We start from the raw sequence: 115,343 nt of genomic DNA, 5'->3' as shown, positions 1-115,343 counted from the left end.
AGATATAAGAGAATGGGCGCCTTGCTTTTAAGTTCGCGTCGAACCCCTCTGCGTGCGCTCGGCATCCTGGCCTACGGATGTACAACGCTTCGACGCCTACGAGTCCTGGGTATCAAGCGATGTCGTCCCGCCCGAGGGAGGAGAGCATTTCGGGCCGGCGCTGCCTCCGCCCTACCTATTGCGCAGTGTCCTGATCATCACCGGCGCGCACGGCGGCGAGGAGCTCGATGGACCAGCGTGGCAGTCGGTGTTCGAGCAACTCCCACACGACGCCTCTGTCGATGTCTTCGTAGTGATGTGCGTACTTGTCCCGGGCTCGGGATAGTGCCTGCCAGGGACCCGGGTGAGCCGACTTGAACTCGTCGGACACCTTGCCGGCCGCAACGTCCAGCTCGATGACGATCATCCGACCGGCGAGGAATTCGACGACGTTCGCCTGTTCGAAGAACACCTCGCGGCCGCGGGCCACGACCTGCTCGGCCTGCCGAGCGACATCTACCATCTGTGCCACGCAGGTGACGTCCTCACCCGAACTCACAGTGGCACCGCGTCTGCCTTGGCCTCCGCCAGCGCGTAAGGGGTTCGGTGGTCTTCGGAGACCACATCGACGTGGATGCCCAGACGGGCCTCGATGTCGGCCTCCACCGCCATCAGGTCGAACAGGTCGAACCCTGGGGGGAAGGTGGCCATGATGTCCAGGTCACTGCCGGGTCGGTCGTCACCGCGGGCAGTTGAACCGAAAACGCGAATATCACGGGCGCCGTATTTAAGCAGGGTCTCGCGCAGATCGCGGCGGTTCTGTTCGCCAGCGATAGCAGCACTCGGGCGAACGAGGCGGCGGATGGCGGCCTCCACACGACGATTGACGGAGTCACTTCCGCGGCGATTGTGTTCGATGGCTGACAGATCGGGCTGCCGCATGCCGGCCTCACGGGCGACTTCGGCCTGACTCAGCCCATAACGCTGGCGGTAATCGCGCAATGTGTGTCCGTCCACAGTATGAGTATAGAACGTATCTATGCCTCTCGTGCCGAGGCCCTACGGCGACCTATCCGATGGTGACGGAGTGGCCGACAGCACGATGCGCCGGTCACCGGCCGGCCAGGAAGCGATCTGTCGCCATCCCCGCCCAGGGCTGGTCATCGAGACGGGTTCGTTAGATGGTTGAGCTATGCCGAATCGACTGAACGAGGCAACCAGCCCATACCTCCTGCAGCACGCGGACAACCCGGTTGACTGGTGGGAATGGGAACCCGAGGCCTTCGACGAGGCGCGCCGACGCGATCTGCCGGTGTTGCTCTCCGTCGGGTATGCGGCCTGTCATTGGTGCCACGTGATGGCGCATGAATCTTTCGAGAACCCGGACACGGCTGCGGTAATGAATGCCCATTTCGTGAACATCAAGGTAGACCGCGAGGAACGACCGGACATCGACTCGGTCTACATGAACGCACTGCAGGCGATGACCGGCCAGGGTGGCTGGCCGATGACCGTATTCCTGACACCTGACGCCGAACCGTTCTATGCCGGAACCTACTATCCGCCGCGGCCCCGGTATCAGCAGCCATCTTTTCTGCAGGTGCTGGCCGCCATCGACGACGCGTGGCGCAACCGCCGAACGGAACTCACCGCGAGCGCCGCAGACCTTGTCGACCGGCTTCGGGAGCAGGGCGCGCTTCCGGCAGGGAGTTTGCCCGATGCTGCCGTGCTCGATGCCGCGGTCGTGAAGCTGGCGGACGATTTCGATCCGCGGGACGGCGGATTTGGCGGGGCGCCGAAGTTCCCGCCATCGATGTCGCTCATCCAGCTGCTGCGCCATCATGCCCGCACCGACGACCGGTCGGCGCTCGATATGGCGACTGTGACCTGCCGGACGATGGCGCACGGCGGCATCTACGATCAGCTTGCCGGCGGGTTCTCCCGCTACTCGGTCGACGCCAACTGGCGAGTGCCGCACTTCGAGAAGATGCTCTATGACAACGCGCTTCTGCTCCGCGCCTATACCCAGTTCTGGCTAGCGACGGGGGAGCCGCTGGCCCGCCGTGTCGCCGGGGAAACGGCCGACTGGCTGATCTCGGACCTGCGTACGGATGACGGCGCCTTCGCCTCCTCACTCGATGCAGACACCGAGGGCGAGGAGGGGAAATTCTATGCCTTCACGCCTGAGGAACTGAATGAGATCCTTGGCGCGGAAGACGGCGAGTGGGCTGCCTCGGTGTTCAAGGTGACCGAGGAAGGCACCTTCGAGAAGGGCAGCTCGGTGCTTCAGTTAAACCCAGAACTGGCAGCCGACGACGCTCCGCGCTTCAAATCGGTGCGTGACCGGCTGCTCGCGGCCCGGGAACAGCGGACCCACCCGGCCCGCGACGACAAGGTGGTGGCGGCCTGGAATGGTCTGGCGATTACCGGACTGGTGCATGCCGGCATGGCTCTTGACCGGCCGGAACTGGTGGAGGTCGCGACATCGGCGGCAAACTTCCTGTTGTCAACGCATGCAGTCGAAGGCGATGGCCAACTTCGATTGCTGCGAACCTCCCGGGCTGGCGAGCCGGGCTCCAACGCGGGCGTGCTCGAGGACTACGGGTGTGTTGCCGCGGCGTTCATCGCCGTGTTTTCCGCGACCGGACATCGTCGCTGGTATGACGCCGCCGGGAGCCTGTGTGACTCCATCCTCGATCACTTCTCGTCGACGTCGGAGGACGGAACCAGGCAGTTTCACGACACTGCCGATGACGCTGAGCAGCTGCTGCTCCGTCCCGCTGATCCGTCCGACAACGCGAGCCCGAGCGGCCGATCTGCCGCGGCAGACGCCCTGCTCGAGTTCGCAGCCATTTCTGGTCAGGCACGTTACCGAGAGGCTGCCGAACAGGCGCTGGGAATATACGCGCCCTTGGCCGGCGCATATCCGCGGGCGGCAGGATGGGGACTTGCCGTCGCGGAGGCGATGGCGGACGGACCGAAGGAGATCGCCATCGTGCTGCCACGGGAGGATGGCGCGGTGGGTTCCGGCGGCACGAGTCGCCCGGATGAGAAGGCTTTTAGCAGGGCCGGCAGGGCCAGCGATGCAGGGCAGCCGGGCGGCAGTGCTTCGGATCGAGTCAACGACCTGATCCGGGCAGCTTGGCGATCAGGTGCTGGCGGCGTGATTGCCATCGGTCATGAGGGAGATCCGGACCCGGTGCCGCTGCTGCAGGACCGCCCGGTGGCATCCGGTAAACCGACGGTGTATGTCTGCCAGGGGTTCGTCTGTCGGCAGCCCACCACCGACCCGGCCGAGCTCAGCCGACTGCTGGGCGCGGGAGCCGAGCCGACCTAGTTCCCGGTTGCCCGGTTAGGCCGACACCCCGCCGGCCTGTGTGGCCCGTGGCCGAGAAGCCGAGCGGTCGAGCAGCCGGCCCCCTCCCAACCTCCTACACAACGGTGCCGAAGAATTCGGCACACGCCTGGGCAAGGTACAGCGGATCGGAGACGGCACACAGTTCGCGAGCGGAGTGCATCGACAGCAGTGGGATACCGACGTCTACCGTGCGGATGCCGAGTCGGGTAGAGGTGAGCGGCCCGATGGTGGAGCCACACGGCATCTCGTTGTTGGAAACGAACTCCTGGTAAGGCACGTCGGCCGCCTTGCAGAGCCGCGCCCATACAGCTGCGCCGGTGGCGTCGGTGGAATATCGCTGGTTGGCGTTAATCTTCAGCAGCGGACCGCGGCCGGCCACCGGACGGTTCGCGGGATCGTGCCGCTCGGGGTAGTTCGGATGCACCGAGTGACCGGCATCGGCTGAAACGCAGAACGACGCGGCGTAGGCCTGCAGTCGTTGAGCGGAATCCGCACCGAGCCCGAACGAGATCCTGGTCAGCACGTCGTCCAGGATCGGTCCGCTGGCGCCGGAGCGTGATCCGCTGCCGACCTCTTCATGGTCGAATGCCGCGAGCACCGAGATCGGCCCGGTGTACCCAGCCTCATCCGAGCGCGATGCGACATCCAGCAGCGCGGTCAGTCCGGCGTGCACCGAGGAGAGGTTGTCCAACCTGCCGGAGGCAAAGAGTTCGCCGTAACCGCCGAACACCTGTGGCAGTTGGGTATCCGCCACGACGATGTCATAGCCGGCAACGGATGCCGCTTCGACATCTGCCTGATCCGCCAGCACGCCGAGCAGGTCGGCGGGCTGACCCGTCTCAAGTCCCCATACCGGGTTCATATGCACCTGTTTGTTCAGCGAGAGCCCGTCATTGACCGCTCGATCCAGGTGAATCGCGAGCTGCGGAAACCGCAGCATCGGTCCGGTACGGGTAAGGTGCTCGGCGCCATCGAGGGTCACGAGTCGGCCAGCGAGTTCAACCTCTCGGTCCAACCAGGAGTTGAGCAGCGGACCGCCATACACCTCGACTCCGGCCTGCAGCCAACCATGCGCGGCGGTCGAGGACTTCGGTTTGAGCTTGAACGACGGCGAATCGGTGTGCGCGCCCACGATGTTGAACGGCGTGGTCGGGCCGGCCGTCGCCGGTGCAACCCATGCGATGACGGCGCCGTCGCGGATAACGAATTGCTTGGTAGCCGCCGGGGTGGACCCATCAGTATCCGGCTTCGGATCGGTTTGTTCGGACGCCTCGCGCAGTTCGGTGAACCCGGCCTCCCGCAGCCGGGCGGCCACTTCGTGCGCCGCGTGGAACGACGAAGGCGACTGGGTGACGAATCCGCCAAGGTCGCCGATGTGCTCATGGGGAGTAAGTGAGGCAAGCGAAGTCATAGCCTCATTCTGCCCTGCTATCGGAAACGAGGATCGTGCAGCCAACCCCGGCCGTTGTGACGAACCCCACCGGGCCTGCGTTGAGGCGACCTGGCAAACCTCTTCAAACGACTGCCATGACGTGAAAGGCTTGCAGGGCAATCCACGTCCGCTTCGAAAGGATGCTTGTGTCTGACCAGCAGTCGATCCAGTCCGACCCGAACTGGTGGCGACAGGCCGCCGTCTATCAGATCTATCCGCGAAGTTTTGCCGACGCGAACGGTGACGGGATCGGTGACCTTCGCGGCGTCACGTCGCGGCTGCCCTACCTTTCCGAGCTGGGCATCGACGCCGTGTGGCTGAGCCCGTTCTACCCCTCCGAGCTGGCCGACGGTGGCTACGACGTCGCCGATTACCGCGATGTCGACCCGCGGATCGGCAGCCTGGACGACTTCGACACCATGATGGCCAAAGCCAATGAGCTTGGGATCAGGATCATCGTCGACATCGTGCCCAACCATTCCTCGGACCAGCACGCCTGGTTCCAGGAAGCCCTTGCGGCTGAACCCGGGTCACCCGAGCGGGACCGGTACATCTTCCGTGATGGCAAGGGCCCGGACGGCGCCGAACCGCCGAGCAACTGGGTATCGCACTTCGGCGGCAGCGCCTGGACCCGGGTTCCCGATGGCCAGTGGTACCTGCATCTGTTCGCCCGGGAACAGCCGGACTTCAACTGGACCAACACGCAAGTGCGCGAGGATTTCAAGAAGACTCTGCGCTTCTGGTCCGATCGAGGTGTCGCGGGCTTCCGGATTGACGTGGCACACGCGCTCGCCAAGGATCTGCCGGCCGAGCTGCCGGACCTGCCACCAACGCACAACGACACGATGACCGACTTCCCGACAGATGGAAGCCATCCGCTCTACGACCGGCACGAGGTGCACGAAATCTATCGCGAGTGGCGCGAGGTTTTCGATGAGTACGATCCACCGCGCACAGCCGTCGCCGAAGCCTGGGTGGCCAACGAACGGCGGGTGATCTACGCGCAGCAGGATCTGCTCGGCCAGGCGTTCAACTTCGAGTTCCTTGAGGCCGACTGGGATGCCGCGGTTTTCCGCGCAATCATCGACTCATCGCTTGCCTCGGCAGCGGAAGTTCAGGCGTCGGCGACCTGGGTGCTGTCCAACCACGATGTGGTCCGGCATCCGTCCCGCTACGCCCTGCCAGCGGATGCCAACCTCAACGAGTGGCTGCTTTCCGAAGGGCACACACCCGAGCCGAACCCGGAGCAGGGCCTGCGCCGGGCGCGGGCCGCGACAATGCTGATGCTGGCTCTGCCGGGCTCGTCCTACCTCTATCAGGGCGAGGAGCTGGGCCTGTTCGAGGTCGCCGATCTGCCGACCGGATCCCTGCAGGATCCGCAGTGGGAGCGTACCGGGATGACGAGCAAGGGACGCGACGGATGCCGGGTTCCGCTGCCCTGGAACCGGGGCGGACCCTCGTTCGGATTCGGCGGCGACGCCTGGCTGCCGCAGCCTGATTGGTACGGAGAATCGTCGGTCGAGGCCGAGGATGGCGTGCCCGACTCGATGCTGAGCCTGTACCGCGAGGCGCTTCGGCTGCGTCGGGACTTTCAGGGCGATGAAAATCTGACCTGGTCCGGGGACGCCGGATCGGCCCAATCTGTGCTGCACTTTCGGCGTTCCACTGGCTGGGAATCGGTGACGAACTTCTCGTCCGGGCCCGTCCCGCTGCCGGAAGGCAAAGTGCTGCTGAGTAGCCAGCCGCTGTCCGATGGCCAGCTACCGGGCGAAACGACGGTCTGGCTGGAACGCTAAAGTCCGGCCAGGTCACCTTCCGCTAAGCGAAACGGTCCACTTTCTCCTTAAGCTGGGCACCTAATACAGGGGTCCTGGGGGAGATAGCGGACCGTTTCGCCTTGTGCCTTACTTCAGCCCGACCATGGCGGCCGAGTGGTCCCACAGTTCGGCCGCCAGGGCCGGGTCGTCGGCCTGTCGGTTAGCCCGGGCTCGCTTGCGGCCGGCGTAGTACTCGCCCGGCTTCCAGTCGGTACCCGGCCGCGCAACGGTGAGCCAGACCATCGTGTCGGCGCCCTGCACCGGGGTGCCGAGGATTCTTCCCGCGATCGGATTCCGGTACAGCGGACGAAGCAGGCTTGCGGATCCGGCGGCGAAGTTTGTGGCGATAACACCTGGATGAAAAGCGGCAGCGTTCAGCCCGTCCTGATGGAAGCGGCGGTGCAGCTCCCGGGTGAACAACAGGTTCATCAGTTTCGCATCGCCGTATGCCTTATGCGGCGTATACCGGTTGGCATTGCCGAGGTCATTGATGTTGATCTTGCCCCACACCCGGTTGGCCACGCTCGAGGTGTTCACCACCGTTGCGTCACTGGCGAGCAGCTTGCCGAGCAGCAGGTTGGTCAGCAGGAATGGCGCCAGATGGTTGACCTGCAGCGTCAGCTCATACCCATCATCCGTGTGCCTGCGCTTGCCCATGACCCCGCCGGCGTTATTGAGCAGGGCATCGATGCGCGGATACCGCTCGTTGATGGCGTCCGCGAGCGCGCGGACATCGTCAAGGTTTGAGAAGTCAGCGGTCAGGTGATCGGCGCCAAGACGCTCGGCCACAGCGGCGGATTTCTCGGCCGAGCGGCCGACAACGACGACGCGGAAACCCAGCGCATGAAGCTGGCCGGCCGCAGCCGCGCCGATCCCGTCGCTGGCACCGGTAATGACCACGGTTCGCTCGCTCATGTGCTCCAAGCTACGGCACACGCGCACGGCCGCCTGGGGGCGGTACTCCCCACCCGGGAGGGGAGAGCCGCAATCGGGAGGGGTACACCCGGGCGGGAGGCTTGGAACCACCGTTTCGACTGCTACCCCTCCCAGGAACCCGAGAAGCGAGACTCGGCGCACCGGCAGGTATCCGTGCCGCCCGCGTGCCCGGAACGTATCCCAGCCGCAGGCACCCCCACCCGTCGCTGCAGATTGTTGACAATCATCGGAACCTGGCTGAGGATGGACGAATGACGACTCTGAGCCCAATTCTCAAGCAAGCAACGCCGGTTGTTGTGGATCACGCGAAGGGCAGCTGGATCTTCGGTGACGACGGCAGGAAATACCTGGACTTCACCACCGGAATCGGCGTGACCAGCACCGGACACTGTCACCCGGACGTTGTCGCCGCCGCTCAGGAGCAGGTCGGCAAGATCATTCATGCGCAATACACCACGGTGATGCACAAGCCGCTGATGGCCCTGACCGAGAAACTCGGTGAGGTGCTTCCGGCCGGCCTGGACAGCGTGTACTACGCGAACTCGGGCTCCGAAGCCGTCGAGGCATCGATCCGGCTGGCCCGGATGGCCACCGGTCGGCCGAACATTGTGGCGTTCCATGGCGGATTCCATGGCCGAACTGTCGCCGCCGCCTCACTCACCACGGCTGGCACGAAGTTCCGCTCCGGTTTTTCGCCGATCATGGGCGGCGTGCAGATTGCCCCGTTCCCCTATGCCTTCCGGTATGGCTGGGACGAGGACACCGCAATCGACTTCGCGCTGAAGGAACTCGACTACCTGCTGACCACCGTCAGCAGCCCGAAAGACACCGCCGGATTCATCATCGAACCGGTCCTTGGCGATGGCGGTTACCTGCCCACCCCGCCGCGCTTCCTGGAAGGGATTCGCGAGCGCGCCGACCGGCACGGCATCGTACTCATCCTCGACGAAGTTCAGGCCGGCGTCGGCCGCACAGGAAAATTCTGGGGTCATGATTGGGCCGACATCACGCCCGATGTCGTCATCACGGCCAAGGGGCTTGCCAGTGGATTCCCGATCTCGGCCATCGCCGCGTCGGGCGAGTTGATGGCCAAGGCCTGGCCGGGATCGCAGGGCGGGACCTACGGGGGCAACGCGGTGGCGGCAGCGGCAGCTGTCGCTACACTCGACGTCATCGCCAGGGAGAACCTGGTCGCCAATGCGGCCGAGCGCGGCCGTGAGCTGCGCGCCGGCCTCGAAGGACTGCAGAACGACGACCCGCGAATGGGCGATGTCCGCGGGCTCGGTCTGATGCAGGCCATCGAGTACGTCGATGCCGACGGCAACCCCGATGCGGCCACGGCGAGCGCGATTCAGCAGGCCGCAATCGCGGAAGATCTCCTGCTGCTGACCTGCGGCTCGGCCGGCAACGTGATCCGGGTGATACCGCCACTTGTGGTCTCTGCGGAAGAAATCGGGATCGGCCTCGACGCCTTTGCCCGTGCGTCGAAGGCGATCCAGGCTTAAGAGCGGCCGGCCGCGCAGGCGTAGGGCCAGCAGGCAACGCAAGAAGGAGACGTAGTGACACTGTTCGCGCAACCCCCGCACGCTTCCCTCGCGCCCGTCGACGCCGCTCCGGCCGCACCGGAGTTGCTTCGGGCGCTTCGGGCGACGGGGGTCGATGTCGACACCGCGCCGCGCCGGCTTGCCGAATACTCCTACGACGCCTCGAACTATCGGGTGCCACCGCTGGCCGTGATCTTTCCGCGTGACGCGGACTCGGTGGCGACCATCGTCCGGCTTTGCCACCGGCACGGCGTGCCGGTGATCGGCCGCGGCGGCGGGACGTCGATGGCTGGGAACGCGGTCGGCCCCGGTATCGTGCTGGACTTCTCCCGGTATATGACCGGCATCAGCGACTTCGATCCGGAAGGTCGCGAGGTCATAGCCCAGCCCGGCATCGTGCTCACCACGCTGCAGCGCCGGATCGAACAACTCAGCGACGGCGAACTCACGTTTGCCCCAGATCCTTCTTCCAAGACCCGCGCCACTGTGGGTGGCGCAGTGTCGAATGATGCCTGCGGCAACCACTCCGTGCGTCATGGCCGGACCTCAGACCATGTCATCGCCCTCGATGTTGTGACGGTGGACGGTTTCCGGCTCACAGCCACCAGTAGCGGGCTCAGCGCGAGCGACCCGGCCGACCGCCCCGCGGTCGAGCGCGCCGCAGAACTCGAGGCGGAGCTGCGCGAGTTGACGACGCAGCACATGTCCGACTTCCGGACCGAACTCGGCCGGATCCCGCGCCAGGTCTCCGGTTTCCACCTTGGCCACCTGCTGCCGGAAAACGGATTCAATGTGGCTCGCGCGCTGGTCGGCAGCGAGGGCACCTGCGTCATCGTGGTCGGTGCCCGATTGCGCCTCGTCGCCAAGGAGAAGGCCGCCTTGCTGGTCAGCCTTGGCTACCCCGACGTGGTTGAGGCAGCACGGGACATCATGACAATCCTGGAGTTCAAGCCCGCGGCCATTGAGGGAATAGACGAAGCGATCGTGGACACGATGCGCTTCCGCCGTGGACACGATTCGGTGCGTGGCCTGCCCGACGGCAGAGCCTGGCTCTACGTCGATCTCGACGGTGACAACGCCGATGCCGTCGCCGCCGAAGCGGATCGGCTACTGGCCCGGCTGAAGGAAAACGGCAGGCTGATCGAGGGAATGACCGTGCCCGATCCGGACGATCGTGCCTCGCTCTGGCGGGTCCGCGAGGAGGGCGCCGGGCTGGCTTCACGGCTGGTCGGTGGAGGTGAATCCTGGCCCGGCTGGGAGGATTCCGCCGTCGCCCCGGAAAACCTCGCCGACTACCTGGACGAGTTCCGCACCCTGCTCAGCGACTTCGAGCTGCACGGCGTGATGTACGGCCATCTCGGCGCTGGTTGCATGCACATCCGGATAACCTTCGATCTGCGCAGCGATCAGGGCCGTCGCGTGATGCAGGACTTCATGCGCGCGGCGGCGAAGCTCGTCGTGAAGCACGGCGGATCGCTTTCCGGCGAACACGGTGATGGCCGGGCTCGGTCCGAACTGCTGCCGATCATGTACTCCCCAGCGATGCTTAGCGCTTTCGCCCGTTTCAAACGGATCTGGGATCCGCAGGGCGTGCTCAACCCGGGGTCGCTCGTCGACCCGGACGGTCTCGGTGAGAACCTCGCCCTGGAGGGCATTCCGGACCGGGAATGGCGGACCAGTTTTGACCTGAAGCCGGTGAATGCCCCGGTGGAGGGCAAAACCCCGTCCGGAGCCGTCGACTCGTTCGTGCACGCAGTTCAGGGCTGCGTCGGCATCGGCAAATGCCGTACCGACACCGGCGGCGTCATGTGCCCGAGCTTCCGGGCGACCCGGGACGAGAAAGACTCGACCAGAGGCCGGGCACGCGTACTGCAGGAGATGGTGCGCAGTTCGCCGTCCGTTGCCGAGGGCTGGAAGTCCGAGGAAGTCCGCGAGGCGCTCGACCTCTGCCTCTCGTGCAAGGCATGTTCCACGGACTGTCCGGTCGGTGTCGACATGGCCACCTACAAGTCGGAGTTCTTCGACCACTACTACGAAGGTCGCCGGCGACCGATGTCGCACTATTCGCTGGGTTGGCTACCACGCTGGTTGCGGGTCACCGAACGGGTGGCTCCCCTGGTGAACGCCGTGATGGCGACCCCGCTCGGCGCGATCGGCGCGAAACTCGGAGGGCTGACCACGAAGCGCCCCCTGCCCAAGTTCGCCTCACGCCGCGCCGTTGACCAGGAACTGCTCCGCGCGCGGGATGCCGTGCCGGGAAAGTCCGGGGTGGCAGACGTCGTCTTGTTGGTAGACACCTTTACCCGTGGTTTCCGGCCGAGAGTGGCCGGTGCCGCGCAGCGGGTGCTCGGCGACGCCGGCCAGAGCGTCGAATGCCGCAAGGACGCCTGCTGCGGCCTTACCTGGATCTCAACCGGACAGCTGGGTACTGCCAAGAAGCTGATGAGCAAGGCCATCGGCGCACTCGATGACGGAACCGACCGGCCGATCGTGGTGATCGAACCGAGCTGTGCCGCGGCATTCAGGAAGGATGCCCCCGAACTGCTCGGCACCGATGCGTCGCGCCGGGTGGCGGCCCGGATCACCAGCTTCGCCGGCATGGTCACCAAACTCAGCGGCTCAGGCTGGACTCCGAGCTGGCCGGACGGCACGGCGCCTGAAGCCGTCACCGTGCAAACCCACTGTCACGAGTACTCGACATTTGGCGCCGCCACTCAGAAAGCAGCACTGAAGGGCATCGGCGTGCCTGAGGTCCGGGAGGCCACCGGCTGCTGCGGTGTCGCCGGCAACTTCGGGTTCGAGTCCGAGCACTTCGACATCAGCATGCAGGTCGCCGAGCAAAGTCTGGCGCCCGCGCTTCGGGCCAGTCATCCCGAAACGCCCGTGCTCACCGATGGTTTCAGTTGTCAGATGCAGGTCAAGCAGCTCGACCCCGATCGGCCATCCCTGCACCTGGCGGAACTATTGGATCCCGACCCGACCGCCGAACCAACCTGAAACCCCTAATTTCCGAGAAGGAGACCGCTTAAATGACGACGGTTACCGACGCAGAACCGACGACGCTACAGAACAAGCTGCTGATTAACGGCGAGTGGACGGCGTCAGCCAACGGCAAGACCTTCGTGGTCGAAAACCCGGCCACCGGCGAGGTGATCGCCGAGGTAGCCGACGGTTCTCCCGCCGACGCGCAGCGTGCCATCGAGGCCGCGGGTGCGGCACAGGCTGACTGGGCGAGGACATCGCCGCGCGAACGAAGCGAGATCCTGCGCCGGGCATACGACATCATCATCAGCCGAGCCGACGAACTCGCCCGCCTGATCACAGCCGAGATGGGCAAGCCCCTTGCCGAGGCTCGGGGTGAGGTAGCCTACGGCGCGGAGTTCTTCCGCTGGTTCTCCGAGGAAGCCGTCCGGATAGGCGGCGACCACACTACGTCCGGCGACGGCAAGACCCGGATCGTGGTGACCCGGGATCCGGTCGGCCCCTGCGTTCTGGTCACACCGTGGAATTTCCCGCTCGCAATGGGCACCCGGAAGATCGGCCCGGCCGTCGCGGCCGGTTGCACGATGGTGTTCAAGCCCGCGGAACTCACCCCGCTGACCTCGCTCGCGCTGGCCGACATCCTGATCGAAGCGGGACTGCCAGCCGGCGTGCTCAATGTCGTGACGACATCCGACGCCGGCAGTGTGGTCGGTCCGTGGATGTCGAGTGGGATCGCCCGCAAGATTAGCTTCACCGGCTCAACCGAGGTCGGCAAGATTCTGCTGCGCCAGGCCGCCGACAACGTGATGCGGACGTCGATGGAACTCGGCGGCAATGCGCCGTTCATCGTGTGCCGCGATGCCGACATCGACCGAGCTGTGGAAGGCGCAATGATGGCGAAAATGCGCAATATGGGCGAGGCATGCACGGCGGCGAACCGGATGTTCGTGCACCGTGACGTTGCCGAGGAGTTCGGCCACAAGCTCGCTGACCGGATGTCGGCGCTCGCGGTGGGCAACGGCGCCGATGCGGAAACCGAGGTCGGCCCACTCATCGATTCGGATGGGCTGAGCAAGGTGCAGAGCCTGGTCGATGACGCGGTGAGTAAAGGGGCTGCGGTGGTGGCCGGTGGTTCCAGGCCGGATGGTCCGGGATACTTCTACCCGCCGACGGTGCTGGCGGACGTGCCGGCCAGCGCCGAACTGATGAGCACCGAGATTTTCGGACCGGTTGCCGCCGTCATCCCGTTCGATGACGAGGACGAGGCGATTCGGCTGGCCAATGACACAGAATGGGGACTTGTCGCCTACCTGTTCACCCAGGACATCGACCGGGCCCTGCGGCTGGGGGAACGGCTCGAGGTCGGCATGGTCGGGCTGAACACCGGCCTGGTGTCGAATCCGGCTGCGCCGTTCGGCGGCGTCAAACAGTCCGGAGTAGGCCGCGAGGGTGGCCGCGTGGGCATTGAGGAGTTTTTGGAGTATAAATACATGGCGATTCCCCGCACCTGAGCACCGTCTTATCTGCAGGGAACGGAAGGCCGCGTACCGCCAGCGACCTTCAACCACAACGGGAGAGTGAGTCATGCCTGGAATCGATGGGCTATCGGCGCTTGAGGGGCGGCCGACGTCTGTGTTGATCGCTGATCAGCTGCGTGAACGGATTGTCGATGGGTCATTCAGTCCGGGGGAGCAGGTGACGGAGGCCCAGCTGGCGGCCAAGCTGCGGGTTTCGCGGGGTCCCGTCCGTGAGGCCCTGCAACGGCTGAGCCAGGAAGGCCTGCTGGTCAGCCATCGCAATCGGGGCGTCTTCGTGCTGGAACTCACCCCGCACGATGTTCGGGAGATCTATGCAGCCCGGCAAGCGATCGAGCTCTCGGCGCTCGACGCGATCCGATACGGGGGCGAAGACCAGCTGGCATCGACGGTGTCCAAGCTGCGCGCCATCGTGGCAAAGATGCCGGACGTCGTCGCCGAAGGCAACTGGCGAAGGCTGGCAGAACTCGATCTCTCATTTCACACCACCTTCGTCGATGGCTCTGGCAACTCCAGGCTCAGCCGGATCTACTCGACCCTGGCGGCAGAGTCGCGGATCTGCATCATGAGTCTTGAGGTGCGTTATCCGCGGGTGCACGCCCTGGTCGAGGAGCACGAAGTGATTGTCGACCTGCTGGATGAGCACAAGTTCGATGAGCTGCACGGTGCGATCGTCAAACACATGGCCACAGCTATTGCGGACCTGACGGCGTCGATGAACGTTTAGCTAAGGCGCGCGCAATGCTATTCAGGCGCGCGCCACGGTGGGGGAGTCAGATGACGTAGTCCCTGCTTCCCTCCTGCTTAGGTTGACCCTTCGGATGCCGCGGGCCGATCCTGCGCAGCGCGGCCGCCAGCACCGCTCCGTACACCAGGTGGGCCACAACCATGGCCAGCGCCCGGTCTTTGCGGTCCCGGTGCGCCGGCGGCATGATGCGCAGGGCCGGAATCCAGCCCTCATAGCTGGCGGCCCAGAGTGCGGTGCCGTACGCAGTGCCCTTGGCCAGCGTCGGCTTCCGGCTCACTCCTCCGAAGACAGCGCCGGCCAGGATCCCATAGCCGAAGTGGCTGATCAGGGTCGCGACATCGATGACGGGTTTGGGCGTGGGCGGCCGCGGCATGAAGAACTTGGTAATTCTGCGCGGCGGAGGCTGCTCCATAAAGCCAGCCTTATCGGCCGCGACCAGGACAGCGCTCATCGCGGAGGTGGCGACCACGCCGCCGATTCCGCCACGCACCAGCCGGGACAGCATATGGTTTCGTTTCTGTGTCATTAATCAGACCGCCGTCCTCGTGGGTGTTACCCGGGCGATACCCATTCGTGCGGCTCTCAACCATTCCGGCTGCGGTCCCGGCACGCCAAATTGGTTCGTGCGCCCGACAATTGCGGGGGCTTACTGCTCGGTAACCCGCACAATCTCATTACGCGGACGTTTTCGAGTGCCTGTGGAGTGCTAGTGGCCGCAATTGTTGGCGGACGGAAGCCCGCCGCAAACATTTTCCGCTTCACCCTTGCGGTGTCATGGCGGCGAGCAATAGGCTCGAATGACGCATTGTCAACAATTTACCAAGGGTGGGAAATTGATCTTCTCGGCCGCCGAGTACAGCGATCGCCTGCGACGGGTTCGTGACCGGATGCAGACGCAGGGCCTGTCGGCGTTACTCGTCGCAGACCCGGCAAACATCTACTACCTCACCGGCTACAACGCCTGGTCCTTTTATACCCCGCAGGTGCTGTTCGTCCCGCGCGAGGGCGAGATGATCTTCTTTGCCCGGCAGATGGACGCCGATGGCGCCTTTCGCACCACCTGGTTGCCGGCCGAGAACATCTACGGCTACCCGGAGCGCTACATCCATCGGCCCTACATCCACCCTTTCGACTGGGTGATGTTCAAGCTTCGGGAGCTTGGACTCACGGTGCCCGCCAGCGAGGGCCACGTCGGTCTGGAGATGGACGCGCACTTCTTCTCCCCGAAGGCCTACCGTGCCATCGTCAACGCGGTGCCCGAATGGAGCCTGGTCGACTGTTTCGAGCTGGTGAACTGGGTCCGCGTCGTGAAGTCCTCGGCCGAAATCCAGCATATGCGGCAGGCAGGCATGGTCTGTTCCGAGGCGATGAACGCCGCCATCGACAACGTGCGGGTCGGCATGCGGCAGTGTGACCTCGCCGCGAAGATCAGCGCCGCGCAGATCTCCGGCACTCCGGAGTTCGGCGGCGACTACCCGGCCATCGTGCCGATGATTCCGACCGGTGTCGAAGCGGATACCCCGCACCTGACCTGGAACAGTAAGCCATTCGAGTCCGGCCAGGCCGTCGTCCTTGAACTCTCCGGCGCGTTTGAGCGTTACCATACGCCGCTCGCCCGCACCGTCAGCCTCGGCAAGCCGAGCGCGGAACTCGACCGGGTGTCCAAGGCCACCGACGAGGCGCTGAACGCCGTCATCGACGTCACGCAGGCCGGCGTCCCGGTCAACGAGCTGGCACGAACCTGGAACTGGACACTGGCCAAGCATGGCTTGGAGAAGCCGTCCCGAATCGGCTACTCGATCGGTATCGGCTATCCGCCGGACTGGGGCGAGCGAACCGTCAGCCTGCGCAGCGAGGATGAAACTGTCCTCGAAGAGAACATGACCTTCCATCTGATCGGCGGGATGTGGATGGATGGATTCGGTTACGAATTGTCCGAACCCATCCGGGTGACAGAATCCGGTATAGAAGCGTTCACCAGTTTTCCGCGACATCTAATCTGCAAGGAGGGGTAACTCATGACCTCAATCTCCATCACCACCCCCACGCCAAAGACGCCAGCTGTGGATGCCGCCGGCCGGCTTGGCATTCCGCTTGCCGCCCGAGCCGATCAGCTCGTCGGCTCGGTGATCGATTCCTCGACCTCGCTGCTCGCCGCCCAGACGCATGACATCGTGCGCTTCGCGATGGGATCACCCGCAGACGAGGCGATACCGGTGGACGAGTTCAACGACATCGCCGGACGGATGAACGCCGGGACGCTGGGCTACGGCGCCACCGAAGGCGAACCGGTGCTGATCGACCAACTGGTGCAGTACCTCGGCACCACGGCGGCCCCCACCGCTGCCGAGCGGGTGACGATAACTGCCGGCGGAATGCAGGGGCTCGATCTGGCCTGCAAGCTCTTCATCAATCCCGGTGACCTGGTCATCGTCGAAAGCCCGACCTACACCAACGGTTCGGCAACCGCATTGAGCTACGGCGCCGAGCTGATCGAGGCGCCGATGGACGACGATGGCCTGATCGTCGAGGCGCTTCCCGAACTGGTCGAGAAGGCCGGCCGGACGCCCAAGGCTATCTACGTCATCCCGAATTTCCAGAATCCGTCGGGCACGACTCTTTCACTGGCTCGCCGCGAACTGCTGCTGGAGTTGTCGACCAAGTGGAACGCCGTGATCATCGACGACGATCCATACGGTCTCCTGCGCTTCGAGGGTGAGGATCTGCCGGGCTTCCAGCAGCTCTCGCCGAACAATCCGCTGCTGTTCTCGGTACGGACGTTCTCAAAGATCCTGGCGCCCGGACTCCGGGTCGGCTGGGTCGAGGCCGATCCCTCGATGCGCCAGTTGGTCATCCACGCCAAGCAGGCGATGGACACCTGCACCAACGTTCCGGCGCAACAGCTCATCGCCGAGTACATCCGGCGAGGCAAGCTCGACGACCACCTGGGCTCGTTGAAGGGCGTGTACCGGGAGCGTAAGGCAGCGATGCTCACGAGTATCGAGCGACACCTTGGCAACCGGGTAACAACAACCGACCCCGATGGCGGATTCTTCCTCTGGGTCACCTTGCAGGGCGAGGATGCGAAGGTTTCCACCAGCGAGCTGTTCAAGACGGCGCTGGCCGCAGGCGTTGCCTTCATTCCTGGCCCGGCGCTTTCGGCCGGGGGTAAGTTCGACGACGCGCTCCGGGTTTGCTTTGCCTCCTCGACTCCGGAACGGATCGACGTCGGGGTGCAGCGCCTGACGCACGCCCTGGATGCTGCGCGTGATGGTGCGACGGCTGGTCCGCGCGCAGTTCGATGACAATGCCAGATGCAGCCGGCGCTGGGCGCGCCACCCCGCCACGCGCTAAGCCGCCGCAACCAGAGACGGAGCCGCAGCCGGCGTCCCCGCCGCGACCAGAGACGCAGTCACGCGACGAAACCATGCCGCTCACCGAGCAGGAACGAGCGGTGCTCGACCGGATCGACGTCGCCCGCATCCTCGCGCTGGCAGCCGACTTGATCGGCGCGGGCGGCGAGAACCCTGGCGGCACCGAGGCGGAAACCGTGCAGGTGCTCGCTGCTGCCTGTCGTGACCAGGGACTCACCGTCGAGATCAATGAGATCGCTCCTGGGCGGCCCAACCTGACCGCGACCCTCCCTGGTCAGGTCGCGGGGGAGCCCGGGGTGATGTTTCTCGGCCACTCGGACGTTGTGCCGGCCGGCGACGGCTGGACCAGGGGACCGTTCGAGCCCTACGTCGACGGGGCTCGGCTGTTCGGTCGCGGCTCGACCGACATGAAGGGCGGCCTGGCGGCGATCGTCGTGGCGATGTCGGCCCTGCAGGAGGCGGAAATCGGGCTGCCCGGACCCGTCCAGTTGGCATGCACCGTGGATGAGGAAGACCTTGGCCTCGGCATCCGCGCATTCGCTCCGGCAGTTGCGCATGGCGAGTTCAAGGCGTGTATCGTTGCTGAACCTACTGACCTTTCAACGGTTATCGGTTGCCGCGGCGACTGCTACCTGGAGGTCACCGTCACCGGCCGGCCGGCGCATTCCGGCAGGCCGGATGACGGCCGCAACGCGATAAACGCCGCGGCACGGATTATCGACATCACCCGTCGGGACCATGAGTCACGCCGGGCCGGTGCCGATGCCTTGCTCGGCGCCGGCACGTGGAATGTCGGCCAGATATCCGGCGGCATCGGAACCTCCGTTGTCGCAGCCGAATGCCGGATATCGATCGACCGCCGGTTGATGCCTGATGAGGATGCCCAGACGGTTGCTGCGGATTTGATAAGCCAGATCCATGCTGAAGGCATCGACACCGATGGCATCGAGGTACGCGTCGACGTCACGATGGAGATGCCGGGCTTTCGCACGGATGCCGACCATCCGCTGGTTCGTTCGGCGGTGACGGCGCTGGCCGATGTCGGTGCCGGTGCCAGCGAGGTCGGCGGTTGGACAGCAGCCTGTGACGGCGGATTCATCGCCAGGGATGTGGGCGTTCCGACGATAGTGATGGGCCCCGGCGGGCTCAACGATCAGGCGCATCGCGCGGATGAGTCGGTGAGCCTGGCCGAACTCGAGCATGCCGCCAAGGCGTACGCCCTGATGTGTATCAGACTTATGATCGACCCGAACAGGAGACAAGGATCCAACTAGGACAAAGCAGTTAGTCCACGCACGTTCCGCGCGCGCACCCAACGCTTATCAGGAGTCTTCATGACCACCGACGATAGTTCAGCAAGTTCCCTGAACACCTCCCAGACAACCCGCGATCCCCGCACCGACGAACTGCCGATCCTCACCGACATCAACGAGATGAGCGTCGAAGAGAAGAAGGTGGTCAGAAAGTCTGTGGCCGGTTCGGCCATGGGCAACGCGATCGAATGGTTCGATTACGGCATCTACGGGTACCTGACGATCTACATCTCCCAGCTCTTCTTCGGAGACGGGCCTTACGCCATCGCCGCGACGTTCGCAACGCTCGCTGTCTCGTTCCTGTTCCGGCCGCTCGGTGGTTTCATCCTCGGGCCGCTCGGTGACAAGATCGGCCGGCAGAAGGTCCTGGTCTTCACCATCCTGATGATTACCGCCGCCACGGCCTGTATCGGCATCCTGCCGACAATGGATACAGTCGGGGTGCTGGCGCCGATCCTGCTGCTCTTGCTTCGTATCGTGCAGGGATTCTCGGCCGGCGGCGAATACGGCGGCGCGGCGGTGTTCATGGCCGAGCACGCCCCGGACAACCGGCGCGGGTTCTTCGGTTCCTTCCTGGAATTCGGCACGCTGGCCGGCACCTGCGCCGCGGCAATCCTGTGCACCGCGCTGACAGCTATCGTCGGCGAGGAAGGCATGCTGGCCGGCTGGTGGCGGCTGCCGTTCCTGCTGACCATCCCGCTCGGCCTCATCGCGCTGTACCTACGGAGCAGCCTGCATGAGTCCGATGTCTTCACCGAGGCCGCGGCATCCGAGAAGACCGAGAAGAAGGCCACCGGAGCACTGATCGACCTGATCAAGGGTTACTGGCGTCAGCTGCTCATCCTGATGGGTTTCGTCACGCTGCTGAACATCGCGTTCTACCTCGTGCTGACCTACCTGCCGACCTACCTGGCCGAGACGCTGGGGCACGATGTCGTGCAGTCGAATCTCACCTTGGTCGGCATCATGCTGGTGATGATGATCGTGATTTCGCCGATCGGCCGGCTTTCGGACCGGGTCGGACGCAAACCGCTGCTGCTCACGGCATCAATCGGCTACGTTGTCTTGTCCGTTCCGGCCTTCCTGCTGATTCAGCAGGACAACGTGTTCCTGCAGACGGTGGGCATGGCCATCCTCGGGTTGCTGCTGGTCATTCTGGTCGCGTCCGTGTCCTCCACGCTTCCGGCGCTGTTCCCGACCCAGGTCAGGTACTCCGGATTTGCCATCGGCTACAACGTCGCGACCGCACTGTTCGCCGGAACCTCGGCATCGATCGTCGCCGGACTGATCGAGATCACCGGATCGAAACTGATCCCGGGCTGGTACCTCGTTGCTGCCGGCGTGATCGGCACCATCGCCATCCTGTGCATGCGGGAAACGGCCGGTCGCTCGCTTCGCGGCGACAAGTGCCCGGGCGAGGACGACGAGATCCGTGCCCTTACCGGCGTGGAACCCATCGGATACAAGGGATAGGACTATTTCCGTGCCCGAGACATCGCGTCCAGTGGTTGTCGTGCTCTACAAGGACAAGCTGCCGGTAGGAATGGAGCCGGTCGAAGTCGCTGCCGAGGTGCGCTACGCCCGAACGGAGGAACTGGCCGAGGCGCTGCAGGGTGCCGATGTGCTGTTCCTCTGGGATTTCTTCTCATCCGCGCTTGCCGACGTCTGGGAGCACGCCGATTCACTGAAGTGGGTGCAGGTCGCGGCCGCAGGCGTCGACAAGCTGCTGTTCGACGGGCTGCGCGAGAGCAACGTCATCGTCACCAATGCGCGCGGCATTTTCGACCGGCCGATCGCGGAGTTCGTGCTGGGCAGCATCCTGGCCTTCGCCAAGGACATCCATGGTTCGGTGCGCAGGCAGGAGCGATTCGAGTGGGAGCATCGTGAGACCGAGCGGATCGACGACCAGTCGGTGCTCATCGTCGGAACCGGCGCGATCGGCAGAGAAATTGCCCGCCTGCTGAAGGCGGTCGGCATGCGGGTTTCCGGCGCCGGTCGCGCGGCGCGGGATGGCGATCCAGATTTCGGCGTCGTGCATTCCTCGTCCGGATTGGTGGACGCCGTCGGCTCGGCCGACTATCTCGTGAACGTGGCGCCGTTGACAGACGCCACCCGCAACCTGATCGATGCCGACGTCCTTGCGGCGCTCAAGCCAGAGGCACGGTTGATCAACGTCGGGCGCGGCGAGAGCGTGGATACCGATGCCCTGGTGTCCGCGCTGCAGCGCGGAAAGCTGGCCGGCGCCGCGCTGGACGTTTTCGAGACCGAGCCGCTCCCGGCCAATCATCCGCTGTGGCGGATGCACAATGTGCTGGTCTCTTCGCATATGAGCGGGGATGCCAAGGGATGGCTGGAACGACTGTCGGTGCAGTTCACGGACAACTTCGCGCATTACATCGGCGACGGCAAACTTTCGAACGTCGTCGACAAGAAGCTGGGGTTCGTTCCGCAGTAGGAGTGGGCGAAATTCGCGCCCATTTTTGTTAGAGCGTAGGTAGATTGATGGGTATGACAATTCCAGAGATCAGCCCACCGCCTGCAGGTTCTGGGAAGCACCTAACCTTCAATTCACCACTCAGTGCCGAGCGGGCCGATCGGATGCTGGAGATACTTATCGCTCGGAAACCGATGACAATTCTAGATCTGGGTTGCGGCTGGGCAGAGCTTCTATTGCGCATCGCCGCGAAAGTTCCAGAAGCGGTCGGCAAAGGCATCGATCTCCATGAGCCAGACATCGTAAGGGCTCAACGAACCGCCACGGCGCGCGGCATCGATAAGCGTGTTTCACTTATCCACGGTGATGCCTCTGAGTTCACTACCTCAGCGGATGTCGTCATCAACATCGGCGCGTTTCAAGCCTTCGGAACGATTGCCGAAGCTCTTGTGCGATTGCGGGAGCTCGTGTTGCCAGGTGGTTGCTTGATGTTCGGGGCAGAGTACTGGGAACAAACGCCCACACCAGAGCAACTAAGCAAATTGTGGGACGGGACAGCCGTTACTGATTGCCAGTCCTTGGCCGAACTCGTTGACGAGGCGATTTCTGCTGGGTTCAGGCCAATGAAAATCGAGACAATTACTCGAAATGAGTGGGAAGACTACGAGACAGGTCATATGGCGGACCGAGAAATCTGGTTAGCTGCTAACCCGGATCATCCCGAAGCGATAGCGGTAAAACAGCAACTCGATAGCCAAAGGTCCATTTGGCTCCGCGGGCACCGAGATGTGCTGGGGTTTGCGTATCTAATTTTGATCCCAACGCTAGCCTAGCGAGGGAGGCGGGCCGAAGATCATTCAAACGAAAGTAGCCCTGATTTTTGTCTGGAAAACAGCCTTTATTGTCAGCAGCATTCTCGTGTTAGACCCTGCAAGTGTGGTCAAGGGGCAAGGCACATCCGCGCCGCGCGTGACGGTGCCGGCCGGGCTACCGCCCGAAAACCAGATTCGCGCGCGAGGTCCACAGGCGACCAGTCTCACAGCAGTAATCGCCCCGAATTATCCGCGCAGCCGGTAGACTTGGGCACAGTCATCCAGGGTCGGCGCTTCGGGGGTGGGACGGGCGCTTAGTTTTGTTGGACCTTTCTGATGAATATTTCTACCGCTGTTAAGCCCCAAGGCACCTACCGCTCACTGATCAACCTCACGGGTGGTTCCTACTTCCCAATCGCCTTTCTTGGCCGCCTGCCTTTCGCGATGTCCGTGGTTGGCGTACTCACCTTGGTCGCGACGGTTCGCGACTCGTACTCCGAGGCTGGCATCACCTCGGGTGTGGTCGGCGTCGGCTCAGCCATCTTCGGTCCGTTCGTCGGAGCGCTGGCCGATCGCCTCGGCCAGCGGATGGTCGTGCTGTGGTGTGCAATTGCCAACACCCTGAGCCTGGTGTTGATCGTCGTGCTTGTGTACGTCGACGCCCATCTGCTCTGGATTCTGACCGCGGCATTTGCTGTCGGTATCACCGCTCCGCAGGTCGGCTCGATGGTTCGCGCGCGCTGGCTATCGATGATTCCGCAAAAATTCAGTGGTGCCGGAGTCAACAAGCCGATCAGTGCCGCGATGAGCTATGAATCGATGGCCGACGAACTCGTCTTCGTCTTCGGCCCCGTTCTGGTCGGATTCCTTGCCTTTCTGATCAGCCCGGGAGCGCCGATCGTGATTGCGGCAGGGCTGACCCTGGTCTTCACCAGTGCCTTCGCCCTGCACCGCACAGCACGCTTCGCAAGCGGCGGCATTGAATCCCGCGCGGCGTCCGCCCCGGGTCGTGACCTGCTGCGGCCCCAGGTGCTGCTGCCGGTGCTCGGGATGGCAGCAGTCGGCTTGTTCTTCGGCTCGACACTGACCTCGCTCACCGCCTTCATGGGTGTCTACGCCGAGGAATCGCAGACCGGCATGATCTACGGCGCAATGGGGATCGGTTCCGCCGTGATGGCGATGGCCGTCGTGCTGCTGCCGGAAAGCTTCAGTTTCCGCCGGCGCTGGATCATTTTCGCCGCGGTCGCCGTTGCAGGAGCGGCCGTCATGCCCTGGGTGTCCTCGCTGCCGGCAATGGTCGCCGTGCTGCTGCTGACTGGATGCGGAATCGGCCCATCGCTTGTCACCCTGTTCAGCATCGGTTCAAAGGAGTCGCCCCGCGGCCGCACGACCACCGTGATGACGATGCTCACCAGCGGCGTCATCGTCGGGCAGGCCGTATCGTCGGCCATCGTCGGTAGCATCGCGGAGTCCGGTGGCCATCATCTGGCGTACTTCGCGGTGCTGACCGCGACCGCACTGCTGCTGGTCCTCGGCGTGATCAATGCACTGCTGCCGGAATCCCCGCGCAGAACGCGAACCGTAGGTCAGAACCCGGTCTGAATGCGCGCGCGTGCTGACACAGACTTCGCGGCCTGCCACTGGTCTGACTTCGCGGCCTGCCACTGGTCTGACTTCGCGGCCTGCCACTGGTCTGACTTCGCGGCCTGCCACTGGTCTGACTTCGCGGCCTGCTGCCGCCGCCGCGCGAGCCTCGCATCCGCCGCGACCGAGCTTAAGGCTCGGTTGGACCGGCGGCATTGTGGAAGCGCCTGGCAAGTGTCGTCAGAGCCTCGCGCAATTCGGGGGAGTCGATCACTTCGAAGTCCGCATCGAACCAGCCCAGCCAGTTCGCCATGGTCTGGTAACTGCTGCCACCGATCTGGAGCGTGCAGCTGGCGTCATCGACCGGGGTGACGATCCCCGATCCCTGTGGAACCCAGCGCTCGACCTCCTCGGCCGGAGTGTTCATCCGAACGGTTGCCTTGCAAGTCCAGGCGTTGACCGCCGTGCCGCGGGCGACGTAACCGGCAATGTCCTCGTCCGGCAGCTCGCGTGGGGTGAAACGGCGGCCGTGCGGAGGTGAGAGGGTGATCCGGTCAACCCTGAAGTTCCGCCAGTCCTCTCGTCGCACGTCCCAGGCGACGAGGTACCAGCGAGTGGACCGTGTCACCAGCCGGTATGGCTCGGCGATCCTCGACGTCTCTTCGCCGTGATAGTCGAGGTACTTGAACCGCAGCTGGAATTCATCGCGGCAGGCGGTTGCGATTTCGGTCAGGACCTCCGCCTGGACGCTGGGGCCGTGGCCGGGCATGTGCACCGTGAAGGATTGCAGGGCCCGGACCCGCCGACGCAATCGTTCGGGCATGATCTGTTCCAACTTGGCCAGCGCCCGCACCGACGTTTCCTCGATGCCGGTCACGCCGCCGTGGGTGGTGGATCGCAGCCCGACCGCGATCGCAACCGCATCGTCGTCATCCAGCAGGAGTGGCGGCATCACCGCGTCAGCGCCCAGTTGGTAGCCGCCCTGAGCGCCACGGCTGGTATGCACCGAGTAGCCGAGCTGCCGCAGACATTCGACGTCGCGCCGAATCGTCCGCGTGGTTACCTCGAGCCTGCCGGCGAGCTCCGAGCCGGACCATTCCCGGTGGGTCTGCAATAGTCCCAACAGCTGCAGCAGGCGTGCCGTAGTTTCCAACATGCGTATAAGTCTGGCAGCTATTCAGGACGAACTACGTCCTATTCCGTGGGCGAACCGAGCCGGCTCACGCGGAATGCTCGCCCACCACGCTGTAGAGCCCGGGGCCGGCCTTCGCGATCGCGGCGGTGCGCTTGGCGTACTCCGCGGCGGCGGGTTCCTTCTGGGTGGCCCTTACATCGTCGGCGCTCTCCCAGCGGGCGATGTTGATGACGCGGCTCTTGTCGGCGCTGGCGAGGAGCGTGGCTGAGATGAATCCGGGGCGGTGAGACATGACCTTCTCGGTGCCCTCGTTCAGTACGTCGATTACTTCCTGCTGCTTGGACGGTTCCACGTCGATGACGTTGATGAATGTGACGGGGTTCGACATTCCCGGCCTCCTTCTCGTTGGTTCGGCTTCCGTGCGCCGCTGTATGCGGTCACGGGTCCGAAGCGTCGTGGTTCAAGGCGCTCCGGCGGGACGGCAGTGTGGCCGTCCTAACGAGTAGACGAGGCAGCGGATCGGAGTGTGAGGCGGGCCGGTCACCCGTGCTGAACTATCCGATGCCTCCGACCGGACGAGACCAATAGTGAGGTTGCGGCCGCATGGACTGCCCGCGAGGATGACCGTGAGGAAACTTCGGCCAACGGGGGGCTGGCTCACACTTGGCGACGCAATCTCGTCTATCTCACAAGGACAGTCGGTGGACGCTCGGCGACTCAGGGGTGGCCCCGCCATCCTCACCTCGCGACTTCGGACCGGAGAGAAGGCATGATGGCGAAGGACACAGGTAACCGGACGGTGGATCCACCTCAGCTCGTCGATGCTGTCCAGGAACGTAGCGTGCTTCTCGGCCTGAGCTACCGGCTATTGGGCTCGCTCGCTGATGCCGAGGATGCCGTGCAGGAGACCTATGTTCGTTGGTATAAGCTCCCCGAAGACGAACGAGCCGAGATTTCTTCGCCGCGAGCTTGGCTCATCAGAACCGCCAGCCGGATCGGCCTCGACATGCTGGGCTCTGCTCGTGTCCGCCGGGAGCAGTACGTCGGCGAATGGCTACCCGAACCCGTACCCGTGCCAGGCATATGGAACAGCCATTCCGCACACAGCGGCCCGGAGGATCCTGCGGATCGGGTGAGCTTGGACGCATCAGTCTCGATGGCACTGCTGGTCGTGCTCGAATCGATGACGCCTGCCGAGCGGGTCGCATTCGTCCTCCACGACGTGTTCCGCTACACCTTTCCCGAAGTCGCAGAGATCGTCGGGCGCTCACCGGTCGCTTGCCGTCAACTCGCATCCTCAGCGCGACGCCGAGTGCGGAAAGAGCAACGCACCCCAGTCGCCCCCAGCGCCCACGCGGAAGTTGTGCGGTCCTTCAAAGCGGCTTGGCAGACCGGCGACCTAGCAACTCTGATCGGCGTGCTCGACCCCGACGCAACGGCGATCACCGACGGCGGCGGCCTCGTATCCGCATCGATCGAACCACTCCACGGCCCCGAGACGATCGCCCGCTTCTTCCTCGGCGTATTCGACCGACAACCCGACCTCATCGTCCGCGAAGAACTCGTCAACGGGGAGGCCGGACTGATCGCGACCGATGGTGAGGGACGCGCCTTGGCCGTCATCACCCTCGCCTCAACCTTCGAGGGCAGAGTCGAGCATGTCTGGGCCGTCCGCAACCCCGAGAAACTCGGAGTGTGGGAGTAGGCCAGGGTCCTACTTTGTGACCCGCATCGAGATGCCACGGAAGGACCGGGCAGTGCCTTGCCTTGAGTAACGCTGTGGGGGTCGTCAGTACGGTCGGCGCGTACCACTTGGGCCGACCTCTGCCGCAGGGTCAGGGTAGGACGGCGACGGCTTCGACCTCGATCAGGAGATCAGGTTCACCGAGGGCCGCGACGCCCAGCAGGGTGATGGGCCGCACGAGGTCAATGCCCAGCCGCTGAGCTGCCCGTACTGCGCCCTCGCCGAGCTGGGCCATCTTGCCCGGCTCCCAGTCCACGACGTAGATCGTCAGTTTGACGATGTCGTCGAACGACCCACCTGCTGCCGTGACCGCCGCGTGGACATTGGCGTAAGCCTGTTCGGCTTGCGCCGCCAGGTCGCCGGGGCCCACGGGAGTGCCGTCGGCGTCGCGTGCCACCTGGCCTGAGATGAACACCAGTCTGGAGCCCTCGGCCACCGATACCTGGGCGTAGACCTCAGGCTGGGGCAGAGTGGACGGATTGAGCAGTTGAACCGGCATGATGGCCTCTCTTATGCGACAGTACTGCCATTCCATAACGCTGATATAGAATAGTCAAGTGGTCCGACCGTCCCGTCCTGAAGTCCGTAGCCTGCTGATCGAACGAGCTGCAGGCATGCTCGCCCGCCGCGAGGCCATCAGTCTGCGTGGTCTCGTCGCCGGGACGGGAGTGTCGACCATGGCCGTCTACACCTACTTCGACGGGATGTCCGGTCTGCTCGGCGCGGTTCGGCAGGAGGGATTCAGTCGGCTCGCCTCTCGTCTGGCGGCCCTGACTGCGACCGACGACCCCGTCAGCGACCTGGCTGCCGCCGGGGCAGCGTACGCGGCATCGGCAAGGCACAGCCCTGACCTATATGCACTGATGTTTGACGGGTCGCTGCCGCTGCCAGATGGCCAAGCGGCGGATGCCACCCTTCAACACATCATCGACACGGTGCAGCGGGCGCTGGACTCCGAACGCTTTGACGCCGGCATCGATGCTGTCGCGTTCGCCAACGAACTGTGGATGCTCGGCCACGGCGCGTGCATGCTCTTCGTGACCGGAGTCCTGCCCTTCGAGCGGGTCGAGCCCATCGTGACCAGCGGGCTGGCACGCCTATACCAAGCCGCTGGTGACGGTCCCGAAGTAGCCAGACGGTCCTTGGGGCGCGGCTGGGCACGTGGGCTCGGTGCGCGCGGCTGACAGCGCCAACCGGTTCGTGGCTGCGAGAGTTGTTATGGTTCGCTCGTCGGCAAGGCCGGCGCAACTCCGATTCAATCTAGCCTCTGTATCGTCGAGAATTACGTCGCATAAAAGGAAAGGTGTGATGGATGTCCGCAGTCGCTGTTGCCTTGCCCTTTGACGGCCAATGGCTGGTGCAGAACACCCCGGCACGGCGTGTGCCCAGTCATGGCCTCGACGTGCTCGGCCAGCGGTACGCGATCGACTTCGTTGCGGTCGATGAGCTCGGCAGGACGGCGCCGACGCGTGATTGGCGAACGGCTCTGTCAACCGAGCCGCCGGAGAGGTTTTTCGGTTTCGGTCTGCCCATCCTGGCCCCGGTGGGTGGCATCGTGGTGCAAACCCATGACGGAGAGCTCGACCACAGGGCGCGACGCTCACAGTTGGCGTTGATTCCGTACGCCCTGGGGCAGGTTGCAAGGCTGCGGCAGGGGCCGAACGCGCTCGCCGGCAATCGGCTGGTGATTCGTGACCGGGTGAGCGGAATGTTCGTCGCGTTGGTGCATCTACGAGCTGGGTCGCTGCAAGTCGGGATCGGCGATGAAGTGGCGAAGGGCCAGCCGCTCGCCGAGTGCGGCAACTCAGGCAACTCGACCCAACCACATGTGCATCTGCAGGTGATGGACAGCGCCGACATTCATCTCGCCCAGGGTGTGCCGGTCGTATTTACTCGCTATCGGCAGTGGGGATCAACGCCAGGAACGGTCGACGACATCGACCTAGGCGTACCTGCGGAGCGGGCAATCGTCAGCTCACTCGCACCGCCCATCCCGCCGCCGTAGTCTCGCCATCCGGCATGGTCTCCCACGGCGTGCTGATCGGGACGTCATTCGGTTGTGATAGTCCTAGCTCATGAGCACAGCGCGAGGCACCCTGTCGGCCGACCTTATCGTTCGGGAGTGCCTGAAGATGCTCGACGACGAGGGTCCGGCCGCTCTGACATTCCGTAGGATCGGCAAGCACCTCGGCGTCGACCCCACGGCTCTTTACCGGCATTTCCGGAACAAGGACGAGCTGATCCTCGCGATTGCCGACAGTCTGATGGAGGAGGCGCTTGACGGATTCGTGCCCGGCGAGGACTGGATGCAGACGATTCGGGAGCTGCTGCGCCGGAGTCGCTCGGTGTACATGGCGCATCCGCACGCCGCCATCATCGGAACCATTCGGGTCACGCGTCGGGAAGGGGAGATGCGGATCGTTGAGACCATCCTGGACGCGCTGGCCAAGGCCGGATTCGAGCCTGCCGAAGCCTCCAGGCTCTATCGGGTGCTCGACGATCTGAACCTGGCTTTCGCCGGGCTGGACGCCGGATTCCGGGTGATGTCCGCCGAGCAGCAGGCCAAGGATGTCGGAGCATGGAGCAAGGAGTATGCGCTTGCCGATCAGCGTGAATTCCCACGGATTGCGGCCGCGGCGCCCTATCTCCCGGACATCGAGGAGGACCCCACCTTCGAACTCGCGCTCGAGCTGATGCTGTCGGCCATTGCTCACCGGGCAGAACAGCTGAACCGACGCTAATCGCACCGACTCAACAATCGTAGTCAACACCGTTGACTACGCACGTTCTGCATGGTTGGCTTGATTCCAATCGAGATGCGTAATACAGCCACTGGCCTACGACATCGCCGAAGCCGCATCAACAGATCAGGAATCCCATGCACAAGAATCCCGCTCCCGACGTTCACGCAGCGCTCAGCGCGGCATCGACCGTGCCGTTCTGGCTGGACAGCCCGCAGCGCCCGAAGCCACTTCCGCCCCTTGAAGGGCGGGTAACGGCGGATCTGGCTGTCGTCGGCGGAGGCTACACCGGGTTGTGGACGGCACTCATCGCCAAGGAACGTGACCCGTCCCGTCGGGTGGTGCTGCTCGAGGGAGCCACAGTTGGCTGGGCCGCCTCCGGGCGTAATGGCGGCTTCTGCGCGGCGAGCCTGACTCATGGCGACTCGAACGGTGAAAGCCATTTTCCGAAGGAAGCCGAAGAACTGAAGCAACTCGGCGTTGCGAACCTCGATGAGATCGAGGCCGCCGTTGCCAGATACGACATGGATTGCGAGTTCGAACGCACCGGTTCGCTCGATGTCGCGACCGAGGATTATCAGGTTTCCGACCTGAGAGCGGAAGCCGATCCGGACGAAGGACTGATCTACCTCGAGGGCGAGGCACTGGCAGCCGAGGTGAAGTCGCCGACCTACAAGGCCGCCATCTGGGACAAGCGGGGCACAGCAATGGTCAACCCGGCGCGGCTGGTCTGGGAGCTTTTGCGAGTCTGCCGGCAGCTCGGCGTCGAAGTGTACGAGAACTCCGCGGTCCGCGATCTCGGTGCGGACCGGAACTCCATTACCCTGACCACGGATGCCGGCTCTGTGCAGGCCGACCGGGTTGCGCTGGCGACCAACGTCTTTCCGTCGCTGCTCAAACGAACGCGACTGCACACCGTGCCGGTCTACGATTACGCCCTGATGACGGAGCCGTTGACCGACAAGCAGCGAGCCTCGATCGGCTGGTCGAACCGGCAGGGTATCGGAGATGTCTCCAACCAGTTCCACTACTACCGGCTGACGGCCGACAACCGGATCCTGTGGGGTGGCTACGACGCCGTCTATCACTTCGGCCGCCAGCTCAAGGCGGAATACGACCAGCGCCCGGAGACTTTCGAGACGCTCGCCGAACACTTCTTCGAGACCTTCCCGACCCTGACCGGGCTGAAGTTCACGCACAAGTGGGGCGGGGCGATTGACACCTGCAGCCGGTTCTTCTCCTTTTTCACCACGGCGCACGGGGGCCGGGTGGCATATGCCGCCGGGTACACCGGTCTCGGCGTAGGGGCGACCAGGTTCGGAGCCAAGGTCATGCTCGACCTGCTGTCAGGCGAGAAGACCGAGCTCACCGAGCTTGAGATGGTGCGCAAGATGCCGCTGCCATTCCCTCCAGAGCCGCTGGCCTGGATCGGGATCAAGCTGACCACCAAGGCCATGATCAAGGCGGATCGAAACGAAGGCAAGCGCGGCCCGCTGCTCAAGGCCCTGGATGCGGTCGGCATGGGGTTCGACTCATGAGCGCGGCGGGCGGATCGGACAATGCCGCGGTGCGTGCAGCCGGATCGGGTAGCGCCGTGCTGGGCACGGGCGGATCGGGCAACGCCGTGCTTGGCAATGCCTTCGAGCTCCGGATGCAATACGGAGACGTGCCCCCGGGGCAACTGCCAGACGCCACAAAAGATTCAGGCGACGGTGCCTCGGATGCCGGTGCTGCCGCGGTCGTGGGCGGCAGGATGCGTCCGCAGACCGCCGCCCAGGACCTCGCCGAGTTCGAGGGCCTGGAAGTCGGCGTCTGGGAGATGACCGTCGGCACGATGAGTGACGTCGAGGCGGACGAAATTTTCGTTGTGCTGAGTGGCCGCGCCGTGGTCGAGATCGTCGACGGGGAGGGTGCCGGTTCTGCCAACGGTTCTACTGGCAAAGGCGATGCCGTCAGCGAAGGCGATACCACCCGGCTAGCTGCCGGTGCCGGGCCCGCCTACGCTGAAGGTAAGCAGACGCTGTCGCTGAAACCGGGCGACATCGTCCGGTTGGCGGCGGGCACACAGACCTGGTGGACCGTAACCGAGCCGCTGCGCAAGGTGTATCTCACGCCCGTCGGGTAGGCGAGCACCGGCGCGGGAACGGTGCGGTGGAACGGTTTTGTCGCTTCTGAGGTCGGCCCGGCACCGGTTAACCGCGAATCTACTGCCGTATCCAACATTCGTTCTACTCAGATCTGGCCAGAATTTGTCTGCTCTACCAGTTCCTTTTATTAGCCGCCGTGGTGTGGTCGGATGAAACCGCGGCAAGCGATCACGACGACATAAGAGGTCGTCTGAAAGTGATGCTGTTTAATGAGGCTTGCCGGTAAACACCCTGGTCAATTAGTGTCCGCCCCGCCCGCGCGGGGGTGATCCGTTCCGGCAAGTTTTTTCGGTGCAGGATGCCGTGTCCGCCCCGCCCGCGCGGGGATGATCCGAAGACCGCGAAACTATGGGCGCAGCAAGAGATGTCCGCCCCGCCCGCGCGGGGATGATCCCGGCTCGGACCAGCTATTCAGGCCGTAGTAATAGTCCGCACCGCCCGCGCGGGGATGATCCCGAGCAGGCGACGATCTCTGACGACCGGTTGTGGTCCGCCCCGCCCGCGCGGGGATGATCCCGGCAAGATCCCGCTGAGCGAAATGGCTGAGATGTCTGCCCCGCCCGCGCGGGGATGATCCCTTCTTCCCCCCCGGTCATCAAGGGGATGGCATCGTCTGCCCCGCCCGTGCGGGGATGATCCCAGCTGGTAGCAGTTGTAGAGTGTGACCTTGCCGTCTGCCCCGCCCGAGCGGGGATGATCCGTCGTTTCGGGTGTTCAGGCGCTCCTGCGTCTGGTCTGCCCCGCCCGCGGGGATGACCCCCATAAGGCACCTGATAGCCGACACGCTAAGCGTCCGCCCCGCCCGCGCGGGGATGATCCGATGTCTGGGATAGTGGAGGCGATCTCGGTGGCGTCCGCCCCGCCCGCACGGGGATGATCCGTCGCAGCTAAGTCAATGAAGGAACGTGAGCTGGTCTGCCCCGCCTGCGCGGGGATGATCCGTTCTTCCCGGCTCCGGGAAGAACCCACCTGGTGTCTGCCCCGCCTGCGCGGGGATGATCCTCTCGACCTCGAGCCCGTACAGGCCGATATCCGGTCTGCCCCGCCTGCGCGGGGATGATCCGGTATCCATGACGCGGCTGCGCTGGTTCGAGAAGTCTGCCCCGCCTGCGCGGGGATGATCCGGTGATCACGACCCCGGAGGTCCAGCGGTACCGGTCTGCCCCGCCCGCACGGGGATGATCCGCAAATGAGGTTCTACCAATCGCGCAACCCTGGCGTCTGCCCCGCCCGCACGGGGATGATCCGTACTCGGCGCCGGTTTCGGAGACTATGAGCGGGTCTGCCCCGCTCGCGCGGGGATGATCCGGCGACGTAGAACATGCGCCGGGAATCCTGCGAGTCTGCCCCGCTCGCGCGGGGATGATCCCGTCGAAGCGAGGGAACGTGCGTGATTTTTCGCGTCTGCCCCGCTCGCGCGGGGGATGATCCGTGACCTTGGCTCGTGGGCGGCCTGCGCGGGGATGATCCCGAACTGGAAGGCGTGATACTGGACCTTGTCGGCGTTGTCTGCCCGGCCCGCGCGGGGATGATCCCCGATGCCAAAGAGGCGGGACGGCACGCCCTGAGTCTGCCCCCCGCGCGGGGATGATCCGTGGAGTGGGATCGGCAGCAGAAACGCGATTCGGTCTGCCCCGCCCGCGCGGGGATGATCCCACCTTGAAACAATGCGCGTAGCGAAATCATTCGTCTGCCCCGCCCGCGCGGGGATGATCCGCCGGAAAGGAAAACCGATAAAGGGTTTACTGGTCTGCCCCGCTCGCGCGGGGATGATCCCCGATGCCAAAGAGGCGGGACGGCACGCCCTGAGTCTGCCCCCCGCGCGGGGATGATCCGCCGGAAAGGAAAACCGATAAAGGGTTTACTGGTCTGCCCCGCTCGCGCGGGGATGATCCGCGGGTCAGGGCGTGATCGGCGGCTTTCTCGTCGTCTGCAATGAACGCATCCACACAGTCTGCCCCGCCCGCGCGGGGATGATCCCAAGCGGCTGCCGCCCGGGATGCGGGTCATCGGGTCCGCCCCGCTAGCGCGGAGATGATCCCGGCGAACACGAACGACAGTCAAGCAAGTAGTCGTCTGCCCCGCCCGCGCAGGGATGATCCCGCCTACGCTGTACACGAGGACAAAGCCGCACGGTCTGCCCCGCCCGCGCGGGGATGATCCGCAGGTGGATGGTGAGTGGCAGAACGACGGTGCGTCCGCCCCGCCCGGGGATGATCCGACCTGCATGATGCCACCGGCCGCAGTGGCAGGGTTTGCCCTGCTGGCGCGGGGATGATCCCCAATGGAGGCCACCAGCATAGGTAGCTTCGATGTCCGCCCCGCCTGCGCGGGGATGATCCCGTCGACTTCCCGTGGCACGTGTACACGCCAGGGTCTGCCCCGCCCGCGCGGGGATGACCCCACCACGGGAAACACCCAGCCGCCCTTTGAGCTGTCTGCCCCGCCTGGGGATGATCCGACCTGCATGATGCCACCGGCCGCGGTGGAAAGGTTTGTCCTGCCGGCGCGGGATGATCCCCCGCAGCATGTTTCCAGGCCACGCGAGGCTGCATCCTGGCCGGAACGGACTAAAGCGTCGGCCTGGAATCCGGGGGTGGACAACGGGAAGTAGGAGGACCAAGATGATTCCAACTCCCCGCCCATTGCTTCGATGGAGAAGAGCTTCGTGTCCCCGACTGGTCCGTCCCAAACCGAGTTGTCGCCCGCGGCAAGAATCGCCTGGGCAAAGAGTAAGACCGATGACGAGACTCACCGCGAGATCATCGGCTGGCTGCCGCTTGTCACTCATCTAGACGATGCTGCCGCCGTGGCCGCGCGGTTGTGGGACCACTGGGTGCCGGCCGCGATCAGACGACAGCTGGCAACGGCGAGCGGAGGCGACGATGCCCACGCCCGCCGCGTCTTCATCTGGCTGGCCGGAATACACGACGTGGCCAAGGCAAGCCCGGCCTTCGCCGTTCAGGTTGAGCAGCTCGCCGCCCCGATGGAGAAAGCCGGGCTTCGTTTCGAGCGGGGGTTGGCAAAGGACCCCAATCGCCCGAAGGCGCGCCACGAGCGAGTCGGCTTCCTCGCCGTCCGCGACTGGCTGGCGGATCGGCATGGTTTCACGGCATGCGAGGCACGTCCGCTGGCCAGCATTGTTGCTGCCCACCACGGGCTGCCGCCCGACACTCGCGCGATCACATGGTTAACGGAACGTCCTGAGCTGGTCGGCACGGGACTCTGGGCGCAAGTGCGAATGGAACTGCTGGATCGAGCGGAGCGCATGCACCTCCACGCCGGCGACCTCGAGCGCTGCCGAACAGCTGCGCTGCCGCCCACCGTACAGGTCCTGCTCAGCGCGCTCGTGATCATGGCGGACTGGATCGCCAGCTCCGAAGATTTGTTCCCGTATGCCAGCCCGGGCGAAGTCCCGAGTTATGACACCGGGCAGCGCGTCGAGGCGGCATGGCGGCAGCTTAAGCTCCCGGTGCCATGGACGGCCACGGACGGTTTTAGGTCGGTGGACGAGCTATTCACCGCCCGGTTCGACTTCCCGACCGGTGCCCGTCCTCGCCCCGCGCAGCGCGAGCTGGTGGAAGCCGCGGAGGCGCTTGACGAGCCGGCGCTATTGATCCTCGAGGCCGAGATGGGCATGGGGAAAACCGAGGCCGCCTTGGCCGCCGCGGAGGTTCTCGCCGCAAAGTTCGGGCTCGGCGGGGTGTTCATCGCGCTTCCGAGCCAGGCCACGAGCGATGCCCTGTTTGCGCGCACCACGAAGTGGATCGAACGGCTGGGTATCGGCGAGCCCAACTCCGTGTTTCTCGCGCACAGCAAGGCCCGGCTGAACAACGACTACTCCGCGATGCTGTCCCGCAGCTACTTCCGCTCGATCGGCCAGGACGAGCCGGAGCAGAAGCCACGCCGACCAGGGCTGTCCGAGGCGGCCGCAGTCCACCTCTGGATGACGAGCGCCAAGCGTGGCCCGCTCGCCAACTTCGTCGTCGGCACAATCGACCAGGTCCTTTTCGGCAGTCTGCGCAGCCGGCACCTGATGCTGCGGCATCTTGCCTTGGCAAGCAAGGTAGTCGTCATCGACGAGTGCCACGCCTACGACACCTACATGAACAGCTACTTGGATCGCGCGCTGCATTGGCTCGGCGCATACGGGGTGCCGGTGGTAATGCTCTCGGCAACCTTGCCGTCATCGCGTCGAAAGAATCTGGTCGAGGCGTACGATTCGGGCGTCGAGACCAGAAGGGCTAAGGCTTCGGAGTCACCTCCGCAGCGGGTTAGCCTGGCGGAGCGACGCCAGCGCTCCGCCGAGAGGAAGAAGGAGCAGCCGACAACGTACGACGCACTCGATGGTGACATCGGCTACCCCTCGATCGTCGTCTCCGGCGGCCCCACCGCCACCACTCAGGTGTTGACTCCGGCGCCTACCGGGAGCAGCAGGAGGATCGCCATCGAGCGAATCGAGAATTCGGATGACGCCCTGATAGCCGCACTTTCAGGCTACTTGACCGATGGCGGATGCGTTGCGGTCATCCGTAATACTGTCGACCGCGCTCAGCGCACCGCGGAAGCGCTCAGGGCATCCTTTCCGGACACCGACGTTACGCTCAGCCACTCGCGATTCCTCGCCGCGGACCGAGCAGCTACGGACCGTCGACTACTCAACCTCTTCGGGCCACCTTCGCGCGCAAGCCGCCGACCGGCCCGCCACATCGTCGTAGCTACCCAGGTGATCGAGCAGTCTCTTGACCTCGACTTCGACCTGATGATCAGCGACCTGGCTCCTATCGACCTCCTACTGCAGCGAGCCGGCCGGCTGCACCGGCACCAACGGACAGATGCGGAACGGCCGGAGCCACTCCGCACGCCGAAACTGCTGATCAGCGGCGTTGACTGGACAGCGGTCCCGCCGAAACCGGACTCGTCCTTCTGCCCGGCGTCGCGGAAGCGAGATCGGCCGGTCTACCAGCCCCACGTCCTCTACCGCACACTCGCCGTGCTTCAGGGCCGTGAGTCACTGGACCTCCCCGACGACATTACGAAGCTGGTCCAGCTGGTGTACGGCAGGGATCAACTCGGACCGGAGGAGTGGCACTCGGCAATGGCCGCCGCGCTGGTCCTCTACGAAGATCGGCAGCGAGAGAGCTCGGCCGCAGCGGCTACCCACAGACTCGGCAGCGTTGGTGCTACGACCAGCCTGATCGATTGGGTGTACGGGACCACCGACGATCCCACGGATGAGGTGAAGGGCCGCGCCGCCGTCCGAGACACGGAGGAGACGCTCGAGGTGCTTGTGTTGACCAAGGACCGGGACGGCACGATTGGCACCCCATCCTGGCTCGACCACGGCGGGGGAGAGTCAATCCAAATGAACGAGACGCCCCCTCCGAAGTTAGCCAAGGTGATTCTGGGTTGCTCGATCAACCTTCCCGTGAGGATGTGCCGGTATGGCCGGATCGACCGCCACATTGCCGAGCTTAAGGATCGCTTCGACCTGCAATACTGGCATTCCTCACGCGACCTTAATGGCGAGCTGCCGCTGATCCTGGATGCCGAGGGTCGTGCCGAACTCAACGGTTACCAACTGCATTACGACCCCCACAACGGGTTGGTGGTCACTCGCGATGAGTGAGTGGCTTCAGCCCCGCCGCGGTCGCGCGGCGTGGCGACACAGGATTGGTAGAATCGAGCGCCGGTTCACTCACGTGGATCGAGTCTCCGCACGGACGGAGATGATCCCGTTTGAGGCGATTGAAACTGATTGCTACAGGCATATTCCCCGCCGTCGCGGGGGTTGGTTGATCTCGATAGGGGATTAAACCCTTGCTACGAAAGGTTTGAGGTGAATGAAATATAAAGAGCTCAAAAAGTCCTTGACATCCTGTCACGACTGCCAAATGCATAGGTGAATCGCCATCGCGAATCCTCTGCGACGACGGAAACGCTCTCCACTGACAGCCCTATCCTCTCGACCCGCGGACCCCTCACCCGATTGGAGGTCACTCCCTATGAGTGACGCATCCCCGCAAAATCAGCAGGATGAGACAGCCGCGGTGCCTCTGCGCTCGACGTTCAACTTGATCACCGAACCGTGGATCCAGGTACGGACGCACAATGGCGAGGTCGCTGAGGTCTCCATCCTCGATGCCTTCAGCCGCGCGCGTGAGATCAAGGACATCTGTGGTGAACTTCCGACGCAGACGTTTGCCATCACCCGCTTGTTGCTCGCGATTCTCTATCGGGTCTACGGCGAGGAGCTAAGCGTCCTGGACTGGCAGGACCTCTGGAAAAACGGTCCTCCGAGCGAGGACATTGCCGAGTATCTCGCGGACTATGACGACCGATTCGATCTACTGCACGCGGAGACGCCGTTCTTCCAGGTCGCGGACCTGAAGACCGCGAAGGACGAGGTCAAGGATGTTGTCCAGCTGCTATTCGACGTGCCCAGCAACCAGAGACTCTTCACGACCCGGGCGGGCGAGGGGGTAAAGCGGTTGAACTTCGCCGAGGCAGCTCGCTGGCTGGTCAGCGTGCAGGCGTTCGATCCGTCGGGAAATAAGTCTGGGGCCGTCGGGGATCAACGAGTGCGGGCGGGGAAGGGATACCCGATCGGGGTCGCCTGGTCGGGGCAACTGGGCGGGGTGTTGCTCGAGGGCACGGATCTCGCCGAGACCCTGGCCCTGAACTTCGTCCTGTCGAACGAAAATTATGCCATCGAATGGGAGGACGATCTGCCGCCCTGGGAACGCAAGCATCTCGGCCCGGCGGAAGCCCCGGCTCGGCACGTCGCCGGGCCGGTTGACCTCTACACCTGGCAGAGCCGCCGTGTCCGCCTGGTACATGACGGCCGAGGAATTTATGGCAGCTTGATTGCCAACGGCGACCGAATCACTCCCCAGAACAGGCACCGTCACGAGATGATGAGCGCCTGGCGGTACAGTCAACCACAAACCAAGAAGCTTGGACACACGACCTACATGCCCAAGGAGTACGTCCAGGATCGAGCGTTCTGGCGCGGCCTGTCGGCCCTCCTGCCGAAAGCTCAGTTGATTACCGAGGGCAAGGAAGCGAGCCGATACCTACCGCCCGGGTCCATCATGTGGCTCAGTCAACTTCAAATGAACGAGACAATTCCCGGATCGACCCAGATCGGCGTGCGGGCAATTGGAGTGATCTACGGCAGCAACAACTCTGTGGTCGACGACGTCATTGACGATCGGCTGCTCGTCTCGCTTGCCCTACTGCGAGCGGACAACTCTGAGCTAGCCGCGCGAGCGGAAGACGCAGTCATGATCGCCGAATCCGGAGTACAGGCACTGTGGCGACTGGCAGGGAACCTGGCGATAGCCGCGGGAGGGGAAGGGGCGTCGCAACAGTCTCGAGCGCAGGTCAGCGCCTATGCGGCGCTTGATCAGCCGTATCGGACGTGGCTCGCCGGTCTCGGCCCGGAAACCGAGCCAGTGCGAGCCATAGAGGAATGGAAAACGACCGCCCGGGAGATTATCCGAGCCATCGGTCTCGAACTGATCGATACAGGCGGCCCGACGGCCTGGATCGGACGAGAGCACCGCGGGGAGCTCATGACCAGCTCTCGCGCAGCACACTATTTCACCCGGTCGTTGTGGAAAATCTTCGGCGACCCCAAGATGTCGGACACGTCCGAGACAGCCAAGGAGGGAGCCGCATGACGGTCTTCGAAGAACAGTCGGCAGGAGAGAAAGCGCCAGAGGCGGGGGCGGAGCCGAAGCGCCGCAGCTTGCGGTCCTTCGTCGCCGCCAGGGCAACCCGGCTGCAGGAGGCATACCGGGAAGACAACGCCACGGCGGTCGCGCAGCTCGCCAAGCTGCGGCGCGGCGTCAATCAGTCACTCGGTGCCGACCTCGAACTCGTCGGGCTGACCACGGTTGGTCTGTACCCGGACGATGTCCATTTGCGTGACGAACCGACGAACGAGGAACAGGCCGCCTACGCTGCCATCACGCTCTTTGCGCTGCATCAGCAGGGCAAGCGGGGGCTACGCATGCATCAGAACGGATACTCATTCGGTCGGTCTGCGCGTCTCCTCGGGCGGAAAGCGGGCAGCCGCGATGCCGTGCGACGACGCTTCAACGCCATGGGTACGGCGATCACCTGGGCGGAAACGCTGCACCACGCGCGCGGTCTCATCCAGCAATTCCGCGCCCACGACATTCCCCTTGACTACGGGCGATTCGCGGCCGATCTGTACCGGCTGCACCGTCCGGATCTAGCCAATGCTGTCCGCAATGCCTGGGGCCGTGACTTCTATCGGACAGACCAAGAAGACACCGCGGGCGAATTCCCGGCCAGTGACAAACAAGGCACCGACTAATACTCCTGTTCGCAATCCTCACCGAAGGAGACAACAATGTCCCGCACCATAGTCGACATCCACATCCTGCAGACTGTTCCGCCGAGCAACATCAATCGGGACGACACGGGCAGCCCAAAGACCGCCGTGTTCGGCGGGACCAGGCGTGCCCGCGTGTCCAGCCAGGCCTGGAAGCGCGCGACGAGGCTCGCGTTCAATAGCCGGCTCGACCCGAAGGAACTCGGCGTGCGAACCAAGCGGATCGTGGAGCTGCTCGCCGACCGGATCACGGCGCAGAATCCTTCCATCGATTCCCGTCAGGCACAGGACCTGGCCAAGCAAGCCTTCGCCGCACTCGGCAAGAAGGGCATCAAGCTTAAGAAGACGCGGAAGAGTGAGACCGAACCGTTGCCGGACGAGGCGGGTTACCTGGTGTTCCTCAGCGGACGTCAACTCGACAGGCTGGCCGACGCGGCGGTTGCCGCCAACGCCACCGACGATCCACGAAAAGCGCTGAAGGACGCCGGATTGACGAAGGCCATCGACCGTGAGCATTCGGTCGACATCGCCTTGTTCGGCCGGATGGTCGCCGACGTCACCGATCTGAACGTCGACGCCGCGGCCCAGGTGGCTCATGCGCTCAGCGTCCATGCCGTGGAGACCGAGTTCGACTACTACACCGCCGTCGATGACCACAAGAATCTCGATGAGGAAGAAGACGCCGGAGCCGGCATGATCGGCACCGTCGAATTCAACTCCTCGACGCTGTATCGGTACGCCACAATCGATGTGGATCGCTTGCTCGACAATCTGGACGATGGCCAGGCCACGGTTCGCGCCGTGCAGGCATTCGTCGAGGCATTCGCCACCTCGATGCCCACAGGTAAGCAGAATACATTTGCCAACCGCACGCTGCCCGACGGAGTCGTGGTCAGCGTGCGTGACACTCAGTCGGTCAACCTGGTCGGCGCGTTCGAGCAGGCGGTGGAGGAGCCCGCGAGGCTCAAGGTGGCCAGCCGAAAGCTTGTGGAACACGCCAAGAACGTCGACACCAGCTTCGGCACCACGCCGGTGAATTCGTGGGTGGTGCGAGTCGGTGACGCTACCAGCGAGCTGCAGGACCTTGGCACAACGGTGACGTTGCCGGAACTGGTCGTCCAGGTCGGCGAGGTGGTGTCCGACCGCCTGTCGCAGGGCACCGGCACGACGGAGTCCTGATGACCTCGCTGCTGTTCAAGCTGGCCGGACCCATGCAGGCATGGGGGTCAGGCAGTCGCTGGGCTAGTAGGGCGACGGACCTGGCCCCAACGAAAAGCGGGGTGATCGGGCTCTTGGCGGCGGCATCCGGCCTGGAACGCTCTGCCCCGCTGGGCAAGCTCATGACCCTGCGGTTCGGTGTCCGGATCGATCAGCCCGGCTCCGTCGCTGTCGATTTCCAGACCGCCAGAACCCTCGACGGGAAGACCTCGATGCCGCTGTCGCACCGGGCCTTCCTGCAGGATGCTGTGTTCCTCGCCGGAGTGGAATCAGAGGACCGCGGCTACCTGGCCGAGTTGAAAAGCGCCCTGCAGCGGCCTTACTTTCCGCTCTTCCTCGGCCGGCGTGCCTTTCCGCCCGCCGGGCCACTGAAGACCGAGTTAGTCGATGCCTCGCTCGAGCAGGCCTTTGCTGCGCATGACTGGCAGGCCAGCGAGCGCCATCAACGGTCGCAGGAGGCCGCGGCCGTGAACCTTCCGTTTCTCATCGACGTTCCCGCCGGCACGCCGGGTGCTCAGACGCAGCGGGACGTCCCGATCAGTTTCGACCAGCGGCGACGCGAGTACGGATGGCGCGACATCGGTGCCGGATCCGTGACGTTGTCGAACCCATGGGGAAAACCTAATGAAGGAGGGTCGCCACCGTCCGGATTGGACCCGAACGCGCCGGACCCGGAGGTGCCGACCCCGGAGCGACCGGCCCAGGGTGAGGGGCATGACCCGATGGCTCCGTTGATGGAGGAGGCGTAAATGTTTCTGACCAGGTTCGACATCAACCCAAGGCGACGCGGGGCTGCGAAGTTGCTCACATCCCCGCACGCCATGCACGCTGCGGTGGAGTCTGGATTTCCGCCGTCCCCGCCGGGAGAGCAAGGCCGGGTACTGTGGCGCTTGGACGCCGACGGGGACCGCGCGACACTCTACATTGCGAGTCCGCGCCGACCCGATCTGACGCACCTCGTGGAACAGGCCGGCTGGCCGACAACCCAATCCTGGCTGACCAGGGACTACCAGCCGCTGTTGTCGAGGATCTCCGTCGGCCAGACCTGGGCCTTCCGGCTCACGGCCAACCCGGTGCGCAACATTCGCTCGGAGGGCGCTACCCGGGGCAAACCGGTCGGACATGTCACCGCCGCCCAGCAGGAACAATGGCTGCTCGACCGATCGGAGGTGGCAGGATTCGAGATCCCCACCACGGCGGATAAGTCGCCTGCCGTCGCAATCACGAAGCGTGACACGCTCAAGTTCAGGCGAGGAGAGTCGACGGTCACCTTGCGGATCGCACGATTCGATGGCGTGCTTCGGGTGACGGATCGTGAGCGGTTCGTGGGCACTCTGATCAACGGACTGGGCCGGGCGAAGGGATACGGCTGCGGGCTGATCACGCTCGCATCTCCGCCCGAATGACTGGCGGAGGGCCGCCGCCGCCCAGCATCCCCGAACTGGTCCGCGCCGAGGATCGGATGTCGTTTCTTTACCTTGAGCGCGCCGCCGTGCACAGGGACAGTAACGCGATCACGGCTACGGACGAGCGCGGCACGGTACACATTCCCGCCGCCTCGCCCGCCTACGCTGAAGGTAAGCAGACGCTGTCGCTGAAACCGGGCGACATCGTCCGACTGGCGGCGGGCACACAGACCTGGTGGACCGTAACCGAGCCGCTGCGCAAGGTGTATCTCACCCCAGCCGACTAATACATGTCGCACGAGTCCGACAGGTCTACGCGTGGGACTCCATGCCAGATTACGAGCCCGGCAAGACAAGGCAGCCGAGCCGTCGGCCAGGCTGGAATCACGGCTGGAGAGAACGCGGCGAATCATCCGTGGGGGACACCAAGACGCGGCCCGGCGGCAATGGCACCAAAAAGCGCACCGGTAATAGCGGCCACCAGAAATACGAACCCGGCGTCTGCTGATGTGGACGAACGTGTTTATGACGCTTCCCGCATGCGGTGGTCTCGGACGAGTATCGCGATGTGCGGGACGTACACGCCGGAGGCTTCCACGCGGGCCGCGATCTGTTCCGGCGTGTCCTTGCCTGCGATCATGTCCCGCACCACAGGAAGCAGCGGCGCGAGTATCGGTTGTTGCATCAGGCTCCCCTCCTCGTTATGGCACCAATCAGCGGTTTTGCACCCTTAGCTGCCGATTGCGAAGAATCCCGACTCATCAAGCCGCCGCCGATACGAAATAATCGCGGCGGTCGTAATCTTCGTGGACGTCGCAGTTGCCGTCAGCCGAGCACAGGCAGTCACCGAGGATCGTGTCACCATCGACAGTCCCGCCGAACCTTGAAATAATTGTGGTCAACATTTTCGCGTCATCCTCTCCTTGTTAATTCGATGTCGGCGTCTCTTTGGATTGGGCCGCCGGCCCACGGGCTTTTCTTTTTTGTGTCTCCCCACGCAACCCCAACCTTCTAATCCGTAGGCTGCATGTTCGAGCGCTCCCCGGCCGCGTGGGATGACTTCGATCGCCTCCGCCCTCACACGCGGTCAGCGTTGCCGCACTTTTAGTCGCCGGGCAAGCCGCCCCACCTCAGCCGAGTAAAGTTCGAGGTGTCGCACGAAAGGACCTGCAACATGTGGCGGGAAGCCATACTCGGCGTCCTCGGCGGACTTCTGCTGGTCTACGTAGTGATGCTGCTCATGCTGTGGCTGTATGCGCGCAAGCATCCGGAAACCATCACGATGAAAGACGCGCTGCGCCTGCTGCCTGATTTGCTCAGGCTGGTCCGGCGCCTCGCCGCAGACAAGTCTTTGCCGGCAGGTGTGCGGGCCCGGCTGTTCGCGCTGCTCATCTATCTGATCCTGCCGATCGACCTGGTGCCGGACTTTCTCCCGGTGATCGGATACGCGGATGACGCCATCGTGGTGGCCTGGATATTGCGTTCGGTGATCAGACGGGCCGGGGTTGCGCCGGTCCGGCGGCATTGGCCGGGCACTCCGGAAGGCCTGCGGGTAATTCTCACCCTGGCCGGGATCGACGGCCGCTAATCCGAAGGCTGCGCTAACCGAGGGCCCGCTAAACCGACTGTCACCCGACCAACGAAAGCCCGGCCGCTAACCCGAACGGCCCGCCAGCCGGACAATATCCGGTGACGGGCCGTGAACTATGCCGCGAGCACCGCGGCTATACCTCGATAACGAGCTTGCCGAAGTTCTTGCCCTTCAGCATGCCGATGAACGCGTCGGGCGCATTATCCAGTCCCTTGACCACGTCTTCGCGGTACTTCACCTCGCCGGACCTCACCCATGCCGACATGTCGCGCCGGAAGTCAGCGAACATGGTGGGGACGAACTCGGTCTGGATGAACCCGCGGATCGTCAGGCTCTTCGACAGAACATCGCTGAAGAACCGCGGCAGCTTGTCGGGGCCCTCTGGCGCGCTCGTGTCGTTGTAGTGCGCGATCCGCCCGCACACGGGCACCCTGGCGAATGTGTTCAGTCTGGGAAACACCGCGTCCCATACGTGGCCGCCTACGTTCTCGAAATAGACATCGATGCCGTCAGGCGTCGCAGCGGCGAGATTCGCCTCGAAGTCGGGGTCGCGATGATCAACGACCTCATCGAAACCGAGCTCTTCCTTGACGTATCGGCACTTCTCCGGTCCGCCGGCGATGCCCACCGCCCGGGCGCCCTTGAGCCTGGCTATCTGGCCGACAGCTGACCCAACCGGTCCGCTTGCGGCGGCAACGACGACGGTCTCGCCGGGTTTGGGCTTTCCGAGTTCGAGCAGTCCGGCGTATGCGGTGAACCCAGGCATTCCGAGCACCCCGAGCGCCGTCGACGGCGAGAGTCCGTTGTCGTCCAGCTTTCGGACAGCGGACGCTTTCTCAACGGCATGAGACTGCCAACCGGAGTACGACAGGACGAGGTCGCCTTCGCTCAACGAGTCAGACTTCGAGCTGAGCACCTCGGCGACCGTGCCGCCTTCCATCACGTCACCCACCTCCACCGGCGCGGCGTACGATTTTGCCGCGCTCATCCGGCCACGCATATAGGGGTCGAGCGAAAGGTATTTCACCCCGAGCAGGACCTCGCCTTCCTGCGGTTCGGGCAGGGCAGTGGATTCGAATCGGAAGTCCTGCTGCGTCGGCTCGCCGGAGGGCCTGGAGGCAAGTAGGATCTGTTGGCTGTCTGTCATATCTGTACTCCTGAAACTACCGGTTGATTACGCGCCGAGACGTTGCTTGACATCGGCAAGCGATGGATTTGTCGCCGAAGTGCCGTCCGGAAAGAGCAGCGTGGGAACTGTCTGGTTGCCGCCGTTTACTTCCTCGACAAACTCTGCCGTGCCCGGGACTTCCTCGATGTTGACTTCCGCGTACTCGATGCCGGCGGCATCCATTTGGGTCTTCAGGCGACGGCAGTAGCCACACCAGGTCGTCGAAAACATCGTGACTTTGCCGGCTTCGGGCAGGTGTTCCATCAAAGTTCCTCCACATCCGCGATTGCGCTTACTGCGCCTCCTCATCTAACCGCGCCTCACGCGCCTTTATGCCTTACTACCCATGTAAGACAGGGCACACCTGCCCTGGGTCGCAGCAGCGTGGCAAGCTAAGACTGTGCCGAAAACCAAGCTTCTTGTCGACGTTGACACCGGGATAGACGACTCCCTCGCGCTGCTGTACCTGCTGGCATCTCCAGAGGCCGAAATCCTTGGCATCACCTGCACCGCAGGCAATGTAGGCGCGCGCCAGGTAGCGATCAACAACCTTGCCTGGTTGGAGCTTTGCTCGGCGTCGGACATCGAGGTCGCGCTTGGTTCTGAGATCCCGCTGGTTGAGCCGCTGCGGACCACCGAGGAAACCCACGGACCGCAGGGAATTGGCTATGCGGAGCTTGACCCGCCGCGCCGGACACTTTCGGACCGGCACGCCACCGAGGTCTGGATCGATGCCGCCCGCAGGCACCCGGGCGAAGTCATCGGCCTGGTGACCGGCCCGTTGACCAACCTTGCCCTGGCGCTGAAAATCGAGCCGGAATTGCCGTCGCTGCTGCGCCGGCTTGTCGTAATGGGCGGCGCGCTTAATCATCCCGGCAATACCTTTCCGACGGCGGAGTGGAACGTTTCGGTAGATCCGGAGGCCGCGCAGATCGTCTTTGCCGCGTTCTCCGGTCTACCCGAAGAACGGCGGCCGCTGTTGTGCCCGCTCGACGTGACCGAACGAATCGAGATGCTGCCCGCGCACATCCATCAGTTGGCCGAACTGGCCGGATGCCACGAGTTCGAGTGGCTCCGGGCCGAAGACGAACGCGGACGACGCTCGACGGCATCCAACGCGGTAGTGCGGCACGTCTCGGACGCAGTCCGCTTCTACCTGGAGTTCCATCAGGACCACGGCCAGGGATATCTTGCGCATATGCACGATCCGTTCGCGGCTGCCGTCGCACTGCACCCCGAAATTGCGGTGACGACGCCTGCCGTGGTCGACGTGGAACTGCTCGGCACTCTCACTCGCGGCTCGACGATCGCGGACTGGCGGGGGATGTGGGGACGCGAACCAAACGTTGCCGTCGTGACCGACACGGATCCGGCGGCGTTCTTCAGCCACATGATCGGCCGGATAGCCGCCCTCGCACGAGAGGTGGGCTGAAGGATGACGAGTACGGTGCATCATTTCAGGCGCAATCAGGCGCTGCTGATCGTCGCCCAGTTGTTCTCCGGCGTCGGGATCGCCTCCGGCGTGGCCGTCGGCGGATTGCTGTCCGAAGAAGTATCGGGAACGACGTCTGCCGCCGGCTTCGGGCAAACGGCGACTGTGCTCGGCGCGGGGCTGGTCGCGATGCCGCTGGCCCGGATGGCCGGACGACACAGCCGCCGGTGGGCGCTGACCATCGGATTCGGCATCGGCGCGCTCGGCGCGGCAATCATCCTGCTTGCCGCCGCCTCCACCCAGTTCTGGCTGCTGCTCATCGGCATGCTGTGTTTCGGGTCGGCGACGGCGGCCGGCCTGCAGTCACGTTATGCGGCTGCCGAGCTCGCACCGCCGGCTACCCAGGCCCGGGCGATGTCGATAGTGGTCTGGGCGACCACGCTCGGCACGGTGGCAGGGCCCAACCTTTCGGAACCGGGCAGCCGGCTGGGGCAACTGCTCGGCATGAACCATCTTGTCGGGCCGTATCTGTTCGCGGTTGTCTCATTCGGGCTCGCGGCACTTGTCGTTGCCTGCCTGCGAACATCGGTCCCCTCATCCCGGCGTCCAGCGCAGGCAGGTGACACGGTGGCGTCGTCCGTACCCGTTGAACCGGGTAAGCCGGTGGGCACGGCTCAGGCCCTGCGTGAGGCAATTTCGCGTCCGAACGCGCTCTTCGCGCTGGTGACCATTATCGGCGGCCACATGATGATGGTGTCCGTAATGGTGATGACCCCGATTCATATGAACCACGGTGGTATGTCGCTGGAACTTGTGGGAATCGTGATCAGCGTTCACGTGCTGGGCATGTATGCCGCCAGTCCGCTGTTCGGCTGGTTGGCGGACAAGATAGGGGCGCGAACCACCGCATTGACCGGTGCCGGGATCTTCGCGATCGCGATCGTGGTTGGTCTGCTGGATGCGACGTCCGGACACAGCAGTATGGGGCGGATCAGTATCGCGCTCGGTATTCTCGGTCTCGGCTGGTCATGCTGTCTGATCGGCGGTTCTGCGCTGCTGAATCAGTCCATCGATGAGGAAGCGAGGGTGCCGTTGCAGGGTGCGTCCGACGCAATGATGAACTTCGGCGCCGCGATCATGGCGGCGCTGGCCGGGCCTGTCCTGGCCAACGGCGGCTTCCTCTGGATCAACCTGATGGCAGCCCTTATCCTGCTCCCGCTCATTCTGCTGGGCGTGCGGGCGGTCGCGATCGGCCGCAGATCATCGCTGACCGAAAGCGCCGCCGAGCCTGCGTCCAACTCGCACCGCAGCTGAAGGTAAATGTGCGAGTTGGCCGCTTGCCCGGAACGGCTCAGCTCGAGACGTTCTCGCGAACCGGGTCCTTCGTTGGCGCCTCGTAGCCACGCGGGGACGGCTTAGCGAAGAATGCCACCGCGACCAGGCCGATCACGACGACCGCGGCCGGCAGGTACAGCGACTGTCCCATTGCGGTGGCGAAGCCTTCACGGAGTGCCTCCGGCAGTTGGCCGCCACCCAGTGAAGGTTCTGAGCTGCCAGGCGCGGCGTTCGCCGCCTGGGGCAGATTCGCGCTGATTCGCGCCTGCATGAGTGCCGCGATCGCCGCACTTCCCAGAACGGCTCCGACCTGACGGGTGGTGTTGTACACGCCCGAACCGGCACCGGCCTTGGCCGGCGGCAAATTACGGGTTGCCGTGGTCGATAGCGGCGCCCAGATGCCCGCATTCGCCACGCCGAGCAGGGAGATCGGCAGTAGGAGCTGCCAGATGACGACATCCGGTGACAGAATCGCGCCAAGCCAGAAGAGCGAGATCGGCAGGCTGACGAAGCCGATGATCGCGATGTAGCGCGGGTTGACCCGGTCGACCAGCTTGCCGGTGACCGGTGCGAGACCGCCGGAAATAATCGCCATCGGCGCCAGCATCAGTGCCGACTGGGTCGGGCTGAGCCCGCGAACGTTCTGCGCATAGAGCATCAGCGGAAGCGCCATCGCGGTGATGGCGAAGCCCATCGTCGTGATGCCGACATTTGCCAGCGAGAAGTTTCGATCCCGGAACAGGCCCAGGGGCAGCAGCGGCTCCCGCCGGTTGAAGTGCTGCCAGATGACGAATGCCACGAGCACGACAATGCCGACGATGATCAGGCCCCAGACCGAAATCGGCCCGGCAATGCTGCCCCAGTCGAAGCTCTCGCCCTCCTGGATGCCGAAGACCAAGCAGAACATGCCGATCGCGCTGAGCGCAACGCCCAGGACGTCGAAGCTGTGCGAGTGCGTGCTGAGTTTCGGCACGAGCCGCCACGCCAGCACGAAGCCGACGATGCCAACCGGCACATTGATGAAGAAGATCCACTCCCAGCCCAGCGAGTCCACGAGCAGGCCGCCGAGAATTGGCCCGACCAGAGTCGCGACGCCGGCAACCGAACCCCAGAGCGCCATCGCCGAACCACGGCGGTTCGGCGGAAAGATCCGGGTTATGACCGCCATAGTCTGCGGCGTCATCATCGCGGCGCCGAGCCCCTGCAGAACCCGGGCGACGATCAAAGTTTCCACCGTCCCGGAGAACCCGCACCAAGCCGAGGCTGCGGTGAAGGTGACCAGGCCGACCAGGTAGAGGTTTTTCGGTCCGACCCGGTCGCCGAGCCGGCCGGTAATCAGCAGCGGAACCGCGTAGGCGAGCAGATAGGCGCTAGTGACCCAGATGACCGAGTTGATGTCGGCTTCCAGCCCGGTCATGATGGCCGGCGTCGCCACCGAGACGATGGTGCTGTCCACCAGGATCATGAAGAAGCCGAGAACCAGCGCCCAGAGCGCCGGCCAGGGGCGGGTGACGTTTTCCAATGTTTGTCCTTAAATCTTGCTTGCTAAGTTTTGTTTGCTGAAATGCAGGCGTTGCCGGGCGACTCGTCGAAGCTGAGGTCGGGCAGGTTCTCGATCCAGGGCATGTCCCCGGACGCGAGCCGACCGAGCAAACTAGTCAGCCATTCGAGTTCCGCGGCCCGCATATGTTCCTGGTAGCCGAGGTCTACCCAGAACATCTCCGGAAGTTGTCTGCCCCTAATCTGCCCGATGGCACTGACAGTCTCATGGTGCTCGGCGATGAGGGTCGCGATCCGTCGCTCCAGGAGATCGATTGTCCGCTGGCGATCCAGAGTGTGCGCCTCGGCGATCGCCACCACGAATTCCGGGTAGACCCGGGCAGGCGCCTCCAACATTTCGGCGACCCGATCGCCCAGCGACACCACGCCCTGGTCGGTAATCTCATACGTTGTGCGTTCGGGGCGGTTTCCTGAGCGTTCGGTGCCCGTGGCGCGGATCAATCCCTGAGCGGCCAACCGGTCGACAGCGTGGTACAGCGAGCCGGGACGCAACTTGATGGTGCGATCCTGACGGCGCTGCACGCTCAGCTGGTACATCTCGTAGGGGTGCATTGGACGTTCCCGGAGCAGCCCAAGAATGCAAACGCTCATCGGATTGAGGGTGGGTTTGTCAGATGCGGACACTGGTGGCCAATCGAACGGGACGGTAGCAGTTCGAGGCTTGCTACTCCGGATGAATTATTCCAGTTGGAATATACGCCGGTTCAGGCCGTCTCGTCAAAATGATCCGGGGCAAACAGGCTGGGGCCGGGCGCGCAAAGGAGCGTGGAAACACCTGCCCCAGCTGCTCTTCGAAGCGTGCCGCGAGTTCAGTCGTCCTTAGAGGCCCCACCCACGGCGAAGATTCGCAAAGATTGTCTGCAGGGTCGCACTGGGCGATGATTCTCGTGCCGCGATGTCCGGGCTTTCGAGAATGAACCGCGCCAGCGCCCGAACGGACGGGCCGGCGAGTACCTCATGCTTCGACAATTCAGCCGCCAATGCGTCCTCGCAATCGGTCCACTTCTGACGAACGTGCGCCCGTAGCTGCGGGGTGGAGAAGATCAGTGCCAACAGATCTTCCCGCTGGCCGCCTTCTTCCCCGAATGGCAGTCGGCTGACCATGAACGCTTCGACAGCATCCAGTGGGTCGGTATCGTCCGGGCGCTGCTCGATCGCACGGACGAGTTCCGCTTCGCGGTCCTCTTCGCGATCGAAGACCAGGGCGACCTTGCCGCCTGGGTAGTACTTGAAGAGTGTGGTCAGTGCAACGTTCGCTTCCTCGGCGATTTCGGCGACTGTGACCTGATCGAATCCACGCTCAAGGAATAGCTTGGTCGCCGCGGCGTGCAAGGCCTGTTTGGTTTGTATTCGTTTGCGCTCCCGCAAGCCACCGCTAGTTGCCATGGAGTAATACTAAGCAAAAAGCGGCTCAACTGTTATTTCGTAGCTATAGCAATTATGTAGTCACTACGTTTTCGCATAGGCTTTACATATCGTTCGAGCCGGGCGCACCAGCACCCAGATTTGTGCGAGCGCCGTTTGGAGCGGATGGATACGGAGTCGACAGCCGGCCCCGAGGAGACGAAGGAATTACCGTGACGAAGACTGCAATCATCAATGCCCGGATCTTCGATGGCGAGAGGCTGCTCGAAGCGTCCACCGTGGTGGTCGACGGAACAGACATCGTCTCGGTCGGCGGAGGGATCCCGAGCGATGCACGAATCGTGGATGCGGCAGGTGGGACCCTGCTTCCCGGGCTCATCGATTCGCATGTGCACACCTCCGTCGAGGCACTCGAACTCGCGCTGACGTTCGGCGTGACTACCGAGCTCGAGATGCAGGGCATCTCCACCAAGAACAAGCGCGATCATGTCACGAACAACGACCGTGTTGCCGACGTGCGCTCGGCAGGATTCGGCATCACCCCTCCCGGCGGCCACCCGAGTGAACTCATGGGCGGCGATCACGAGGACAATGATCAGGCCCCGTGGGAAGACGCAGGTGACGGCGAGGGCGCGAGCCTCTGGGACGACGTGGTGATGCCGTTCTCCACAACCCCCGAAGAAGCAGTCGCCTTCATCCCCAAACTTGCCGAGACCGGGTCGGATTACATCAAGTTCATGATCGACGACGGAACAGTCGAGGGTGCGCCCGGACTTCCGCTGCTGGGTGATGACGTCGTGATGGCAGGCGTCACCGAGGCGCACCGCCACCAACTCCTCACAGTGGCGCACACTCTCACTGTCGATGCCACCCTGACTGCCGTAAACGCCGGTATCGACGGGTTGGTGCACCTGTTCATGGACCAGCCCCACACGCCTGCCATCATCGATCAGGTCGCAGCATCCGGTGCGTTTGTCGTTCCCTGCATCGTCCTGAATGCCTCAATGATGGGGATCACGGCCGCCGAATTCGCAGCCGATCCCCGAGTCGGTTCAAAGCTCGACGAGGCATGGATCGCGACCCTGCACGGTAGCTACAACAAATACCCCCAGGGCAACCTTGGTGATGTACTCGCGTCCGTCAGGGCCCTACATGAAGCCGGTGTGGACATCCTCGTCGGCACCGACGTCTCTTTCCCACTGCCGATTCTCGGTGGGATGGCGCACGGCGCCAGCGTTCATCATGAGCTGCAGTTGCTGGTTCGGGCAGGCCTCAGCCCGTTGGAGGCACTCCGCGCCGCCACCGCAACGCCCGCCCGTCGCTTCGGGCTCGACGATCGTGGGCGCATCCAGGAAGGCCGTCGAGCCGACCTGCTCCTCGTCGACGGCGACCCGACCGCGAACATCTCCGACACGCTCAACATTCGCCAGGTCTGGCGTCGCGGTACCGCACTCACCCAGAACTGAAACCTCAGAACGTCATACGCAAGAGAACTCACCATCGGATCTGTTTCGCTGATGCCGGCGTCGGTAAGCCCGTCTCCGCCCGCCGATAAGCCAGCCGGGACATTTCGGACCGCACCTGGAGGTGTCAGCCCGACTTCCCGTCAATGTGACGGGGGATGACGCCGGTGTTTGCGTGGGCAGGAACCCGACAACTAAGTTTCAATTGTCAGCCAATGAGACCCGGCAGGTCTCAACCGCAAAGGAACCCGATGACAGCACGCAACAACTCACAGATCTGGGCGCTCGCTTCACGCTTCGAAGCCCTGGACTGTTGCCTGTCGTCCCTTTGCTGCTCACTGCGTCGCCCGCAAGCCTCCAGCTAGGCTGCTGACGACCGCGGCGGATAGTGTCCGGTCGACCTGATCCGGCGAAGCGGGATTTCCCTGCTGCGCCCGCGCGGCGCTGCTGGCCTGCGGCACTGCGCGCCGCCGCCCGCCCGGTTCGCGGCATCCGTTATTAGCCGAGCTGATCGAGCGTCGGGCAGAACCAGTGCAGCGCTGAAGCAGCTTCGAACCTGACCGGCGCCGCGCCGAAGCCGCTTTGAGTCCGACCGGCGCCGCGCCGAAGCTGTCTGCACGGCAGCCCCGATCCGAACCGGCGCGAGCTGCCGATCCGCCGTCTGCCAGCCAGGCCGTCCATCCGAGCGTCGTCACCGCTGCGTCCGCATCCGAGCGTCGAGTTCGCGAATATGTCCCCGCCAGCCGACAGTCCACGTCATTGACCTTTCCAGGAGAACGACATGCCCCTCGTCCCCACACCCACGTCCGGCAGCCGCGGTAAGCGCGCCGTCATCCGGGCGGCCGGCGGTGCCGCCGCCACCATTGCCGTTCTTGCCCTTGTCGCTTGCGGCGGCGCGAACACTGCTAAGCCGGCGTCCGGTGACAAGCCGCAAAAGGGTGGCACCCTGAGGGTCGCCTACGACAGCGACCCGAAGTGCCTCGACGGTCAGCAGGTTGGAAACAACACCGCGCTGAATGTTTCCCGTCAGGTCGTCGATTCGCTGACCGACCAGGATCCGAAGTCCGGAAAAATAACCCCTTGGTTGGCGAAAAGCTGGGAAGTCAGTGACGACTCAACCAGTTTCACATTTGCACTACGCGACGATGTGAAGTTCTCCGACGGCACAGCGTTCAATGCCGAATCGGTCAAGGCGAACTTCGAGAACATAGTTGACCTCGGCGCGAAGTCCACCCTCGGCTCGACCTACCTGGCCGGTCTCGACACGATCGAGACTCCGGATGATTCGACCGTCGCGGTCACATTCGCCAAGCCGAACGCGCAGTTCCTGCAGGCTACATCCACGATGACGCTCGGCATCTACGCGAACGCCACGCTGCAGGTGTCTCCGGAGCAGCGTTGCGAGGGCGAGGTCATCGGTTCGGGCCCCTTCACCCTGGAATCGTTCACACACAACCAGTCGGTGAAGCTCAAGCGGAACGATGATTACAACTGGCCATCGGAGCTTTCGGACCACGAGGGCGCCGCCTACCTCGATGGGATCGACATCTCGATCACGCCCGAAGCCTCGGTGCGTAACGGCAGCCTGATCTCCGGGCAGGTCGACCTGGACACCGCGGTTCAGGCCCAGGATGAGGCGAACCTGGAAGCCGGTGACTTTCCGGTGATTTCCCGGGCCAACCCGGGCGTCGTCTACAACCTCTTCGCCAACGAATCCAAACCGATCGGCGGTGACCTCAGGGTGCGCCAGGCCATCAACAAGGGGATCAACCGGCAGGAGCTCGCCTCGGTTCTTTCCGCCCATCAGGCCCCGGCGAGTTCGGCTCTGGCCAAGTCGACGCCGCTGTATCAGGATCAGTCCGAGGCTCTGGTCTTCGATCCGGATGGCGCCAAGGCGTTGCTGGAGGAGGCAGGCTGGACCGAGGGGTCCGACGGGATCCGGGAGAAGAACGGCAAGAAGCTGTCGGTGAAAGTCACCTACTGGCAGGACGCGCCGTTCCTCGAGCTGGTGCAACAGCAGCTGCGCCAGATCGGTTTCGATCTGAAACTGGACAAGACCACTATCGACGAGGTCAGCAGCCTGCAGCAGACCGGTGAGTTCGAGTTCCAGTTCTACAACCTGACCCGGGCAGATCCGGACATCGTCCGGACGGTGTTCCACGCCGGTGGCCGGAACGTCAACTACCGCAAGCCGGGCAAAGTGGACGAGCTGCTTGATCAAAGTCAGGGCACCCTCGATCAGGACAAGCGCCGGAAACTCGTCGCCGAGGCCACCAGCCTGTTGATCCGAGACGGTCATTCGATCCCGCTGGTCGAGCTTTCCGGGGTGGTAGCGACGGCGAAGAACGTGCACGGTTTTCGCTTCGAAGCGTCCTCACGTTTCCAGTTCTATGACACCTGGCTGGCAGCGAAGTGATGGCCCCATCAACCCTGCGACGTGGGAAGTCGGAAGGCCGGCCGGCGACGGTAACGTCGGTTCGCCAGTCGGCGGCCCGGACGACGGGACGCAGGCTGCTCGCCCGGCTTGGCCAGTCGCTGGTCGTGCTCTGGGCGGCATTCACTGTCAGCTATCTCATCCTGTTCCTGCTGCCCGGTGATCCGGTCGCGATCATGCTGAACAACGGCGGGGAACAAGGAGCAGTCGATCCAGCACAAGCCGAGGCGCTGCGGGCGGAGTACAACCTGGATAAGCCGCTGGTCGTTCAGTACGCCATCGCGCTGGGCAAGGCGCTGACCTTTGATCTGGGCACGTCGATCCAGACCGGCCAGCCGGTGACCGCGGCAATCGCGCAGGCACTGCCGCTGACGGCGCAACTCACCGGAGCGGCAATTGTGCTCGCGGTTGTGGCCGGGGTGAGCCTCGCGGTCGCGGCGACCTACAGCCAGCGCCGTTGGCTCAGGAATCTGTTGCTGTCGGCACCGTCGCTGGGGATCTCAATCCCATCGTTCTGGCTGGGGCTGGTGCTCCTGCAGTTCCTGTCCTTCCGCCATCAGATCTTTCCGGCAATGGGCTCCGAGGGGATCAAGTCACTGGTACTTCCGGCGATTACTCTGGCCGTCCCCACCGCGGCGACCATCGCCCAGGTGCTGGCCAGATCCTTGGCGGGTGCCTGGAACCAGCCGTATATCAGCGCGATCAGAGCGAAAGGGCTGAGTCGGCTCGGGCTGCTCACCCGGCACGCGCTGCATAATGCGGCGATTCCTGCTCTGACCATGACCGGGGTGATCGTCGGCAACCTGCTGGCCGGTTCGGTCGTCACCGAGACGGTGTTCTCCCGGGACGGGGTCGGGCGGCTCGCGCAGGCTTCGGTCGGTTCGCAGGACATTCCCGTGGTTCAGGGCGTTGTGCTGCTTGCCGCGCTGATCTTCGTGAGCGTGAACCTGCTGGTTGACCTGGTCTATCCGCTGCTCGATCCTCGGCTTCGCACACAAGCACCGGCCTGCACGCCCAGCCGGTCGATTGAACTCGCGCTCGTTACGGCACAGGAAAAGGACATCCCATGACTCAAACCAACCTCCGGGATCGGATCGCGAGCCCCGGCGGCATCGTGACCGAGGGCATCAGCAGCTCAACCGAACGGCCGTCTGCGTTCGCACCCGAAACCTCGAAGCAAAACCCGGCTGAAACGGCTGGCGGGAACTATCCGGGGAATCCCGCCGCGCGACAGCGGACGGGGCGGACGTCGAGCATCGGCAGTTTCCGGTTCCTCCGCAAGTCGGCTTCGATCGTCTCAGTCGCCGTCCTGGCCGTCGTGCTGGCCTGGGCGCTCGTGCCGACCCTGTTCACCGACGCCGACCCGATCACGGGAAATCCGGCTGCCCGGTTGCGGCCGCCGTCTGCCGAGTTCCTGTTCGGCACCGACCAACTCGGGCGGGACGTATTGGCCCGGATGATTCACGGTTCGTCATTGTCGCTGCGAGCAACCCTGATCGCGGTCGCCATTTCCTTGGTGGTCGGTGTCGTGATCGGCCTGATCTCAGGTTTCTTCGGCGGCCGGGTCGACGACATCCTGATGCGAATAGTCGATGTCCTGATGGCGATTCCAGGCCTGCTGTTGTCAATGGCGATCGTGACCGCGTTGGGCTTCGGAACGGTCAACGTGGCGATCGCGGTCGGAATCGCCGCAGTGGCTTCCTTCGCACGACTGTCCAGGGGCGAAGTGATCCGCTGGAAGAACGCCACGTTCGTCGAGGCCGCTACCGCCTCCGGTGTCCGTACCGGCACGGTGATCATCCGCCACGTCCTGCCGCACGCCGCCGGCCCGGTTCTGGCGCTTGCCGCCCTCGAGTTCGGCACCGCGGTACTCGCCGTGTCATCGCTGAGCTTCCTCGGTTTCGGTGCGCCTCCACCCCAGCCCGAGTGGGGTCTGCTCGTTGCCGAAGGACGGGACTTCCTGGCGAGCGCGTGGTGGCTGACGACGTTACCCGGCCTCGTCGTTGTCGCCGTCGTACTCGCCGCGAATCAGCTGTCGCGAACTCTGCAATCAAGGGAAGGCACATCATGAGCAGGCCGCTGCTGAAGCTAAGCCATCTGGCGGTCAGCTACCTGACCCGCAGTGGCCGGGTCGACGCCGTCAACGACGTCGACCTCGAGGTACGCGAGGCGGAGACGGTTGCCATCGTCGGCGAATCCGGTTCCGGGAAGTCAACCACCGCCGACGCACTGGTCGGCCTGCTGGCCGGAAACGCACGGGTGGATGCCGACGTACTTGAGTTCGAGGGCGAAGACCTGCGCGGGGCAAACGAAAAGACGTGGCGCGCGCTACGGGGACGTCGGATTGGATTCGTCCCGCAGGACCCAGGTGCCTCGCTCGATCCGGTAAAGACAATCGGCAGCCAGGTGACCGAGGCGCTCACAGTGCATGGGATACCGAAACGCGAGGCACGAGCCCGCTCGGTCGAGGTGCTCGACAGCGTCGGACTTCCCGACCCGGAGTACTACAGCTCGCTCTTTCCGCATCAACTATCCGGTGGCCTGCGGCAGCGCGTATTGATCGGCATCGCCCTGGCCGGCAAGCCTTCCCTGGTTGTCGCGGACGAACCGACGAGCGCGCTGGACGTCACCGTACAGCGCCAGGTGCTCGACCACTTCGGCAAACTCACCCGGGAGACCGGCACCGCAGTCCTCCTGGTGACTCACGATCTCGGAGTTGCCGCCGACCGCGCCGACCGGCTGATGGTTATGCAGTCCGGTCGGGTTGTCGAGGCCGGCGCTGCAGACGAGGTTTTCGCCGACCCGCAGCATCCGTACACCCGGAAGTTGCTGGCTGCGGCGCCGAGCCTGAACAGCGCCCGGCTTCGGCCAGCCATACCGGCAAGTTCGGCTGTCACCGCGCCTCGGGGAGCGATCCTCTCGGCGACCGGGCTGGTCAAAGACTTCGGCAACAGGCACTCTGCCGGCGCGCTCGCCGTCGATAACGTGTCGTTCGAGGTTCCTCGGCACGGCACGCTCGGCATCGTCGGGGAATCCGGCTCTGGGAAGTCCACGACGGCGCGCCTTGTGCTCGGCCTGGAGCAGGCGACCGCGGGGAAGGTGACGTTCCGAGGCGCCGGGACTGAGTTCGGGAACGGGAGTGGATCCGGGAACGGGTCCGCAACCGCGGCGCCATCCGGGGTTGCTGCGGCATCCGCAACCGCGGCGCTATCCAGGCCTGCGAAGGGCAACGTAACAAGCGAACTGAGCGTTCGTTCTCTCTCTCGCGGCGAGTTGCGGGACTTCCGGCGCAGCGCGCAGTTCGTCTACCAGAATCCGTATGCATCGCTGGATCCGCGCTTCACGATCGAACAGATCGTCACCGAGCCATTGCGCGCCTTCAGGCAGGGCGACCGGAAGGCACGCCGGATACGCGCCATCGAACTGCTCGATGAGGTGGCACTTCCCGCTGCAACGCTGGCCCGTACTCCGCGTGAGCTATCCGGCGGGCAGCGGCAGCGGGTCGCGATCGCGCGGGCTTTGGCGTTGCGGCCGGAACTAGTGGTTCTCGATGAGCCGGTCTCGGCGCTCGACGTTTCCGTGCAGGCCCAGATTCTGCAGTTGCTGACCGATCTGCAGGTCGAGCTGGGGCTGAGCTACCTGTTCATTTCACACGACCTGGCCGTCGTGCGGCAGATTTCAGATCGGGTCGCCGTGATGGCCGGCGGAAAGATCGTGGAACAGGGCACCACCGCGCAGATTTTCACAGATCCGCAGACCGAATTCACTGCCCGGCTCCTGGGTGCTATCCCCGGACAGCAACTCGGAGATGGGCAGAAAATCACAGATCAGCAGCTTGCGGTCCAGCAGCAGAGTAACCAGCCAGTGGGAGCACACTAATGCCAAACACTTCAGAGCGCCGCCAGGTTCACCTGGCGGCTCATTTTCCCGGTGTCAACAACACCACCGTCTGGTCGGATCCGGCCGGCGGCAGCCATATCGAGTTCGAATCGTTCAGGCATCTCGCGCAATCGGCCGAGCGCGGGCTCTTCGACTTCTTCTTTCTGGCCGAAGGGCTGCGACTGCGCGAGCACCGAGGGAAGATCTTCGACCTCGACGTGGTCGGCCGACCGGATACCCTGACTGTGCTCTCCGCGCTGGCGGCGGTGACTCAGAACATCGGTCTGGCCGGAACCTTGAGCGCGACGTATCACGAGCCTTACGAACTTGCTCGTCAACTGGCGACCCTCGATCACCTTTCCGGCGGCAGGGCGGCATGGAACGTGGTCACCACAAATGACGCGTTTACCGGCGAGAACTTTCGACGCGGCGGCTACCTGGAATACGCCGACCGCTACAGCCGTGCCAACGACTTCATCCAGACAGCGAGGGAGCTGTGGGAATCGTGGCCGGAGGAGTTCGCGTCGATAGCCGGTACTCGGGCAGCGGGTGCGCCGATAGCCGGGGCCATCGATCCCGGACTGTACAGGCACCGCTCCAGGTTCTTCGACATCGCTGGCCGCTTCCCGGTGCCGCGCAGCCCTCAGGTGCACCCGGTTGTGTTTCAGGCCGGTGACTCGGACGCCGGACGCGAGTTCGCGGCTGGCGCTGCCGATGTCATCTTCACCCGGCACAGCACGCTGGAGGATGGCAAGGTCTTCTACGCCGACATCAAGCGCCGGCTGGCAAAGTATGGTCGAGGCGAAGATGAGTTGAAGGTCTACCCCGGCGTCACCTTCATCCTCGGCGACAGCCAGAAAGAGGCTGAAGAACGGGCCGACCAGGTCAGGTTGCAACAGGTCTCGGGACAGGGCGCCATCGCCTTCCTCGAACAGGTCTGGGGCCGGGACCTGAGCGGCTACGACCCCGATGGTCCGCTGCCTGATATCGAACTCGACTTCGACAACACCTCGATCACCCGCGGACGGGTTCGCCACACCAAAGATCCTCGCGCCACGGCCACCGAATGGCGCGGTATCGCTGACGCCGGAAAGCTCTCGATCCGCGAGCTGGTCATCCAAGTCACCGCTCGGCAGTCATTCATCGGGACGCCATCGTCCATCGCCGCCGAACTGGACGACTTCGTGCAGCAGCGCGCGGTTGACGGTTTCATCCTGGTGCCACATCTGACCCCAGGCGGCCTGGACGAATTCGTCGACCGGGTCGTGCCCGAACTGCAGAACCGTGGCGTCTACCGCACGGAGTATTCCGGAACAACATTGCGCGACAACCTGGGCCTGGGCAGCTTCCGGGGACAGTCCGACTGGGCAAAGTGGCGTGAAGCAGCGCAGACCGAAAGAGAGGAAGGCTAACCATGGCGAAGATAGTCACGCTGTCCGGCAGCCCGTCGAATCCCTCGCGTACCGATGCACTGCTGGCCTACGTCACCCGGCTGCTCGCCGGCCAGGGCCATGACGTGCAGGCGATCAGCGTGCGCGACCTGCCAGCCACGCCGCTGCTCGCGGCAGACGTTTCGGATCCGGAAATCCGGCACGCTATCCAGGCCCTGACCGACGCAGATGGCGTGGTGATCGGCAGCCCGGTCTACAAGGCAACCTACTCCGGGCTGCTCAAGTCGTTCATCGACCTGCTACCCATGACCGCGCTGAGCGGCAAAGCAGTTCTGCCGCTGATGACCGGCGGTTCGACGGCGCACGTCCTGGCGCTGGATTTCGGGCTGAAACCGTTGCTGTCCATTCTGGAGGCGACCAGTATCAGCGCGGGACGGTTCGTGCGTTCGGCCGACATCACCAGTTATCCGGATGGCGGCGTCGTTCTCGAAACGTCGGCTGCGCAGGCAGTGCTGGAAACGACGACGTCGTTCCTGGCCGAGTTGCGGCTGCGTGCTCCCTTTGATGTCGACGCGGCGGATCGCGATGCATCCGCGAGGGTTTCGGCACCCGAGCTGGCAGCTCCAAGGCCTGGATCGATTGCGCCGTCTGCACGACCCGAGCCGCCGTCCGCACGACCCGAGCCGCCGGCACCGCGTGCCCGGCACACCCGGGTGCCGGCCGAGGACCTCGAGGTGCGCAAGGTTGCGCCGGACGATCCGTTGCTGGTTCCGCTGCGCAGCGAGCTTGCGGTCGAATACTCCAGTCGCTACGTGTTCGCGCCTGGGACCGCGCTGGAGGGACTGCATCAGGAAGAGGAGGAGAACCGGCCGGATACTTTTGTGCTGCTGCTGCACGACGGCCAACCGGTGGCCGGCGGAGCGATCCGGCCCTTCGAGACCGGGACCGCAGAGGTTAAGCGGGTGTGGACAGCTACCAACTATCGACGCCAGGGCCTGGCCCGGCGCGTGATGGCGGAGCTCGAGGCAGCGGCGCGTGAGTACGGCTACCGACGGCTGTTCCTGACCACGGGCAACCGCCAGCCCGAAGCCAGGGAACTGTACCTGCGAGCCGGTTACACCCCGCTCTTCGACCCGAACGAGGACCTGAACCAGTTGAAGAAGCTGGCCTTCAGCCGCGAGCTGTACCCGGCTATCGCCGGGGCAGAGCGTGACCAGACGAACGACCATAACCAGGCGGATGAACTCAGGCAGGAAGCATCATGACGAACTTTATTATCGGTGTGGGGCTCGACATCGGCACCGCCGGCACCCGCCCGCAGGATGTCGCCGAACGGCTTTCCGGTGCGACCCAGCTCCGGGCTGCGCAACGGCTTGAAGCCGCCGGCATCGACCTGCTGACGCTCGGCGATTCGCTGGATGCGCTCCCGCCCGACGACTCGGTGTTTCACGCTCGCCTGGATGCGCTGAATCTGTTCTCCTGGCTCGGCCCGCAGACGTCGCGGATCGGCCTGATCCCGACCGTCACCGTGACGCACACCGAACCATTTCTGATCGGCACCGCAACCGCAACGCTGGACTATTCAGCGCGGGCACGGTCCGGCTGGCAGGTCGGAGTATCGACAGCCGGGAGTGAAGCCGGCAACGTCGGACGTCGACGCGCCGCCGATTCCGACAGCGTCTGGCGGGAAGCCTCAGAGGTCGTCGACGTGGTCCGTAAGCTCTGGGACTCGTGGGAGGAAGGCGCGGAGATCCGCGACCAGGCTACCGGTCGCTTCCTTGACCTGGGCCAGGTGCACTATGTCGACTTCGAGGGAACAGACAGCGTGGGGGAGACCTTCACTGTGAAGGGTCCATCCATCGTCCCGCGTCCGCCGCAGGGCAACCCGGTTGTGACGATCGCTGTCGACGACGAACCGTCGCTGCACGTAGCCGCGCAATGCGCAGATCTAGTGCTGCTTCCGATCTCCGACGCCCAGCCGGAACTTGAAAGCCTGCCCCGGAAACTGGACGAACTGCGCCGCGCGATCGTTGCGGCCGGACGCTCAGCGCAGGACGTCCGGATACTCGGCTCGCTGCGATATTCCGCGGTCGGGGCTGGTAGCGGGTTTACCGGTGGTCACGATCTCTCCGAGCGAGCAGCCGGTTGGCGCGGACTCGGCCTCGACGGCCTTCACCTACTTCCGGACAGCCTCGACGACGGTGTCTCCGCAATTGTTGACGAGCTGATCCCGGCACTTCGCGCAGCCGGGGTGCTCGATGGGCAGGCGGCAGACGCCGAGACTCTGCGGCAGAGGCTGGGACTGCCGGCCGCCCAGAACCAGTACGCCAGGCGGTAACCGTGGCCTATCGACGTCCAACCGTGGTGTTCGTTGGCGGCGGACCACGAACCACCGGCCTGTTGGAGCGACTGGCGGCGAATGCGCCGTCCCTTTTCTCCGGCGCGGGAGCGGATCTGCATGTCGTGGATCCGTTTCCGGCCGGCGGCGGTCGGATCTGGCGGCGGCAGCAATCGCCCTTGCTATGGATGAATTCGATGGCTGAGGACGTCACGATCTTCCTGGATGATTCGGTGCAGATCGAGGGGCCGATCGTAGACGGCCCGAACCTGGCCGAATGGGTGGTAGGCGAAGGTCGTGAGCGGGTGCTTGCGTCGGGGCTCGGTGCCGAGCTGGTGGCGTTCACTCCGCGCTCGTTTCCGTCCCGCGCCCTGCAGTCGCTCTATCTCGGCTGGGCCTTCGAGCAGGCAGTTGCCGACTTGCCCGCGGGGTTCTCCCTCGAAGTCCATTGGGATCGGGTTGTGCGGTTGACTGAATCGGATCGGACGGGCGGACTGGTCGGCGACCATTCGGCCGGTGTCGACTCGGCCGGCGATCGATCAGCTGGCGACCATTCGACCGGGCGGCAGCTCGTCGAGCTGGAATCCGGCACCATCCTTCGTGCGGACATCGTTGTGCTTGCGCAGGGGCACCTCGAGATGCTGCCCGATTCCGGCACGGCGCTGCTCAGGGACGCTGCCGATCGGCACGACCTCGTCTATGTTCCGCCGGGGTATACAGCGGATGTGGACCTGTCGATTGTGCCGGAACGGGAGCCGGTGATCACTCGCGGCTTCGGCCTTGCCTTTATCGACGCGATGGTGTTGCTCACCGAAGGACGTGGCGGCCGGTTCAACATCGTGGACGGCCAGCTGAACTACCAGCCGAGCGGGAGGGAACCGATCCTCTGGGTGGGGTCGGGCCGTGGAGTCCCGTACCACTCGAAACTCGGCTATCAGATTCCCGGTCTGCCGCGCGGGAATGCCAGGTTTCTCGACGACGAAAGTCTCGGGTGTGAGCCCGGATCGGCTGAGGTACTTGACTTCGACAGGGACATCGAGCCCTTGATCGACTGGAACCTGTGCTTTGCGCACTACGAGGAACTGCTGCGCCGGCATCCTGACCGGGTGGAAGCGGACTGGCCGGAATTCGAGCGTAGGCTGCAGCAGATTCGGCCCAGGCGAGGCGTCGAAACGTCTGCCTCTAATTCCGAGGAGTTCGCCGGGTACGTTTCGCGGGTCGTCCCTGATCCCCGGGACCGCTTCGATCTGCGCGGCATCGATCGTCCCTTTGACGGCCTGCGCACCGCTAATCGCGAGGAGTTTGAAAAACACCTGGTCGAGTACATCGAATCAGATCTCGACCGGCGTGCCGATCCCAGATTTTCTCCGGATCTCGCCGTGTTCAACGCACTGCTCGCCGTGTACTTCAGAATCCGGGAGCTGGTTGTGCAGAACCGGTTCGGCGTGCAGGACCGGACCGAAAAGATCGACCACCGGCTGCACGGGCTGTTCTCCTTCATCGCCAGCGGGCCGCCGCCGGAACGCCTCGGCCAGCTGCTTGCCTTGCATCGAGCCGGGATCGTACGCTTCGCCGGGCCGGAGTTGTCGGTAACTGTGCAAAACGGCGAGTTCGTAGCCGCCTCGCCGGCGATTCCGGAGCCGATTCAGGCGCGGGCACTGCTGGACGCGCGGCTCGCCGAAAGCTCGGCAGCACGAGCCGCCGATCCGCTTATCCAGGGCCTGTTGGTTGCCGGTGAGCTGCTGGTCGAGCAGGACGATAGCGTCAAGGAGCTGGCCCGCCGCGGCCAGGGCGCTGGTTGGAAACCGCCAGAGCACAGCAGGGCGCCTCGCGGTTCCAAGCTGGTGGCCGACGCCAACAGCCATCCGATCCGGGCGGACGGTTCCAGCCATGACCGTCGGTTTCTGATCGGTCCTTCGGTGTCCGGCGGTGCGGGCGAGGCGGCGTTCGCCAGGCCGCAGACCAACGCTCCGGTGTTTCGGAAGAACGACGCCATCGCGCGGCAGTTGCTCGGGCTGCTTGAGGGACTGCCCTAACGGACGGGAAGCCACGCCGGCTCGGAACGTTCGTACTGACTCGTTCGTATCGGCCGGCAGGTTTCGATCAGATTGAAGCGGGCAAAGAAATGCCACACCACTTACGGGAGAGAATATGTCAGTAACAAGCAGCAGCACAGCCGGTCTGGTCAGCGACTGGGAGGAGTGGCATGCCCGGCGTGAGGCGGACCTTTCGGTGCCCTACGGCTGGCTGAGCCTCACCAGCTTTCGCTGGTTGAGCGAATCGGCGGAGCCGATTGCTGGGTTCCCCGGACTGTGGCGCACGGATGGCGAACGCGCCGTGTTCTCGGCGTCGGCGGGGGATGCCGTCGTCCAGCTTCGTCGGGGCTCTGCTGAGAGTGCAGAGGCGGCAGGGGCGGCGGGTGCCGGTTCGGCCGGTTCAGCTGCGGCCGACCCGTCCGGCGCAGACCGGCCGGTCGATGGCGAGCTGTCGATTGCGGTACCAGAAGGCGGCTCGGTGAATTGGCTGAGCGCGCCCGCAGCTGTGGGCGCACAGCCGGTTGTCGCCGAGGTTGCCCGGCGCGGCGGACGCTATGCCATCCGGCTTCGCGATCCGCAGGCGGCTACCCGGGTGAATTTTGCGGGCGTGCCTGCCTTCGACGTCAACCCGGACTGGATAGTGACCGGCAGATTCCAGCCGTATCCTGAATCCCGCCCGGTGGGCACCGGAACTTCTCGCGGGGATCTGAACACCGAGGCCGCCACGGTCGGCACGGTGGAGTTCGAGCTCAACGGCACTAGCCACGCGCTGATCGCGACCGGAACTGCTGAGTCCGGTCTGACCCTGTCGTTCTATGACCGGAGCAACGGCAACTCGACCGCAGAATGGCGTTTCGTCGGCATTGGCGTCCCGAACCCGGACGGCGAAGTCCTGATCGACTTCAACCGCAGCATCAATTTCCCGTTCTCATTCACGCCGTATGGAACCTGCCCGCGTCCGGTTGCCAGCAACGTCTTGCCAATCGCGGTGACAGCCGGCGAAAAGGAGGCTCGGACGGGCGACCGCCAACAGAATGGCACTCCTTGATTTAGAGCCGTCGATGGGCAGCTGGTGAGATTATCTGCTTTTCGTACGCCTCGTTCCGGGCGAAGTTGCTGATTCCCAGTTGGACTCCCGCTGGCTGTCTGAGGTGGCAATACATCTCGATCATTGTTGGCCCGATCCGCCAGAACGACGACGTTTCGCCGTTGATGCGGAGGTCTTCCCCCATTGGCGCGTCTTCCTCCGTTGGTGGCCCATAACGGGCGACGAGCTCAGTATGGATGGCGCGGTAGCCCGTTTCTACCTGTGCCGGTCGTTCGGGGGTCGGAACGTAGAGAAAAGCGCCGATCGAGAACAGTGAACCGTTGAACGACATGCAGTGAACCTGGGCGGGATCGAGGGCGGATGCGAGCACTGTTTCAGTGATCGCAGAAGTTTCCGTCGACTCCTTCTGGCCGGTCGGGATAAACCCCAACAGGTCGAAATAGTTCCCTAACTCCCCGTCCGTGCTGGGCCAGGGATTGGTTGTGATTGCCCCGACGAGGCTCGTGACTGCGTTTATGTCGGGCCGCAGGTCGCCGGTAGGAGAGTCATCCATGCTCAAGACGCTACTCCGTGATTGGCCAGCCGAGACTTTCGACAGGCTTGGCCGCGAGGTCCGGGCCTCGTAACGCTTTACGGCGGACTAGCTTACGGAACCCGGACCTCAGCGGGCCGTTCCGATCCGTTTAACCCGTCAGCTGCTCGCGGATGTCGATGATGGCGCTCGCCGCGATGTCGATTCCTCTGCTGGCGATTCCGATTGCCTCGCGTGACGTGCTGATTGCCCGAAGTTTATATTCATCGGTGGTAGCGGCTCTTCCGGTCCAGTAGGGCTGGGCGTGAGTGGTCGCATGCCATGGCGCTTCTTCGCGCAGTGCGGAAGAACTGACTCGATCAATGAGGTCTTCGTCCGGTGTCTGAATGAGTTGACTCAGGTGACGTTCATCAAGAAAATTTTGATGCCGCTATCACGGCATCTAACAGCAGCGAGTCGTTGGTCGAAGTTTCCGGTCCGCCATAACTCGTTGCAACGAAGCAGTGGTCAGCGTCGACGTCACCGTAGACAACAACGACTTCTTCCATCCCTGTCGAACTATTGTCGTCGTGGATGTTCCAGAGATGCACTTCTGGTTGGAGTGAGAGTCCGCTTAGGCCGTAAATCGGCGCACTGAAGGCGGCTTCCGGCAGTGGCTTAGGAAATCTCACCAGAAGATCAGCAACCTCGTGCTGACCGGCGTGGACTCGAAGAATCCTGCCATTATCGGTCGCATGCTCGGCAAGACAGCGCCTATCCGACGGCCTGATCCCTTCACTGGCCGGCTGTGAGCCAGCGCTGTAGTGCGGTAGCCAGTTGCACAGGCGCGTCGTACTGAATGAGGTGTCCTGCGTTGTCGATCAGCTCTAGCTCGGCGCCGGGAATCAGCTGCGCGAGCTGGGTGGCTCTGTCGGCGGGTATCCAGGTGTCGTTGCGTCCCCAAATGACCTTCACCGGAATGTCGATCGCGGCGTACAGGTCCTGAATCTCGTCCGTGTAGCGTTCGTCGGCCGCGGCGATCTGCCGGTAGAACGCGCCTTGCCCTTCGGCGGACAACCAGGGTTCCGTCAGCGCATTCATCTGTTCCGGCGACAGTCCGCGGTGGCTGGCCCCGGCGATATATGCCTCTAGTGCACCTCGGTGGATGGCGGTTGGCTGGGCGGCGAAGACCTCGGCGTTCTCCGCGACCAGACGGAAGAAATCTGATCCCCACGGGTGCAGGGCCACCACGTCGACCAGGGCCAATGAAGCGTAGGAAGCGCCGTGCAGCAGATGCGCCCGCAGCGACACCGCGCCGCCGTAATCGTGGGCAACAACCTGGGGCGATTCCAGCTCCCAGTACTGCAAAATGTCGCGCAGTAACTCGGCCTGGGTTCCCAGATCCACGTCATGTGATGGCTGTTTCGAGGATTGGCCGTAACCAGGCATGTCCCATAGATAAACAGAGAAGTCGGCGCTCAGCGCCTCGGCGAAGGGCGACCATACGGTTGACGACCACGGCGTGCCGTGGCACATCACCACCGGAGGTCCCAAACCCAACCGGTGCCATGCCACGGATCGGCCGCGCCACTCGAATCTGGATGACAATTCCATCAGCTCAGAATGCCACACCGTGCGGGGCCGACCGGCGACGGTCACCGATCCGGCGAGTAACGATCAGAGCGCGTCCGTGGAGCGGTTGTGGGCCTTGGCGTCGGGCGACGGCTCGGCCGATCGACGCGACCCAGCGAACGTGCCACGGCTGTATGCAAGCAGCAGGATCGCCATCACGATTCCGGCTAGCACGGCCGACGACCGGGCCGCCGCGCCCGTCCCGGCAATCAGGCCGACCCCGCCGAGTACTACGAGCGCCCCGCCGAGCAGATAGAACATCCGCTCACGAAAGGCCCATGCGAAGGGGATAAAATGCAGGCCGACAACGAGCGCGATCAGACTCGGCCGCAGCTCGGTATTCCCTGCCGAAGTCAGCCACCGCGTACCCACGGCGATCAGCGCGAACTCTGCCACGACACAGAGCAGGTAGACGGCGATCCCGGATGGCTTCGCCGGTACGAAGTGGCCAAGCCAGCGAGGCCGGGCAAAGAGATTCCACAGGCCCAGGCCCGCCAGCACGACAACGGCTGTCCTCGCAGCGATCGCGAGGGGCGTTGCCAAGTCGGTGGAGTACGAGAACACGAACAGGCACGCACCGGCAAGACCGATGACCGCTCCGACACGACGGGGATCGGCAAACCGCGGCGGGGTAACAGCGGCAGGTCTGTCGTGGCTCATAGTTTCAGTCTCGCAGACCGGACCAGGGAGGCGGAATGGCGCATAAGCGATGGCCAGAAGTCTTCAGGCAAAAACCGGTCGTTACCCCTTGACTTAACTAACGGCGTTAGTTTTTACTGTAATCCAGATCACACTTTGTAGTCCGGAATGCAGTGAGGAGGGGTGGCGGTGGTGGTGCAGACTCGCGGGGCAGGACGCCCGGAGGAGGCGGTGCTCGACCGCGCCCTGATTGTCGACACCGCGTATCAGCTGCTGCGTGAACTCGGCGTGGAGGACCTCACCATGGCCCGGCTCGCCAGGGAACTCGGGGTCAAAACGCCTTCGCTCTACAACCATGTCGCTAGCAAGGCTGCCCTGCTCAACGACGTTCGGGGCCGGGTGGTGGCGCAGATCGACACCTCAGTTTTCGACTCGCAGCCGTGGGATCGGGCTTTGCGGCACTGGGCCCAGTCCTATGTGGCAGCGTTCGCGACACTGCATCCGTCATCCGCAGCCTCGATTGCGGTGCTTCCGATGGAGGCAGAACCTGCAACCATGCGGATGTACGACCGGGTCAGCCGCAATCTGCTCGCCAGCGGATGGCCGGCGCAGGAGCTTCTGCCGATCCTGGTCGCGGTCGAATCGTTTGTTGTCGGCTCGGTCCTCGATATTCGAGCTCCCGATTCCTACATGGCGCCCCGGGGCGATGGGGCTGAGCCGTTCTACCGGCGGGTTTTCGACGCCAGGCCGGCGAATCGTGCGGCGGTATCCGTCGATGTCGGCCTCAATGCGCTCATCGCGGGTCTCAGTCAGCGCTACGCGGATCTCGGCCTGCACCCGTCGGCATCCAGGGCCGTCCATGACGAAGGACCGGCGCCAGGCGCGCCGAAGTCCGGGTCTCGTAAGGGATAGGGCCGTTGAATGTTACGGAACTCGGACATCGCTGGCACCCCAGCGGTGCAAGGACACCCCAGCGGTACCAGACACCTCAGCGGTGACAAGGCACCTCACCGCTGACCAGACACGCTACCAACCACCCAATCGAAGGAGACGCTGAATGAAGAACAGCGAAGCAGATATCGTCATCACCAATGCCACCGTGTGGACTGGGGACGCCGCAGGCTCGTGGACGCACGCGGTGGCGATCCGCGGAGATTCCGTTGTTGCGCTCGGCACCGAGGCAGAAGCCCTGGCCGGTAGTGGTGCGCAGGTCATCGATGCCGACGGTGGAATGGTGACGCCGGGCTTCCAGGACGCCCATATTCATCCGGCTTTTGCCGCCCGCGACATGCAGCAGCTATGGCTCAACGACACCGAGCCGAGCAAAGAGGCCTACCTGGAGCAGATTCGTCAGTACGCGGCCGACAACCCCGAAGCCGACTGGATCACCGGCGGTGGCTGGGCGATGGAGGCCTTCCCGGGTGGAACCCCGCACAAGGCAGACCTCGACGCGATTGTGCCCGATCGTCCGGTGTTCATTATGAACCGCGACGTGCACGGCGCCTGGGCCAACTCAAAGGCGTTGGAGATAGCCGGAATCGACAATGACACGCCTGACCCGTCGGACGGGCGCTATGAACGCGACCCCGAGACCGGTGAACTCACCGGCTGTCTGCATGAAGGCGCGGCGTACACGTTCAAGGAGACGATCGTACCGCTGGCCGGTATCGAGGACTGGAAAGCTGCCATTCTGACGGCCCAGAAGCACCTGCATGCGCTGGGCATCACGGGCTGGCAGGATGCTTGGGTCTCTCCGGACACGCTTGAGGCATACCGCCAATTGGGTGAGTCCGGTTTGCTGACCGCGCGTGTGGTCGGAGCGCTGTGGTGGGAACGCAAGCAGGGGCTCGAACAGATCGAGCGCTTCGTGCGGCAACGGGACGAGGGCGCGGCGCCCAATTTCCTCCCCCAACGGGTCAAGATCATGGCCGACGGAGTGCTGGAGAACTACACCGGCGCGCTGCTGGAGCCGTACTGCGATGGGTGCGGAGGACAGCAGCGGGAAGGCGGCCGGGGCAGCGGCCTGAGCTACGTCGAACCGGAGGTGTTGCAGCAAGCCGTGACCGAACTCGACCGGCTCGGTTTCGGCGTGCATATGCACGCCATCGGGGACCGCGCCGTGCGCAACTGTCTTGACGCCGTCGAGGCTGCTCGGCGGGCGAATGGCTTCAGCGACAATGTGCACCACATCGCGCACGTCCAGATCGTCAATCCCGACGATCTGCCGCGATTCCGCGAACTCGGCGTCGTCGCCAACCTGCAGGCGTTGTGGGCATGCGCAGAGCCGCAGATGACGGAGCTGACATTGCCCATCCTCGGTGAGCAGAGGTCGGAGCAGCAGTTCCCCTTCGGCGACCTGCACCGAAGTGGGGCAATGCTGGCGATGGGCAGCGACTGGGCAGTCTCCACCGCGAACCCGCTGCCGCAGATCGAGGTCGCCGTGACCCGGGTCGATCCGGATGAGCGCGACGCCGAGCCATTCCTGCCAGAGCAGAAGCTGGATCTCGCCACGGCGCTGCGGGCGTTCACCGGCGGGAGCGCCCACGTCAACGGTGACTCCCGTGGCGGATGGCTCGGGGTCGGGCAGCGCGCGGACCTCGCCATCCTGGATCGCAACATTTTTGCCATCCAGCCGCGGATAGCCGATGCCAAAGTCACCATGACGATTGCCGGTGGCCGGATTGTGTTCGACGCCAACGCCGACGACAACGCTGCCGATTCCGCCCCGATGCCCGGACGGGTACCGGACTCCGCCTCGAAGGGACACGACGATGTCGTCGCAATCAGCCACTAACGCCCGTAAGACTGGCCTCTCCCGGGTCCTTGGCATTCCGTCGCTCGTGCTCTTCGGCCTGGCCTATATGGTGCCGCTAACCGTATTCACCACCTACGGGCCGGTCGAGCAACTCACCGAGGGACACCTGCCCGGCGCCTATCTGGTCACGCTTATCGCGATGTTGTTCACCGCGTTGAGCTACGGAAAGATGTCCCGGCTGTTCCCGGTCGCCGGCAGCGCCTACACCTACGCCCAGCGATCATTCGGCGGGAATGTCGGCTTCATCGTCGGCTGGTCGCTGATGCTCGATTACATCCTGTTGCCGATGATCAACTATCTGGTGATCGGGCTCTATCTAGCGGCGGCCTTCCCGGCGATCCCGCAGTGGGTCTGGATTCTACTGGGGATCCTGATCGTCACCGTCCTGAACATCCTGGGCATCAAGTCGGTGGCCAGGATGAACGTTGTTCTGATAGCAGCTCAGGCCGCATTCATCGTGCTTTTCCTGATCCTGAGCATCCGGACGATCTCTGGTGGCAGCGAAGTGTCAGTATTCGGACCGTTCTTCGGCGACAATGCGGAATTCGGCCTGATCATGACCGGTGCTTCGATCCTTTGCCTGTCTTTCCTGGGGTTCGACGCGATATCGACCCTGTCCGAGGAGGCCACGAACCCGAAGCGCAGCATTCCGCGGGCTATCCTGATCACCACTTTGACCGGCGGATTGATCTTCATCGGGCTTTCGCTCGTTGCGCACTGGGTCTTCCCGGATTGGCAGAGCTTCAGCAGCCCCGACACCGCGTCGCTCGATGTCATGCAGAAGGCGGGCGGTGCCTTCCTGTCGAACTTCTTCACTGCTGCCTACGTTGCCGGCGCCTTCGCATCCGCGCTAGCGTCGCAGGCCTCGGTGTCCCGGATTCTCTATTCCATGGGACGTGACGGCGTGTTGCCGAAGCGCTTCTTCGGCCAATTGAACCGACGCTTCAGCACCCCGGCAAATGCGACGATACTGGTCGGCGTCGTTTCGCTGATCGCCTTGTTCATCGATCTGGCGCTCGCTGCCTCGATTATCTCGTTCGGGGCCCTGGTCGCCTTCACCTTCGTGAACATCTCGGTGGTCAAGTCGCACGCGATCGACCGGCGGGACCGTAAGGGCATTGCCGTGCTGACGAACATAGTGCTGCCACTGATCGGCTTCGGTCTATCGATATGGCTGTGGACATCACTGCCGGGAACTTCGTTCGTGGTCGGGCTGATCTGGGCCGGAATGGGTCTGATCTATCTGGCGGGGCTCACCAAACTGTTCCGGGTCAAGCCGCCGCAGATGGACCTGGCGGAGTAGGCACGGACGGTGTGGCCGGTGCGGTGGATATTTCCACGGCCGTTAGATTACAGGCAGGAGACCGGCGCCTTGCGTTAGCACGCACGTCGCCGACCGGTCCGAGCGATTGGAGGAGCATGCCGGAGCCAGAAGCCGGAGCGCCGCGGATACTTGTGGTGCAAAACTCGGCCGGCAGCGCCCTGCGGCGGTTCGGGGAATGGTGGGCCGAGGACGGGCTCGCCGTCGATATCGTCCGTGCCTTTGACGGCGATGCCATACCGGACCTCGGCGGGTACCACGCGCTCGTCCTGCTTGGCGGCGGCCTGATGCCCGATGAGGATGATCGCGCACCATGGCTGCCCCGCGAACGTGAGGTGACTCGCGAGGCGCTCCAAGCCGGATTGCCGCTGCTCGGCCTCTGCCTTGGCGGGCAGTTGATGGCGCACGTTGCCGGCGGCAAGGTTCAGGCTAAGCACGGCTTGCCTGAAAATGGCAGCACCGAGTTGACCCGGCTACCCGAGGCCGAGAACGATGCCTTGTTCGGTCCGCTGCCTCGGAGTTTTCAGGCAATCGAGCACCGCGTGGACTCGATAACCGAGCTGCCGCCGGATGCCGTGTGGCTGGCCAGCAGCGAACGGTGCCCGATCCAGGCGTTCCGATTAGGTAATGCCGCCTGGGCTTGCCAGTTCCATCCGGAGGTCGGCGCGGACCGGGTTCAGGCCTGGGACAGGGAAGAGCTCGCCGAGCAGGGCTTCGACCCGGATGACATCGTCCGCAAGGCGGTGGCAGCTGAACCGGTCTCGGAGCCGCAATGGCGAGCCTTCGCCCAAAGATTTGCTGACTTGGTGAAGAGCTCGGCGGCTATTCGGCAGTAACCGGGCGTCCCGGACACGACCGCCCTCGCCGCGAGGACGCCGCGAGGCCGCCGCTCAGGTCGCGTCAGTTTGCCGTCGTGCGGACGCTGTCACGGGGTTGCTCAGCGTGCCGATCCCGTCGATCCGGCACTCGGCAACGTCTCCGGGGTGGATCTGCACGGCACCGGGAGTCCCGGTCGAGATGATGTCTCCGGGGTACAGCGGCATCACCTGGCTGTGGAAGCTCACCAGGTTCGCCGGACCGAACATCATCTGCTCGACCGTGTTCCGGCGATGCACTTGTCCGTTGCGCACGGTTGACACCGCGACGTCTCCTATATCCCCGAATTGGTCGAGCACGTCTTGCATCGGCGTGATGGCAGGACCAAAGGAGAAGAACCCGGGAAAGTTCTTCGACCTGGTCAGGTAGCGAGGGTTTTTGGCGAGGATGTCCTCCGCCGTTTGGTCGAGGATGGGCACCACACCCCAGACGTAGTCCAGGGCTTCGGTTTCTCCGACGTTGCGGCACTCACGGCCGATGATCAGCCCCAGCTCCGCCTCGGCCGTGACGCGCTCACTCTGCCACGGAAGTGGTATCGGCTCTCCGGGCCCGATGACGGTGTGGTCACCCTTGATGAACGAGGCCGGTTCTTCGGCTGGTGCGGTTTCTGCAAGGTCGGCGGCATGCTCGCGGTAGTTCAGCCCGATGCCCCAGATCATCCGCGGATTGCGGTAGGGAGCCGCCAGCGTCAGGCCATTTGGTGAGTGGAAAGCGGCCTCGGGGACCTTGTCGAGCTTGCGGGCGAGGTCCTCAGCCGGGAACGCGCGAAGCACTTCACCAGCGTCTGGGTAGTCATCGTCGAGCAGGTCGCCGGCGAACAGTGCCCCGCGGGCGGGGTCGATCAGGACCGCCGTCGTCGTGCCGTCAGTCAGTACGGTTGTGCCCAATTGCACGGCAGGTCCTTTCAGTAGGCGCCGACGAGTCCGCCGTCGCAGCGAATCTGCTCGCCGGTGATGTACGACGCTTGTTCGCTGCACAGAAAGGCAGCGATGGCACCGAATTCCGCCGGCCTGCCGTAACGGCCGATTGGGATGGCGGCTCGAGACCGGGCCTGCACGTCGGAGAGATCGACACCTTCCCGTTCGGCTGCGGCGCGGTCGAGGCTGGCCAGCCGGTCCGTAGCGATGCGGCCCGGAAGCACCATATTGACTGTCACGCCATCCGCGGCGACCTCCGCCGCAAGCGTCTTGAGGTAGCCCGCCAATCCCGCCCTCGCGATGTTAGACAGCGCCAGACCGGGGATCGGTGCCTGGATGCCGCTGGACCCCAGTCCGACGATGCGTCCCCAGCCGGTGGCTCGCATCGCCGGGAGCACCTGGGAAACCAGTTCGACCTGACGTAGCAGCAGGGTTTCGGTCGCCCTCTGAATTGTCTCGGCGTCGAGTCCCGCCGCGGTGCCGGGCGCCGGACCGCCGGAGTTCAAGATGAGAATGTCGACAGCACCCAGTTCGCTGATCACCGCGTCGGTGAGCCGCTTCGCCGAGCCGGATTCCGTGAGGTCGACTTCGAAGCCGGCCGCGCCGTCGAGCTCGGCTGCCTGGCGGTGGGCGAGGTCGCCTCGGCGCCCGGAGATGGCTACCCGGACGCCCTCAGCGGCTAGAGTCTGTGCCACCGCCAGCCCCAGGCCAGAGGTGGAACCGGGTACCAGCGCGGTCTTCCCGTTCAGTCCTAAATCCATCAGACGTTCGTCCTTTCCAGAACGACGAGGTGTTGCTGCAGAATTGGTCCGAGCGAGGCCGGCATTTTTGGCATCGGTGGGCGCACATCCGCCTCCTCGAAAATTCCCCGACGGCGAAAGGCTTCCTTGCGCAGCGCGAGCCCGATACCTGGCTGGGCCTCGAAGTTGGCCAGCGGAAGCCAACGGGCGAAGGCCTCGTGGGCGGCAGCCATGCCGCCGGCATTCCATCCCTCGATGGCTGCCAGCAATGCCTCCGGCCGCGAGAAGCCCGTCATCGCCCCTGCAGCGCCGGCAGCCAGCTCATCCAGCAGGCCCACCCCTCCCAGGCCACCAAAGATTGGCACCTGCGTACCCCCGGTCAGGTGGGCAATGGCGGCGGCGGTAGGCGGGGCCTCCGACTTGACCGCCACGATGAACGGACAGCGGCGAAGGGTATCCAGGATCTGGTCAGAAGTGATGTGTACGCCACTGACCAGGGGATAGTCCTGGGCCACGATGCCGACGCCGGTGGCCTCGAAGATGGCAGAGAAGTGCTGTGCCAGCAGCTGCGGTCGAGCGCCGTTGATCTGGACCATCAGACCGGCCAGGTTCTGGCCTGCGGCCTCTACCGCCAGCCGCGCCTGCTCGACGGCGGGTGCGGTGGACCGGGCGGAGATCCCGACGACGACCGGAAGCCCGTCGCCCTGCTGGACGACCGCTTCAACCACATCCCGCTGCTCTCGCGAATCGAGGGCGGCCCCTTCGCCGAAGACGCCCAGGGCAACGACGCCGGCTGCCGGTAGCTCACGGAAGAGCTGAACCTGGCGGCCGAGAGAGGCCAGGTCGACGCTCAGGTCCGGGCCGTGAAATGGCGTGGCAAGAATTCCCCATAAGCCGGGGCTCAATGGTTCCGGATTCACCAGTCGACCTCCCAATGGCCATCGGCAGCACAATGTCACCGGAGCGTACCACGCTGTCGGTGAGCCAATTTCTGACCGGATCGCAAGACTGAGGTGACCGATTCTCAGTAGGGTGGGCGTCATGGATATGGCCGCTTTTCATCGCGAGATAGACGCCAGATCGATCGACGCCCTGCGGCAACAGGGCGGATTCAAGTGGGCTGCTCATCCGCAAGCGATCGGTGCTTTCATCGCTGAGATGGACTTTGGTCTTGCCGCGCCGATTCGCGAGGCAGTCGCCAGTTCGCTCGACACTGAATCCACCGGCTACCTCTCTCCGCGGCTGGCCGACGAGCTGGGCAGGGCGACGGCCCGCTGGCAACTGGACCATCACGGACGTGACGTTCCGGCGGCCTGGATCCGGCCGGCTGCAGACGTGCTCGTCGCCCTGGAACAGACGATCGAGTACTTCACCTCGCCTGACGATCCGATTGTGCTGTTGACTCCCGCGTATATGCCGTTTGTCTCCTTGCCGAGGCGGCACGGACGCCGACTGGTCCAGGTGCCAATGGTTGAGCCGGGCGACGAGCACGGGCACTGGCAGCTCGACCTGCCGGCGCTCGACCGGGCGCTTGGCGATGGCGGTCTGCTGGTGTTGGTGAATCCACATAATCCGATCGGCAAGGTCTACTCGAAGGACGAGCTGAAACAGATCGCCGAGATCGTGGAGCGGAATGGCGCCCGCGTGTTTGCCGACGAAATCCATGCGCCGATGATTTACCCGGGGCAGGGTCACATTGCGTATGCCACGATCAACGAAACAACCGCGAGACACACCGTCACCGCGGCCTCGGCATCGAAATCCTGGAACATCCCCGGCCTGAAATGCGCGCAGCTGATCTTCAGTAACTCCGATGACGTCGACCGCTGGGACGCGACCCGGTTAATCGTCGGGGACGGCGCAGCGACTCCGGGAGTAGTTGCCAATATTGCTGCCTACCAGCACGGTGAAACCTGGCTGCGGAACGTGATGGGATACCTCGACGGCAACAGGTCATTGCTGGCCGAACTTCTTGCCGAGCTCCTCCCGGAGGTGAACTTCACCGTTCCCGACGCCACCTACCTGGCCTGGCTGGATTGCCGGCCGCTGAAGCTCGGCACCAGCCCGGTGGAGTTCTTTCTCGACAACGCAAACGTGGCCCTGACAGACGGCGCGCTGTGCGGAACCGTCGGACAAGGCCACGTCCGGCTGAACTTCGCCACCCCGCGGCCAATCCTCGTGCAAATGGTCAGACAGCTGGCCGCGGCAGTGGATCGAGCGATCTGATTACCAGATCTGCACCCGCTGTTCCGGTGCGAGGAACATGCCATCGCCTTCGCGCACGTCGAACGCCTGGTAGAACGCGTCGAGATTCTTCACGATCTGATTGCAACGGAACTCTTCGGGAGAGTGCGGATCGATGGCAAGCCGGCGAATCCGTTCGGCATCACGCGCCTTGCCCCGCCAGGCCTGCGCCCAGGCCAGGAAGAACCGCTGGTCGCCACTGAGACCGTCCATCTCCGGGGCTTCGCCGTCTCCCAGCGCCAGCTTGTACGCCTTATACGCAATTCCGAGCCCGCCCAGGTCGCCGATGTTCTCACCGATGGTCAGCGCACCGTTCACATGATGGTCGGCATCGAGGCCGACCGGAACCAGCGCCTCGTACTGGTCGATCAGGCTGCCGGTCAGCTTCTCGAAGGCCGCGCGATCATCGGGTGTCCACCAGTCGATCAGGTTCCCATCGCCATCGTATTTGGACCCTTGGTCGTCAAAGCCATGACCGAGCTCATGGCCGATCACCGCGCCGATCGCGCCGTAGTTGGCGGCGTCGTCTGCCTCGGCATTGAAGAACGGTGGCTGCAGGATGGCCGCCGGGAAGACGATCTCATTCATGATCGGGTGGTAGTAGGCGTTGACGGTTTGCGGCGTCATCAGCCATTCTTCCCGGTCGATCGGGCCGCCGATCCGGTTCAACTGCCTGTGATGTTCGAAGGTGTTGGCACGCAGCACGTTACCCAGTAGATCGTCGCTCAGGATCTCAAGGTCGGAGTAGTCACGCCACTTGCTCGGGTACCCGATTTTCGGCGTGAACCGGTCCAGCTTTGCCAGGGCCTTGTGCCTGGTGTCGTCGCCCATCCAACTGATCTCAGTGATCGAGGAGCGGTACGCCTCGATCAGGTTCGCAACGAGTTCATCCATCCGCGATTTAGCCGTCGGCGGGAAGTGACGGTCGACGTATACCTTGCCTACCGCCTCGCCGAGCAGTCCCTCGACCAGCGAAACGCCGCGCTTCCACCGCTCGCGGTTCTCTTCGGTTCCGGAGAGCGTCCGTCCATAGAAGTCGAAATTCTCTTCGACGATCTCACTGCTCAGGTACGGTGCCGCATCGTGCACCAGGTTGAAGAGCAGCCACGCCTTCCAGTCATCCAGCGGGCGATTCTCCCAGGCCTGCGAGGCGGCGGTGACGAAGCTCGGCTGCTGAACCACGGCGTGGTCGAGGCTGCCCTCAGGCATCTGGGCCGCCTGCTGGTAGACCGCCCAGGGGAAATTCGGGCTGATGTCGGCCAGCTCGTCGGCGCTCACCTTGGTATAAGTCTTCTCGGCATCTCGGCAGGCAACGATATCCCAGTGGTTCTTGGCGAGATCGGCTTCCACGGCGAGCACTGTCTCTGCGAAAGAGTCGGCGCTGCCTCCGGTCAACGCGGTCAAGCCAGCGAGCTTTGCAATCTTGGCAATATGACGCAGGTAGGCGGCGCGGATCTCGGCGTACTTGGCCTCGCGGTAGTAGGACTCGTCGGGAAGGTTCAGACCGCCCTGGCTCAGGTACACGATGTATTCGTCGGACTTCCTGGCGTCCGGCGATACCCAAAGGTAGAACAGTCCGGCGGAGCCCTCGCGATTGGCTTCGCCGAGCAGCCTGGTCAGCTCGGTGATGTCGGGGGCTTCGGCGACGGCTTTGAGCCGTGACTCGAGTGTTGTCACTCCGAGTCGGTCGAGGCGCTCCACATCCATGAAGGAGGCGAAGAGGTCGCCGACCTTCTGGCTTTCGGTGCCCGGTTCCGCGTTACTGTTCGCCGCTTCCTCTATCAGGGTGCGTACCTGCGTCTCGGCCTGGTCGAAGAGCGCGCGCATCGCGCCGTCGGTCGACCGGTCTGAGGGAATCGGCACATCGCGAAGCCAGCGGCCGTTGAGGTGCCGGAAAAGGTCATCCTGGAGCCGGACGGAGCTGTCCGTATATTGAGTGTCGATGCCTGAAGTCATGTTTCACACGTTAGCTGCTGTCAGTGACAGAGCCACGGACAGGTGGACCCGAGGTCGTGAAAGCAGCGCCCCGACCGGGCCAGCTGCCGCGGCCAGCAGCCCGCCTCGGCCGGGCCAGCTGCCGCGGCTCAGCAGCCCGCCCCGACCGGGCCGGCTGCGGCGGCTCAGATCGCATCCAACTTGCTGCGGAACGAGTGCTTGACTTCCGGGGGAGCCCAGGAAATGTCAATCGCATTGCGCTGCAGCGTCACCAAGTCCTGCGCAGTCAACCCCAGCTCAGCCTGCACCGCCGCGAGGTTCTCGGCGATGTACCCGCCGAAGTACGCGGGATCGTCAGAGTTGACGGTCACCTTGACTCCCTGGTCGAGAAGGGACTTGATCACGGCAGACTTTGTCCCATCGCTTACCCAGGAGTTTGAGATGGGGCAGCAGGTGAGGCCGATTCCCCGGCGTTTGAGCTCGTCGATCAGTTCCGGGCTGGATACGACGTTGGTGCCATGGTCAATCCGGTCCACCCCGATGTCCTCGATACATTGCCGGATATGCTCCACGGAATTCTCCTGATCCACGTCGCAGTGCATGGTCAAGAGGTAGCCTTCCTGGCGCGCTCTGCTGAATACTCTGGCGAACTTGCTCGGTGGGTTGCCCCGCTCGTCCGAATCGAGCCCGACTCCGATGATCCACTTCCGGTAAGGCAATGACTCAAGCAGAGTGGCCATTGCGTATTCCGCCTGGAAATCGCGCAAGAAGCACATGATGAGTCCGGTCTGAATGCCCAGCTGACGTTCTCCGTCCAGCTGGGCGCGCCGGATTCCGCGGATCACGATGTCGAATGGAACGCCACGGGACGTATGCGCCTGCGGGTCGAAGAAGATCTCGGCGTACAGCACGCCCTGACTCGTCGCCTTCTCCAGGTAAGCCCAGGCGAGGTCGTAGAAATCCTGTTCCGTCCGGAGTACTTCCATGCCGTCGTAATACCCGACCAGGAAGGAGGTGAGGTCACTGAACTGATACGCAGCTCGGATGTCCTCCACAGTGTCGTAGGGCAATTGCAGGCCGTTACGCTTGGCCAGAACGAACTTGAGCTCCGGTTCGAGCGTGCCTTCGATGTGCAGGTGCAACTCGCACTTGGGGAGCCTATCGATGATGCTTTCGCTACTCATGGTTCTCGCGCCTTCTTTTAGTGTGCCTCGACGATTGGTTCGATGACTTGCAGAGCCGTGCAATCGATCAGGCCGAGGTCGGTAATCGCGTATTCCGGGATAGCAGTAATGGACAGGAAATAAAGGTATCCGAATGGCGATGGCAACTTGCTGCCGAGTTCCTGGGCATGCTTGTCCAGGGCCTGCTCGCGTTCCGACATTGATTCCGGCGTGAGGTCGGCGACAATTCCGCCGATCGGCAGCGGCAGGAGATCCAGGACCTCGCCGTCTCGAACCACGATCTGCCCTCCTCCTGCCTTGGCGATTTCGTTGATCGCGAGGGCCATGTCGTCGCCATTCGTCCCAACGCAGATTATGTTGTTGTCATCGGGAGCAGCGGATGTGGCGATGGCGCCGCTACGGAGACCGAAACCGTGCACGAATGCCACCGGCAGGTTGGAAGTCTTGCCGTATCTCTCGGCAACGGCGACATAGATTATGTCCTGATCGATGTCAGCAAGAATCTTGCCCTGGCGGACCGTCAGATTCGCGTCCTTCCGGCTCCGGACGAAGGCGACATCCGGGTTCAGCGACATCGCAAGAACCTGCACCGTCTCCTTCCCGGGCGCCGTCGGCACGAGGTCATCACCCGAGGGACGGTCCAGGACGATAGTGTCCCGGAGAAACGGTGCGCGCTCGGGCGGCGTCGGCTTCTCGAGCGGCTGACCGTCCACCGCGAAAACGCTGCCTCCCGCGATCACGGTCTGCGCGCGGAAATCGGCGAGATCATCGACCATCAGGATGTCGGCAAACCTGCCCGGCGCAATCGAGCCAACAGATTGGTCTATGCCGTACATGCTGGCGCAGTTGATAGTTGCCATTTGGATTGCTGTCACCGGCTCGACACCCGCTTCGACTGCCATCCGCACCAGGTGATCAAGGTGCCCTCGTCCGAGCAGATCGCTCGCCGACACGTCATCGGTGCAAAATGCGATTCGATTGGATGCGGCCCCGAACTTTGTGAGTACCTGAATGTTCTCATTGAGGAAAGGCGCCGCAGCGGACTCCCGGATGATCACATGCAGCCCGTTACGCAGCTTCTGCATTGTCTCGTCCGCCGAGTAGGACTCGTGGTCCAGGCGTACTCCCGCGGCGGCGATCCCCGCAATCCGCCGATCATCCGACATCGGGGCGCAGCCGAAGATGGGCAAACGGTTCTGAGCAGCAAGCTCAAAGGCCTGCCGGACCTCATCGTCACCAATCTCGATGAACTCCTGAACCGTTTCCCATAGGCCGACGCACTCGGGCCACAGCTGGGCCTCGCGGTGTTCATCCGGTCCGAACCGGTGTCCGACCGTTGACTCGGGAACTGTGTAAGGGGCCTTGGCCGGTGCTCCCCAGAAGACGCGTAGCGGACTGCGTTTGGACTCGTTGAGAAACTCGCGGACCCCTTCGAGCCCCGCGACGACGAGGATCTGATCCAGGCCCGAGACAGCGCTTGTCGTCCCGTAACGGGAGACGAGATTTGCGAACATTGTCACCGACAACTTGCTGCATTCGATATGCAGATGTCCGTCGATCAGGCCTGGCGTGAGAAAGCGCCCATCCGCCGGTATCACTTTCGTGTTCGCGTCACAGCGACTTTTGACGTCCCCGACGGCAGCGATCCGAGTTCCTTCGATGGCGACATCGGCCTGATATATCTCGCCGGTCAGAACGTTGACCAGCCTTCCGCCGGTGATTACGGTCTCGGCGGCTTTGCGCCCGTATGCAACGTCGAGTAGAGATTGGTGAATCATTGAGGTGCCTTTCATGGATTGAAATTCTTAAGCATGTTCTGAAAGCAATGCAGTCGGAGTTTTATTTATGGTTCGCCGAGCCAAAATCCAGTACGTCAGTGCCGCAATGACAAGCCCGGCCGGGATACTCAGGTCGGCCCCATTAGTCAGCTTCGCGAGCGGGCCGACGTAAGTCGACGAGTTCAACCAGAGCCCGCTCACGAGCATGCCCAGCGCTTGCGCAGCCATCCCCGAGAGCCGATAGCCACCGGCGCGCTTTCTGCCGGGCTCGTCGGCCAGTGCGGCTAGGTCATATCTGCCCCTGCGCATCAGCCAGTCCGTGATGTAGATCGCCACCCAAGGCGCCAGCCAGATCACCAACAAACCGAGAAATGCATTAAGTAATGCATAAAATGATTCGCCGGTCACCGCCACATATGTGATGACGGCACACAGTACCGTATCGACGAGGACCATCCCAACACGCGAAACCTTGACGCCCGCTGTCTGGAGATTCAATCCTGATGAATACAGATTGGTGCTGTTCTGCACGAGCAGCGACACCATCGCGAGTATGAGATAAGGGACGACGAACCATGCCGGAAGCACTCCCGGCAATCCCGAAATGGGATCAGAAACGTCAAGGGTTATCGAGGCAGTGGCGGCACCAAGAATCTGAAGAAGCACGTAGGGCACAAAACCACCGACGGCTGCGTAGAACGCGACCGCGCGGCCCGATACGTTCTGCGGCAGATAGCGCGAGAAGTTGGATCCGGCCGGCGCCCAGGAGAGGCCTCCGGATGCCATGATCAATGCCACGGCGACCGTGAACATCGACAAAGATGCCCCGCCGGTCACGCTGGCAGCGGCGAAGTCGACCTTCGGAAGGACGAGTACAGCCATAAGCACAAACGCCACGGCGAAAATCGCGCTGAAATACTTCTGCAACTTCATCATGGCCGCATGGCCGAATAGTGGCAGCAGAAGCTGGATGCCAGCCAGGACAACGATGGTGACGATCTGAACCGGCGGCGTTGAGCTGATTCCGGCCCGGTCCAGCAACGTGAGGCCCGCGAACACAACCAGAATGAAGCCGCCCGCCTCGAATCCAACCAAAGTCAGCCACCCGAAGACGCCCAGGATGCGTCCGCCCTTCGGGCCGTAGGAAGCTCGAGAAACGGTGAGCGTCGTCGTTCCGGTTTTCGGTCCCTGGACGCTGGCAAGCCCGAGCAACGGGTAGGCCAGGAGGTTGCCGAGAATGATGGCGACCACTGCCTGAATGAAATTCAGCCCCAGGGTGACGACGAGTGCGCCGTAGACGACTGTGAACACTGTGGTGGTGGTGCCTGCCCACAGAAACATCAAGTCTCGAGGTTTGCCGTACCTCGCCGACTCAGGAACGAGTTCGATGCCCCGGCGTTCGATCCGGTTCTCTCCTGCTGCTGTTCCGTCCATGTGCCCTCCTCATCGCGGCCACTTGCGTTGGCGGCGACGTTAGTAGCAGAAACGTTTCTGCACAATAGGCAATTTCGGTCGCTTATCGCGGGCTGAGCCTGAAGAGTGGAGCATATGCTTGCGATATGCCTCGACAAACCCCTGCGAATCCCGGCATCCGTGACGTTGCCGCGATGGCAGGGGTCTCGATCACAACTGTTTCGGATTCATTGAGTGGCAAGGGCAGAATCAGCGAGGCGACACGTAGCCGGGTTCGCGAAGTTGCGCGTACGCTCGGCTACCGTCCCAGCGCGCTGGCGAAGGGGCTGCGGGCGGGCAGGTCCCAATTGCTCGGGCTTGTTGTCACCAAATACGGCCGAACGCCGTGGACCTTTACCGGTCTTCCCTACTTCTCGAAGATCGTTGATACCGCACTGGCCACAGCCTTGGAGCAGGGGTACGCCTTGGTCGTGCTTCCCGCGGGCGAGCACCTGGAAAGCCTGCTCGCCTATCCGCTCGACGGATTGTTTGTGGTCGACCCGCTCCACAACGATCCAGTGATCGCCGACGCTCGGCGACGCGGATTGCCCGTCATAGCCGATCGCGCCAACGCGACCCAGCCTAACCACCTGTGGGTCGACTTCGATCACGACCGCGCGGTCACTTTGATGTGCGACCATCTCAGCGCCGAAGGCACCCGGTCGCCAGTCCTGCTCGCTGCGGACGGCAAGGACAGTTACACCCGTGCCTGCATCGCTGCGTACTCCAGGTGGTGCAAACGTGCGAACAAGACACGGTCGGTGATCACCGTCGGCCATGAAGGAGGAGCACCTGCAGAGTCAGTACGCGCGCTCATGCGTGCCGCAGATCGGCCTGACGCCCTCTTCGGCCTCGAAGACTCTCACGTTCAGGTGCTCCGAGCGGAGGCAGCCGCTGCTGGCCTGTGTGTTCCTGAGGATATCGGCCTGGGCTGCTTCTCCGAGGCGGATGCCGAACGGAGTGACCCAGGGGCAGTTACGCTTCTCACCGTGGATCCCAGCACACTCGCGGCGAACGCCATCAAGCTCCTCGTCGACGCGATCGAAGGACGGAAGCCCTCCGCCGGCCTGCGGACCGTGAATTGCGAGCTGGCCAACTTCGATGAGTGAGGTTTCCGCCGACCAGGCTTCAGCTTGTCGAGCTTTAGCTCGTCGGGATGCGCCATCAGGTGGATGCCGCCCGCTAACCTTCACGTCTGCTTACCCCCCGCTCGGTGCACCCTGGATGTCCCGAACCAGCTGCGGTGCGTCACGATGGGAGGATGCTCCCGAACCATCCGTACCGGATCCTGACTGTCTGCACCGGAAATATCTGCCGTTCGCCAATTGCCGAGGTAGTGCTGGCTGAGCGGTTTGCCGCGAACGGGCTGCAGGACCGGGTCGTCATCGACTCCGGCGCGATCAGTAGCGAAGAACTCGGCAACCCCATGGACCCGCGGGCCAGGAAAGTTCTGCTGGCACACGGCTATCCAGATCATCGGCACAGCGCCCGGCAGGTGGATCCGGCGTGGCTCGGCGAGCGCGACCTGGTGCTTGCGATGACGTCGGGCCACGCGGCAGCACTCCGCCGACTCGCGGTCACGGATGAGGAGCGGCTGAGGATCAGGCTCTACCGGGAGTTCGACCCAGCATCGCCGCAGGGGGTATCCGAGCAGGAGCTCGACATCAATGACCCCTGGTACGGCGATATGACCGATTTCGAGCAGACCATTTCCTACATTGAGGCCGGTGCCGATCCAATCGTTGACTTCGTCAGGGCCAGGATCGAGGCGGGTTAAACGCGCGCTGCTAGAGGCCACCGGTTGTGACTAGCCGGGACCAAATCGGGACCACGGCCTTACTGTCGACACTGTTATTGCAGTGCGCTTCAGTCCTGTGTGCGAGTGAGGTCGGCAACGGGTTCGCTCGCCGTGAATCCGGCTGCGAGATATGTGGCGAGTGCACCGGCGTTGGAGTTCTCGGCGACGACGGCTGCGGTAGAAGCGCCGTGCTGTTGCAGAGCTTGCGCACCGGCGAGGGTGATGGCCGTACCGTAACCGTGGCCGTGGTGGTCGCGGTGCACTCCCATCGGTTCGATGAGGCCAGGGCGCCCACTTCCGGCTATCCAGACAGTGGTGACGGCAACGGGCTGATCGGTGTTGTCGTAGCCGATGAGGTGGTGGGCGAGGTGTGCGAACGGGCCCGTTGCCATCGTTGTCCACCGCTGGATGAGCCTCTGCCTTTCCTCGGCGCTCGGCGACGTTCCCTTGAACGCGGACCAGTGCACCGTCGTCCACTCTTGTGCCTCGTCGAGGCCGATCTCCTCGACTCGCAGCGCCGCGTTGCGTGGATTCGCGGGGACGGGGGTGCGCAGGTCGAGCTGTAGCGGCGTCCAGGGTTCGTCCGTGTCCCATCCCTGGGCGCGAAGGCGGGCCTGCAGTGCAAGCGCGCCGCGGGCTTCGACGGTCACCGTTCCTGGGGGAAGTACGCGAGCACTCGTGAGATCAGCTTCGATCTGGCCGGCGAGTTCGTCATCGTCGAGAGCTGAGGGGCCCATCGCCATGCGGAAGAGATCGTCGCCATCGAACATACCGATCGCGACGATCGATCCAGAGACGGTCCAGCACCGCAGGTCTGCGGCCAACTTCTCGGCGCCGACCATCGAGTGCCAACCGAGGTCTCCGGGATGCAGGAATCCCTTCCAGTCAGCGGTCTGCCACTCACTCAGCGTCCTGGTGATCTCGGCAAGTTGAGCAACAGTCGGTGTCGTGCGGGTGGTCATTCATCCTCCGTGGCTTGCGTGGCTGGTTGGGCTGCAACAGCGGTTACATCAACTGCACGCCGCACCAGGCGAGGATCGCAATCACCAACCAGGCAAGGCCTGCAACGGCGAGCGACCGTCCGCCTGTTGTGAGTAGTTTTCCGATCCGGACCGCGGAGCCCAGCCCGAAAAGCGCCGCGCCGAGCAGGATGGTCTGCACGAGGTCGGCCACGGCGAGCACGGAGTCGGGCAGGATGCCGGTTGTGCGAACCACGACGGCAGCCAGAAAACCAAGCACAAACAGGGGCACGATGGGCGTTGCGGCCGGCTTATTCGGCGCCCGCTGAGCCGGACGCCCGGTCGTCGCGGCGCCATCCGTACGCTCGGCCATCGCGCCATCCGTACCCGTGGCAGCGGCGGCTGCGCTACTCTCGGCGATCGCGGCAGCGCTGGCTGCGCGCCGTTCGGTGCGGCGGAGCGCAAGACCGGTCCCGGCGACCATCGGGGCAAGCATCAGCACGCGGGTCAGCTTCACGATGACCGCCGCGGCCAAGGCGGTGGTGCCAGCTGTTTGCGCGGTTGCGACGACCTGACCGACATCATGCACGCCGGCGCCAACCCAGCGCCCGAAGTCGATGTCGCTGAGTCCCAGCGGCACCATCAACGGCGGCAGTACGAATATTGCCAGCGTTCCGCACAGCGTGACCAGGGCGACCGGTGTGACGGCCTCCTTGTCGTCACTCTTTGTGACGCCGGCCATAGCGCCAATCGCCGAAGCACCACAGATGGAGAAGCCAGCGGCGACGAGCAGAGGCTGATGGCCCGGAAGCTTCAGCAGCCTGGCGAGGTACCAGATGCCGAAAAAGCTGATGATGACAATGCCGACGACAATCAGCACCGCCCGCCATCCAAGCCCGGCGATGTCGAATAGGCTGAGTTTCAGCCCGAGCAGCACGATGCCGATCCGCATCAGCCGCTTACCCGCGAGGCTGAGGCCCGGCTTGAGCACGCCGTCGCTAAATTGCCGGATACCGGTGACGTTGCCTGCGATGATGCCGAGCACGACGGCGGCGGTCAGGAGTGGAACGTCGGGCACCGCGGAGTGGATAGCCCAGGCCGCGGCGACACCGAACAGCGCTGCTGCCAGGCCCGGCGACTGGCGCAGAAAAGTCCGGGATACCGATGGCCTAGCTGTTGTTCCAACCTTCTTGACACTCACCTATCAAGGATGACGTATCGGCGATAGTGCGAGCCCGGCAGGTGGCGGCTGGCACAACGGGACGAAATCCGGGTCGGTAAGTTGCGGTTACGTCTCGATGACAGCGATACGGCAGAAAAATACGCGGCCGGTCTTGCATACTCGCATCAGAACTTAGGTATCAATCTGTGGAGGAAATGTGAAAAGAGCGACTCGCTCGGCCGTAGCGGCCGCCGCACTCGCCGGAGCGCTTATGCTCACGGCCTGTTCCGGTGGTTCCGGTGGTACTGCCGACGGGATCGAGGTCGTCAACGAGGGCAAGCTGACGACCTGCACCCACTTGTCGTACAAGCCGTTCCAGTACGAAGAAGGCGGCGAAGTCGTCGGGTTCGACGTTGACCTCGTTGACCTGGTCGCCAAGGACCTGGGCGTCGAGCAGGAGATCGAGAATACTCCGTTCGAGACCATCACGACCGGTGCTGCATTCAATAACGAACAGTGCGATGTAGCTGCGGCCGGTATGACTATCACCGACGAGCGCGCCAAGGTTATCGATTTCGCCGATCCGTACTTCAAGGCAAACCAGTCGGTCCTGGCCAAGGGAGATTCCGGCATCAAGTCCGAGGCGGACCTGGCTGGCAAGAAGTTGGCGGCACAAACCGGAACCACAGGCCTGCAGTATGCGGAAGAGAAGATCAAGGACGCCGAGGTTATCACCTACGAGGATCTGCCGCTGTCACTGCAGGCGATTCAGAATGGCGACGTCGACGCCGTGATCAATGACAACGGCGTGCTGTACGACTTCGCCAAGGAGAATACTGACTACACAGTTGGTTTCGACATCGAAACCGGCGAGAGCTACGGCATCGCGGTGAAGAAGGGCAATACCGAGCTCAAGGAGCGGATCAACGAGGTGTTGAAGACCGCGAAGGAAGACGGTCGCTACGCCGAGATCTACAAGAAATGGTTCAACACGGAACCTCCTGAGGGTTTCTAGAACGAATCACTAGAGGAGCCGCGGAGTTGCCCAGCAAATGGTGCAGGCTCCGCGGCTCCTCTAGACTCGAGCACGCGCCGAACTCACAACGTGGCTGTTCCACGGTGTAAGGAAATCGACTTCCAGGCAAGGAAATTCTGTGACAACAGATACCGAAGGCACCGGTAGCAGCGCCCCCGCGCGCCCGCCGGTGCGATCCAACAAAATGAGTAAACGCCGGCGCGGGCAGATATCCCGCGGCATCCAGTACGCGGTCATTGCCGTCGTTTTGGTTGTCATCGTGATTGTCGCCGACTGGGAAAAGCTCGGTCAGACCTTCTTCAATCCAGAAGTCGTCAAGGGAATGTTCCCGCGCGTCATCACGGTGGCGCTGAAGAACACATTGATTTTCACCCTGCTCGGGTTTGCGCTTGGCCTTGTGCTGGCCGTTGTGCTCGCGCTGATGCGGCTGTCGACGGTCGGACCATACCGCTGGGTGTCCTTTGCCTATATCGAATTCTTCCGCGGACTGCCAGCCCTGGTGGTCTTCCTCGGCATGGGGTTCGGCATCCCGGTGGCATTCCCCGGACTTGGCCTGACCAAGCTGACAACGATCATGCTCGCGCTCGGTTTCGTTTCGAGTGCCTACATGGCTGAAACGATTCGCGCCGGCATTCAGGCGGTGCCGAAGGGACAGGTAGAGGCGGCCAGATCGCTCGGGATGTCGCCCGCACGCGCGATGGCGACAATCGTCATCCCGCAGGCCTTCCGGATCATCCTGCCGCCGTTGACCAATGAGCTGATCCTGCTCACCAAGGACTCGTCACTGGCGTACATCCTCGGTTCCAGCGTTGAGCAGTTGGAGCTGGCCCAACTCGCGCGATCCGAAATTGTCAGCACCGCAAGTCTGACGCCGTTCATGGTTATTGCGCTGGCCTATCTGATCATCACCATTCCGCTGTCGTACCTGTCGCGTCGCCTGGAAAAGCGTTACGGATCGGACGCCGTCAGCTCTACTACGTCAGGAGGTGCGTAATCATGATGGACGCAACAGCTGAAAAAGTCATTGAGATCTCGCAGCTGCAGAAGTCCTTCGGCGATCTCGAGGTGCTGAAATCTGTCGATCTCACGGTTCGCAAGGGTGAGGTGGTTTGCGTTATCGGGCCCTCGGGGTCCGGAAAGTCGACCCTGCTGCGTTGCGTGAACCTGCTGGAGTCGCCCAGCGGTGGCTCGGTGACGGTCGGCGGCACCGATCTCACCGACCCCGACATCGATATCGATGCCGCACGGACCCGAATCGGCATGGTCTTTCAGTCGTTCAACCTGTTTGCCCACCTGAGCGTGCGGGACAACCTGACCATCGCGCAGCGCCGGGTGCTCAAACGCTCCAAGGCAGAGGCAAACAAAGTGGCCGAGCAGACGCTGGAGAAGGTGGGACTTGGCGAGAAGATTGAGGCGATGCCAAGCCAGCTTTCCGGCGGTCAGCAGCAGCGGGTGGCGATTGCCCGCGCGCTCGCGATGAATCCGGAGGTCATGCTCTTCGACGAACCGACCTCCGCGCTGGATCCCGAACTCGTCGGAGAGGTGCTATCGGTCATGCGGCAGCTCGCCGACGAGGGTATGACGATGCTCGTTGTGACGCATGAGATGGCATTTGCCCGTGATGTGGCCGATCAGGTTGTCTTTATGGCCGAGGGCTATGTGGTCGAGTCCGGGCCGCCTTCGCAGGTCGTTGTTGCGCCAACCGAGGAGCGCACAAAGCAGTTCCTGCGGCGCGTACTCGATCCGACGCATGTAGATGTGGCGGAAAGTGCGTAAATCTCAGATGCGAACTCATATGTCGAGGGGAGCAGTCGTGCGTCCGTTGTCCCTGTTCCGTGCGTCAGTTCGGGCTGTGTTTTCTCGGTCCGTGTCTTTGCGGTCTGGATCTTTGCAGCCTGCGTCGGGGGCGGCTGTGTCTTTACGGTTTGCGTCTTTGCAGTCTGCGTCGCGACCGCTGTCGCGGGGGGCGCTGCTCGCGTTGATGTTGGCCGCGGTATCCGCGGTTGCGCTGCTTACCGTTGGGCTGTTCGCCGTTCCGGCTTCGGCGCACGACCGGCTGGTCTCCAGCAGTCCTGCGGATGGCGAAACTGTGAAAGAAGCCCCGGGCTGGATCGAGCTGAACTTCAGCAGCACTGTCAAGGAAATCGGTTCCGAGGTGCAGGTCAACCACGAAGGGACGGACGTTTCTGCGGGAGAACTTGCCGTGGAGGACACGAAGTTGACCGTCGCGTTGCCAACAGACCTGAAAGACGGTGACTACACGGTCGTGTGGCGGACCGTGTCGTCTGACGGGCACCCGATTAGCGGCGAATACAGCTTCGAGATCGCGACCGGCGGGGGTTCGTCGGCATCGGAGTCGGCCCCTCAGAGCTCAAATCCCACCGGCGCGCCGCCGATCGGTACTCCGCCTGAATCGATGCAAACCCAGAGTCAAAACGTCGATGATTCCGAGCCGACCAGCTCCCCAATGGCGACCGGCATTATCGTTGCGGCAGTTGCGGTCGGGGTAATTCTAGTCGTGTTGATCATCCTGTTGATTGTGCGTCGTCGGCAGGCGAAGCACTAGGGAGTCGGTAGTTGCTCCGCTGGCGCTCTCGAGGTCTGTTGAACGACTGGCCTGCCAAGGCTTGCCGCGGGTAAGTCAGCCCAGCGAGGCGACGACTGCGCCAATACCGCTCTGCCAGCAAGCCCACCCGCCGGGCGTTGCAAACTGTCATGTCTGCAGCATTGCCCGTCGATCCACCGATGGAGTGCGCAACACTCGACGACTCGTCGATAGTCATCCCCGACCATCCGGTCATCACGTTCAAAACGAACCTGCCACGGACACACCACGAGCCGCCAGAAGGTCCAGGTGCTGCGCTGGCCTTCTGAACAAGGTTGCGATGCGCCACCGACATGACATTCGACCAATCGGCGTCGGGCTCTTAAGTGCGACTCCGTGGGTTCTTCTTCGTCCCTGAGGTGCCGCACGTCAAGCGTTCGTCTGCGTCTCCACGGGGTCGAGGCAGTCATAGGAGCAGTCTTCAACTGAGGGCCTCGTATCGCGGTGTTGTGACATGGGCGGACCTGCCCGGGTGGACGCTCAGGGTCCGAGTTTCCGCATTGGTCCCACTGTCAGTGCCGTCTTGTACGGTTATGAATAGAACGAACTATACTTCCGATCTGTTAGTGATTTAGTGCAACTACTAACTGAGTTTTGGGGCACTGTCGGTGCTCAAGTATACGTTTGGTGTAGAACGAAGATCGTGTTCCTACGGGCTGCTTTGAATGCTGAGGAGGTGATGGCGGTGGCGGATGTACAGGTGGCGGGCGGGTCGCCGTTTGCTGTCCTTGCTCGGGCGTTAGCTGATGAGGTGTCGCTGTCGTCTGCTGTGGTGATTGGGTCTTGGGATCGGGGTACGCGGCGGGAGGCGCTGTGGGTGGTTGGGGAGATGGCTGGGTTGTTGGAGTCGGTGCAGGCGCGGTTGATCGCGGCCGAGGAGCGCTCCGGTGACTGGCAGGGCGACGGGGAGCGGTCTATCGAGTCGTGGCTGGGGAAACAGACGAAGTCCGGGTACGGAAAAGCGAAGGCAGATCTGGCGGTGTCTCGTGCTTTGGCGGAGCTTCCGGCGTTGGGGGAGGCGTTGGAGTCCGGTGAAGTGTGTGGGGAGCATGTCCGGGTGGTGTCCCGGCAGTTCGAGCACGCCTCTGCCCCGCAACGCGCCGCACTGACTAGCCCGCAGGGCCAAGCAGAACTGCTGCGAGGCGCGAAGGGTGCGGATGCCGGGGTGTTTGGTAAAGCGTTGAAACACCGGATGGCTGCGGTGGACGCGGCGAAGCTGCAGCGGGGTCAGGATGCGGTGCGTGAGCGTCGGTATGCGCGGGTGTTCAAGCGGTGTGGCGGGGTGGTGTTGGAGGCGTTGCTGGATCCGGTCGCGGGGGAGAAACTCGCGGTCGCGTTGAATGCGGCGTCGCCGCGGCCGGGGGCCGGCGATGGGCGGTCGCCGGATCAGTTACGGGCGGATGCCTTGGAGACTCTGGCGTCGGCGTTGTTGAATCTTGGGGAGTTCAAGCCGGGCGGGCAGGTCCGCCCGCATGTGATGGTCACCCTGACCCAGGGCCAGTGGGCCGCGTGGCAGCACTGGAAACACCAGCAGAAACACCAGCAGGCGCAACGCGCGACCGCCGGTAGCGGGGCGGCAGGAGTGCCGACCGGCGGGAGCGATGTCGCTACCGGTAACGCCGCTGCTGCAGCGGCTGGCAGCGCGTTCATGCGCCCGGCTACTGACGCCGATAACGCAGCCACCGCCGCTACTGCCGGGGCTGGTGGGGTTCCGGTGCTGGGGGATGGGGTTCCGGTGCCGCCGGTGGAGTTGGATGTTCTACTGTGTGATTCGGTGGTGATGCGTGCTGTGCTGGATGCGGAGAATCAGCCGGTGAATCTTGGCCGGGATTCCCGGACGTTTACCGGTTCGCTGCGTAAGGCCCTGCATTTGAGGGATGGTGGGTGTGCCTGGCCGGCGTGTGGGATGCCGGCCCAGTTCACCGACGGGCACCACATCAACGAGTGGGCGGCCGGTCAGGGTTCGACGAGTGTGGATAACGGGCTGCTGCTGTGTTCCTTTCACCATCACCTGCTCCACGCGACCAGGACGGTGATCACCCCGATCCCGGGTGGCTTCCGTTTCACTAGCGCCGATGGTGTGTTGATCGGCGAACACCAGTTTCGACACCATGCCAGCCGGCAACAGCCCCGAAAACCAAGACCCAAAGCCGGACCCGGACCCGATGGTAGTGATGGCGGGGAAGTTGACGCAGGCGTCGGCAGTAGTGATACCGGGGAAGGGCATGCGGGCAGCAGCAATATGGGTGACGGGTATGCGGGCAGCAGCAATATGGGTGACGGGTATGCGGGCAGCAGCAATATGGGTGACGGGTATGCGGGCGACAGGATTACCGGCGACCCTTACGCGGGTAGCAGCGATACCGGCGACGGGCGGGCAGGCGACAGGATTACCGGTGACGGGCGAGCCGGGAGCACCGCTACGAGAGATTCACGAGCAGGTGACCGGCAGGCACGCCAGAGCGGTAAACGTACCGGACGTACCCATCGCCGGAGCGAGGGCCCAGCCCCACCAGCCGAACTGCCGCTGGAATGAGGCAGCTGAAACTTTGCACAGGCAGGAACGTAAAAGACAGCAAAGCGCAAGATCCGTTTCCTTCTTGCCCCGTCGGTCCGACTATGCCATTGTGAACGGTGATCACATCAGTGGTCGAATCAGGAGTGTCTGACACAAGGGAGTGTCATGTTCAAGCCAAAGAATGTGTTCAGCGGATTCAGCGTCGACAGCATTGAGGCTGCCCGGGAGTTTTACGGTGACAAGCTGGGGCTACCTGTCGGCGATGCCGAGATGGGGCTGCTGCAGCTCACCTTGCCATCAGGCGGGAATGTGCTGATTTACCCAAAAGACAACCATGAGCCAGCGACTTTCACGATCCTGAATTTTGCCGTAGCTGATGTAGAGCAGGCCGTCGACGAGCTGAATGAGCTGGGCGTCAACACCAATATCTATGACGATCCCAACCTGCCCACCGATGAGAAGGGAATCATGCGGGGATACGGCCCCGAAATTGCCTGGTTCAAAGATCCGGCAGGCAATGTCCTCTCGGTGGTCGCAGCCGATTAAGTTTACGACTATTGCGGACCACACAGCTCGGCCGGTAGCCGCAGTTTGGCCAGCTGTCTGGTGCCCGCAGCTCGGCCGGTCGCCTCGCATGCAGCTTTGCCCGCCGTCACGAGCGACCTCGTACTAGTCGCCGAGCAAAAGCTCGCGGGCAAGTAGTTCGCCGCAGATTTTCAGCAGCCGGGCAGGTTCGGCAATGCAGATGGCGATATCCGGTTCGACCGCGGTGAGTGGATAGGCCGCGATGAACCCGGCGTCTCGCAGCGCGTCCTGCTTGAGGTCAAGGCTGCCGCAGACGGCTGCAACCGGAATTCCCTGCCGCAGTGCGCGCTGAGCAACGCCGGCGGGGCCTTTCCCGTGCAGTGTTTGGGCGTCCAACCGGCCCTCGCCGGTGATGACCAGTCCTGCCTGCGGCAACGTCGTCTCGAAGTCGGTTAGCTCGAGGATCACATCGACGCCTGGGCGCATCGTCGCGCCGAGGACTGCCATCGCGGCGTAGCCAACCCCGCCGGCGGCGCCGGCGCCGGGAAGAGTAACGAAATCCAGATCGCCGCCAATCGATTCCGCGGTCCTTTCCGCGAAGCGGGCGAGGGCCGCATCCAGCTTCTCAACCTGCTTGGGATTTGCACCCTTCTGCGGGCCGTATACCGCGGCGGCACCTGCCGGGCCGAGCAGCGGATTGTCGACATCGCTGGCCAGGATGAACGTCGCATCGCCGATCCGAGGGTCCAGGCCGGAAGTATCGACGGCGTGCGTCGAGGCAAGCGCTGCTCCTCCAGGTTCCAGTTCCTCGCCGATTCTGTTGCTGATCCTGACTCCGAGCGCCTGGAGCATCCCGGCGCCACCGTCGGTGCTGGCGCTCCCGCCTATCCCGAGAATGATCGTTCGGGCGCCGGCGTCGAGAGCATGTCGGATCGCCTCGCCGGTGCCATAGCTACTTGCCGTCATCGGACTCAGCCGGTTGGTGGGAAGCAGAGCCAGTCCGCTGGCCAAGGCAAGCTCGACGACGGCAATCTCGTCCCGGATGGCGATCCGGGTGTTGTGCGGATCGCCCACTGGCCCACGAACCTCGACATCGACAGGGCTGAAGCCAGCCGAGAGTGCCGCGGCCACGGTGCCGTCACCGCCGTCCGCAATCGGGATTTCGACCGTCCTGGCTTCCGGTGCAACGGCGTGAATGCCGGCCGCGATAGCGGCGGCGACTTCGGCGGCGTCAAGCGAGCCCTTGAACTTGTCCGGTGCAATCAGAATTGTTGCGGGCGCAGTCATGACTTAGAGCTTAGGAGAAGCCGTGAATCGCGGTAGATGCAGGGCTGGCCAATCGCAGCCGCACCCTGAACTGATCGCAGCCGCCCGGCGAGAGATTTAAGGCCGCGCCGGCCGCGCTATTGCAGCCCGACCGGAACGGTAAAGGTACTTTAAACCAAAATTACTCGTCGGTGTTAATCGACGACGCGTCTCCCGCTGTGAGCTTCCGCGCGCCAAGCAGTACCACGAGTGCTGCCACCCCTCCGGCCGCCACCGGCACGATAAAACCAGCCTGCGCACCAAACTTGTCGATCACCTGACCGACCCCAGCCGAGCCAACCGAAACGCCCAGTCCGAGCGAGGTGCCGATCCAGGCCAGGGCCTCGGTCAGTCGTCCCTTGGGGGCTAGGCTCTGCACAACTGTATTGCCGCCCACCAGGGTCGGCGCGATGGTGAAGCCGACGATGAACAAGACGAGCGTCACGCTCCAGATCTCATTCACCAGCAGGATCGCCGCGGTGCCGAGCGTCATCAGGATGACGGTCCCGACGAATCGTCGTCCGACCGGGATCTTCCATTGGATCGCGCCGTAGATGACGCCCGAGAGCAGCGAGCCGAGCGCGAATAGCGCCAACACGAAACCTGCCAGCGCGGGCACGCCCTTCTCGGCGGTAAAGGCCACGATGATGACGTCGACAGAGCCCAGCGAGGCACCGAGGAACACGAAACAGACGATCACGATCAGGATGCTGGCCGAGCGGATGACGGATTCTCCGCCGCGTGAGCTGTTCCGGGTAGGAGCCGGCTCGGACGCTCGCTGACTGTACAGGAACACCGAACCGACGACGACTGCGATCAGCGAGGTGACGATTCCCGCTCCGGGGTACACGGTCGTCGCAAGCACCGTGACAAGTACCGGCCCTATTATGAACACCACCTCGTCCATCACCGATTCCCAGGAGAACGCGGCGTGCAGCTGAGCGGGGGAACTGACCACGTTGGCCCAGCGGGCGCGGACCATGGAGCCGACCGATCCTACCGTCGCGCCGGCAAGGATGGCCGAAATGAAGATCGACGGCAGACCCCAGTCGTACATGGTCGAGAGCAGCAAGCCGAGCAAGGCCAGAATATGCACGCCCACCGCGGGAACCATGATTCGGGACTGACCGCGGCTGTCCACGAGTCGCGCCAGGGTGGGGGAGAGCACGGCCTGGGTCACTGTAAAAACGGCCGTGACGGCTCCGGCGATCCCGTAGGATCCGGTAGCGTCGGCGACGAGTAAGACGATGCCGAGGCCGAGCATTGAGATTGGCATCCGCGCCAGCAGGCCGGCGAGTGAGAACGCCAGGGCACCAGGCAGGGCGAGGACATCACGAAATGGGCGGAACACAGCTTCCATTCTGGCCCATCGGTTTTGGCGTTTGTGTACCGCCCGGACGGTTAGTGAATTGGCGGGGTGTCGGCGAGCCAGATCGCGGCAGCTACCAGTGCCTGCCCGGCTGCTGACTGCGGCGAGTTCAGCAGTGATTTTGTACTGCCGGTTTCCACCAGTTCACCATGATCGAGCACGCCGACTTGATCCTCATCATTGCCACAGAGGGCACTGATGATTTGGAAATCGTGGCTGATCACCAACAGGCTGAGCTTCCGCTGGACGCGTAGCCGGTTCAGCAGCTCCACTATCCCGTCGGCCACCTCGGCGTCGAGCTGGGAGGTCGGCTCGTCGAGTATCAGCAGCCCGGGAGCGATGGCTAGCGCCTTGGCGATCACGACGCGCTGTCGTTGCCCGCCGGACAATTGTGAAGGTACCGCGGTGAGAACACTGCTCGAGAGGCCAACTGTGGCCAGGAGTTCGGCCGCGCGGTCGAGCGGACGACCGGCTGCTCGATCCGCGACGTCGTGCAGATTGAGCAGTGCCACGAGATCTGCGCCAATCCTCGTTCTGCTGTCCAGTGCCAGATCGGGGTCCTGCCACACCAGCTGCGCGCGCCTTGCATCCGCAAGACGCTGCCCGCGGCCCGGATGCGCGAGACGCTGCCCGCGGCCCGGATGCGCGAGACGCATGGCTCGGCGGGGGCGCGCACCGGGGCCGGCGGCGCGTTCTCGCTCCAGATCTAGCGGCAGGTGGAAATCGATCCGGCCGGAATCGGCACGTTCCAACCCAAGCAGCAACCCGGCCAGCGTGGTCTTGCCACTGCCGGAAACTCCGATCAACCCGAGGGCCGCGCCGCGTGGGATGTCGAACGACACGTTGCGAAGCACCTGCCGGTCGCCGAACCGGTGGCTGAGTCCGCGAACCTCAAGCACCGTGTCGCTCGTCCCGCCAACGGATGACGACTCATGTGTCAGCGTTCCAGGGATCGACGACTCACTTATCGACTCGCCTGACGACTCACCTGCCGCTCCACCTGACGCCCTATCTGCCGGCCAGCTACCTGCTGACGATCGACCCGCATCCAAGGTGGACGCCGAACCCACGGGCATCCCGCTCCTGCTGGATTGGCGTCGGCCGAGGTACTCGCGCGGAACCATGCTTTCGTCGAACTGAGCTTCGTGCATCCGCCCGACATCGATGGAATAGATCCGGTCGCTGATCGCACGCGCCAGCCGGGCGTCATGGGTGACCAGCAACATCGCCATACCGTGCGTGCGGCACAACCGGACCAGTAGATCGGAGATCACCCGGGCGGTCACCACATCGAGGGCGGACATCGGTTCGTCGGCGATCAACAGCCGCGGGTCGCCCATCAGGGCACCAGCGATGGCGACCCGCTGCGCCATTCCGCCGGAGAGAGTCCCGGGATAGCGGCCCATTATGGCGCCATCCAGCCCCACCTCTTCGAGCAGCCCGAGAGCCTTCACCTCGGCGTCGTTTCGGCTCATTCCGGATTCCCGGGTGATTTCGGTCAGATGCTGCCCGACCGTGCGAGCCGGATTGAGACTCGCCCGGCTCTCCTGGAAAACGGCTCCGATCTGATGCCGGCGCAGCTCAAGCAGCTGGGCCGGTGTCGCGTTGAGCACATCGACCGGTGACGCGGGTTGGTCCGCCCGGCTCCAAGGCACACTCGACGCTCCGGGTGTGTGGTCCTGGCTGACCCAGATCCGGCCGGAGGCGCTGGCATGTGGCGGCAATAGCCCAAGCACCGCGCGCAGCGACAGGCTTTTACCGGATCCGGACGGCCCGGCGATCGCGACGATTTCGGCAGGCTGCACCGAAAAGTCCACCCCGTGCAGCAGCTGACGTTCACCGATAGTCAGATTCAGGCCGTCGACCTGGACCAGTGCAGCGGGCTGGTTCATAACAGTCGTTCCCGCAGCTTCTCGCCGACCCGATGGATTGCCAGCACGAATAGCACCAGCGACAGCGTTGGCGCCACGGCGGGCCACCAGATTCCCTGCATCGCGGCTTCCCGGCCGTCACGCAGCAACAGCCCCCAGTCGGCATCAGGTGGTTGCAGCCCGAGACCCAGGAACGAGAGCCCGGCAAGCCAAAGCAGCGAGGACCCGACATTCGTGATTGCCTGCGTGCTGATCAGCGGAAGCAAATGACGGCTCGCCCTTCGTGCGGCAAGCCAGCCGCCGCCGAACCCCTGCAGTCGGTAGGCGGTCATCGACTGCTGCCCAAGCACCTGGTGGGTAGCTGCCCGGATCAAAACCGCGATATGCCCAACCGCTCCGACGGCGACCGCGAGTACCGGCGCGACAGTTCCCGGTCCCAGCCGGGCGACGACCAGGATTGCGATCAGCAGACCGGGAAAGGCCAGCAAAACGTCGATACCGCGGGCGAGCACCGTGTCTAGCCATCCGCCGCGCCAGGCCGCGACCACTCCGACGACGGTACCGACGAGGGATGACAGCAACACCACGGCGATCGGCAACAACAGGCTGAGCCGAGTTGCCGCTATCGTCCGGGAAAGCACGTCGCGACCGACGGCATCGGTGCCGAGCAGGTGCTCGGCTCCGGGAGGCGCGTACGGCAACCGCAGCTCGGGAAGCAGCGGATCGTAGGGCGCGAGAAGCGGTCCGGTGATTGCGAGCAGGCAGAAACCGATCAGGATGGCGATTGCTGCCACGGTGACCCAGTCGCGGCGGAGCGGGCTGCTGCCCGGTTGACCCGCACCGAGGTACCCGCCGGCGCGTGTCACGCCGCCGGCAATACCAACCGAGCTGGCATCGGCTCCGTAACGGCGTTGCCGGACGATCCGATGCAGGTCGAGCAGCAGGTTGACCACGACGTAGGCCGCGAGGCTGACCAGCAGTAGCGCCTGAACCACCGCGAAGTCTTTCGTGCCGACGCTGCTGACCATCAACTCGCCCCAGCCGGGTAGGCCGAAGACCGTCTCGGTGACGGCGGCGCCGCCGAGCAGGCCCGCGATCTCGAGTCCGCTGATGGCGGCAATCGTCGGCCAGGCTCCGGGAGACGCGTGTCGTCGGAGCAGGCTCCCGCTGGCTGCGCCACGAGCCTGCGCCATCAGCGAATGCGGCTTGGCGAGCTCCTCTTTGAGGGAGCTGCGGGTAATCCGGGCAATCAGCGGCAGACCGCCGAGGCCCAGCACGATGGCGGGCAGCAGCAGATGGTGCAGTCTCTCGACCTGGCCGACGCCCGCCCCGAAGCTCGGGAACCAGCCCAGCCGCACAGCGAAAATGGCGATGGCCAGGGTTCCCAGGGCATAACCCGGCAAGGCCGAGAACAGCGCCGTCACGCCGACCACTGTGCCGTCTGCCCTCCGGAACCTCGCGGCCAACCAGCCGAGAAGCAGACCACCGGAAACCGATAGCACCACCGCCATGGCCGCAAGCCCGAGCGTCACCGGGGCGCGTTCGACCAGAAGGTCGGCCACCGGCATCCGGAACTGGATTGATTGCCCGAGATCGCCGCGGAAGACGCTGGCAATCCACGATAGGTATCGGATCGGCGCGGGCAGGTCGAGGCCAAATTGAGCCTCGCGTCGCCTGATCATGTCCGGGTCGAAGTCATTGCCCTCGCCGCCGCTGCCAAGCGCTGCGGCATTTCCCGGTGTGCCCTCGAGCGCGAGAAACACCAGCAAGGACGCCAGGAGTGCCGTGGTCAGCGCCGTCAGGACCCGGCGGAAGATCAGCAGCGACAGCAAAGCCTGCCGCACGCCGCTCTTGGCGAGAGGCTCGCTATTCGAGGGTGGTTTCAGGCCGGTGACAGCGATGAGTTATCGCGACCCCACGTACGCTGCCCAGGGGAAGTTCTGGGTTCCCGCCGCCGAGGTGGGCCCGCCGGTAATCGTCTCGCCGAAGAACACGGCGACCGGGGCCGAGATCAGCGGAATCCAGGGCATGTCCCCGAGCAGCAGTGAGCGCGTCTGGGCCAGAATCGTCTCCCGGCTCGCCTGATCGGATTCATTTCGTGCCCTGGCCAGCAACGAATCGACCTTCGGATTGCCGTAGCCGCTGTAGCTGCGCGGGCTGCCGCTGGTGAAACGTTCGTACACGTCCAACGGGTCGTAGGCCTGGGTGCTGATCTGGGCAAGAGACATATCGGTTCCCTTGCGGGATTCCGGGTCGGCCTGGAAAGCATTCGTGACCTCGACGCTGACCTCCCGCAGCTTTATTTTCAGGCCGATCGCCTCGCCTGCGGCCTGCACCGCGGTTGCCATCGGGGTGACAGTTGAGGATTGCGCCGAGTAGGACAGCACGAGTTCGCTGCCTGAGACTCTGGCGGACGCGATCAGTTTTTTCGCGCTATCGATGTCCTGGCCTAACGGTTGTGCGCGCTGCTTGTCGCCGGCCCACAGCGCCGGGGCGGCGAAGTCGCCTGCCGGCTCAGCGTTTCCACCCGAGGCCGCGATCACCAGGCCTTCGCGGTCGATGGCCATCGATAGCGCGCGGCGCACCTTCGGATCGGCGAGAATGCCATCGGAGTTGAAGAACGCGACCGCCCAGGTCGAGCTCCCGGCGCCGAAGTACATGCTGCCCTTTTTGCCGGCTCCGACGGTGGTGATGGAGCTCTCCGACCCGGCGCTGATCGCTGAGGAGCCATCGATCTCGCCAGCCGAAAGTGCCTGGTTTCGACTTACCGAGTCCTCAAGGATTTTGACCGTCACGGCACCGGCCAGCGCCGCCGTCCCCCAGTAATCGTCATGTTTGGCCAGTTCGATGGTGCTGCCGCGTTGCCATGAGGTAAGCGCGAACGGCCCGGTGCCATTGATGAATTCCGGCGAACTGCCGTACTTATCGCCGGCATCACGGAGTGTCTTCCTGGACTCGATGCTTCCGGCAGCGGTAGACAGGTACGCGAGCAACAGCGCATCCGGCCTGCCCAGCGTTATCACCACGCCGGCGTCGCCGTCGGCCTCGATCGACTCTATCGAGGCGAGGCCGTGTGCCCAGACCGAGTCGTCCGCCCGGCTTCGATTCAGGCTGTCGATAACGTCTTGCGGTCCGAGATGGTCCCCGTTGTGGAAGGTGACTCCCGAGCGCAGGGCGAACGAATAACGAGTGGGGGTGAGCTGTTGCCAGGACTCGGCGAGCCCGGGAACGAGTTTTCCATCGGGTTGGCGCCACAGCAGTCGTTCGACGACATTGGGCAGCACCCGGGCGAGGTGGGTGCTGTTGTCCCGGGTCGAGTCGAAGCTGGTTGGCTCGCCGGAAACTACCCAGCTGAACGAGTCGATCGGACCGCTTGGCTTGGCAGACCAGTCGGACAGTTGCGGTGCGCTTGGGGTAGATGCCGAGCCCGACCCGCCCTGACCCGTGCCACACGACGACAGCAGCGCGGTTATCCCGATTGCGGACACGCAGGCGGTGAGTGCGGTGCGTCGTGAGACTTGAGTCGGCGGGCTGGACGGAACCGGGTTAGGCCTGGAGGACGACTGCGCGGCAGAGCGAGAGGCGAAAAAACTCACGGTGAAACCTGTTCATCTGCGCCGGATGACGACGCGCGGGACACCGTCGTCCACCGCACATCGGGTGGTTGCCGGCGAAGATGCGAACGCGGTCCTCCACGTTCTGGCGCCTTTATCCTGTCACAGCCCGGGAGGTTTTCGCACCGTCGCCTGCCGGCTCAACCGGCATCCGCAGCGATGCTCAACCGGCTCCTGTTAGGCAGACCGGCATCCGCTGCCGGGCGACGCCGGCAATGCTCAACCGTCGAGGACGTCGGAGACCAGCGACTTCGCCGCGTCCTGGACCTCGCTGAGATGCGCAGGTCCGCGAAGAGACTCGGCGTAGATCTTGTAGACATCTTCGGTTCCGGACGGCCGTGCCGCGAACCACGCATTTTCAGTAGTCACCTTGAGGCCGCCGATTGCCGCGTCGTTCCCGGGCGCCCTGGTGAGTTTTGCGGTGATCTCCTCACCGGCGAGCGTAGTGGCGGTGACCTGTTCAGGGCTCAGCTTTGCCAGCTTGGCCTTCTGCTCCCGGGTCGCGGGAGCATCGACGCGCGCATAGGCGGCCTCGCCGAAATTCGCGGCAAGCTTCGAATAGTGCTGACTCGGCGTCTCGCCGGTCACAGCGGCGATCTCGCTGGCAAGCAGTGCCAGCAGGATGCCATCCTTGTCAGTCGTCCAGGTGCTGCCATCTCGGCGAAGGAAGCTGGCTCCTGCGGACTCTTCACCGCCGAAACCGACCGAGCCGTCAAGCAGTCCCGGTACGAACCACTTGAAGCCCACCGGTACCTCGAGCAGCGTCCTCCCGTTTGAACGGGCGACCTTGTCGATTATCGATGACGACACCAGGGTCTTGCCGACGGCCGCGCTGGCTGACCAGCCGGGTCGGTGCGAGAACAGGTAGTCAATGGCGACAGCGAGGTAGTGATTGGGGTTCATCAGACCCGCGTCCGGCGTGACGATGCCATGCCGGTCGGCGTCGGCGTCATTGCCGGTGGCGATATCGTACTTATCCTTTTGCTGGATCAGCGAGGCCATCGCGTTCGGGGAGGAACAGTCCATCCGGATCTTGCCATCCCAATCCAGCGTCATGAACGCCCAGGTCGGATCGACCTGGGGGTTGACCACTGTCAGGTTCAGGTCGTGACGCTCGGCGATCGCCGCCCAGTAGTCGACGCTGGCTCCACCGAGCGGATCCGCGCCGATCTTCAACGATGAGCCCGCAATCGCATCGATGTCGAGGACGTTGGGCAGATCATCGATGTAGTGCATCAGGTAGTCGTGGCCGGTGGTGCAATCCAGCTCGTATGCCCGGGTGAAGGAGGTGCGCGGGATCGCCGACAGGCCCGCCTTCATCAGCTCATTGGCACGGGCCGCAATCCAGCTCGTTGCGTCGGTGTCGGCCGGACCGCCGTTCGGCGGATTGTACTTGAAACCGCCATCGGCAGGCGGGTTATGGCTCGGGGTGACCACGATGCCGTCGGCCAGCCCGGACTTCTTCGAAGCGTTGTAGGTCAGAATTGCGTGTGACAGTGCCGGCGTCGGGGTGTATCCGTCCCGGTCGTCAATGAAGACCCGTACTTCGCGTGCGGCCAGGACCTCGAGCGCGGTCAAAAATGAAGGCTCGCTGAGCGCGTGAGTATCCCGGGCGAGGAACAGCGGGCCGGAGATACCCTGCCCTTCGCGGTAGTCGACGATCGCGGCCGTTGTCGCCGCGATGTGCAGTTCGTTGAACGATCCGTTCAGGCTCGAACCTCGGTGACCCGAGGTTCCGAAAACCACTTGCTGATCCGGATTATCCGGGTCAGGCACGATGTCGTGATACGCATCGAGTAGCTCCGACACATCGATCAGATCTTCCGCACGCGCGGTTTGTCCGGCAAATTCACTCATGCAGCGATCCTGCCAGTTCCGCACCCGCGATGCCTCAATTCCGGCGATATATCTCAGTTGGCGAAATGTCAGCTTCCAGGCTTTCGGCCCCGAGACAGCAGCGACCCGGGTCGCAGGCCGGCCTGCACCTACGTCATCCTCCGGGACGACTTGTTTGCGGATCAGATCGCCATCTGTGTCGATGTGCCCGCAGGTGTCCTGGCGGGACAGTAGAACCATGACAACTTCCGACACTCCTCACACTCACTCGTTGCCAAACCGAGCGCAGCATCCCTCGACGGGGAACAGCTACGTCCTGACCGGTTCCGGCCTGACCAAGAGTTTCGGCCCGACCGTGGCTCTCGGCGGCGTCTCGGTGCAGATCGAGGCAGGCGAGACAACCGCGGTGATGGGTCCCTCCGGCTCCGGAAAGTCCACCCTGCTTCATCTGCTGGCCGGCATCGTCAAACCTGATTCAGGCAGCATTGAGCTCGCCGGCCAGGAAATCGGCCAGCTCTCCGAGCGAGCACGCACCGAACTGCGGCGCAGCCGATTCGGTTTCGTCTTCCAGTTCGGCCAGCTGCTGCCCGAGCTGCCCGCGGTCGAAAACGTTGCCCTGCCGCTGATGCTGGGCGGCATGCCGCGGCAGGCAGCCGAAGCCAGAGCGCGGGAACTGTTCGCGCCGCTCGGCCTAGCCGGCATGGAGTCGCGGCGGCCCGGCGAGCTGTCGGGCGGCCAATCGCAGCGAGTTGCGGTCGCCCGTGCCCTGGTGACCAGCCCTGATGTGATCTTTGCCGATGAACCGACCGGCTCGCTGGACTCCCGCACCGGCACCGAAGTGATGAACGTGCTGAGTTCGGCCTGCAAGGCGCACGGCGCGGCGCTGGTGCTCGTAACGCATGACCCACAGGTCGCGAGGTGGTGCGAAAGAACCATCGCGATGCGTGATGGCCGGATCGTTGCCGAGTACCGCCGGGAACCGGGACAGGAACCGGGACAGGAATCGGTGGCTCAGCAGCACCCGGCGATGCCCGAAACGGCGCCGGCTGCTCAGCCTGTCACTTCGGTGCTGCCCGAGGCGGCGCGGCGATGAACGCTCTTCGGATAGCCGTTCGCCTGCTGAAGGGTGGCGGCAAACGTGATTTGCAGACCGTCGGCCTCGCCATCGTGGCTTATGCGGTGGCTACGGCTTTGCTGGTCGTCATCCTTGGCGGACTACACGGATTCATCCAGCGCAACGATCGCGCGGTCGACTGGTCGGTGCAGCCGGTGACGACATCTGAAAGCCGGGCCGGCGGGGCCTCCGGCGAGCAGACTGAGCAGACGGCATCCGGCCAGCATGGCCGGATCGCGGTGCACAGCGAGGTAGCCGACGGCCACTCGATGACAGTCGTGGACATCGCAGCGCCGAAGGATGGCGGTGCGGCTTCCTCGAACCTCGTACCGCCCGGCATGTCCCGGCTACCGGCACCTGGCGAGGTGTGGGTGTCTCCCGCTTTGGCCGAACTCATCGAGACGCTTCCTGCCGACCGCCTCGCCGATCGCCTCACCACGGATGCGCGGGTGGCAGACGCCAGCCTAGCGGGCGAGCTTCCCGCCGCCAGCCTGCCGTCGGACAAGGAACTCGTGGCCGTGATCGGCCGATCGACCGACGACCCGGCGATGAATCCTCAGGGCTCGACCTCCGGCTGGAACTTGCTCGAACCCCAGGGTTATTCCGCCTTTGGTGTGCATGATGCCGACGCCCAGGTCTCGTTCGAGCTGGGTTCCGTCGGCGGCGACTTTCGCACTGTTGTCGGATCCATGTCGCCGATTTACCTGAGCCTGGCCGTGCTCGCGGTGATCCTGATGATCATCCCGCTGATCACGCTGGGCTCAGCCGCGGCGCGGCTCGGCGTCGCCAGGAGGGATGCCCGGCTTGCCGCACTGCGGCTGATCGGAGCGACGCCTGGCCAGGTGGTGGGAATGACCGCCATTGAGTCGATGATTCATGCGGCCGTCGGGGCGGTGGCAGGCGTTGGACTGGCACTCGCGCTGCTCCCCCTAGTCGGCTTGGTGCCCTTCCAGGGCTCGGGGTTCTCCTTCGGTCAGCTCATGCTCAACCCATTGTGGCTGGTGGCGGTGATTGCCGGCGTCGTTTTGCTGGCAGGGGTCAGCGCGATCGTCGGGCTCGGCCGGGTGATTGTGAGCCCGCTCGGAGTTGCCCAGCGGCAGACCCCGCCCCGAGTGAAAATCATCCGGCTGGTCATCTTCGTTGTGGTGATCATCGGCTGGAATGTCTTAGCGCCATCGGCAATGAACTTCGGCATCTCGTTCATTCTGATCTCCCTCGGCGTCGTCTTCCTGATCGTAAACCTGATCGGGCCATGGGTGGTGTCAGTGATGGCTCGGATCGTGGCCAAGCGGGCAAAGCGCGCCGAAAGCCTGCTGGCGGCGAGACGTCTGATCGACGACCCGAAAGCGGCGTGGCGGGCTGTTTCCGGCGTGGCGCTTGCCGGGTTCGTCGCGGCTATCGTCTCGGTGATGCCGGCGCTGACTCAGCTTGGGTACGACTCCGTCGCGCAGACCTCGGTGAGCATTCCCGGCTTGGCGCAGGAACTGGCGCAGCAGGATGGCGAGCAGGACGGCGCCCAGGAGCCGGAACTGTCATCGCAGCAGAACGATGCCGCGGCGACGGCGAAAGCCAAGGTTGAGGATGCGCTGCAGGGTGCCGGTGTCTCCGGCTCGGTCAGCGTGGAGGCCGGGGAGGTGCAGATAACCCAGAATCTCCGGGACAGCGCGGCGCGCGCCGAAACGCTGGACCGCACCACGACCGCCTTGGTCGGCGTGCTGCCCGGTTCGCCGCCGAACAGCTACGAGCCAGAGGCATACGCCTCGGCGACGATGGCCCAGGACGTCCAGACCGGCGTGCTGTTCACCCTGATCATGAGCTTCCTGGTCGCGGCGGCGTCGGCTGGAATCGCCCAAGCCAGTTCGACCCTGGACCGGCGGCAGATCTATGGCTTGATGCACCTGGCAGGTACTGACGAGCGGGTATTGAACCGCACCCGGTTCCGGGTGACGCTGTGGCCGCTGCTGCTGACCTGTGGCATCTCGGCCGGGTTGGGCCTGTTCTTCACCCTGCCGTTGCTCGGGTCGGCACTGGTGCTGGCTCCGCAGGGTCTGCTGTTGCTACTCGGCTGCCTGGCCGGTGGCATCGCCCTGGTGGTCCTGGCATCGGCCGGATCCCGTCCGATCCTGCGGCAAGTGCTGGCCGACACCTCGCCGCGGCCGGACTAACAGACCGACGGGCGGCGGGCGAGGCTTTGGGGGAAGGAGCGCTCGCCGCCCGTCAGCACGCTCGTGCGCCGTGGCGTGCGCCACAATGTCAGCGCGAGAGTGCAGTATGGAACCATGCCGGAGCTTCCAGAAGTTGAAGGGCTGGTTCGGTTCCTGCGGGCAAAGCTCACTAATGAGGCTGAGCCCGAGGAAGGCGCCGTACTAGCCGATATCGAGCTTGCCTCCTTTACCGTGCTGAAGACGGTGTCGCCGCCGGCCACCGCACTGGCCGGACTCACCGTCACAGGTGTGCACCGGCATGGAAAGTTCATCGATCTCGACGTCGATGGCCTGCACCTGATCTTTCACCTGGCCAAGGCGGGATGGCTGCGCTGGTCGGATCGGCTCGCCGCCACCAAGCTGAAACCGGGCAAAGGCCCGATCGCCCTGCGCGCACGGTTCGAGCTCGGCTCCGCAGACGACGATGACAGCCCGACTGCGTCGTCAGACCCGGCAGTGTCGTCCGGTGCGATGCCATCGACCGGATTCGATCTCACCGAGGCGGGGACGCGCAAGGGGCTCGCCGCATATGTGGTGAATGACCCGCAGGACGTTCCCGGAATCGCCTCGCTGGGGCCGGATCCGCTTGGCCCGAACTTCGACAAGGCAACGCTTGCCGGTCTGATTTCCGGTCGGCGAGCTCAGATCAAGGGCCTGCTGCGCAGTCAGAGCGTGATAGCCGGGATCGGAAATGCCTACAGCGACGAGATATTGCACGCCGCGAAGCTTTCGCCGTTTGCGTCGGCGAACAGCTTCGATGACGAAGCGATGGATCGCTTGTACACGGCGTTGCACGAGGTGCTGGCGACCGCGGTCGCGGCGGCCGATGGAAAACCTGCGGCGGAATTAAAGGACCGGAAGCGGGCCGGGATGCGGGTGCATGGCAGGACCGGCGAGGCGTGTCCGGTTTGTGGCGACGTTGTCCGTGAGGTCACCTTTGCCGACTCCTCGCTGCAATACTGCGCCACCTGTCAGACCGGAGGTAAACCATTGGCCGACCGCCGAACGTCGAAGTTCCTGAAGTAGCGGCTCGGCTGCTACCGGACAGCTGCTGCTAAGCGCCCCAACCGGCCTCCGCTGCTACCGGACAGCTGTAGCTGCCGGACAGCTGCCTCAGCACCCGCGGGGGTTACCGGGCGAGAAGTTTATTCGGGAGGGACTCATGACATCACAGCATTTCCACGCATTTATGCAAATGGTTAGGACGGCGGATCCGGAGGCCGAGTACGAAGAGGGCTCCGGGGTCCTCAAAATACACTCGTGGCACTCGGGAGCTTTTGGCAAACCCGTCTTAGTTGACGTCACACCCGCCGCGGTAGATCGATTCGTGGACAGCATGGACTCGGATTCAAGGGACGCGCTGTGGCCGGATGTAGATCTGGCGACCGCCGGTCGGCGTCTCCTCTCGGTAAATTTGGAAGAGATGGTGATGACGCGGGGGGTCGATCAGGGATTGAGATTGAAGATAACTGAGAGTGGAGTCGACAGCACCGGATCTGAGCAGGAAGTGTCGACCGACGTCACGCCCGGCGGAGCATGGTTTGTTGATTCAAAGAATGGGCCGGTGCAAATAAGTCGTGAAGGGACCGATGAGGCCTAACTCAGCTAGGCATTTTGTCGCAGGACCGGGCGCTGTTCACAGCCGCTTCTCGAGGCGACAGCTAAAGCACAGTCGGCTCGTTCTCGCCGTCGGAAACTATTGGCAGCTCGCAGTCCAGCGACCACGCTCCCATGCCGCCGGAGAGATTGACGGCGTCGAAGCCGTTCGCGTTCAGCCACTGCACCGCCCGGGCCGACCTGCCGCCGGAACGGCAGACCACGACAACCTCATCGTCGATCGGTACTTCGCCGTAGCGCTCCATCAACTGACCGAGCGGAATGTGCTGGGCGCCCTCGATGTGCCCGGCCTGCCATTCGTCGTCCTCGCGGACATCGACAATCGCTGTTCCTTCCGGCACATCGGCCGGCTTAACGCTAGGCACGTCTGAAAAGTTCATGATCCTAGGCTATCCCCGCGCACCTGGGAGTGAATCCAGTGCGCACTTGGAGGTGAATCCTCACTTTGTCGTCGAGACGTGTGAAAAAACCGACGATTCGGCGACAAACCAACGAGTGACAAGCCCTCCCGAGCTTGAGCCGCAACCGACGATTCGGCGACAAACCAACGAGTGACGAGACTGGTGACAAGCCTTCCGTCTATTACCGTATGTCGCTGAGCCTAGATCGGCACAGACACCAATACCGTAGGACCATGGACCCGATTCGCAATCCCTACGCACCCGGCGCCGGGCAGCGGCCTCCCGAACTCGCTGGCCGGGACAACGAGCTGCGCTCGTTCGACGTTGTGCTCGAACGAATAGCCCGTGGAAGACCCGAAAGGTCGCTGGTACTTACCGGGCTGCGCGGCGTCGGAAAAACCGTGTTGCTGAACAGCCTGCGCTCGTCCGCGGTACGTGCGGGGTGGGGGACTGGCAAGATCGAGGCGCGTCCCGATACGGACCTGCGGCGTCCGTTGGCTGCGGCGCTTCACCTCGCCATTCGTGAGCTCGGACTCCAGGATGCCGAGGGCCGCGACCAGGTGCTGGGCACGCTCAAATCCTTCGCCCAGCGCAGCGCGCCGAGTAACGCCAAGCTCCGCGACCGGTGGCAGGCGGGGATCGATGTGCCGGCGGTGTCCGGACGCGCGGATTCCGGCGATATCGAGATCGATCTGGTGGAGCTGTTCAGCGACATCGCGGGGCTGGCTCAGGATTCCGGCCGCGGAGTTGCGCTGTTCATCGACGAAATGCAGGACCTGCGCCCGGAGGACGTTTCGGCCCTGTGCGCAGCGTGCCACGAGCTCAGCCAGCAGAGCCTCCCGCTTATCGTCGTCGGCGCCGGTCTGCCCCACCTGCCAGCCGTGCTGTCGGCCTCGAAATCGTACAGCGAACGTCTCTTCAGCTACCTCAAGATTGACCGACTCGCTCGCGATCAGGCCGACCGAGCGCTGCGAACACCCGCCCTGGAGGAGGAGGCAGACTTCACCGCGGAAGCGCTCGAGGCGCTCTACGAGGCAACAGATGGTTACCCGTACTTCGTGCAGGCCTACGGGAAAGGGGCTTGGGACGTCGCACCACAGAGTCCGATCACCGCCGAGGACATCGAGGTCGCCGCGCCCGTCGCCCAATCGGAACTCGCGGTCGGATTCTTCGGCTCGCGCTATGAACGTGCCACTCCGGCGGAACGGGAATACATGCGTGCCTTGGCCGAGCTGGAGGCGCAGTCAGCCGAGCCGGACTGCCCCGAAAGCACGCCTCGCCCTATCGAGGGCGACCTTGTCGTGACGACCGCCGCGCTGGCGAATCACCTCGGCCGGAAGCCCCAGTCGTTGTCGCCTGCCAGGGACGGGCTGATGAAAAAAGGTCTGGTCTATTCTGCCGAGCGTGGACGGATCGCCTTCACGGTTCCGCATTTCGGCCGGTACCTGCGCGCGCACGTGGACAGCTGAGTTAGCCGGCTGCTGGCAGGAAAGACTGGGACGCTGTTCGGAACGACTGAATAGGCGTTGCTCGAGACACACGATTAAGGTGTTAGGTGCTATGGGAAAAAAGTCACGTAAATCCAAAGAAGAACGCGTCGCAAAGCTACAGGCGAAAGCAGCGCAGGTCGCGTTCGTCCGGCGCCCCTACGAGGGGCTGCATGGGGAGGCCGATCTCGTCGCGATGCGCGAGTTGGTCCCGGCCGCGACAGCGACCGTGAAGCTCACCGAAGAGCACGGGGGCGAGGAAGCCACCGTCGCCACCCTGCTTCCGGCCGCATGGCAGGCGATGCGGCGAAACGACGGCAAGCTGTTCCTCGGACTGCAGACCCCGGTATCGTCGTCGGATCTGTCCCGTGATGCAGCAGCGGCGCTGCTGAAGGTCGCCGATTCCGCCGCGGGCACCTCGGAGGCTGGTGGCTCGAGCCCCGGGACCGGGCCGCGTCTGCAGGACATCCTGGACCCTGAATTCGGCTGGAAAGTCACTGTGCACGAAACCTTCGACTATTGGCTGCCCGAGGCAGTCGGCGACTCGGACTACGACGAGGAAGTCAAGGCATCGCTCGACCAGGCCAACGAAACGATCTCGCCCACCGAACGGCTGGCGAGCGTTGAATCGGCCTACTGGACCATGATCGGCGGCCGCACGTACCTGCGCTGGGCGCTGACCGACGACGAAGAGAAGGTGCTGGACGCATTTGCCCGTCTGCACAACGCCGGAAAGAACACCATGGGTGAAGGCAGCCGGTACCTCGGGTGCTTCCGGGCCCACGGCATCGTCGTTCCGGTGTGGGAGCTGGAACACGGCACGCAGGCAGACGATGTGGAAGAGGCCGCCAAGACGTTCGACGCCGAACTCAAGGCCGCGCTGGCCGAAGACGGCAACCTGAACGCCGACGAGCGTCGCGCCCGAGCTGGCGTCGTCTCCCGTCAGCTCACCCTCAGGTAGGCGAGTGCCTACATCGGCCGGCGCCGCCTTGCGCTTAGGCTAGGGCAGTGACTGAAACGAAACTGGCAGTTGTCATTCCGGCCAAGGACGAAGCCGAACGGATCGCAGCAACGGTGGCGTCCGCGAAGGCCATCCCGCGGACCGATCTGGTCATCGTGGTCGACGACGGAAGCAGTGACGACACCGGCAAACGGGCTGCCGCCGCCGGCGCGACGGTGATAACTCATCCCCGGAACAGGGGCAAGGCCGCCGCGATGATGACCGGTGCCCTGGCCGTGAAGAATCGGGACATCAGCACGGCTCCGGGCAGCGATGACGATGCGGCGGCGCGGTTTCGGGCGCTGCTGTTCATCGACGCCGACCTGGGGGAGACAGCCGTGAACACCGCGCCACTGGCCGCCCCCGTGACCTCGGGCCATGCCGACATGACGATTGCGATCCTGCCTCGGCAGAGTGCGGCGGGCGGCGGCTTCGGCTTCGTCGTCGGCCTCGCCGCGAAGGGAATCAGGGAACTCTCCGGATTCGAGGCAACGCAGCCGCTTTCCGGTATGCGCTGCCTGAGCAGGGAGGCGTACGAGGCCGCCCTTCCGCTTGCGTCCGGCTGGGGAGTGGAGACCGGGCTGACGATCGATCTGGTGACGCAGGGTTTCCGGGTGCAGGAAGTTGAGTGCGCTCTGCAGCACCGGGTGACCGGCAAGAACTTCAAAGCGCAGCTGCATCGGGCGATGCAGTACAAGGACGTCTGGCGAGCACTCGCAGTCCGCAGGAAACGCGCGCGGAAGACGAGGAACAGTCAGTGACGCAGCAACGATTCGGCTATCTGGGTCCGGAGGCGACCTTCACCGAGGCCGCCCTGCTGAAGCTGGATGAAGCACGCGGTGCTGAACGTGTGCCGATGCCGAACGTGCTGGTCGCGCTTGACGCCGTGCGCACCGGAGACATCGACGCCGCCGTGGTTCCGATCGAGAACTCGGTTGAAGGCGGCGTTCCGGCAACGCTCGATGCGCTGACCTCGGACATTCCGCTACAGATCGTCCGGGAGATCGTCATCCCGGTGAAGTTCGTGCTGGCGGCGCCGTCCGGCGTAGAGCTGGCCGACATCACCGCGTACTCGACGCATCCGCACGCCGAGGCGCAGACCCGGCGCTTCACCGGCCAGTACCTGCCCGATGCGGCCTATCTGCCAGCAGGTTCCACCGCCGCAGCGGCCGCAGGCCTTTCGGCTGAGGCCATCGATCGGGGCGCAGGACAAGACCGAGCGGGCCAGGCCGAGTACCAGGCAGCAATCTGTCCGTTGCTTGCCGCCGAGCGATACGGCCTGAATGTTCTGGCCGACGATATCGGCGACGTCCGTACCGCGGTCACCCGCTTTGTCCTGGTCCGGAAGCCCGGTCCGGTAGCCCCGGCGACGGGTGCCGACAAGACGACGCTGGTGGCGGGCCTGCGCAGCGAACGGCCCGGCGCGCTTTTGGAGCTGCTCGAACAGTTCGCGGTCAGGGGAGTGAACCTGACCAGGATCGAATCCCGGCCGACCGGCGACGGACTGGGCCTCTATCAGTTCTCGCTCGACGTGGACGGTCATATCGACGAGGCCCGGGTCGCCGAGGCGCTGGCAGGGGTGCACCGGACGTCCCGGCACGTCCGGTTCCTGGGGTCCTACCCGCGCGATGACCGGGAGGCCTCGACCATCGATGCACAGAACACCGACGATGCCTTCGCGCAGGCAAATGACTGGCTGACCCGGATCAAGGGCGACACCCGCGGCTGAGGGCCAGGGCGAAGCTAAAGCGTCCGGAGGGCGGCACCCGCGGCTGAGGGCCAAGGAGAAGCTAAAGCATTCGGAGGGCGGCACCGTCGGTAGTGAACGCGGCCCCCGCCGGTAGTGAACGCGGCCCCCGCCGGTAGCGAACGCGGCCCCCGCCGGTAGCGCCAGGGACGTCGGACGCCAATGCTAGCTGTTCAGCGCCGGCCACATCTGCGGACGCATCTGGCGTTGCTGCTCCGGTGTCGGCACCCGAACCAGCAGGGCGCCTTCATCGATGAACATGGTCAGGTTGTGCGTGGAGCCGATCGGGTCGCCATCGAGCTGCACCTCGAGGGTCTCCTCTGACTGGATATGCACGCTCCTGCCCTGGAAATGCTCGACGATGGGCAAACCGCGGCGTTGACGGCCAAGCACCCGGGCGGCAACGCCGAACCAGCCGACGATGCCGCGAGGAGCCACCGACATGACGTCGAGCAGCCCGTCATCGATTTTCGCATCCGGCATCAGCTCGATTCCGCCCGGAAGCTTGCCACAATTGCCGCCAAGCACCGTGCGCACCCTTCGCCTGAACGGAGGCTCGTCGTCGATCTGCAGCTCTACCCGGGCACGTTTTCCGGAGAGGTTGCGCATGCCGGCATCCAGGTAGGCCCACCAGCCAACCTTCTTCTTCAGATCGGAACTGGTTCCTGCCATCACGGCGGCATCGAAACCGAGTCCGGCAATCACCAGGAAAACGTGACTCTCATCGAGGTCTGGAGCCATCTGTGCGCGGGCGACGTCAATCCTGCGGTCCCGCCCCCACAGGGCTACCCGAATCGCCCATTCATTCCGGGTCAGGGTGAAGTCGAGATTGCGGGCCAACAGGTTCCCGGTGCCAAGCGGAAGGATACCCAGCGGAATATCGGTCCCTGCCAGCTGTTCGGCAACCGTGCGCACGGTTCCATCTCCGCCGGCGGCGATGACGACATCCACCCCTTGGTCAATCGCCTGCTGGGTCTGCCCGGAGCCCGGATCATCGGCCGTGGTTTCAAGCCACAGTGGTGCGGCCCACCCTTCCTGCCGGCAGACGGCTTCCACCGTGGCGCGCAAGCCGTGACCCTCGGACTTCAACGGGTTGATGACGACCGCCGCACGCGATTTGTAGTTGACCGATTCTTCCGGTCGGATCTCACTGTCGAGGGTCGGCCGGGCGAGCGATTGCGGCGAACTGCTCGCGGCAAGCCGTCGTCGGGCTATCGACCCGCCGACCAGCGCACCGATGACAAGCGCGACGATGCCGATCAGGACCGTCCATAACAGCGAAATCTCATACATAGTGCGACAACCGTAACCCGAACGAGTCCGCCTTTTAGCACTGTGGGTGCGGCATCGGTACGCTTAGGCTGTGATCGACCTTCAACTGTTACGCGAAAATCCAGAACTCTTCCGCGCCTCGCAACGTGCCAGGGGTGCCGAGCCCGGCCTGATCGACTCGATTCTGCAGGCCGATGTTTCTCGTCGAACCGCGA

General features: G+C 64.0%; 96 protein-coding genes and 3 CRISPR repeat arrays (1 of these 99 running past the window's edge). Of the genes, 61 read left to right on the top strand and 35 right to left on the bottom strand.

Annotation, left to right across the window (positions count from 1 at the left end):
* Window positions 1-175: 175 nt before the first annotated feature.
* Together LWF01_RS14630 and LWF01_RS14625 are read right to left on the bottom strand one after the other, a co-directional pair.
* Window positions 176-502 (bottom strand): HepT-like ribonuclease domain-containing protein, encoded by a 327-nt coding sequence (locus LWF01_RS14630; protein ID WP_349640940.1) that lies wholly within the window; start codon window positions 500-502, stop codon window positions 176-178.
* 32 nt (window positions 503-534) lie between these two features.
* A complete protein-coding gene (locus tag LWF01_RS14625; RefSeq protein ID WP_349638096.1) occupies window positions 535-996 on the bottom strand; it encodes a nucleotidyltransferase domain-containing protein in 462 nt (153 codons plus the stop codon).
* Window positions 997-1,171: 175 nt separating this feature from the next.
* Between LWF01_RS14625 and LWF01_RS14620 the strand changes: the two genes are divergently transcribed.
* Window positions 1,172-3,316, top strand: a complete 2,145-nt coding sequence (locus LWF01_RS14620; protein ID WP_349638095.1) for a thioredoxin domain-containing protein — start codon at window positions 1,172-1,174, stop codon at window positions 3,314-3,316.
* A 94-nt stretch (window positions 3,317-3,410) separates the two neighbouring features.
* Here LWF01_RS14620 and LWF01_RS14615 read toward each other — a convergent pair whose 3' ends face one another.
* Window positions 3,411-4,748, bottom strand: coding sequence for a M18 family aminopeptidase (locus tag LWF01_RS14615; RefSeq protein WP_349638094.1), 1,338 nt, complete (start codon window positions 4,746-4,748; stop codon window positions 3,411-3,413).
* 161 nt (window positions 4,749-4,909) lie between these two features.
* Between LWF01_RS14615 and LWF01_RS14610 the strand changes: the two genes are divergently transcribed.
* The gene (locus LWF01_RS14610) at window positions 4,910-6,565 is read left to right on the top strand and encodes a glycoside hydrolase family 13 protein (protein WP_432761966.1); all 1,656 of its coding nucleotides are present in this window, start codon (window positions 4,910-4,912) and stop codon (window positions 6,563-6,565) included.
* A 108-nt stretch (window positions 6,566-6,673) separates the two neighbouring features.
* Here LWF01_RS14610 and LWF01_RS14605 read toward each other — a convergent pair whose 3' ends face one another.
* Entirely contained in the window at window positions 6,674-7,501 is an 828-nt protein-coding gene (locus tag LWF01_RS14605) for an SDR family NAD(P)-dependent oxidoreductase (protein ID WP_349638092.1), read from the bottom strand.
* 272 nt (window positions 7,502-7,773) lie between these two features.
* Here LWF01_RS14605 and LWF01_RS14600 point away from each other — a divergent pair, with 272 nt between their 5' ends.
* From LWF01_RS14600 to LWF01_RS14585, 4 genes are all read left to right on the top strand, one after another.
* Window positions 7,774-9,027 (top strand): aspartate aminotransferase family protein, encoded by a 1,254-nt coding sequence (locus LWF01_RS14600; protein ID WP_349638091.1) that lies wholly within the window; start codon window positions 7,774-7,776, stop codon window positions 9,025-9,027.
* A gap of 60 nt (window positions 9,028-9,087) precedes the next feature.
* On the top strand, window positions 9,088-12,063 hold the full coding sequence (locus LWF01_RS14595; RefSeq protein WP_432762027.1) for an FAD-binding and (Fe-S)-binding domain-containing protein: 2,976 nt from the start codon (window positions 9,088-9,090) through the stop codon (window positions 12,061-12,063).
* A gap of 32 nt (window positions 12,064-12,095) precedes the next feature.
* A complete protein-coding gene (locus LWF01_RS14590) occupies window positions 12,096-13,559 on the top strand; it encodes an NAD-dependent succinate-semialdehyde dehydrogenase (RefSeq protein ID WP_349638090.1) in 1,464 nt (487 codons plus the stop codon).
* Window positions 13,560-13,632: 73 nt separating this feature from the next.
* The gene (locus tag LWF01_RS14585) at window positions 13,633-14,310 is read left to right on the top strand and encodes a GntR family transcriptional regulator (RefSeq protein WP_349638089.1); all 678 of its coding nucleotides are present in this window, start codon (window positions 13,633-13,635) and stop codon (window positions 14,308-14,310) included.
* A 46-nt stretch (window positions 14,311-14,356) separates the two neighbouring features.
* Here the strand turns inward: LWF01_RS14585 and LWF01_RS14580 are convergent, their stop codons facing one another.
* On the bottom strand, window positions 14,357-14,857 hold the full coding sequence (locus tag LWF01_RS14580; protein ID WP_349638088.1) for a DUF6789 family protein: 501 nt from the start codon (window positions 14,855-14,857) through the stop codon (window positions 14,357-14,359).
* A gap of 307 nt (window positions 14,858-15,164) precedes the next feature.
* On the opposite strand from LWF01_RS14580, the gene LWF01_RS14575 reads away from it, so the two are divergent.
* From LWF01_RS14575 to LWF01_RS14545, 7 genes are all read left to right on the top strand, one after another.
* Window positions 15,165-16,346 carry a M24 family metallopeptidase gene (locus tag LWF01_RS14575; protein WP_349638087.1) on the top strand — a complete coding sequence of 394 codons (1,182 nt, stop codon included), beginning with the start codon at window positions 15,165-15,167 and terminating at the stop codon, window positions 16,344-16,346.
* A 3-nt stretch (window positions 16,347-16,349) separates the two neighbouring features.
* The gene (locus LWF01_RS14570) at window positions 16,350-17,636 is read left to right on the top strand and encodes an aminotransferase-like domain-containing protein (RefSeq protein ID WP_349638086.1); all 1,287 of its coding nucleotides are present in this window, start codon (window positions 16,350-16,352) and stop codon (window positions 17,634-17,636) included.
* Window positions 17,633-18,979 carry a M20 family metallopeptidase gene (locus LWF01_RS14565; RefSeq protein WP_349638085.1) on the top strand — a complete coding sequence of 449 codons (1,347 nt, stop codon included), beginning with the start codon at window positions 17,633-17,635 and terminating at the stop codon, window positions 18,977-18,979. Before LWF01_RS14570 ends, LWF01_RS14565 begins: the two co-directional genes overlap by 4 nt.
* 60 nt (window positions 18,980-19,039) lie before the next feature.
* Complete coding sequence (locus LWF01_RS14560) at window positions 19,040-20,491, top strand: MFS transporter (protein ID WP_349638084.1); 1,452 nt, start codon at window positions 19,040-19,042, stop codon at window positions 20,489-20,491.
* Between the two features lie 10 nt (window positions 20,492-20,501).
* Window positions 20,502-21,473: a D-2-hydroxyacid dehydrogenase gene (locus tag LWF01_RS14555; protein ID WP_349638083.1), complete on the top strand. Its 972-nt coding sequence runs from the start codon at window positions 20,502-20,504 to the stop codon at window positions 21,471-21,473.
* Window positions 21,474-21,526: 53 nt separating this feature from the next.
* On the top strand, window positions 21,527-22,285 hold the full coding sequence (locus tag LWF01_RS14550; RefSeq protein ID WP_349638082.1) for an SAM-dependent methyltransferase: 759 nt from the start codon (window positions 21,527-21,529) through the stop codon (window positions 22,283-22,285).
* A 315-nt stretch (window positions 22,286-22,600) separates the two neighbouring features.
* Window positions 22,601-23,866: an MFS transporter gene (locus LWF01_RS14545; RefSeq protein WP_349638081.1), complete on the top strand. Its 1,266-nt coding sequence runs from the start codon at window positions 22,601-22,603 to the stop codon at window positions 23,864-23,866.
* A gap of 172 nt (window positions 23,867-24,038) precedes the next feature.
* Here the strand turns inward: LWF01_RS14545 and LWF01_RS14540 are convergent, their stop codons facing one another.
* Window positions 24,039-25,004, bottom strand: a complete 966-nt coding sequence (locus tag LWF01_RS14540) for a helix-turn-helix transcriptional regulator (RefSeq protein WP_349638080.1) — start codon at window positions 25,002-25,004, stop codon at window positions 24,039-24,041.
* A gap of 64 nt (window positions 25,005-25,068) precedes the next feature.
* Window positions 25,069-25,371 (bottom strand): antibiotic biosynthesis monooxygenase family protein, encoded by a 303-nt coding sequence (locus tag LWF01_RS14535; protein ID WP_349638079.1) that lies wholly within the window; start codon window positions 25,369-25,371, stop codon window positions 25,069-25,071.
* A 381-nt stretch (window positions 25,372-25,752) separates the two neighbouring features.
* On the opposite strand from LWF01_RS14535, the gene sigJ reads away from it, so the two are divergent.
* Window positions 25,753-26,688, top strand: a complete 936-nt coding sequence (gene sigJ, locus LWF01_RS14530; protein ID WP_349638078.1) for an RNA polymerase sigma factor SigJ — start codon at window positions 25,753-25,755, stop codon at window positions 26,686-26,688.
* Between the two features lie 130 nt (window positions 26,689-26,818).
* Here sigJ and LWF01_RS14525 read toward each other — a convergent pair whose 3' ends face one another.
* A complete protein-coding gene (locus tag LWF01_RS14525; protein ID WP_349638077.1) occupies window positions 26,819-27,226 on the bottom strand; it encodes a RidA family protein in 408 nt (135 codons plus the stop codon).
* 58 nt (window positions 27,227-27,284) lie between these two features.
* On the opposite strand from LWF01_RS14525, the gene LWF01_RS14520 reads away from it, so the two are divergent.
* The 12 genes from LWF01_RS14520 to LWF01_RS14465 all read left to right on the top strand — a co-directional run bounded on the left by LWF01_RS14520 (window position 27,285) and on the right by LWF01_RS14465 (window position 42,891).
* Window positions 27,285-27,911 (top strand): TetR/AcrR family transcriptional regulator, encoded by a 627-nt coding sequence (locus LWF01_RS14520; RefSeq protein WP_349638076.1) that lies wholly within the window; start codon window positions 27,285-27,287, stop codon window positions 27,909-27,911.
* Between the two features lie 128 nt (window positions 27,912-28,039).
* Window positions 28,040-28,732 (top strand): M23 family metallopeptidase, encoded by a 693-nt coding sequence (locus tag LWF01_RS14515; RefSeq protein ID WP_349638075.1) that lies wholly within the window; start codon window positions 28,040-28,042, stop codon window positions 28,730-28,732.
* Window positions 28,733-28,802: 70 nt separating this feature from the next.
* Window positions 28,803-29,468 carry a TetR/AcrR family transcriptional regulator gene (locus LWF01_RS14510; protein WP_349638074.1) on the top strand — a complete coding sequence of 222 codons (666 nt, stop codon included), beginning with the start codon at window positions 28,803-28,805 and terminating at the stop codon, window positions 29,466-29,468.
* A gap of 137 nt (window positions 29,469-29,605) precedes the next feature.
* Window positions 29,606-31,006: an NAD(P)/FAD-dependent oxidoreductase gene (locus tag LWF01_RS14505; RefSeq protein ID WP_349638073.1), complete on the top strand. Its 1,401-nt coding sequence runs from the start codon at window positions 29,606-29,608 to the stop codon at window positions 31,004-31,006.
* On the top strand, window positions 31,003-31,593 hold the full coding sequence (locus LWF01_RS14500; RefSeq protein WP_349638072.1) for a cupin domain-containing protein: 591 nt from the start codon (window positions 31,003-31,005) through the stop codon (window positions 31,591-31,593). The genes LWF01_RS14505 and LWF01_RS14500 overlap by 4 nt, the downstream gene beginning before the upstream one ends.
* Before the next feature lie 266 nt (window positions 31,594-31,859).
* Window positions 31,860-32,315: direct repeats of the CRISPR family, unit length 28 nt.
* Between the two features lie 90 nt (window positions 32,316-32,405).
* Window positions 32,406-32,984: a CRISPR direct-repeat array (repeat unit 28 nt; unit sequence GTCTGCCCCGCCTGCGCGGGGATGATCC).
* Between the two features lie 497 nt (window positions 32,985-33,481).
* A CRISPR array of direct repeats spans window positions 33,482-33,778; the repeat unit is 28 nt.
* A 505-nt stretch (window positions 33,779-34,283) separates the two neighbouring features.
* Complete coding sequence (gene cas3, locus LWF01_RS14495; RefSeq protein WP_349638071.1) at window positions 34,284-37,244, top strand: CRISPR-associated helicase Cas3'; 2,961 nt, start codon at window positions 34,284-34,286, stop codon at window positions 37,242-37,244.
* A 376-nt stretch (window positions 37,245-37,620) separates the two neighbouring features.
* Window positions 37,621-39,300 (top strand): type I-E CRISPR-associated protein Cse1/CasA, encoded by a 1,680-nt coding sequence (gene casA, locus LWF01_RS14490; RefSeq protein ID WP_349638070.1) that lies wholly within the window; start codon window positions 37,621-37,623, stop codon window positions 39,298-39,300.
* Window positions 39,297-39,962 (top strand): type I-E CRISPR-associated protein Cse2/CasB, encoded by a 666-nt coding sequence (gene casB / locus LWF01_RS14485; protein ID WP_349638069.1) that lies wholly within the window; start codon window positions 39,297-39,299, stop codon window positions 39,960-39,962. Before casA ends, casB begins: the two co-directional genes overlap by 4 nt.
* Window positions 39,963-39,998: 36 nt before the next feature.
* On the top strand, window positions 39,999-41,159 hold the full coding sequence (gene cas7e / locus LWF01_RS14480) for a type I-E CRISPR-associated protein Cas7/Cse4/CasC (RefSeq protein ID WP_349638068.1): 1,161 nt from the start codon (window positions 39,999-40,001) through the stop codon (window positions 41,157-41,159).
* Window positions 41,159-41,947, top strand: coding sequence for a type I-E CRISPR-associated protein Cas5/CasD (gene cas5e / locus LWF01_RS14475; RefSeq protein ID WP_349638067.1), 789 nt, complete (start codon window positions 41,159-41,161; stop codon window positions 41,945-41,947). The genes cas7e and cas5e overlap by 1 nt, the downstream gene beginning before the upstream one ends.
* Window positions 41,948-42,604, top strand: coding sequence for a type I-E CRISPR-associated protein Cas6/Cse3/CasE (gene cas6e / locus LWF01_RS14470; protein ID WP_349638066.1), 657 nt, complete (start codon window positions 41,948-41,950; stop codon window positions 42,602-42,604).
* A complete protein-coding gene (locus LWF01_RS14465) occupies window positions 42,601-42,891 on the top strand; it encodes a cupin domain-containing protein (RefSeq protein WP_349638065.1) in 291 nt (96 codons plus the stop codon). The genes cas6e and LWF01_RS14465 overlap by 4 nt, the downstream gene beginning before the upstream one ends.
* A 236-nt stretch (window positions 42,892-43,127) precedes the next feature.
* On the opposite strand, the gene LWF01_RS14460 is transcribed toward LWF01_RS14465, so the two are convergent.
* Both LWF01_RS14460 and LWF01_RS14455 read right to left on the bottom strand, forming a co-directional pair.
* On the bottom strand, window positions 43,128-43,289 hold the full coding sequence (locus LWF01_RS14460) for a hypothetical protein (RefSeq protein WP_349638064.1): 162 nt from the start codon (window positions 43,287-43,289) through the stop codon (window positions 43,128-43,130).
* Between the two features lie 76 nt (window positions 43,290-43,365).
* On the bottom strand, window positions 43,366-43,509 hold the full coding sequence (locus LWF01_RS14455; protein ID WP_349638063.1) for a hypothetical protein: 144 nt from the start codon (window positions 43,507-43,509) through the stop codon (window positions 43,366-43,368).
* 269 nt (window positions 43,510-43,778) lie between these two features.
* Between LWF01_RS14455 and LWF01_RS14450 the strand changes: the two genes are divergently transcribed.
* Complete coding sequence (locus tag LWF01_RS14450) at window positions 43,779-44,192, top strand: YkvA family protein (protein ID WP_349638062.1); 414 nt, start codon at window positions 43,779-43,781, stop codon at window positions 44,190-44,192.
* Between the two features lie 136 nt (window positions 44,193-44,328).
* Here LWF01_RS14450 and LWF01_RS14445 read toward each other — a convergent pair whose 3' ends face one another.
* Both LWF01_RS14445 and LWF01_RS14440 read right to left on the bottom strand, forming a co-directional pair.
* Complete coding sequence (locus LWF01_RS14445; RefSeq protein ID WP_349638061.1) at window positions 44,329-45,342, bottom strand: NADPH-dependent curcumin/dihydrocurcumin reductase; 1,014 nt, start codon at window positions 45,340-45,342, stop codon at window positions 44,329-44,331.
* A gap of 27 nt (window positions 45,343-45,369) precedes the next feature.
* Window positions 45,370-45,627, bottom strand: a complete 258-nt coding sequence (locus tag LWF01_RS14440) for a mycoredoxin (protein WP_349638060.1) — start codon at window positions 45,625-45,627, stop codon at window positions 45,370-45,372.
* A 136-nt stretch (window positions 45,628-45,763) separates the two neighbouring features.
* Between LWF01_RS14440 and LWF01_RS14435 the strand changes: the two genes are divergently transcribed.
* Together LWF01_RS14435 and LWF01_RS14430 are read left to right on the top strand one after the other, a co-directional pair.
* A complete protein-coding gene (locus tag LWF01_RS14435) occupies window positions 45,764-46,795 on the top strand; it encodes a nucleoside hydrolase (protein ID WP_349638059.1) in 1,032 nt (343 codons plus the stop codon).
* 15 nt (window positions 46,796-46,810) lie between these two features.
* On the top strand, window positions 46,811-48,109 hold the full coding sequence (locus LWF01_RS14430) for an MFS transporter (RefSeq protein WP_349638058.1): 1,299 nt from the start codon (window positions 46,811-46,813) through the stop codon (window positions 48,107-48,109).
* Window positions 48,110-48,146: 37 nt separating this feature from the next.
* Here the strand turns inward: LWF01_RS14430 and LWF01_RS14425 are convergent, their stop codons facing one another.
* The 3 genes from LWF01_RS14425 to LWF01_RS14415 all read right to left on the bottom strand — a co-directional run bounded on the left by LWF01_RS14425 (window position 48,147) and on the right by LWF01_RS14415 (window position 51,076).
* Window positions 48,147-49,652 (bottom strand): DHA2 family efflux MFS transporter permease subunit, encoded by a 1,506-nt coding sequence (locus LWF01_RS14425; protein WP_349638057.1) that lies wholly within the window; start codon window positions 49,650-49,652, stop codon window positions 48,147-48,149.
* 23 nt (window positions 49,653-49,675) lie between these two features.
* The gene (locus LWF01_RS14420) at window positions 49,676-50,281 is read right to left on the bottom strand and encodes a PadR family transcriptional regulator (RefSeq protein ID WP_349638056.1); all 606 of its coding nucleotides are present in this window, start codon (window positions 50,279-50,281) and stop codon (window positions 49,676-49,678) included.
* A gap of 228 nt (window positions 50,282-50,509) precedes the next feature.
* Entirely contained in the window at window positions 50,510-51,076 is a 567-nt protein-coding gene (locus tag LWF01_RS14415; protein ID WP_349638055.1) for a TetR/AcrR family transcriptional regulator, read from the bottom strand.
* A gap of 191 nt (window positions 51,077-51,267) precedes the next feature.
* On the opposite strand from LWF01_RS14415, the gene LWF01_RS14410 reads away from it, so the two are divergent.
* The 10 genes from LWF01_RS14410 (at window position 51,268) to LWF01_RS14365 (ending at window position 65,644) form a co-directional block, all read left to right on the top strand.
* Complete coding sequence (locus tag LWF01_RS14410) at window positions 51,268-52,521, top strand: amidohydrolase family protein (RefSeq protein WP_349638054.1); 1,254 nt, start codon at window positions 51,268-51,270, stop codon at window positions 52,519-52,521.
* A gap of 778 nt (window positions 52,522-53,299) precedes the next feature.
* Window positions 53,300-54,934: an ABC transporter substrate-binding protein gene (locus LWF01_RS14405; protein WP_349638053.1), complete on the top strand. Its 1,635-nt coding sequence runs from the start codon at window positions 53,300-53,302 to the stop codon at window positions 54,932-54,934.
* Complete coding sequence (locus LWF01_RS14400; RefSeq protein ID WP_349638052.1) at window positions 54,934-56,022, top strand: ABC transporter permease; 1,089 nt, start codon at window positions 54,934-54,936, stop codon at window positions 56,020-56,022. Before LWF01_RS14405 ends, LWF01_RS14400 begins: the two co-directional genes overlap by 1 nt.
* The gene (locus tag LWF01_RS14395) at window positions 56,019-57,023 is read left to right on the top strand and encodes an ABC transporter permease (RefSeq protein ID WP_349638051.1); all 1,005 of its coding nucleotides are present in this window, start codon (window positions 56,019-56,021) and stop codon (window positions 57,021-57,023) included. The genes LWF01_RS14400 and LWF01_RS14395 overlap by 4 nt, the downstream gene beginning before the upstream one ends.
* On the top strand, window positions 57,020-58,831 hold the full coding sequence (locus LWF01_RS14390; protein ID WP_349638050.1) for a dipeptide ABC transporter ATP-binding protein: 1,812 nt from the start codon (window positions 57,020-57,022) through the stop codon (window positions 58,829-58,831). Before LWF01_RS14395 ends, LWF01_RS14390 begins: the two co-directional genes overlap by 4 nt.
* Window positions 58,831-60,243: an NtaA/DmoA family FMN-dependent monooxygenase gene (locus LWF01_RS14385; protein WP_349638049.1), complete on the top strand. Its 1,413-nt coding sequence runs from the start codon at window positions 58,831-58,833 to the stop codon at window positions 60,241-60,243. The genes LWF01_RS14390 and LWF01_RS14385 overlap by 1 nt, the downstream gene beginning before the upstream one ends.
* A 2-nt stretch (window positions 60,244-60,245) precedes the next feature.
* A complete protein-coding gene (ssuE, locus tag LWF01_RS14380) occupies window positions 60,246-61,487 on the top strand; it encodes an NADPH-dependent FMN reductase (protein WP_349638048.1) in 1,242 nt (413 codons plus the stop codon).
* Window positions 61,484-62,560, top strand: coding sequence for an LLM class flavin-dependent oxidoreductase (locus LWF01_RS14375; protein WP_349638047.1), 1,077 nt, complete (start codon window positions 61,484-61,486; stop codon window positions 62,558-62,560). Before ssuE ends, LWF01_RS14375 begins: the two co-directional genes overlap by 4 nt.
* A 2-nt stretch (window positions 62,561-62,562) precedes the next feature.
* Window positions 62,563-64,596 carry an FAD/NAD(P)-binding protein gene (locus LWF01_RS14370; RefSeq protein ID WP_349638046.1) on the top strand — a complete coding sequence of 678 codons (2,034 nt, stop codon included), beginning with the start codon at window positions 62,563-62,565 and terminating at the stop codon, window positions 64,594-64,596.
* A gap of 115 nt (window positions 64,597-64,711) precedes the next feature.
* On the top strand, window positions 64,712-65,644 hold the full coding sequence (locus LWF01_RS14365) for a DUF1684 domain-containing protein (RefSeq protein ID WP_349638045.1): 933 nt from the start codon (window positions 64,712-64,714) through the stop codon (window positions 65,642-65,644).
* A 1-nt stretch (window position 65,645) separates the two neighbouring features.
* Here LWF01_RS14365 and LWF01_RS14360 read toward each other — a convergent pair whose 3' ends face one another.
* From LWF01_RS14360 to LWF01_RS14350, 3 genes are all read right to left on the bottom strand, one after another.
* Window positions 65,646-66,197, bottom strand: a complete 552-nt coding sequence (locus tag LWF01_RS14360) for a hypothetical protein (RefSeq protein ID WP_349638044.1) — start codon at window positions 66,195-66,197, stop codon at window positions 65,646-65,648.
* Window positions 66,198-66,950: 753 nt separating this feature from the next.
* Entirely contained in the window at window positions 66,951-67,769 is an 819-nt protein-coding gene (locus LWF01_RS14355) for an alpha/beta fold hydrolase (protein ID WP_349638043.1), read from the bottom strand.
* A gap of 63 nt (window positions 67,770-67,832) precedes the next feature.
* A complete protein-coding gene (locus LWF01_RS14350; RefSeq protein WP_349638042.1) occupies window positions 67,833-68,447 on the bottom strand; it encodes a hypothetical protein in 615 nt (204 codons plus the stop codon).
* 168 nt (window positions 68,448-68,615) lie between these two features.
* Here LWF01_RS14350 and LWF01_RS14345 point away from each other — a divergent pair, with 168 nt between their 5' ends.
* From LWF01_RS14345 to LWF01_RS14330, 4 genes are all read left to right on the top strand, one after another.
* Entirely contained in the window at window positions 68,616-69,338 is a 723-nt protein-coding gene (locus tag LWF01_RS14345; RefSeq protein WP_349638041.1) for a TetR family transcriptional regulator, read from the top strand.
* Window positions 69,339-69,483: 145 nt separating this feature from the next.
* Window positions 69,484-71,220 carry an amidohydrolase gene (locus LWF01_RS14340; RefSeq protein WP_349638040.1) on the top strand — a complete coding sequence of 579 codons (1,737 nt, stop codon included), beginning with the start codon at window positions 69,484-69,486 and terminating at the stop codon, window positions 71,218-71,220.
* Entirely contained in the window at window positions 71,198-72,544 is a 1,347-nt protein-coding gene (locus LWF01_RS14335; RefSeq protein WP_349638039.1) for an APC family permease, read from the top strand. Before LWF01_RS14340 ends, LWF01_RS14335 begins: the two co-directional genes overlap by 23 nt.
* 116 nt (window positions 72,545-72,660) lie before the next feature.
* On the top strand, window positions 72,661-73,398 hold the full coding sequence (locus LWF01_RS14330) for a type 1 glutamine amidotransferase (RefSeq protein WP_349638038.1): 738 nt from the start codon (window positions 72,661-72,663) through the stop codon (window positions 73,396-73,398).
* Window positions 73,399-73,452: 54 nt separating this feature from the next.
* Here LWF01_RS14330 and LWF01_RS14325 read toward each other — a convergent pair whose 3' ends face one another.
* From LWF01_RS14325 to LWF01_RS14315, 3 genes are read right to left on the bottom strand one after another with little or no spacing between them, the layout of a single operon-like run.
* Window positions 73,453-74,331 carry a fumarylacetoacetate hydrolase family protein gene (locus tag LWF01_RS14325; RefSeq protein WP_349638037.1) on the bottom strand — a complete coding sequence of 293 codons (879 nt, stop codon included), beginning with the start codon at window positions 74,329-74,331 and terminating at the stop codon, window positions 73,453-73,455.
* An 11-nt stretch (window positions 74,332-74,342) separates the two neighbouring features.
* A complete protein-coding gene (locus LWF01_RS14320; protein WP_349638036.1) occupies window positions 74,343-75,116 on the bottom strand; it encodes an SDR family oxidoreductase in 774 nt (257 codons plus the stop codon).
* On the bottom strand, window positions 75,116-76,015 hold the full coding sequence (locus LWF01_RS14315) for a dihydrodipicolinate synthase family protein (RefSeq protein WP_349638035.1): 900 nt from the start codon (window positions 76,013-76,015) through the stop codon (window positions 75,116-75,118). The genes LWF01_RS14320 and LWF01_RS14315 overlap by 1 nt, the downstream gene beginning before the upstream one ends.
* Window positions 76,016-76,136: 121 nt before the next feature.
* Here LWF01_RS14315 and LWF01_RS14310 point away from each other — a divergent pair, with 121 nt between their 5' ends.
* On the top strand, window positions 76,137-77,321 hold the full coding sequence (locus tag LWF01_RS14310; RefSeq protein ID WP_349638034.1) for a MalY/PatB family protein: 1,185 nt from the start codon (window positions 76,137-76,139) through the stop codon (window positions 77,319-77,321).
* Here LWF01_RS14310 and LWF01_RS14305 read toward each other — a convergent pair whose 3' ends face one another.
* The 4 genes from LWF01_RS14305 to LWF01_RS14290 form a co-directional block, all read right to left on the bottom strand.
* Window positions 77,322-79,295 (bottom strand): M13 family metallopeptidase, encoded by a 1,974-nt coding sequence (locus LWF01_RS14305; protein WP_349638033.1) that lies wholly within the window; start codon window positions 79,293-79,295, stop codon window positions 77,322-77,324. It abuts the gene before it with no gap.
* A gap of 164 nt (window positions 79,296-79,459) precedes the next feature.
* Complete coding sequence (gene add / locus LWF01_RS14300) at window positions 79,460-80,458, bottom strand: adenosine deaminase (RefSeq protein ID WP_349638032.1); 999 nt, start codon at window positions 80,456-80,458, stop codon at window positions 79,460-79,462.
* A gap of 17 nt (window positions 80,459-80,475) precedes the next feature.
* On the bottom strand, window positions 80,476-82,236 hold the full coding sequence (locus tag LWF01_RS14295) for an adenine deaminase C-terminal domain-containing protein (protein WP_349638031.1): 1,761 nt from the start codon (window positions 82,234-82,236) through the stop codon (window positions 80,476-80,478).
* Between the two features lie 27 nt (window positions 82,237-82,263).
* Window positions 82,264-83,577 carry a purine-cytosine permease family protein gene (locus LWF01_RS14290; protein ID WP_349640938.1) on the bottom strand — a complete coding sequence of 438 codons (1,314 nt, stop codon included), beginning with the start codon at window positions 83,575-83,577 and terminating at the stop codon, window positions 82,264-82,266.
* Between the two features lie 218 nt (window positions 83,578-83,795).
* Between LWF01_RS14290 and LWF01_RS14285 the strand changes: the two genes are divergently transcribed.
* The gene (locus tag LWF01_RS14285) at window positions 83,796-84,797 is read left to right on the top strand and encodes a LacI family DNA-binding transcriptional regulator (protein ID WP_349638030.1); all 1,002 of its coding nucleotides are present in this window, start codon (window positions 83,796-83,798) and stop codon (window positions 84,795-84,797) included.
* Window positions 84,798-84,949: 152 nt separating this feature from the next.
* Window positions 84,950-85,465: a low molecular weight protein-tyrosine-phosphatase gene (locus LWF01_RS14280; RefSeq protein WP_349638029.1), complete on the top strand. Its 516-nt coding sequence runs from the start codon at window positions 84,950-84,952 to the stop codon at window positions 85,463-85,465.
* A gap of 89 nt (window positions 85,466-85,554) precedes the next feature.
* Here the strand turns inward: LWF01_RS14280 and LWF01_RS14275 are convergent, their stop codons facing one another.
* Both LWF01_RS14275 and LWF01_RS14270 read right to left on the bottom strand, forming a co-directional pair.
* Window positions 85,555-86,448: a GNAT family N-acetyltransferase gene (locus LWF01_RS14275; protein WP_349638028.1), complete on the bottom strand. Its 894-nt coding sequence runs from the start codon at window positions 86,446-86,448 to the stop codon at window positions 85,555-85,557.
* Between the two features lie 43 nt (window positions 86,449-86,491).
* Complete coding sequence (locus LWF01_RS14270) at window positions 86,492-87,646, bottom strand: YeiH family protein (RefSeq protein WP_349638027.1); 1,155 nt, start codon at window positions 87,644-87,646, stop codon at window positions 86,492-86,494.
* 178 nt (window positions 87,647-87,824) lie between these two features.
* Between LWF01_RS14270 and LWF01_RS14265 the strand changes: the two genes are divergently transcribed.
* From LWF01_RS14265 to LWF01_RS14240, 6 genes are all read left to right on the top strand, one after another.
* Complete coding sequence (locus LWF01_RS14265; RefSeq protein ID WP_349638026.1) at window positions 87,825-88,622, top strand: basic amino acid ABC transporter substrate-binding protein; 798 nt, start codon at window positions 87,825-87,827, stop codon at window positions 88,620-88,622.
* Window positions 88,623-88,827: 205 nt separating this feature from the next.
* Window positions 88,828-89,637, top strand: coding sequence for an amino acid ABC transporter permease (locus LWF01_RS14260; protein WP_349640937.1), 810 nt, complete (start codon window positions 88,828-88,830; stop codon window positions 89,635-89,637).
* 2 nt (window positions 89,638-89,639) lie between these two features.
* Window positions 89,640-90,419, top strand: a complete 780-nt coding sequence (locus tag LWF01_RS14255; RefSeq protein ID WP_349638025.1) for an amino acid ABC transporter ATP-binding protein — start codon at window positions 89,640-89,642, stop codon at window positions 90,417-90,419.
* 205 nt (window positions 90,420-90,624) lie between these two features.
* A complete protein-coding gene (locus LWF01_RS14250; protein ID WP_349638024.1) occupies window positions 90,625-91,209 on the top strand; it encodes a copper resistance CopC family protein in 585 nt (194 codons plus the stop codon).
* Window positions 91,210-91,933: 724 nt separating this feature from the next.
* Window positions 91,934-93,784 carry a DUF222 domain-containing protein gene (locus tag LWF01_RS14245; RefSeq protein ID WP_349638023.1) on the top strand — a complete coding sequence of 617 codons (1,851 nt, stop codon included), beginning with the start codon at window positions 91,934-91,936 and terminating at the stop codon, window positions 93,782-93,784.
* Between the two features lie 147 nt (window positions 93,785-93,931).
* Entirely contained in the window at window positions 93,932-94,312 is a 381-nt protein-coding gene (locus tag LWF01_RS14240) for a VOC family protein (RefSeq protein ID WP_349638022.1), read from the top strand.
* A 123-nt stretch (window positions 94,313-94,435) separates the two neighbouring features.
* Here the strand turns inward: LWF01_RS14240 and LWF01_RS14235 are convergent, their stop codons facing one another.
* From LWF01_RS14235 to pgm, 6 genes are all read right to left on the bottom strand, one after another.
* On the bottom strand, window positions 94,436-95,578 hold the full coding sequence (locus tag LWF01_RS14235) for a glycerate kinase (protein WP_349638021.1): 1,143 nt from the start codon (window positions 95,576-95,578) through the stop codon (window positions 94,436-94,438).
* Window positions 95,579-95,738: 160 nt separating this feature from the next.
* Window positions 95,739-96,947: an MFS transporter gene (locus tag LWF01_RS14230; protein ID WP_349638020.1), complete on the bottom strand. Its 1,209-nt coding sequence runs from the start codon at window positions 96,945-96,947 to the stop codon at window positions 95,739-95,741.
* A 50-nt stretch (window positions 96,948-96,997) separates the two neighbouring features.
* On the bottom strand, window positions 96,998-98,857 hold the full coding sequence (locus tag LWF01_RS14225) for an ABC transporter ATP-binding protein (protein ID WP_349638019.1): 1,860 nt from the start codon (window positions 98,855-98,857) through the stop codon (window positions 96,998-97,000).
* On the bottom strand, window positions 98,854-100,680 hold the full coding sequence (locus tag LWF01_RS14220; RefSeq protein ID WP_349638018.1) for an ABC transporter permease subunit: 1,827 nt from the start codon (window positions 100,678-100,680) through the stop codon (window positions 98,854-98,856). Before LWF01_RS14220 ends, LWF01_RS14225 begins: the two co-directional genes overlap by 4 nt.
* Window positions 100,681-100,740: 60 nt before the next feature.
* Window positions 100,741-102,432: an ABC transporter substrate-binding protein gene (locus tag LWF01_RS14215; protein ID WP_349638017.1), complete on the bottom strand. Its 1,692-nt coding sequence runs from the start codon at window positions 102,430-102,432 to the stop codon at window positions 100,741-100,743.
* Window positions 102,433-102,669: 237 nt separating this feature from the next.
* Entirely contained in the window at window positions 102,670-104,307 is a 1,638-nt protein-coding gene (pgm, locus tag LWF01_RS14210; protein ID WP_349640936.1) for a phosphoglucomutase (alpha-D-glucose-1,6-bisphosphate-dependent), read from the bottom strand.
* Between the two features lie 217 nt (window positions 104,308-104,524).
* Here pgm and LWF01_RS14205 point away from each other — a divergent pair, with 217 nt between their 5' ends.
* The 4 genes from LWF01_RS14205 to LWF01_RS14190 all read left to right on the top strand — a co-directional run bounded on the left by LWF01_RS14205 (window position 104,525) and on the right by LWF01_RS14190 (window position 109,204).
* Window positions 104,525-105,379: an ABC transporter ATP-binding protein gene (locus LWF01_RS14205; RefSeq protein ID WP_349638016.1), complete on the top strand. Its 855-nt coding sequence runs from the start codon at window positions 104,525-104,527 to the stop codon at window positions 105,377-105,379.
* On the top strand, window positions 105,376-107,565 hold the full coding sequence (locus tag LWF01_RS14200) for an FtsX-like permease family protein (protein WP_349638015.1): 2,190 nt from the start codon (window positions 105,376-105,378) through the stop codon (window positions 107,563-107,565). The genes LWF01_RS14205 and LWF01_RS14200 overlap by 4 nt, the downstream gene beginning before the upstream one ends.
* A 114-nt stretch (window positions 107,566-107,679) precedes the next feature.
* The gene (locus LWF01_RS14195) at window positions 107,680-108,630 is read left to right on the top strand and encodes an Fpg/Nei family DNA glycosylase (protein WP_349638014.1); all 951 of its coding nucleotides are present in this window, start codon (window positions 107,680-107,682) and stop codon (window positions 108,628-108,630) included.
* 136 nt (window positions 108,631-108,766) lie between these two features.
* Entirely contained in the window at window positions 108,767-109,204 is a 438-nt protein-coding gene (locus LWF01_RS14190) for a hypothetical protein (protein ID WP_349638013.1), read from the top strand.
* Window positions 109,205-109,265: 61 nt separating this feature from the next.
* Here LWF01_RS14190 and LWF01_RS14185 read toward each other — a convergent pair whose 3' ends face one another.
* Entirely contained in the window at window positions 109,266-109,601 is a 336-nt protein-coding gene (locus LWF01_RS14185) for a rhodanese-like domain-containing protein (RefSeq protein WP_349638012.1), read from the bottom strand.
* A gap of 254 nt (window positions 109,602-109,855) precedes the next feature.
* Here LWF01_RS14185 and LWF01_RS14180 point away from each other — a divergent pair, with 254 nt between their 5' ends.
* The 4 genes from LWF01_RS14180 (at window position 109,856) to pheA (ending at window position 113,838) form a co-directional block, all read left to right on the top strand.
* Entirely contained in the window at window positions 109,856-111,091 is a 1,236-nt protein-coding gene (locus LWF01_RS14180) for an ATP-binding protein (protein WP_349638011.1), read from the top strand.
* 91 nt (window positions 111,092-111,182) lie between these two features.
* Window positions 111,183-112,070 carry a DUF5926 family protein gene (locus LWF01_RS14175; protein ID WP_349638010.1) on the top strand — a complete coding sequence of 296 codons (888 nt, stop codon included), beginning with the start codon at window positions 111,183-111,185 and terminating at the stop codon, window positions 112,068-112,070.
* Between the two features lie 47 nt (window positions 112,071-112,117).
* Window positions 112,118-112,870, top strand: coding sequence for a glycosyltransferase family 2 protein (locus LWF01_RS14170; protein ID WP_349638009.1), 753 nt, complete (start codon window positions 112,118-112,120; stop codon window positions 112,868-112,870).
* On the top strand, window positions 112,867-113,838 hold the full coding sequence (gene pheA / locus LWF01_RS14165; RefSeq protein ID WP_349638008.1) for a prephenate dehydratase: 972 nt from the start codon (window positions 112,867-112,869) through the stop codon (window positions 113,836-113,838). The genes LWF01_RS14170 and pheA overlap by 4 nt, the downstream gene beginning before the upstream one ends.
* 183 nt (window positions 113,839-114,021) lie before the next feature.
* Here pheA and LWF01_RS14160 read toward each other — a convergent pair whose 3' ends face one another.
* On the bottom strand, window positions 114,022-115,149 hold the full coding sequence (locus LWF01_RS14160; RefSeq protein ID WP_349638007.1) for a diacylglycerol/lipid kinase family protein: 1,128 nt from the start codon (window positions 115,147-115,149) through the stop codon (window positions 114,022-114,024).
* Window positions 115,150-115,219: 70 nt separating this feature from the next.
* Between LWF01_RS14160 and serS the strand changes: the two genes are divergently transcribed.
* Window positions 115,220-115,343, top strand: partial view of a serine--tRNA ligase gene (gene serS, locus LWF01_RS14155; RefSeq protein ID WP_349638006.1) — the 5' end (the start) only. Its footprint extends 1,157 nt past the window's final position; the window shows 124 of its 1,281 coding nt (coding positions 1-124); the start codon lies at window positions 115,220-115,222; its stop codon lies off the right edge, out of view.

This window comes from Saxibacter everestensis (assembly GCF_025787225.1).
Taxonomy (GTDB): domain Bacteria; phylum Actinomycetota; class Actinomycetes; order Actinomycetales; family Brevibacteriaceae; genus Saxibacter; species Saxibacter everestensis.
Note: the sequence above shows the minus strand (reverse complement) of the source record. Positions and strands in the feature narration are given on the sequence as shown.

What these genes read in the sequence shown, in the direction of transcription:
- cas7e (WP_349638068.1), top strand. Translation starts at nt 39,999, where the DNA reads ATGTCCCGCACCATAGTCGACATCCACATCCTGCAGACTGTTCCGCCG.
- add (WP_349638032.1), bottom strand. Translation starts at nt 80,458, where the DNA reads ATGAGTAGCGAAAGCATCATCGATAGGCTCCCCAAGTGCGAGTTGCAC.
- LWF01_RS14250 (WP_349638024.1), top strand. Translation starts at nt 90,625, where the DNA reads ATGTTGGCCGCGGTATCCGCGGTTGCGCTGCTTACCGTTGGGCTGTTC.
- LWF01_RS14360 (WP_349638044.1), bottom strand. Translation starts at nt 66,197, where the DNA reads ATGGATGACTCTCCTACCGGCGACCTGCGGCCCGACATAAACGCAGTC.
- LWF01_RS14400 (WP_349638052.1), top strand. Translation starts at nt 54,934, where the DNA reads ATGGCCCCATCAACCCTGCGACGTGGGAAGTCGGAAGGCCGGCCGGCG.
- LWF01_RS14160 (WP_349638007.1), bottom strand. Translation starts at nt 115,149, where the DNA reads ATGTATGAGATTTCGCTGTTATGGACGGTCCTGATCGGCATCGTCGCG.
- LWF01_RS14550 (WP_349638082.1), top strand. Translation starts at nt 21,527, where the DNA reads ATGACAATTCCAGAGATCAGCCCACCGCCTGCAGGTTCTGGGAAGCAC.
- LWF01_RS14330 (WP_349638038.1), top strand. Translation starts at nt 72,661, where the DNA reads ATGCCGGAGCCAGAAGCCGGAGCGCCGCGGATACTTGTGGTGCAAAAC.
- LWF01_RS14630 (WP_349640940.1), bottom strand. Translation starts at nt 502, where the DNA reads ATGGTAGATGTCGCTCGGCAGGCCGAGCAGGTCGTGGCCCGCGGCCGC.
- LWF01_RS14365 (WP_349638045.1), top strand. Translation starts at nt 64,712, where the DNA reads ATGTCAGTAACAAGCAGCAGCACAGCCGGTCTGGTCAGCGACTGGGAG.
- LWF01_RS14180 (WP_349638011.1), top strand. Translation starts at nt 109,856, where the DNA reads ATGGACCCGATTCGCAATCCCTACGCACCCGGCGCCGGGCAGCGGCCT.
- LWF01_RS14415 (WP_349638055.1), bottom strand. Translation starts at nt 51,076, where the DNA reads ATGGCAACTAGCGGTGGCTTGCGGGAGCGCAAACGAATACAAACCAAA.
- LWF01_RS14440 (WP_349638060.1), bottom strand. Translation starts at nt 45,627, where the DNA reads ATGGAACACCTGCCCGAAGCCGGCAAAGTCACGATGTTTTCGACGACC.
- LWF01_RS14585 (WP_349638089.1), top strand. Translation starts at nt 13,633, where the DNA reads ATGCCTGGAATCGATGGGCTATCGGCGCTTGAGGGGCGGCCGACGTCT.
- LWF01_RS14305 (WP_349638033.1), bottom strand. Translation starts at nt 79,295, where the DNA reads ATGACTTCAGGCATCGACACTCAATATACGGACAGCTCCGTCCGGCTC.
- LWF01_RS14510 (WP_349638074.1), top strand. Translation starts at nt 28,803, where the DNA reads ATGAGCACAGCGCGAGGCACCCTGTCGGCCGACCTTATCGTTCGGGAG.
- LWF01_RS14535 (WP_349638079.1), bottom strand. Translation starts at nt 25,371, where the DNA reads ATGTCGAACCCCGTCACATTCATCAACGTCATCGACGTGGAACCGTCC.
- LWF01_RS14310 (WP_349638034.1), top strand. Translation starts at nt 76,137, where the DNA reads ATGGATATGGCCGCTTTTCATCGCGAGATAGACGCCAGATCGATCGAC.
- LWF01_RS14285 (WP_349638030.1), top strand. Translation starts at nt 83,796, where the DNA reads ATGCCTCGACAAACCCCTGCGAATCCCGGCATCCGTGACGTTGCCGCG.
- LWF01_RS14545 (WP_349638081.1), top strand. Translation starts at nt 22,601, where the DNA reads ATGAATATTTCTACCGCTGTTAAGCCCCAAGGCACCTACCGCTCACTG.
- LWF01_RS14350 (WP_349638042.1), bottom strand. Translation starts at nt 68,447, where the DNA reads ATGAGCCACGACAGACCTGCCGCTGTTACCCCGCCGCGGTTTGCCGAT.
- LWF01_RS14560 (WP_349638084.1), top strand. Translation starts at nt 19,040, where the DNA reads ATGACCACCGACGATAGTTCAGCAAGTTCCCTGAACACCTCCCAGACA.
- LWF01_RS14615 (WP_349638094.1), bottom strand. Translation starts at nt 4,748, where the DNA reads ATGACTTCGCTTGCCTCACTTACTCCCCATGAGCACATCGGCGACCTT.
- LWF01_RS14515 (WP_349638075.1), top strand. Translation starts at nt 28,040, where the DNA reads ATGTCCGCAGTCGCTGTTGCCTTGCCCTTTGACGGCCAATGGCTGGTG.
- casB (WP_349638069.1), top strand. Translation starts at nt 39,297, where the DNA reads ATGACGGTCTTCGAAGAACAGTCGGCAGGAGAGAAAGCGCCAGAGGCG.
- LWF01_RS14390 (WP_349638050.1), top strand. Translation starts at nt 57,020, where the DNA reads ATGAGCAGGCCGCTGCTGAAGCTAAGCCATCTGGCGGTCAGCTACCTG.
- LWF01_RS14295 (WP_349638031.1), bottom strand. Translation starts at nt 82,236, where the DNA reads ATGATTCACCAATCTCTACTCGACGTTGCATACGGGCGCAAAGCCGCC.
- LWF01_RS14200 (WP_349638015.1), top strand. Translation starts at nt 105,376, where the DNA reads ATGAACGCTCTTCGGATAGCCGTTCGCCTGCTGAAGGGTGGCGGCAAA.
- LWF01_RS14590 (WP_349638090.1), top strand. Translation starts at nt 12,096, where the DNA reads ATGACGACGGTTACCGACGCAGAACCGACGACGCTACAGAACAAGCTG.
- LWF01_RS14255 (WP_349638025.1), top strand. Translation starts at nt 89,640, where the DNA reads ATGATGGACGCAACAGCTGAAAAAGTCATTGAGATCTCGCAGCTGCAG.
- LWF01_RS14420 (WP_349638056.1), bottom strand. Translation starts at nt 50,281, where the DNA reads ATGAGCGTTTGCATTCTTGGGCTGCTCCGGGAACGTCCAATGCACCCC.
- LWF01_RS14320 (WP_349638036.1), bottom strand. Translation starts at nt 75,116, where the DNA reads ATGGATTTAGGACTGAACGGGAAGACCGCGCTGGTACCCGGTTCCACC.
- LWF01_RS14375 (WP_349638047.1), top strand. Translation starts at nt 61,484, where the DNA reads ATGACGAACTTTATTATCGGTGTGGGGCTCGACATCGGCACCGCCGGC.
- pgm (WP_349640936.1), bottom strand. Translation starts at nt 104,307, where the DNA reads ATGAGTGAATTTGCCGGACAAACCGCGCGTGCGGAAGATCTGATCGAT.
- LWF01_RS14355 (WP_349638043.1), bottom strand. Translation starts at nt 67,769, where the DNA reads ATGGAATTGTCATCCAGATTCGAGTGGCGCGGCCGATCCGTGGCATGG.
- LWF01_RS14175 (WP_349638010.1), top strand. Translation starts at nt 111,183, where the DNA reads ATGGGAAAAAAGTCACGTAAATCCAAAGAAGAACGCGTCGCAAAGCTA.
- LWF01_RS14580 (WP_349638088.1), bottom strand. Translation starts at nt 14,857, where the DNA reads ATGACACAGAAACGAAACCATATGCTGTCCCGGCTGGTGCGTGGCGGA.
- LWF01_RS14460 (WP_349638064.1), bottom strand. Translation starts at nt 43,289, where the DNA reads ATGCAACAACCGATACTCGCGCCGCTGCTTCCTGTGGTGCGGGACATG.
- LWF01_RS14340 (WP_349638040.1), top strand. Translation starts at nt 69,484, where the DNA reads ATGAAGAACAGCGAAGCAGATATCGTCATCACCAATGCCACCGTGTGG.
- LWF01_RS14620 (WP_349638095.1), top strand. Translation starts at nt 1,172, where the DNA reads ATGCCGAATCGACTGAACGAGGCAACCAGCCCATACCTCCTGCAGCAC.
- LWF01_RS14605 (WP_349638092.1), bottom strand. Translation starts at nt 7,501, where the DNA reads ATGAGCGAGCGAACCGTGGTCATTACCGGTGCCAGCGACGGGATCGGC.
- LWF01_RS14235 (WP_349638021.1), bottom strand. Translation starts at nt 95,578, where the DNA reads ATGACTGCGCCCGCAACAATTCTGATTGCACCGGACAAGTTCAAGGGC.
- LWF01_RS14465 (WP_349638065.1), top strand. Translation starts at nt 42,601, where the DNA reads ATGACTGGCGGAGGGCCGCCGCCGCCCAGCATCCCCGAACTGGTCCGC.
- LWF01_RS14610 (WP_432761966.1), top strand. Translation starts at nt 4,910, where the DNA reads ATGCTTGTGTCTGACCAGCAGTCGATCCAGTCCGACCCGAACTGGTGG.
- LWF01_RS14600 (WP_349638091.1), top strand. Translation starts at nt 7,774, where the DNA reads ATGACGACTCTGAGCCCAATTCTCAAGCAAGCAACGCCGGTTGTTGTG.
- LWF01_RS14335 (WP_349638039.1), top strand. Translation starts at nt 71,198, where the DNA reads ATGTCGTCGCAATCAGCCACTAACGCCCGTAAGACTGGCCTCTCCCGG.
- LWF01_RS14290 (WP_349640938.1), bottom strand. Translation starts at nt 83,577, where the DNA reads ATGTTTCTGTGGGCAGGCACCACCACCACAGTGTTCACAGTCGTCTAC.
- LWF01_RS14195 (WP_349638014.1), top strand. Translation starts at nt 107,680, where the DNA reads ATGCCGGAGCTTCCAGAAGTTGAAGGGCTGGTTCGGTTCCTGCGGGCA.
- LWF01_RS14225 (WP_349638019.1), bottom strand. Translation starts at nt 98,857, where the DNA reads ATGAACCAGCCCGCTGCACTGGTCCAGGTCGACGGCCTGAATCTGACT.
- LWF01_RS14565 (WP_349638085.1), top strand. Translation starts at nt 17,633, where the DNA reads ATGACAATGCCAGATGCAGCCGGCGCTGGGCGCGCCACCCCGCCACGC.
- LWF01_RS14505 (WP_349638073.1), top strand. Translation starts at nt 29,606, where the DNA reads ATGCACAAGAATCCCGCTCCCGACGTTCACGCAGCGCTCAGCGCGGCA.
- casA (WP_349638070.1), top strand. Translation starts at nt 37,621, where the DNA reads ATGAGTGACGCATCCCCGCAAAATCAGCAGGATGAGACAGCCGCGGTG.
- ssuE (WP_349638048.1), top strand. Translation starts at nt 60,246, where the DNA reads ATGGCGAAGATAGTCACGCTGTCCGGCAGCCCGTCGAATCCCTCGCGT.
- LWF01_RS14260 (WP_349640937.1), top strand. Translation starts at nt 88,828, where the DNA reads ATGAGTAAACGCCGGCGCGGGCAGATATCCCGCGGCATCCAGTACGCG.
- LWF01_RS14405 (WP_349638053.1), top strand. Translation starts at nt 53,300, where the DNA reads ATGCCCCTCGTCCCCACACCCACGTCCGGCAGCCGCGGTAAGCGCGCC.
- LWF01_RS14385 (WP_349638049.1), top strand. Translation starts at nt 58,831, where the DNA reads ATGCCAAACACTTCAGAGCGCCGCCAGGTTCACCTGGCGGCTCATTTT.
- LWF01_RS14240 (WP_349638022.1), top strand. Translation starts at nt 93,932, where the DNA reads ATGTTCAAGCCAAAGAATGTGTTCAGCGGATTCAGCGTCGACAGCATT.
- LWF01_RS14500 (WP_349638072.1), top strand. Translation starts at nt 31,003, where the DNA reads ATGAGCGCGGCGGGCGGATCGGACAATGCCGCGGTGCGTGCAGCCGGA.
- LWF01_RS14190 (WP_349638013.1), top strand. Translation starts at nt 108,767, where the DNA reads ATGACATCACAGCATTTCCACGCATTTATGCAAATGGTTAGGACGGCG.
- LWF01_RS14455 (WP_349638063.1), bottom strand. Translation starts at nt 43,509, where the DNA reads ATGTTGACCACAATTATTTCAAGGTTCGGCGGGACTGTCGATGGTGAC.
- LWF01_RS14205 (WP_349638016.1), top strand. Translation starts at nt 104,525, where the DNA reads ATGACAACTTCCGACACTCCTCACACTCACTCGTTGCCAAACCGAGCG.
- LWF01_RS14445 (WP_349638061.1), bottom strand. Translation starts at nt 45,342, where the DNA reads ATGACAGACAGCCAACAGATCCTACTTGCCTCCAGGCCCTCCGGCGAG.
- cas6e (WP_349638066.1), top strand. Translation starts at nt 41,948, where the DNA reads ATGTTTCTGACCAGGTTCGACATCAACCCAAGGCGACGCGGGGCTGCG.
- LWF01_RS14450 (WP_349638062.1), top strand. Translation starts at nt 43,779, where the DNA reads ATGTGGCGGGAAGCCATACTCGGCGTCCTCGGCGGACTTCTGCTGGTC.
- LWF01_RS14525 (WP_349638077.1), bottom strand. Translation starts at nt 27,226, where the DNA reads ATGCCGGTTCAACTGCTCAATCCGTCCACTCTGCCCCAGCCTGAGGTC.
- cas5e (WP_349638067.1), top strand. Translation starts at nt 41,159, where the DNA reads ATGACCTCGCTGCTGTTCAAGCTGGCCGGACCCATGCAGGCATGGGGG.
- LWF01_RS14275 (WP_349638028.1), bottom strand. Translation starts at nt 86,448, where the DNA reads ATGACCACCCGCACGACACCGACTGTTGCTCAACTTGCCGAGATCACC.
- LWF01_RS14185 (WP_349638012.1), bottom strand. Translation starts at nt 109,601, where the DNA reads ATGAACTTTTCAGACGTGCCTAGCGTTAAGCCGGCCGATGTGCCGGAA.
- sigJ (WP_349638078.1), top strand. Translation starts at nt 25,753, where the DNA reads ATGATGGCGAAGGACACAGGTAACCGGACGGTGGATCCACCTCAGCTC.
- LWF01_RS14570 (WP_349638086.1), top strand. Translation starts at nt 16,350, where the DNA reads ATGACCTCAATCTCCATCACCACCCCCACGCCAAAGACGCCAGCTGTG.
- LWF01_RS14540 (WP_349638080.1), bottom strand. Translation starts at nt 25,004, where the DNA reads ATGTTGGAAACTACGGCACGCCTGCTGCAGCTGTTGGGACTATTGCAG.
- LWF01_RS14280 (WP_349638029.1), top strand. Translation starts at nt 84,950, where the DNA reads ATGCTCCCGAACCATCCGTACCGGATCCTGACTGTCTGCACCGGAAAT.
- LWF01_RS14395 (WP_349638051.1), top strand. Translation starts at nt 56,019, where the DNA reads ATGACTCAAACCAACCTCCGGGATCGGATCGCGAGCCCCGGCGGCATC.